The following is a 115343-nucleotide window of genomic DNA, read 5'->3' as shown; positions in this document are numbered from 1 at the left end:
CTTCCCACGCTTTGAATGAACCGGGGCTGTCGGGTCGGATACACTATAGGGTGCAGGAAAACCAGGATCTGGTCCTGCACCCCGGCCCAACGGAGCAGCGCCTGTCGCAAACGATCTTGCAACAGGAGGGGACAACGCTGGAAGCCTATGCCGCTGCGGTAGCCTCGCGCTACGCCAGCAGCCAGGAATCTTTCAAAGTTGCCAAGGGACGGATAGTGGCCCGCTTCGAGCAGGCTTATATCCACGCCGCCCTTGATCGCCATAGCGGCAATATCGCCATGGCGGCCCGCTCCGCGCAAAAGCACCGGCGTGCTTTCTGGGCACTGATGCGCAAACACCATATCGATGCAGCACGCTTTCGATCCGCGTCAAACCCAGACGACGAACACGATGGTTAAAATTAACAGGCATTTTTCAATAGGGATTGCCGTGTCTTTACCTCAATTAAAAAACGATGTTTTCCTGCGCTCGCTGTTGCGCGAACCTGTGCCTTACACCCCCATCTGGCTGATGCGTCAGGCCGGGCGTTATTTGCCTGAATACAATGCCACCCGTGCCCAGGCTGGCTCCTTCATGCAATTGGCTCAGAATCCCGAATTTGCGTGCGAAGTAACCTTGCAGCCCCTGCGTCGTTTCGATCTGGATGCCGCCATTCTGTTCTCGGACATCCTGACCGTGCCACACGCCATGGGCCTGGGTCTGGATTTCGTCGCTGGTGAAGGCCCGCGTTTTGCCCGTCCTGTACGCAACGAAGCCGACGTCATGGCGCTGGAAGCGCCGGACATGGCCAAGCTGCAATACGTGTTTGATGCTGTCTCGCTGATCCGCAAGGAACTGGACGGCAAAGTACCGCTGATCGGCTTTGCCGGCAGCCCCTGGACCATTGCCTGCTACATGGTGGAAGGCCAGGGCTCGGACGACTACCGTCTGGTGAAAAGCATGATGTATCAGCGTCCGGACCTGATGCACCGCATGCTGGAAATCAATGCCCAAACCACCTGCGACTACCTGAACAATCAGATCCGTGCCGGCGCACAGGCTGTGATGCTGTTCGATAGCTGGGGTGGTGTATTGTCCGACTCCCTGTTCCAGGAATTCTCCCTGGCCTACACCCGTAAAGTGGTTGATGGCTTGATTCGCGAGCATGACGGCAAGCGCGTCCCTGTCATCGTCTTTACCAAGGGCGGCGGCATGTGGCTGGAAGATATTGCTGGCTGTGGCGCTGATGCCATGGGTGTGGACTGGACGGTGAACCTGTCCCGTGCGCGCGCTCGTATTGGTGACAAACTGGCCTTGCAAGGCAATCTGGACCCCATGACCATGTTCGGTGGCGAAGAAGCCATCCGTCGTGAAGCCCGTCGTGTTATTGATGACTTTGGCCCTGTGGGGCAGGGCGGTCACGTGTTCAACTTCGGCCACGGTATTTCGCGTTTCACCGATCCGGAAGCCGTGGGCATTCTGGTCGACGAAGTGCATTCCTACAGCCGTCGACACCACAGCGTTTGATAGTCTTTGCGCACGGGCTGTCGCAGCTTGTGCGCAAAGTTATGCACACAGACAGGGCTGGGTTTGAGGTCTTTATATTTAAGGTTTAATTTCAATACCCAGTTTTAATTAGTTGATTTCTCTGCGTTTTATCCTTATTTCAGAGATATTGAAAATTAAATTGTATCTGTGCTTGCTTCTTTGTATTTTTTGTTCATGTCATTTTCCCCAAAGTTATCCACAGGTCGCTAAGCTCTTGACTTATCAGGCTTTCAGCCAGGCCAGCCCTTTTTTGAACCACCATCCATGACCGCCACTCCTGACGCTATTTCTGCATCGGCAAGCACCGGACCTTTCTGGCTGCATGTGGCTTTGGACGTTCCCCTGGATGGGGTGTTTGATTATCAGCACCACGAACCCGTCCTGATCGGACAGCGGGTCATTGTGCATTTTGGGCGGCGGCAGATGATAGGCGTGGTGGTGGCCTTGCCGGAGCAACCTTCCTACCCGCCCGAGCAGGTCAAGGCGATTGATCAGCTGCTGGATGACTTGCCGCCTTTCCCGCAGGACTGGTTGCGGATGGCGCGCTTTGCGTCTACCTATTACCACCGTCCGCTGGGCGAGGTCATGATGCCGTCCTTGCCAGGGCCTTTGCGCAAACCCTCTGCCTATCTGGGCAAGCGTTCCGCTGGTGGGCCGGTATTGCGCATGGCCAAGCGCAAGGAAAAGAAGGTGGAGCCGGTGGACAGCGACGTCCTGCCCGTGCTCAATGCCGAGCAGCAGGCTGCGGTAGATGGCATTGTGGCGGCCAAACCCGGAAGCTGCCTATTGCTGCATGGCGTAACGGGTAGCGGGAAAACCGAAGTCTATATGCGGGTGCTGGAACAAGTGCTGGCCGCTGGTCGGCAAGTCCTGTTCATGGTGCCCGAAATCAATCTGACGCCTCAGTTCGAGCAGGTCCTGCGTGCCCGCTTGGCGCGCGTCTTGCCCGGCGATGTGCTGGCTGTCTTGCATAGTGGTCTGTCCGAAGGTGAACGGCTGCGCTCCTGGTTGCGCGTCAACAGTGGTCAGGCGCGCATTTTGTTGGGAACACGGCTGTCCATCTTCACGCCCATGCCCGAGCTGGGCCTGATTATTGTGGACGAGGAGCACGACGCTTCTTACAAGCAGCAAGATGGCTTGCGTTACTCCGCTCGGGATCTGGCTGTGTGGCGTGGCTACGATCTGAAAGTGCCGGTGGTGCTGGGTTCAGCCACCCCTTCGCTGGAAAGCTGGAATCATGCTCGACAAGGGCGCTATAGCCTGTTGAGCCTGCCCAAGCGTGCGCGAGAGGTTTCCTTGCCGCGAGTGCGTCTGGTCGATACCCGCCATTTGCGCCTGGAGTCGGGTTTTTCTCCTCAGTTGCTGGATGCGCTGGAAGCGTGTCTGGACCGTGGCGAGCAGTCGCTGGTGTTTATCAACCGGCGTGGCTATGCGCCTGTGCTGCATTGCGCCTCTTGCGGCTGGCTGTCTCAATGTCCGCGTTGCACGGTGTACACCGTGCTGCACCGGCAAAATGGCTTCAAGCACAATTTGCAGTGCCACCATTGCGGTTATCAGGCCCCCGTGCCGCGTGCTTGCCCGGATTGCGGCGATCAGGACTTGCAGCCTATGGGTCGGGGCACTCAACGTATTGAAGAGTTTCTGGGCGAGCGTTTTCCCAATGCCCGCCTGGTGCGCATCGACGCGGATAGCACCCGCTTGAAGGGCAGCGCGCAGCAATTGTTCGAGCAGGTGCATGCGGGCGAAGTGGACATCATGGTGGGCACCCAGATGGTGGCCAAAGGTCATGACTTCACCCGCTTGAGCGTCGTCGGTGTGCTCAATGCCGATGCTACCTTGTTCGCCCATGATTTCCGCGCGCCCGAGCGTCTGTTTGCTCAACTGATGCAGGTAGCAGGCCGGGCCGGTCGCCATACCGAAGGGGCGGATGTCATCATCCAGACGGGCTACCCGGAGCAGGCCGTTTATCAAAGTCTGATTAAGCACGATTACATAGGCTTTGCCCAAAGCGCCTTGAACGAGCGCGAGTCCGTGGGCTTGCCGCCTTTTGCCTATCAGGTGCTCCTGTCTGCCGAAGCCCCGCAATTGGCAGATGCGATTCGCTTGTTGACCCAGGCACGTCGTTTGCCTGAAGAATATCCGAATGAATTTCCGGGCGCGGATCAGGTTTTCCTGTACGATCCCGTGCCCTTACGTGTTTTGCGCGTTGCCAAAGTCGAGCGGGCCCAGTTGCTGTTGGAAAGCGCCCATCGTCCGGCCTTGCAAGCCTTTGTGCGCTATTGGGGACCCCAGGTCGCGCAGTTGGCCAAGCAGCATAAAGTGCGCATTACGATTGAGGTCGATCCCCTCGAGATTTAAGATTCTCCAGGCTCATGTATATGCAGGACGGTAGGAGCATCTTCAGTACATCAGGGTGTATCCTTGTGCGCTATTTAGTTGTGCACGTTGTTTGGCGTTGAACCTCGTTTTCTTGCCTAGTATTCACTGATTCCACCATGTCCACCTCTGTCACTACACCAGGCCATACTGTCCCCACCGACCTGAACGCCATGCAGCGTCAGGCCGTGTTGTATATGGATGGGCCCTGTCTGGTCCTGGCTGGAGCCGGTAGTGGCAAGACGCGAGTCATTACGCAGAAAATCGCTTATCTGCTGCGCGAGTGTGGGTACACGGGCCGACAAGTGGTCGCACTGACCTTTACCAATAAAGCCGCGCGTGAAATGAACGAGCGGATTCGCGCCCTGGTAGATCCCAAGCTGTTGCGGGGGCTGACCGTCAGCACCTTTCACTCTCTGGGCTTGCGCATGTTGCGTGAGGAAGCCCAGCACGTGGGTTTGAAGCCACGCTTCTCCATTCTGGATTCCAACGATGCGCTGGCAATTATTCAGGAACTGCTGGCTACCACGGATAAAGGCCGCCTGAAGTCCGTTCAGCAGGAAATCTCCTTATGGAAAAACGCCTTGATGGGGCCGGACGATGCGGAGCGTGCCGCAAACTCGCCAAGCCAGATCGAGGCGGCTCGTATTTACCGCGACTACGCCGCCACCTTGATTGCCTATCAGTCGGTGGACTTTGATGATCTGATCCGCTTGCCTGCGCAGTTGATGGAAGACAATCAGGAAGTACGCGAGCGCTGGCAGCGTCGGGTGCAGTATCTGCTGGTGGACGAGTATCAGGACACTAACCTCTGTCAGTATCGGCTGGTGCGTTCTCTGACGGGGCAGCGCAATATGTTTACCGTGGTGGGGGACGACGATCAGGCCATTTACGCCTGGCGTGGCGCTACCGTGGAGAATCTGGCGCAGCTTCCCAAGGATTACCCGGACCTGAAAGTCGTGAAGCTGGAGCAGAACTATCGCTCGGTGCAGCGCATCTTGCAGGCTGCGAATAATGTTATTGGCAATAATCCCGTCGTGTTCGGTAAAAAGCTCTGGTCTGACCTGGGCTTTGGTGAGCCTATCCAGGTCCACGTGACGGACGACGAGCAGAACGAGGCCGATTCAGTGGCTATGCGTATCTCGGCAGAGCGCTTTGAGCGTCAGGCCGAGTGGCGAGATTTTGCGGTGCTGTACCGTGGCAACCATCAGGCCCGCATCTTTGAGCAGGCGCTGCGCAATCTGCGCATTCCCTACACCATCTCGGGTGGGCAGAGTTTCTTTGACAAGGCCGAGATTCGCGACATCCTGTCTTACTTGCGAGTCGTTGCGAACGACGATGATGATCCGGCATTCATCCGCGCAGCGACGACACCCAGGCGCGGAATTGGGCAGGCTACCTTGCAGGTGCTGGGTCAGTTTGCGGCGGAACAAAAGCTGTCTTTATATTCCGCCGTCTCGCAAATCGCTCTGACGGATCGCTTACCGGAAAGGCAGTTGGAGCCTTTAAGTGTCTTTGCGCAGTTTATTGGCCGTATCCAGCAAAGAGCGGACCGGGTAGAGAGCGATCAGGAAGGACACGAGACGGCCGTTAGCGAATTGCTGGACGAGCTCCTGCGGGCGATTGATTACGAGCGCTATCTCTACGATATGTTCGACGAGCGCCCCGCGCAGACTCGTTGGGAAAACGTGCTGGAATTGATTACCTGGCTGAAGTCCAAAGCGGCAGACGATCAGCTGAGTTTGAATGACTTGGTGCAGCGAGTTGCCCTGATCACCATGTTGGAACGCGGTGAGGATGAAGACCCGGATGCGGTCAAATTGTCCACGCTTCATGCTTCCAAGGGGCTGGAGTATCCGCATGTGTTCCTGGTGGGGGTGGAAGAAGGGTTGCTGCCGCACATTGGGCGCGATGACGAAGATATAGACCCGGATAAAGAAGCCGATATTCTGGCCCAGCGCATTCAGGAAGAGCGGCGTCTGATGTACGTGGGTATTACGCGTGCGCAGCGCAGCTTGCGCTTGAGCTGGTGCAAGAAGCGCAGACGCGCACGTGAGAATCTGGTGCGTGAGCGCTCACGCTTTATTGATGAGATGAAGATCGAAGACCCTGGTGCCCAGGAAGATCCGGCGCAGGCGGCTTTAAGTCCCAAGCAGCGGCTGGATATGCTGAAGAACTTGTTGAGCAAGTCTTGAGTAGTTCTTCTTGATCAAGGACGATTTCGTGTTGGGCCTATGTTTTGTGAGGCACCGTAGTTCTGCAGGCCAGCTTTTGCTGGCCTTTTTCATGTTCTGCGGCGCTGGAAGAAACGCTTTCCGTGCCTGGGCTTGTCTTGATCTTGGGGCAGGGGAGACGTCTTGTGAGGTGCTTGCGCCCAATGAGCCAAGGTTCTGCGGTGCATGAAGGTGTGCCCTTGGAAAGGTGGCATTGGCAAACGCAGAAAAAACAAAAGCCTGCTAAATCAGCAGGCTTTTCAACATCAAGCGGTGTTTTGCTTGAGCGTTACGACGGTGATGCGTGGCTTACCAGTAGCTGGCCGACATGCGGGAATCGCGGATGCGGGCTTCGTTCAAGGCACGGGTCAGTTCGACCATGTACTTGAACACCACGTTTGCGGCTTTGGAAACTTGTTTGGCCGCTGCTTTGGTCAGTGCAGTTAAAGACACGGATTCACCATTTTCCAGGGCATGCTGCATTACCCCACGCTCAACAGCATCACTCCAGTGAATGTAGTGCGAGTAAGTGGTCATGGTAGACATTTGCTTTCCCTTTAAGGTGAAGGTCTAAGTTACGAATCCTCATTATAGGGTTTTCCCTAGTCTAAAAGCAAGGGTAAACCCTAGGGATTGGATTAGCCTGTGGTTTTTAGGGGAAAACCCTAGGGTTGTTTGGAAAGGGAAATTAAATCAAAGGCTTATGGGGGTGGGGTTTGTAGGGTTTTGCGGGTTTTAGGTGGGAAGTGGAGTCCTTGCGGCAGCCCTTGCTGGCTTGAGGCTGGGTCGGAGCGGAAGCTTGCCGGTGCTGCGCACCGGTGCCCTTGTCTGGGGCTGTTGTAGGGCGCACCTTGAACTCGTTCAGTGGTTTGTCCCCCGGACAAACCACAAGCGTTGAACTCAAACAGCAAGGTGCTTGCATCCCTACAACAGCCCCAGACGGCGGCAAGCCCCCTGAATGCTCCAATCCAGCCTCAAGCCAGCAAGGGCTTCAGAATGGTGGCAACCAACAACCAACAACCAACAACCAACAACCAACAACCAACAACCAACAGCCAACAGCCGACAACCCACAACTAATCGCTCTGGCTGCTTCTTGCTGCAATCCGTTGCCAGGCAAATAAAGCTGGCAGATATGGATGACAGGCTCGTAGGCTAGTTGTAGGCAGCAGGCAGCAGGCAGCAGGCAGCAGGCAGCAGGCAGCAGGCAGCAGGCAGCAGGCAGCAGGCAGCAGGCAGCAGGCAGCAGGCAGCAGGCAGCAGGCAGCGAGCCGCAAACAACAAATAAGAACCCGCGAAGTCAGGGGGCCTGGAAGTGATCTCGTTCGCTTGAGGACAAACAGCCAGCCGTTTATCGCGGCTGGCTGTTTGTGTACTGGTACTACCAAGAAGGCTTAGCGGGGAAGTGTCGAACTCCCCATCAGGAACTCGTCTACGGAACGGGCACATTGGCGGCCTTCGCGGATGGCCCAGACGATCAGGGACTGGCCGCGTCGCATGTCTCCGGCGGCGAAGACTTTGGCTCGGCTGGTTTGGTAGTCATCCGTGTTGGCGGCGACGTTGCCGCGCTGGTCGGCTTCTACGGCAAAGGCGTCCAGCACTTGGCGTACGGGGGCGGTGAAGCCCATGGCCAGCAGGACCAGGTCGGCGGGGAAGGTCATTTCGGAACCAGCGATGGGTGTCATGCTCATGCGGCCTGTCGCGGGATCGGTTTTCCATTCCACCCGCACGGCGCGCAGTTCTTTGACTTGGCCGTTCTTGCCTTCCAGCTCTACGGTGTTGATCGCCCAGTCACGCTCGCAGCCTTCTTCGTGCGAGGACGAGGTGCGCAGCTTCATGGGCCAGTAGGGCCAGGTCAGCTCTGTGTTTTCCTGCTCGGGTGGGCGGGGCATCAGTTCGAACTGGGTGACCGATTTTGCGCCTTGGCGTGTGCTGGTGCCCACGCAGTCCGAGCCGGTATCACCGCCGCCAATCACTACGACATGCTTGCCTTGAGCGCTGATGGCGGGAGTGCCTCGCGAACCGGCAACTTGCTGGTTCTGGATGCGCAGGAAGTCCATGGCGGGATGTACGCCTTGCAGCTGGCTACCGGGGGCCTCCAGCAGGCGGGGGGTTTCGGAGCCGCCTGCCAGGATGATGGCGTCGAACTGTTGTTCCAGCTCGGTAGGGGACAGCACGGTCAGCCCCGGTTCCTGGGCGGCTTGATCTTGTGCCTGACCAATATAGGTAGAAGGGCAAAACTGCACACCCTCGGCCTGCATTTGGGCGATGCGACGATCTAGCAAGTGCTTGTCCAGCTTGAAGTCGGGGATGCCGTAGCGCATCAGGCCACCAATGCGGTCGCTTTTCTCGTACACGGTGACCTCGTGGCCGACGCGTGCCAATTGCTGGGCACTGGCCAAGCCGGCAGGGCCGGAGCCGATGACGGCCACGCGTTTGCCGGTTTTGTGGGTAGGCACTTGTGGCACAACCCAGCCCTCTGCCCAGCCTTTGTCGATGATGGCGTGCTCGATGGATTTGATGCCCACGGGCGCACGGTCGATGTTCAGGGTACAGGCTGCCTCGCAAGGAGCGGGGCAGATGCGGCCAGTAATTTCCGGAAAGTTATTGGTGGAGTGCAGCACGTCCAGCGCTTCTTTCCACTGCTGACGGTAAACCAGATCATTCCAGTCAGGAATGATGTTATTGACCGGGCAGCCGTTGTGGCAGAAAGGGATGCCGCAATCCATGCAGCGGGCGGCCTGCTGGCCTGCCTGCTCGTCGTTCAATACCTGGACAAATTCTTTCCAGTGCTTGACCCGCTTTAAAGGAGCTTCTACGGCTTCTTGCAGACGTTGAAACTCAAGAAATCCAGTCGTCTTTCCCATGATGTGTCGTTTCCTGATGGTGATGGGAAGGGTTCAGGCCGAAGCCGAACGGCGGGTTTTACTGCTTTTGGGCGCAGCTTTGCTCGCTTGCGGGCCTTGCCACAATTCGCTCAATGCACGGCGGTACTCGCGTGGAATGACTTTGACGAATTGTGCGCGGGCGCTGTCCCAGTCTTTCAAGAGCTCGCGGGCCTGGAAGCTGCCCGTGGCCTTGAAATGTTCCTGAACCAGGGTTTGCAAGATGGCATCGTCGGTCTGACGTTCGCCCTGGGCGCTACGGCTGTGCCATTGCGCCATGCTGCTGTTCATCTCTTGCTCGGCCTTGCTCAAGACCGGCTCCAGATCCACCATGCCGGGGTTGCAGCGCAGTTGCAGGCGGCGTTGCGGGTCCCACACGTAGGCCACGCCACCGGACATGCCGGCTGCAAAGTTGCGGCCCACTTCGCCCAGGACAACCACGGTACCGCCCGTCATGTATTCGCAACCATGATCGCCTACGCCTTCCACAACCGCGCTGGCACCGGAGTTACGCACGGCAAAGCGTTCACCGGCCACGCCGTTGAAGTAAGCCGCACCGGACAGGGCGCCGTAAAGCACGGTATTGCCCACGATGATGTGGTCCGGGCCGTAGCCACGAAAGTCGTTGGGCGAGCGCACGATAATGCGGCCGCCGGACAAGCCTTTACCTACGTAGTCATTGGCTTCACCCACCAGATCCAGGGTGATGCCCTGCGCCAGGAAAGCGCCAAAGCTCTGACCCGCTGTACCTTTGCACTGAATGTGCAGGCTGTCGTCAGGCAGACCTTGATGGCCGTATTTCTTGGTGAATACGCCCGAGAGCATGGCACCGACGCTGCGGTTGCGGTTGCGTACGGGGGTGATGAAGGACAGTGGGGTGCCCTGATTCAAGGTCACGGCGCTGCGCTCGATCAGTTGGCGATCCAGCGTGTGTTCCAGGTCATGATCCTGGGTAGCGATCTGACGTGGGGACTCTTCATTGTCCACTTTGTGCAGCAGGCGGGAGAAGTCCAGGCCCTGGGCTTTCCAGTGTTCGATACCGCTGCGCATATCCAGCCAGTCGCTGCGACCGATCAGATCGTCAAAGTGGCGTACACCCAGCTTGGCCATCAGTTCACGCACTTCTTCTGCAACGAAGAAGAAGTAGTTCACTACGTGTTCGGGCTTGCCCTTGAACTTGCGGCGCAGCACGGGGTCCTGGGTGGCAACACCAACGGGACAGGTGTTCAGATGGCATTTGCGCATCATGATGCAGCCTTCCACGACCAGCGGAGCGGTGGCAAAGCCAAATTCATCCGCACCCAGCAAGGCACCGATCACCACATCGCGGCCGGTTTTCATCTGACCGTCGGCCTGCACGCGGATGCGGCTGCGCAAGCGGTTCAGCAACAGGGTTTGCTGGGTTTCAGCCAGACCCAGTTCCCACGGGGTACCGGCATGCTTGATGGAGGACAGGGGCGAAGCACCCGTACCACCGTCGTGACCGGCAATCACGATGTGATCGGCCTTGGCTTTGGCAACACCCGCAGCCACAGTACCCACACCGACTTTGGACACCAGTTTCACGGAGATATCCGCTTGCGGGTTCACGTTCTTTAAATCGTGAATCAGCTGGGCCAAATCTTCGATGGAGTAAATGTCGTGATGGGGGGGAGGAGAAATCAGGCCCACACCGGGAACGGAGTAACGCAGCTTGGCGATGTACTCGGACACTTTATGACCGGGCAATTGACCGCCTTCACCGGGTTTGGCACCTTGTGCCATCTTGATCTGAATTTGATCCGCACTGCACAGATACTGAGCTGAGACGCCAAAGCGGCCAGAGGCAACCTGTTTGATGCGCGAACGCAGCGAATCGTTTTCTTGCAGGTCTATGTCGGCAAACACGCGATCCTGGCCTAACACGCTGGCCAAGGTGTCACCCTTACGGATGCCGCTTTTACCATGCTGCATTTCATGCTGGTAGCGCAGCTCGTCCTCGCCACCTTCACCAGTATTGGACTTGCCGCCAATCCGGTTCATGGCCACGGCCAGTACGGCGTGGGCTTCGGTTGAAATCGAACCCAGCGACATGGCGCCGGTTGCAAAGCGTTTGACGATCTCGCTAGCCGGTTCCACCTCTTCCAAAGGAATCGCTTGAGCCGGGTCCAGACGTAGTTCGAACAAACCACGCAGTGTCATGTGACGGCGGCTTTGCTCGTTGATGAGCTGGGCGTATTCCTTGTAGGTGCTGTAGTTCTGGCTGCGGGTGGCGTGCTGCAGTTTGGCGATGGAGTCGGCGGTCCACATATGGGCTTCGCCGCGCACGCGTACTGCGTATTCGCCACCGGCTTCCAGATGGTTTTCCAGCACGGGGTCTTTGCTGTAGGCGGCGCGGTGCTGACGCAGCGCTTCTTCAGCCACGGTGAAGATATCAATCCCTTCTACCGGACAGGAGGTGCCCACAAAGTACTTGTCCACCAGCGAGCGCGACAGGCCGATGGTCTCGAAAATCTGCGCGCCGGTGTAGGACATGTAGGTGGAGATGCCCATTTTGGACATGACCTTGTACAAGCCCTTGTTGATGGCCTTGATGTAGTAGCCCTCGGCCTGGGAGGCGTCGATCTGGTTGATCGGGTCCTGGGCCAGATGCTGCAGGCTTTCAAAAGCCAGCCAGGGGTGCATGGCTTCGGCACCATACGCACCCAGCAGGGCAAAGTGATGCACTTCACGGGCCGAGCCGGTTTCCACAACCAGACCCGTGCGGGTACGCAGACCGATGCGGATCAGGTGCTGGTGAATGGCCGAGGTTGCCAGCAGGGCGGGGATGGCCACATGCTCGGCGTCACATCGGCGATCTGTCAGGATCAGGATGTTGTAGCCATCGCGCACGGCATCTGCCGCACGGGCGCACAGTGCGGCCACGCTGGCCTCAATGCCTTCCGGGCCCCAGGCGCTGGGGTAGATGATGTCCAGTTCCTGGCTGCGGAACTTGCCATTGCTGGCCGCTTCAATGCGCCGGATCTGGTTCATGTCAGCCGGGCTCAGCACGGGCTGGGACACTTCCAGGCGCAGCGGCGGGTTGACGTTGTTGATGTCCAGCAGATTGGGCTTGGGGCCAATAAAGGACACCAGCGACATCACCATCTGTTCCCGAATCGGGTCGATAGGCGGGTTGGTAACCTGAGCAAACAGCTGGCGGAAGTAGTTGTAGAAGGGCTTGGACTTGTCGGACAGCACGGCCAACGGAGCGTCGTTGCCCATGGAGCCGGTGGCCTCTTCGCCCTTGCTGGCCATGGGCTGCAGGACGACTTTGATGTCTTCCTGGGTCCAGCCAAAAGCTTGTTGCTGATCCAGCAGGTCGCGGGTGGCCAATTGGGGGCGCACGCCGGGCACGCTGGGCAGGGAGTCCAGGCGCAAGCGCAGGCGTTCAATCCATTGCTTGTAGGGGTGGGTGTTAGCCAGTTGGGATTTGATCTCGGCATCGTCAATGATGCGGCCCTGTTCCAGATCGATCAGCAGCATCTTGCCCGGTTGCAGACGCCATTTCTTGACGATGCGGTGCTCGGGGATAGGCAGGGTACCGGCTTCAGAGGCCAGCACAATCATGTCGTCGTCGGTAATGACGTAGCGGGCGGGACGCAGGCCGTTACGGTCCAGCAGTGCACCAATTTGCAGGCCATCAGTAAAGGCGATGGCAGCAGGACCATCCCATGGTTCCATCTGAGCTGCGTAGTACTCGTAGAAAGCGCGACGGCTTTCGTCCATCTCGGCGTGTTGCTCCCAGGCCTCCGGCATCATGATCATCATGGCGTGTGGCAGCGAGTAGCCGGCCATCACCAGCAGTTCCAGGCAGTTGTCGAAAGTGGCCGTGTCGGACTGGCCTTCGTACACGATGGGGTAAAGCTTTTGCAGATCCGAACCCAGCACGGCCGATTCCATGGCGCCTTCACGGGCACGCAGCCAGTTGAAGTTGCCCTGTACCGTGTTGATCTCGCCGTTGTGGGCGATCAGGCGGTAGGGGTGGGCCAGAGGCCAGGCGGGGAAGGTATTGGTGGAAAAGCGCTGGTGCACCAGGGCCAGGGCGGAACAGGCGCGAGGGTCGGCCAGATCGCGGTAGTAGCGGCCAACCTGGTCAGCCAGCAGCAGGCCTTTGTAGACGATGGTACGCACCGAGGCCGAGGTCACAAAGTATTCCTGGCCGTGGGCCAATGCCATGCGGTAGATGGCGTGGCTGGCGGTCTTGCGGATCACGTACAGCTTGCGCTCCAGCGCATCGGGCACCATCACATCCGGGCCGCGGCCAATGAACAGCTGGCGAATCACCGGTTCGTTGGCCTTGACGGTGGGCGACATGGGCATGGTGCTGTCCACCGGCACATCGCGCCAGCCCAGCATGTGCTGGCCTTCGGCACGTACCGCACGTTCCAGCTCCTGTTCACAGGCCAGGCGGGAAGCGGTTTCCTTGGGCAGGAACACCATGGCTACGCCGTACTCGCCGGGGGGCGGCAGGGTCACGCCCTGAGCGGCCATTTCTTCGCGGTAAAGCTGGTCGGGGATCTGGATCAGAATGCCTGCACCGTCACCCATCAAGGGATCTGCGCCTACAGCGCCGCGGTGATCAAGGTTTTCCAGGATTTTAAGGCCTTGGGTGATGATGGCGTGGCTCGCCTGGCCTTTGATGTGTGCGATAAATCCGACGCCGCAGGCGTCGTGTTCGTTAGCGGGAAGGTACAAGCCTTGGGCTTGGGAGGGACAGGAGTGTGTCATGGGCGTATCCGCAAAGAACGTGTTAAAGCGGTGCATTTGTTGCAGCGCAAAAAATAAAATACAGCGATTTTTTTTTTGCACGCAAGATTTTTTTGCGAATACGGTAAAAAAAATTAGGGACCTGCTCTCACAGGCCCCTTATCACCCGTCTGAACCGGGTGCAGTGTGGCAAGATCGCTGCACATGCGGGTTTGCGCAGAAATCAGGTCCACACAAGCGCTATTTGCCGCTGCGGTTCTGGCTCATTTGCCCCAGAATCTGCAGAGCTTCTTCGCCTTCCAGCAGTTCGGAAAACAGCTTGCGCTCGCGTTCCAGAACCTCCAGCAAAACTTCGCGCTGGGGTTCTCGTAGCAGACGCTTGCTGGTGCGTAAGGCAATGGGAGGCTGCTCGGACAACGCGTGGGCGCAGGCACGGGCGGCTTCCAGGCTATTGCCGTGGTCGGTCAGTTCAGTGAGCAGGCCGTCTTCCATGGCTTGCTCGGCACTGAAAGCTTGTGACAGCAGCAGCCATTCGTTGGCACGGCGTGGCCCCACGTACTGCGCCAGCAGGTGGCTGGAGGCGCCTTCCGGGCACAGGCCCAGTGCGGTGAAAGGCATGCGCAAACGCGCGTCACGGGCCGCGTACACAAAGTCCGCATGCAGCAGCAAGGTTACGCCAATACCCACTGCGTGACCTTCTACGGCCACGATCAGTGGGATGTCGGCCTGGACCAGACTGCGCAGGAATTTGATCGGTGGCGGCATGTCGCTATTGCGCACATTGGACAGCTCCGAGATGTCGTTGCCGGCACAGAAATGCTCGCCCGCGCCGGTCAGAACCAGGGCACGATATTTCTGGTTCTGATTGGCCTGGTCGATGATGTCGGCCAGCTCTTCGTACATGGGGCCAGTCAAGGCATTGCGTCGTTCCGGGCGGTCCAGAATGACTTCCAGCCAATGGCCTGCGTCATGAGTCCGTATCATGGCGTGCTCCTGTTCAGGCGAAGGGGGAGGCCAGCAGTGCTGCCTTGGCTTCCTGGTATTCGCGATGCAAACGGGCCACGATGTCGGCAGTAGATTCCACCGAGTCAATGCCACCAATGCCTTGACCAGCGCCCCAGATGTCGCGCCAGGCTTTGCTCATGCCCGAACCGAAGGCGGTGTCGGCATTTTTTTCGCTGTCCAGCTTGTCCGGGTCCAGGCCTGCAGCGCGGATGCTGTCCTTCAGGTAGTTGCCGGGGATGCCGGTAAACAGCGGGGTGTAGACGATATCGGCGGCACGACCCTTGACGATCATGTTCTTGTAATCGTCCGAGGCATTGGCTTCGGTACTGGCAATGAAGCGCGTGCCGATGTAGGCCATGTCGGCCCCCATGGCTTGGGCCGCCAGAATGTCGCGACCCCGGCTCATGGCGCCGGACAGGGCTATCGGGCCATCAAAAATCTGACGGATTTCGTTAACCAGCACAAAGGGGCTCAAGGTACCGGCGTGGCCGCCAGCACCTGCAGCCACCACGATCAGGCCATCCACACCCGCTTCCAGCGCTTTTTCAGCATGACGCAAGGTGGTTACGTCGTGGAAGACTTTGCCACCCCAGGCGTGCACATGCGGCACGATGTCTTGCGGGGCGCGCAGGCTGGTAATCACCAGTGGCACCTTGTGGTCGGCGCACACACGCAAATCCTGCTCCAGGCGGTCGTTGGATTGGTGGATGATGTGGTTGATGGCGTAGGGGGCGATGCGGCGCTCGGGATGGCGCTCGCGTAGTTCGGCCAGGGTGTCGTCGATCTCGTCCAGCCAATCCTTGAGCTTTTCCTGGGGGCGGGCGTTCAAGGCGGGGACGGAACCGATGATGCCGCTGGCGCATTGCGCAATCACCAGGGCAGGGTTCGAAACAATGAACATGGGCGCTGCCATTACAGGCAGGGTCATAGATTGATAAAGCTGCTGCGTTAATGCCGATGGCATAAGGTCGGTCTCCTGTTATCGAAAGAAGTGCCCTGCCTCTTGAAGGGGCGGGGTCCTGCAAGGAAGATCTGCCGCTGATAATCTATCGTCACCTATTCTAGGACGGTTTATCGTCGCCCGGCTTGGTGCGCTGCACAAATTCCTCCGGCCTCGAAAATGACCATGGTTTGAGCACTTTTTTCTGTCCGTAGGCCGGACTAAGAAGACGTAGTGCACAATAAGCGACTTGAAGGATTTTTGTTTGCTATGACCACGACTGAACGAAAAGCGCCCTTGGCGGGATTGCGTGTTCTGGACTTGACGCGCGTGCTGGCCGGGCCCTGGTGTACTCAAAACCTGGCTGATCTGGGTGCAGAAGTCATCAAGGTCGAGCGTCCCGGTGCCGGGGACGACACCCGAGGCTGGGGGCCGCCGTATCTGCAGGATGGTCACAGAGCGGACACGGAAGATGCGGCCTATTTTGGGGCTGCCAACCGTAATAAAGAGTCCATCATCCTGGATATAGGCACTGCACAAGGTGCCGAGGTGGTGCGTCAACTGGTCAGTCGCTGCGATATTCTGGTGGAAAACTTCAAGGTCGGTGGCCTGAAAAAGTACGGACTGGACTATGAAAGCCTGCAAGCCATCAACCCGGCCCTGATTTATTGTTCGATTACCGGATTTGGGCAGACTGGCCCCTATGCAAGTCGTCCAGGATATGACTTCATGATCCAGGGGCTGGGTGGTTTGATGTCCCTGACAGGTGAGCCAGGTGGTGAACCGCAAAAAGCGGGTGTGGCTGTGGCCGATGTCATGACAGGCATGTACGCCACCGTGGCTGTGCTGGCAGCCGTGGTGGAGCGCCACCGTAGTGGCTTGGGTCAGCATCTGGATATTGCTCTGCTGGATTGTCAGGTGGCCATGATGGCCAACCAGAACATGAATTACTTGTGTACCGGACAGGCACCACAGCGCCCCGGCAATGCACATCAGAATTTGGTGCCCTATCAGGTCTTTGAGGCCAGTGACGGGCATTTGATTGTGGCGGTGGGCAATGATGCCCAGTTTCGCAGTTTTGCGCAGGAGCTGGGGCACCCCGAGTGGGCGGATGATCCCCGTTTTGCGCGCAATGCCGGACGAGTCATGCACAGGGACGAGTTGGTGCCCATGCTGGCGCAGATCATGCGAAGCCGAACGCGCGATAGCTGGTTGCAGACGCTGGAAGCCGTAGGTATTCCAGCCGGGCCCATCAATACGATGGAACAGGTTTATCAGGACCCGCAGGTGCTGGCGCGCGGCTTGCGCCTGGACTTGCCGACCGGGCAGGGGGGGAGCGTGCCTTCGGTAGCCAGTCCTTTACGTTTGTCGGCCACGCCGGTGCAGTATCGCAGTGCGCCCCCGCGTCTGGGAGAACACACCCGCGAGGTCCTGGCACGAGTGCTGGAGCTGTCGCCCGACGAAGTCGAGGCCTTGGTGTCCGGCTCCGCTGCGCAGGCTTAATTTTTATTGCTTTTCGATCAGGTTGTGAATCATGAAACAGATACAAACCATCGCTATTGTTGGCGCAGGTGCTATGGGAAGGGGCATTGCCCAGATTGCTGCCCAGGCTGGCAAGCAGGTCTTGCTGTATGACCTGAATGCGGATTCGGTCAAGGCTGCTTTGGCGGATGTACACGCCGTCTGGAGTCGTTTGCAAGAAAAAGGCCGCATGACGGCGGAACAGGTGGACGCGGCCAAAGCGTGTCTGCAAACCGCCAGCGATCTGCAAGCCTTGGCCCCTGCCGATCTGGTTGTGGAAGCCATTGTGGAGCGTCTGGACGTCAAGCAAGGCTTGCTGCAACAGCTGGAAGAGATTGTGTCGGCCGATTGCGTGCTGGCCTCCAATACCTCTTCGCTGTCCATTACTGCCATTGCCCAAGCCTGCCGTCACCCCGAGCGTGTGGCTGGCTATCACTTCTTCAACCCCGTGCCGCTGATGAAAGTGGTCGAGGTTATCGACGGTCTGCGCACCTCTCCGGAAGTGGGCGATGCCTTGATGCAAGTGTCGCGCGATATGGGCCACACGCCGGTGCGCGCCAAGGATATGCCCGGCTTTATCGTGAACCACGCCGGTCGTGGCATGAACATCGAGGGCCTGAAAATCGCCCAGGAATGCGTGGCGCCTTTCTACCAGATCGACGCCATCATGCGCGAGCAGGCCGGTTTCCGCATGGGGCCCTTTGAACTGCTGGATCTGACCGCGCTGGATGTGTCCCATCCGGTCATGGAATCCATTTACCGTCAGTTCTACGATGAGCCGCGCTTCCGTCCTTCGCCCATTACCGCCGTGCGTCACGCCGGTAAATTGTTTGGTCGCAAGAACGGCGAAGGCTTCTACAAGTATGAAGATGGCAAGAAACAGGTTCCTCAAGAGCCTGCTGTTCCCGCTGTCACCTCCTTTGCTCCTGTGTGGGTCTCGCCTTACCATGAGCAAGGTCAGGCTCGCGCGCTGCAATTGCTGAGCGAACTGGGCGTGAAAGTGGTGGAAGGCGACCAGCCACCTGCTGATGCGCTGATTCTGTTGACGCCGTACGGTGAAGACGTGGCGACTTTGGTGTCCTTGCATGGCCTGGACCCAGCTCGCACCGTGGCGCTGGATACCTTGTTCGGCCTGGAGAAAGGCCGCCGCCGCGTGCTGATGTGCTCGGCTGCGACCACACCAGAATGGCGCGATCAAGCCTGGGCCATGCTGGCCAGCGATGGTACGGCGGTTAGCGTGATCGAAGACTCTGCCGGTTTTGTGGCCCAGCGTTTGGTGGCTACCATCGTGAACATCGCCAGTGATATCGCTCAGCAGCAGATAGCGACCCCATCAGATATCGATGCCGCTGTGCGTCTGGGCCTGGGTTATCCGCACAATGGCCCGCTGTCCATGGGTGATGCCGTCGGCTCGCGTGATTTGCTGGATGTATTGAACACCCTGCAAGCTGTCACGGGCGATATGCGCTACCGCGCCAGCCCCTGGCTGCAACGCCGTGTCCAACTGGGTATGTCCTTGACGGCATTGGCTCAGTGCAAGGCGCAGTAAGGCCTGAGATTGCTCTCTTGGACGCTTTATAGCGTGTTTTAGAGGTAGATCAGCCTACAAGCTTATGAGTCGGCCTGAGTCCGGGGTGACACCGGACTCAGGCTTTTTTATTGGCAGCCTGAACCAGGTGCTCAATAAACGGATGCTTAGGCCGGGCTCAGGGCTCCAGGAGAGCAGACTATTACTTCTGTGTTTTGGTCGCGGGTATTTTCACCGAAGCCAGATCGGGATACAGCTCGATCAGTTCGGGCAGCAGCGCTTCCTCGCTGAGCGGGATGATGAAAATCGTCTTGCCATCTACGCTGGCCAATGTGGGATAGCTAAGCTCAAAGGTCTTGCCGTCTTTCTTGAAAGTACGGTTGTAGATCAGCACGGCGTAGTCGCGTCCTGTGCTGGTTTTGCCGAACTGTGCAGTATCCACGTCGTAGTGGCCAGACAGAATCTGTACGGGCTGATGCTCATCCATAGAGCGGCCTACCCGGATCAGTTCGGCAATGGTCTCCGCATGGTCCTTGCCCATTGCTTTTGCAATTTTCTGAATTTTGCGCGGCGACTGAAATTGCAGAATTGTTTCCAGGTCTCTGGCCATGGTGGCTTGTAGCAGCGTGTGCATAGCCTGCTCCAGGCTATCTCGATTCAGGATGCTGGTAGCCTGCGCTGTGCTCTGTGTGGCTGCCGTTGTCGACGCATTGGCGAAGGTCTGAGCCGAAGGGAAAATTAAAGCGGCAAGGGCTGACAAGACGCCCGTCACGGTCAGACGGGCAGCGGAAGTAATACGTGTCATGGTAAGTATCCGCAGCTGTTAGATAGCCGCAGTCTGCAGTGATCCAAGGGCTAGATTGTAGGGGGCGTGTCCTGCATCAGTCACCTGCAAACCGTTTCAGGCAATAAAAAAGCCCGATGAATATTCATCGGGCTTTTTGTATTCGCAGGCTCTGTTCGGTGCCAGAACCTTGTCGCAGTCTTACTTGGCGGCGTTAACCATGTGCTGGATGGCAGCACGGATTTCGTCGTCGGAGGCTTGCGAGCCACCGCGTGGAGGCATGGCGCCTACACCGTGAATGGCTTTTTGAACCATAGTGTCCATACCGGATTCGATATATGGCTTCCAGGCCGCTTGATCGCCAAACTTGGGCGCGCCAGCAACACCGGCTGCGTGACAGGCAAAACAGATGGTGTCGTACAGCTTGATACCGGCTGGGTCGACCTTGTTGTCATCCGCAGCAGCGGTTTGGGTTGCTTTGGGAGCTTCTGCAGCAGGAGCCTCTTCAGCCGGCTTGGTATCGGCAGCCGCAGTGGCTTCAGGCTTGGCGTCAGCTTCTTCACCTTCTGGTGCGGGAGCGTCGGGTTCCTTGAAGTCAGCGCCAGCAGCGTTAGCCATGTAAGCAACGGCACGAGCCACTTCGATGTCGTCCAGCGAAGGGTTACCACCCTTGGCAGGCATGGCGCGGATACCATGAATAGCGTTCTTGACCAGCTCGTCCTGACCCAGCTTGATCAGCTCGCCCCAAGCGCCCTTGTCACCAAATTTAGGCGCACCGGCTACACCGGCGCCGTGACAGGCGGTACAGGTGGTTTCGTAAACTTGCTGACCAGTCTTCAGCTCTTTGACGGCATTGGCGTCAACCAGTTTGAAACCGGCAACAGGCTGAATGCGGGCTGCAATGGCTTCAGGGGAAAGGGCGGCGGAGCCAGCACCTGCACCCATGGTGGAGGTAACCAGGCTGACCAGCATGACAATAATCGCGATGGGCACCAAGAAAGCCAGAGCCACGGTCACAAGCAATTGTTTAGGGGTTTTGATCATGGCTGAGTGACCCTCGTTGTGTTCTTCGGGTTTTTGTTCCGTGTTGCTCATTATCGGATCCTGCGAGTTCGTACAAGAAATGACGGGAGGGCCTTAAAAGGCCACCAATAAAGGCTTGCGCCTACCTAATGGGTGTGCGCAAGGACGTGTCTACCAAGCCACCGACCCAGATCGCGCAACCATGGATTATAGCGGAGTGTGTCGCTCTTGTATCTGACTCTTGATTTAGCGCACTCATAATTGCCGGATAGATGCTGAAAAAAACTCCAAACTCGCGCTACAATAGCGAGCTTGGCGTCCGTAGTTCAATGGATAGAATTAGGGTTTCCGAAGCCCTCGATACAGGTTCGATTCCTGTCGGACGCGCCAGAACTTCTTGTTTATACGGCTCTTTAGGGCTGCTTTTCAAGACCTGGCTTGAATTTCCAGTTATAAAGTGTCGCGATGCAAGCAGCCAAAGGCTGCTTTTTTTGTGTCTGTTGTTTGTCAAAACACGGCCTCATGCGCGGTTCAGGTGAGGTGGGCTAATTATTGATCCTGATCATTTGGCCTGGGACGAAATTGCGTATTCGCCTGCGTTGATAGGCAAGCTTGCGCTTGGGAGTTTGGCCGGGACAACGATCAGGCGTATAGGCAATGGCGATGTCTGGACAGGCAGTGCCTGGAATCTTGAACTTGTGGCCGTCGCTACAGCCAGATGTGCTGCCATCGCAGTCTATGCAAGACAAAAGGGGCCTCGGCCCCTTTTTCTTTTTCCTGAGCAACTTTCTGGTTTTTAAACAGCTTCGGCACAAATCACATAGTCGTGGCCATGACGCAGACCACCCAAGGTCTGGTTCAAGGCCAGAGCTTGCTTGCGCAAGGCTTGGACATGCTCGGACAAGGCCATGGCCAAGTTGCGGTCCTTCAGACGGCGCAAGCGCCCGTCACACATATCCAGTTGACCGTGGATAAAGTTGTCGCCGTAACGAATGCCAAAGCGCTGCGCATCCACACAGCGATAGCCGGATTGCCGCAGATGACGCAGGACCCAGTCCATCGGGTACTCGCGATACGGGCGCTCGCCTGCCAGTAGCAGGCAGGCATCACGCAAACGGCCTATTTCCACAATCAATTTGCCCGCCGGGTCCGTGCTGCTATAGGGCACGTAGGGCTCCAGACCAATAATGTAGAGACGCTGGCCGGTAAGCGGCCGCAGGCGGCTGAACAACTGGTCCTGGGTGTAGGGGGCAAAGCCGTCTATGGCACCCAGTAGATAATCGGCCAGAACCGTATCAAAGCGTTCGCCCTGCAAAAATTCAGGGTCACTCCAGTTGCCCACCAGCAGACGGTCCTCGGGGCGTTTTTGATCGCCCAGCTCACGGGTGACTTGTTCGGCCATGCTGGGAGAGGCGGTAATGGCCGTCCAGCATTCTGTGTCCAGCGTCAGCAACCAGCGCAGCGAACCCTTGCCGGTGCCCGCATCCAGAAAGTTGCCCCAAGGGCGCTCGCCCTGCATGTCGGCCACGATCTGGTACAGACGGCTACCCGTGTGTATGGCGGTCTTGCTCAAAATTCCACCTGTATCCCGGCCAGGATGTTGCGTCCCATCAGCGGGGCCTGACGGGCAATAAAGGAGGTATGGCGGTAAGCCAACTTGTTCAGCAAGTTATTTCCTCTCAGGTACAGGGTGTAGGTGTTCTGATCCATATGCAGGCGGTAGCTTAAACCCATGCTGAGCAAACCGTAAGACGGCGAACGCTCTTCATGTTCAGCCAGTCGGTCCTGGGCAAAGGTGTGGGTGTAGCCGACAAAGCCGGACCAGTTCTGCCAGTTCAGATCCGTGCGAATACCCAGGCGGGCGGCGGGCATGCGGGGCAGGTTGCGGCCAGGATCTTGCAGTTTACCGCGCACCAGATCGCCATACACGCTGACCGAGGCCCAGGATGTGACGGGGTAAGAGGCTTCTGCTTCCAGGCCCCAGAACTGGGCCTTGTCCTGGCTGTATTGAATCAGCTGAAAGTCTTCGTGACGATCCAGGCTGCGGCCATAAATGTAGTTCGAGCTACGGGTGTAGAAGGTACGTAGATCAAAGCGCAGATCGCCCAGGTGTTTTTGCAGTCCCAGGTCCACCGTGTGGCTGGTCTCACGATCCAGGTTTGGGTCGCCACGCTCATAGCTCAGCGTGGCAAAGTGCACGCCTTTGGCAAACAGTTCCTGAGCCGTGGGCAGACGCTGAGAGCGGGACACGGACAGGCTGGCGGCGTATTCGGGTGCGAAGTCCCAGACCGTACCTAAAGAGAAGGAGGTCGCCGTGCCTTTGCGGCGTTCCAGGGTTTGCGAGTCGGGCGTGACGGTTTGCCATTCCTGACGTGCGCCCAGTTCCAGACGCCAGTCGTCCCAGTTCACGCTTTCCAGAAGGAACAGGCCCTGGCTGCGAGTACGGGTGGGCGGAATGAAGTTTTCAGTACCGTCGCGGGACGCAAAATCAGACTGGCTGGTTTGCAGGCCGATGACCCCTTCAAACGGCCCCCAAGGGTTGTGTTCCAGCTCCAGGCGCGTGTCGTAACCGCGATTGGTGAAGCGGGTGCCATCAATATCGCCATCTTTTTCAACGTGCTGGTAGTTGGTCGCACCAGCGCGCAGGCGAGCCCGTTTGAAGCCGGGCAGAGGGTCTCGCAGTTCGCCACGGATATCGAAACGCTGAGTACGCAGGTGAGCGGTGGCCGAGTGTTCGTGCTCATGACCGTGGTCGTGGCTGTGCCCATGATCGTGGTCATGGCCGTGATCGTGACTGTGGCCGCCGCAATGCAGAGTGGCACCGTGCGGGTGGCAGTCCTCGTATTCGTGGCTGTGACCGGGCAGACCGTAGCTGCCTTCACGGTAGGAGTAGGCCGCGCCTATATAGCCACGGTCCCCAATAAAGGAGAGGCCAACGCTGCCTGTGTCCGTGCTGGAGTCGGAGTCCTTGACGCGTCCATCGGTCCAGTTGGGGACGCGATAGTCGCGGCTACGGTGCGAGGCACCTTCTACGTGCAAGGCGATATTGCCTTCGCCGGCTGTCATCTCGACTGCGCCGATTCTGCCACGATCAGCCGTGGAGCCCTGGGCACGTACCGAGCCTTCAAAACCTTTTTCGGGGATGGCTGTGGGGATTTTGCGATCCAGCACGTTGACCACGCCACCAATAGCACCGCCTCCGTAAAGCAGGGCCGATGGGCCGCGCAGCACCTCGATGCGATCCGCTTGCCAGGTGTCGACTGTGATGGTGTGGTCGGGCGAGATGGCCGACGCGTCCATGACCTCTGCGCCATCGCTCAGAACTTTGACGCGAGGTGCGGTTTGGCCGCGAATGACGGGGCGGCTGGCACCGCTACCAAAGCTGTCTACATGGATGCCGACTTCACCGTCCAGCAATTCACCCAAGGTGCTGCTGCGGCGCAAATCCAGTTTGGGGCCTTGCAGGACCGTGCTGGCGGTGGCCAGCTCGGTTTGTCGCAAGGCCAGGGGGCTGGCAGAGATTCGGATAGGGGCCAGTTCAGGGACAGCTTCTTCAATTTCATTGGCTTGGGCAGAGGCGCACAAAAGCAGAGCCAGGGCTAGTGGCAGGGGGCGGGGTTGGAAACGCATCTCATCTTCCGGTTTGTTAATTTTCGAGATGTTATAACATAACAATAATTTTCTGGTTTAGTAAAAAAACTATGTCAGCTCCAGGGGGCTTGACCACGCTGGCACAGCGGCCTGCCCATCAAAAAATTGAGAATCTTGAAATAGACGCCTGAAAATCGTCTGTCTGTTTTGGTGTTTCGGAGTAAAAATCCGACATGCTATTTGATCTTCCCGACTTCCAGACCCTGTACACAGCCTTGCTGACCCGAGATGAACGCTATGACGGTCAAGCCTTTGTCTGCGTGTCTTCCACGGGGGTGTTTTGTCGTCTGACTTGTCCGGCCAGAAAGCCCAAGGCCGAAAATTGCATCTTTCATGCCACTATTGGCGAATGCATCCAGGCCGGTTTTCGACCTTGCAAGCGATGCCATCCGCTGCAAGCTGCGGCTTTGGAAGACCCCACAATCACCGCTTTGCTGCGAGAGCTGGACGCCAAGCCGGGCCTGAGATGGTCGGAAGGACATCTGGAGCGTATGGGTTATGACCTGTCTACGGTGCGCCGCAGCTTCAAACGGCACTTTGGCATGACCTTTCTGGAAATGGCCAGGCAGCGTCGTCTGCGCGAGGGTTTCGAGACTTTGGCTACGGGTGGCAATGTGATTGCCGCGCAGCATCAAGCCAGCTTTGAGTCTGCCAGTGCGTTTCGGGCTGCCTTTGCCCGCTTGCTCGGCTGTGCGCCTGCTGCCTTGCGGACGGGTGGCTTGCTTCGGGCTAGCTGGATACCCACGCCTTTGGGAGACATGGTTGTGGTCAGTAGCCAAAGCCATTTGCATCTGCTGGAGTTCGTAGATCGAAAAGGCTTGCCCGTTGAACTCAAACGTTTGCAGGCTTCGATCAAGGATGGCATTGGTATTGGCGTGATGCCGCCTTCAGAGCAGGCGGCTGCCGAGTTGGCGGATTATTTTGCCGCACGATCGGATTGCTTTAAGACGCCCCTGGCTTTGACCAGTGGCAGTGCCTTTACGCAAGAGGTCTGGCGCATATTGCAAAGCATCCCGGCTGGAGAAACACGCAGCTATTCCGATATTGCTCGCCAGATAGGGCGGCCAAGTGCTGTGCGTGCGGTGGCGCGGGCGAATGGGGCGAATCAGATTGCCTTGATGATTCCGTGCCATCGTGTGATCGGCGCTGATGGTTCCTTGACCGGTTATGGGGGCGGACTGTGGCGTAAACAGCGTTTGATCGAGATTGAGCGGGAACTCAAGAGAGTAAAGCAGTAACAGCCCAACAGAGCAGAGGCAGGAATGGGGTGTTCAGATCAAACAGGCTGTTCTTGTGTGTTGGTACAGGATGCCAAGCCAGGATCCATAAATAACAAAGGCCCAATGAACAAGCCCCAAAAATCCGGATTTTATCCAGATGTTTGGGGAGGCTCAGAACAGCGGGTCGCTTAAGCTACGTTAGCTGTTTTCCAGTTCAGGCGGAATCAGATTGCGTTCGTAGCGATGGACGTAGTCCTCAAAGGACTCCTGATCCTGCGCTTCGATATCAATCTGGGCTTGCAGAGACTCTTTGGCCTGTTGCTCGAAAGCGGCTTGCTTGTCGGCAGGTAATGGATGGGCCAGCAAGGTTTGGTGATGCTCGCGGCTGCGTTGCAAGGCGTAGTCGTGAAAGCTCAAACCGGTTTCGCGCAAACGGCTCAGCAGTTGGGCCGACGGAGTCAGCTCCGGATTCTCCAGCTTGCGGATTTGGGCTTGCACGGCTTCGGTGTGACCTTGGGTGTTCAGGGCCTGATCCAGCATTTGCGCATACGGCAGCAGCGATTCGAGAATTTCGTGCCCCCAGTCTTGCAGGCTGACGCTTTCTTTTTGCTGATTGGTCAGCATCAGGCCGGGGCGGCGGCCTTCACGCACAACAGTCGCAAAGTTGTTCTTGCTGTCCTGACAGTAGCCGCCGTCCGGGAAGAAGGGGCTGTCTTGCACGGCACAGAACAGCAGGAACGTATCCAGGAAGCGGCAGGTTTGCTCGGAAATTCCAGTAGGCGATTCAGGGTCTATATCCAGACAACGAACTTCGATGTATTCCACACCGCGCTGGGCCAGGGCTGTAGCCGGGCGCTCGCTGCGCTGGGTGGTGCGCTTGGGACGAATGCTGGAGTAGTACTCGTTTTCAATCTGCAGGATATGGGTGTTGAGCTGAATCCACTCGCCATCGCGGTGGGTACCCAGTTTTTCGTAATCCGGCCAAGGAGTTACGGCAGCGTGATACATGCGCATCACAAAGGTGTCCAGGTCGTTGTAGCAAAGCTGGAGCTCGGCCTGGGCTTCCTTGTTGTGATAGCCCAGATCGCTCATGCGCAAGCTGGTTGCCCAGGGCATGGTCAAGGTGTCCTCGTCGATCTTGTCCAGATTGTTGCGGCGACCTTGCAGGAAGTTCGCATCCAGCACGGGCGAGGCACCAAACAAGTACATCAGTAGCCAGGAATAGCGCGTGAAGTTGCGGATCAACGCCAAATACCCATTGGAGCGCTGATCTTGCAGATTGTCGCCACAGACATTCAACAAGGGCCAGATGCTATCAGGCAGGGAAAAGTTGTAATGCACGCCGGCAATACATTGCATGGGCTTGCCATAACGTTCGGCCAGGCCACGGCGGTATACATGCTTGAGCATGCCCGTGTTGGACTTGCCGTACCAGGCAATGGCAATGTCTTTTTCGGCGGGCAGCAATGCGGGCATGGACTGGTTCCAGATAATCTCCTGGTCCAGCTTGCCGGCCACAAAGGTGTGGATGTCGGTCAGCTCCTGCAGCACGTCCTCGACCCGGGCTTGCGGCTCGGTAATCAGCTCCAGCAGGGCCTCGGCGTAGTCGGTCGTGATATGGCCGTTGGTCAGGGCCGACCCAATGGCTTGCGGGTGGGGGGTGTTTGCCAATTGGCCCAGCGCATCGACGCGCAGTCCTTCTTTTTCGATGCCGCGCAAGATTCCCGTCAAAATCTCGGGATTCTGTTGCAGGGCAAGGCGGCGTTCGTGGCTGGTGTTCATGGTGGTGTTTCCCACTTTCGAAATCGGGTGCAAGATACGGGACTGTTCAAGGGGGCCTGGCCCCGTCTATAAATAGTAGTCCGACCAGACTTGCTTTGTTAAGTTGCGCCAAAAGGCGTATCGGGCAGGGCGAGTATAAGACGGCTGTTTAGCCAGCCGATGAAAAGCATGAAACGGGATATGGGATTAGCACCATGATGATCAGGCGCATTACCGCGGTACTGGCGGCTTTCTTGATGTTGGCAGCCTGCAGTCCAGAGTTTAACTGGCGCAAGGTTCAGCTTGAACAAACGGGCCTGTCGGCCATGCTGCCCGGCAAGCCCACGACCAGTCACCGACTGTTGGATTTCGAGCAGCATCAACTGGATTTTTACCTGACTACCGCCACGGCGGGCGGGCAAAGCTACACCGTGGGCCATGTGATTTTGCCCAAGGAACTGCAGCAGGACGAGGCCGCTCGCCAACGCTTGTACGAGGCACTGCACGATTCCCTGCGCGAGAAATTCATACCCGATGGGCAAGTCAGCGAGAAAAACCAGATACAACTGCCGCCACCCGGACAGATTTTCTTCATGACGCGCGATGTGGGCGGTGTGGCCTTGCGCCTGGAAGCGATGATACGCATGGAGCCGGGCTGGCTGGTGCAGGGCTTTGTTATGACGGATTCCGGGAAGGCCCCGGACGCGGCTCAGGCAAAGGTTTTCTTTGACGGCTTAGCTCGCTAGCCGGGTCGCCGCTGATCAGGTGCTGCTGCAAGGCCAGGGTAATGGCAGCTTGGCGGCTATAGACTCCAAGCTTGGCGTAGGCGTTCTGGAAGTGGAAGTTGATCGTGCGTTCAGTAATGCCCAGGATGATGCTGATTTCCCAGCTGGTCTTGCCATGGGCAGCCCAGTTCAGGCAGGACTGCTCGCGTGAAGTTAAGTGCGTCACGGTAAAGCCATTCCTCATGCATTCGTGGTAGACGTCGGGCCAATGTACTCAAATTTAGCTTAGCTGGCAGACAAATGTGCATGAAAATAATGATGTAAATCAAAGCATTGTCTTTTCTATGACGTTACCGTTGCCCAGAGTTCTGAATCGATCCTGGCTGGTCGATTTGGACGCCGCGCCGCAGCGATGCTAGAATTTTGTCTTATACGTTTTGCGCCGATTTGCCTGATCCGCTTGCGGGCGCTCCATAAATCCAGCTAAAGAGGTCCTGATGGCCACTGATTCCGTCCCTAGCGCCGACACTGGCGCCCTTAGCCCATCCTGCGGTTTGATCCCCGAAGGTTCTGTGGGCCCTGTACATGCCGAACTAATTGCCTTTGACGAACCCCTGCATCTGCGCAGCGGGCAAGTGCTGCCCAGCTACGAGCTGGCGGTCGAAACCTACGGCACCCTGAACGAAGAACGCAACAATGCGGTATTGGTGTGTCATGCACTCAATGCCTCGCATCACGTTGCCGGTTATTACGACGACGATCCTAAAAGCACTGGCTGGTGGGACAATATGGTCGGCCCCGGCAAAGCCGTTGATACGGATCGTTTTTTTGTCATCGGGGTCAACAATATCGGCTCCTGCTTTGGCTCTACCGGCCCGTCCAGCATCAATCCGGCCACTGGCAAACCTTGGGGCTCCGAGTTTCCCGTTTTGACGGTAGAAGACTGGGTGCGTGCCCAAGCCCGTCTGGCCGACTACTTTGGCATTCGCAAGTTTGCGGCCGTTATGGGTGGCTCCCTGGGTGGCATGCAGGCCCTGAGCTGGGCCATCAGCTGCCCGGAGCGCGTGGAAAACTGCGTGGTCATTGCCAGTACCCCGCGCCTGTCGGCCCAGAATATCGCTTTTAACGAAGTGGCCCGCAGCGCCATTTTGTCCGACCCGCAGTTTCACGGTGGTAATTACTACGAGCACGGTGTGGTGCCCAAGGCTGGCCTGGGTGTTGCTCGCATGGTAGGCCACATCACTTACCTGTCCGACACCGTCATGGCCGAGAAGTTTGGCCGCAACCAGCGTGCCCCAGCCCAGGGCGGTGAGTACCACTACAACTACGGCGTGGAATTCGAGGTCGAGTCCTATCTGCGTTATCAGGGCGAAAAGTTCTCGCGTTACTTTGACGCCAATACCTATCTGATCATCACCCGTGCGCTGGATTACTTTGATCCGTCGCGCCAGCACCAGGGGGACCTGGTCAAGGCGCTTGAAAAGGTGCAGGCCAAATTCCTGCTGGTGTCTTTCACCACGGATTGGCGTTTCTCGCCCGAGCGCTCGCGCGAAATCGTGCAGGCTTTGTTGCGCAACCAGCGCGAGGTCACTTACGCCGAAATTGATGCTCCACACGGGCACGACGCTTTCTTGTTGGAAGACCCCCGTTACCATGCCGTTGTGCAGGGATACTATGACCAGATTGCCGCTAATTTGGGCTTGCCTGCGCGCACCCGTACTACAGGGGTGTTGGCAGAATGACTAAGCCGCAAACTCAGGTGGATGCCGCCATGTTAAGACCGGACTTGCTGCGCATTGCGCAGTGGATTGAGCCAGGTTCGCGTGTGCTGGATCTGGGCTGTAACGATGGCACCTTGTTGGCGCATCTGCGTGACACGCGCCAGGTTGTCGGAACGGGGGTGGAGCTGAACGATCAGTTTGTGATTGCTTCTGTACGCCGTGGCGTCAATGTCATTCAGCAGGACTTGGAAAAAGGCCTGGCGCTGTTCAGCGACCAGCAGTTCGATACCGTTGTCCTGTCCAAGACACTGCAATCCATGCACCATACCGAGCACATCCTGCGCGAGATGGCGCGGGTGGCGCGGTATGGTATCGTCTCGTTTCCTAACTTCGGTTATTGGCCGCATGGCTGGAGCATTTTGCGCGGGCGCATGCCAGTCACGGGCGAAATGCCTTACCAGTGGTACAACACGCCCAACATCCATTTGTGCACCATGAAAGACTTTCAGGATCTGGCCCAGGCGGTGGGCGTACGTATTCTTGATCGTGCTGCCTTCAATGGTCGCGACACGGTGCGTTTTTTGCCGGGCTGGCGCAGTACCTTGGCCATGTATCGTTTCGAGTCTCCCCATTTTCTTGCTGCTTAGCGCTAATAAGGCCTGACGTGTCACGTGTCTATACCAGTCCCCGAGTCTTGCCTTTGCTGATTCTGGGGTTCGCCAGCGGCCTGCCTCTGGCCCTGGTTTCAGGCACCTTGCAGGCCTGGGCAACCGTTGAAAATGTTTCACTGACCGAGATTGGTTTTCTGACCCTGGTCGGCTCGGCCTACACGCTGAAGTTTCTCTGGGCTCCTCTGATTGATCGCTACGCGCCGCCGTTCATGGGGCGCAGGCGCGGCTGGATCCTGGTCACTCAACTGCTGCTGGCCGCCTCCATTGCGGCCATGGGCCTGTTTTCTCCCTCGGTGAATTTGACCGCACTGGCCTTGCTGGCCGTGTGGGTGGCCTTCTTGTCGGCCACGCAGGACATAGCCTTCGATGCTTATTGCACGGACGTGCTGCAAGCACATGAGCGAGCGGCGGGGGCGGCGGTCAAAGTCATGGGCTATCGCATTGCCATGATTGTGTCCGGCGGCCTGGCCCTGATTCTGGCGGACCGCTGGCTGGGCTGGTCCAACACGTATTTTCTGATGGGTGCCTTCATGGCGCTGTGCGCGCTGGTGACCCTGATTTCACCCGACCCACAGGAACAAAGCCGTCCACCGCGCAGTTTGTCAGAAGCCGTGATCGCGCCTTTGGCCGATTTTTTCTCGCGTCCAGGTGCCTGGAGTGTTCTGGCGCTGATTGTGCTCTACAAGCTGGGTGATGCTTTTGCAGGTGCCTTGTCCACCACTTTTCTGATTCGTGCAGCCGGCTTTACCTTGTCCGAGGTCGGCACTATCAATAAGGTGTTTGGTCTGGCTGCTACGGTCGTCGGAGCCTTGATGGGGGGGGCGATCATGGCCCGCCTGGGGCTATACCGGGCCTTGATGATTTTTGGTATCTTGCAGGCCGTCTCCAACCTGGGCTATTGGCTGATCGCGATTGAAACCGCGCCATCCATGTGGCTGATGGGGATTGTGGTCGGTCTGGAAAACCTGTGTGGTGGCCTGGGCACAGCGGCTTTTGTCGCTTTGCTGATGGCTTTGTGTAATCGGACCTATTCCGCCACTCAATTTGCGCTGCTGTCGGCCCTGTCGGCAGTGGGGCGTACCTATCTGGCCGGGCCTCTGACGCCTGTGCTGGTCGAATCCCTGGGTTGGCCAGGCTTTTTTATTTGTACCGTCTTTATTGCTGTGCCTGGCTTGCTGATGCTGCGTTGTTATCGGGGTCTTATTCAACAGCTTGATGCGTAAAAAATATCATGCTCTTACTTGTTCTCTACATTATCGCCATCACTGCAGAGGCCATGACCGCAGCGCTGGCCGCGGGCCGTCGTGACATGGATTGGGTGGGGGTCTGTACCATCGCCTGTGTCACCGCTCTGGGCGGTGGCTCGGTGCGGGATGTGCTTTTAGGGCATTACCCGCTGACCTGGGTGCAGCATCCTGAATACCTCTGGATCACGGCAGGGGCGGCCATTCTTACGGCTTTGATCGCTCCGATCATGCGGCGTTTGCACAGCCTGTTCTTGCTGCTCGATGCCATGGGACTGGTGGTCTTTACCGTGATTGGCTGTCAGATCGCGCTGGAAATGAAGCTGCCCATTACGGTGGTGCTGCTAAGCGGCATGATTACCGGTTGTGCCGGTGGCGTCTTGCGCGACATCTTGTGTAATGACATCCCCTTGCTGCTACGCAAGGAGATGTATGCCAGCGTATCCATGCTGACCGGCGCTTTGTATCTGGGTGCCCAGCATCTGGACTGGCACCCGTATGTGACCCTGCTGGGTCCCATGATTATCGGCTTGAGTTTCCGTATGCTGGCTCTGCACCGCAATTGGCAGATGCCCCGCTTCGTCTATCGAGACGAGTGGCGCTAGAGCCAGCCTGTCTTGCCGGGTCAGGCCACGCCTAACCAGCGCAGGACTATAGGAACAAAAGGAACCAGCACGGCGGTCATGATCCCGTTCAGGCTCAGGCCAATGGCGGAAAATGCCCCAATCGTTTCGTGAACCTGCAAGGCACGTGCCGTACCAATGGCATGTGCCGTTACACCCACCGCAAAGCCCCGAGCCTCGGGGCGATCAATGCGCAGCAAGTTCAACAGCGGGCGCGCCATGATCGTGCCCGCAATCCCGGTAATGGCAACCGCCACAGCAGCCAAGGAAGGCTGACCGTCAAATTGTTCTGCCAGGGCCATAGCAATCGGCATGGTGGCCGAGCGTGGGGCAACCGACATGATGGTTTCAATTGATCCGCCCAAAGCCCAGGCAATCAGGACCGTGCTGAAAATAGCGGTAACCGAACCAATGATCAGGGCAATGGTCAGCGGCTTCCAGATCTTGCGCAGCTGACGCAGTTGACTGTAGAGCGGTACAGCCAGGGCGACGGTTGCCGGTCCAATCAGGAAGTGAATGAACTTGGCCCCTTCAAAGTAAACGGGGTAAGGCGTGCGGGTCAGCAAGAGCAGGGCCACAATCACAACGACCGAGACCAGAATCGGCAACAAAAAGGGGCTACTGCCCGACTGGCGGTACATCCAGACCGAGCCTGCGTAGACCGAGCAGGTCAAGGTCAGCCACAGCAGGGGCGAGCTGGATAAAAAGACCCAGATTTGAAAAAGTCCGTCCGTCATTATTCTTCTTCCTGACGATTCTTCAGCAGACGATTGAGCACCAGGGCTGTGACCACCATGGTGATGACGGTGCCGCCCAGGGTGGCGATCAAAAAGGGCTGCCATTCCTCGGCCACCCGATCAAAATACAACATCACGCCCGTGACAGCGGGGATGAACAGCAGCATCAGGTTCTGCAGCATGACACTGGCCGTGCTCTCCAAAGAGCTGGGCACGCCGCCTCGAATCAGCAAGGCGGCAGTCAGAAGCAGCATGCCGGCCAAAGGGCCTGGCAATGGCAAGGACAAGGTCTGCACCAGGATCTCGCCTAATAGCTGAAAGGCGAAAAGGGCAGTAATCGCGTAGATCATGAGAGTTTCCGTAAAGGCACGAAAACGCCAGGCGGCAAGCCTGGCGTGGGTAAAGGGTCTGGCTAAGGGTGTTAGTGTGCCATACAAGATAGCCAGGCTGTAAGCGTGCTGCTTATATCGAATTGCCTATAGCAAGTGGCCTGCATCAATGCTTGGCGGGGCTGTTTTGCGCACCCATCCAGGCCTGAACCTCAATTTCCACATCCACACCGCCCGCCAGTTTGGCTTGTACCAAAGAGCGGGCCGGGAAGTTGCTGCCCAGGCGTTCTTTATAGATTTTGTTGAATTGCTCGTACAAGGCAATATCGGATAAATAGACCGTGGCTTTGACGACATGGCTGAAGTCGGCACCTGCCAGCTTCAGGGTCTCTTCAATCCGGTCCAGCGTGGCATTGGTTTGATCTTCAATGCTGCCGCGTATGATTTCGCCTTTTTCATTCAGCGGGATTTGTCCCGACAGGAATAGAAAGTCCCCGGCCTGCACGGCGCGGGAAAAAGGCATGTCCGAATCGCCCAGATAGCGTTTGATCGCAGTCGGTTCTGCGGTTTTGCCCGTGTTGGCGGCATAGGCGAGGTTGCTGGCGCCAAGACCTAAGGCAGAACAAGCCAGCAAAATGTGACGGGCCGAAGCAAAAAAACGCATCAGGATTCTCCTTGGACTAGGGGAATTCAGTGTGCCATAGCCAGGGCCAGGCAGCGTTAATTTGTGTGACGGCCCGTCGGCCTTAAGGCTGCTTAGGCGCGATCGCCCAGCCAGGCCTGCACTTCGATTTCTACGTCTACGTTTTTGGCCAGCTTGGCTTCAACCAGCGAGCGGGTAGGCAGGGTGTCGCCAAAGCGCTCGGCGTAGACTTTGTTGAAGTCGGCAAACAAGGCCATGTCGGACAACCAGACAGTGGCTTTGACTACATCGGCCAGAGTGGCGTCAGCCAGAGCCAGGCCTTCGATCAGGCGATCAAATACGGCGTGGGTCTGGTCCTGGATGGAACCGCGCACCACTTCACCTTGGGCGTCGTAAGGAATCTGGCCGGACAAGAACAGAAAGCCGCCAGCCATGGTGGCACGCGAGAAGGGCAGTGGCAGTGGGCTGGCAATACGGCGGATACCGGACATGGAATACTCCTGATAGGGATGGTGGAAAATTCGGACTAGGCAGCAATGCGCGTTTATTCGCGTCTCTTGCCTACAATAAGGCGTCACTATACAACTTCAAATGAGGAGCGAGACGACGTGAGCAAGGAAATTTTGCAACGCCTGGACCAACTAAGCCAGGCCGCGCTGGCCAGCGGTGATTTGTTGCCCGTGCAAGCTCAGGAAGAGCTGATGCACGATCAGGGGCTGACATTTTTTGTGCGTTGGGTATCCACTCTGGCGGCCAAGGATGCAGCCAGCGTCTCGATTCCAGGTGGTCCACGTGACCCCAATTTCAATCCCTTTTTGCCACCTGCCCCGGCACTGACAGTGGATGACGCCAGTAGTACGCACAATATCGTGCTGAACAAGTTTGCCGTCTGTGATCTGCATCTTGTGCTGGCCGACAAGGTGTTTTCCGAGCAGCTCAGCCCGTTGCGCGAGATTGATTTCCGAATTCTGGCGGATTTCCTGGCCGTGCAAGGCGGTCTGGGCTTTTATAACGGCGGTGGCCCGGCTGGGGCCAGTCAGCGTCATAAACATACACAATGGATTCCACAGGCGGCTAGCAACGGCTCGCTGGCCCTGTATCTGGACAAGCTTCCCACCCAGGCTGCGGCAGGCAGTGCGCATCAACATCCCGCGCTGGCTTTTGAACACTGTTTTGTGCGTTTGCAGGATGCGCAGGAGCCGGAAGTCTTGGCAGCCAGTCTTTTGAGTTCGTACCGAACTGCCTGCAATGAGTTGGGATTGGAACCGGCAGAAGATGGCTTGCTGCCGCCACATAATATGTTGGCAGGCCAGGGGTGGATGCTGGTGGTGCCCCGCAGCGTGGAGTTAGTTGACGGTATTTCGGTCAATGCACTGTCGTATGCAGGCTGCATTTATGTGCGCACCCCCGAGCAAATAGATCTGGTCCGCCAAATTGGCCCACTGGGTGTGCTGGCTCGTGCGGGCTATGCTCGCCGCGCCTGATCCTTGGGTTTGACCCTGCTGGACACGATGAACCCCGCTACGGCGGGGTTTTTATTTGTGTGCTTGCGTATTGTTTGGATGCTTAATTTACTGATTTGAAACAAAAGACAAATATTTGAATGTAATGAAGTTTGTTTTTCGGATCTTTGCCATTTGAGGCGGCGTTTAATGGGTTTAAAAGGAAATGAACTGAAATAATGTAACTTTTATTGTGGAAATAAATAGAAATACAGCGTGTCAGAAAATAAGAGGCTTAATGTGTAAGCATTTTTAATTATTAGAATTACCATCAGCTTGGAACAACACTAACTTGTCTGTCTCCAGAGGTGGATTGCTTATGTGTATCTCGTCTGAAGCTCATATTTTGGTTATTGCTCCAGAACCTGCTGGTGTGGCCGATTTACTGGTTTTGTTACGGACTAGCTTTGCCCGTATTAGTTTTGCCTTGGATGCGCAGCAAGGTCTGGCACGCTGTCAGTCTTTGCAGCCGGATTTTGTATTGAGTGAGTACAACTTGCCTCGCTTGCGGGGTGATACGTTTATGCGGATGTTGCGTGCGAACCCCCAAACTGCCTCTATCCCGGTTGTGTTCATGTCGGCGGTTTCGTGCCCGGACAGTCAGCTCATGGCCTTGCGCAGTGGAGCTCGCGATTTCATTGCGTACCAAACCAATGTGCAATTAGTTATGGAGCGCATTCGCTTGCATCTGGGTTTGAAGGAAGTCGTGGCAAATAAAGGGCAGCCCAATAAAAATAAGGGATGGGATGGCCTTTCCAGGCTGCCTGCGCGACATCATCTGGTTGATGCCGTGCAGCAGTACGTGCTGGATAATCTGTCAGATTGCTTGACGGCCGAAAGCTTGGCGGAGATGTTTGGAACCACGGCTCGTCGTTTGAACGAGCTCTTTAAAACGAGTTGCGGTGTGACGGTGCATGATTTTGTACGCTCCAGCCGCATGCGTTATGCCATGCAGTTGCTTCGGCAAACAGACATGGCGGTAACCAACGTGGCAGTGGAGTCCGGCTATGTCAATCCAGCCAATTTTGCGACCGCATTTCGTCAGTACAGTGGCTTGTCTCCATCTGTGTACAGACAGCGTAACGGTACTAATATTTAAAACGAAAATGAAATAAATAATTTAATAAAATGTTGTTTTGCAATGATTCAAATGGCTTCTGTGGAAATTCAAAAGTAATTATTAAAAAACGGTAAGAAAATAAAAATATCCGAATAGGGATGAGGGTTCGGTAAGAATTTCCTGAACAACTAATTCAAATTATCGCCAAGACGGGGCGAGGGGATTTGTTGCGCCTGAAAACTCTGTTACGTCAGCGTGAGATATGGGCGGGCAGGAAAGACTTATGGCTAATTTCTTTTGAAAGCGAAGAGACCATGAACAGAATCTATAAGTCGGTTTGGAACGAGCAAACGGCAACATTTGTCGCTGTTGCGGAGAACACCAAGGCGCGCGGCAAGCGCAGCTCCGGTGGCACCAGCGCCAGCCTGGCGGTACTGGAGTGGGTGCAGGGTTTACGCCTGCGGGCCGTGGCCTTGGCACTGCTCAGTGCAGGGGTGTTGACACAAACTGCCACGGCACAAGTTACCGATGGTTGGGAGTTGAGCGTGGATGGCGCTACCCCCTTTCACGTGATTCCTGGTGGCGCTTTTTCGTTGACCTCAGGCAGCAACATCGCTCTGACCCAAACGGACGGGGCCGTTTCGGTGGCTTTGAGTCCTGATCTCAACGTGGATTCCTTGACGGCCTCGGGCCCGGTCAAGGCAGCCAGTGGCGAATTTACCGGTCAACTGACAGCGGGTTCGGCCACCGTGCAAGGTAATTTGCAGGCGAATACCGCCACGATTACCAATCAATTGACGGCAGGAAGTGTGTCCGCCGGGACAGGTACCTTTACTGGCATGTTGACGGCACCCAGTGCTGCTATTGATGGAAACTTGGCAGCGAAATCGGCCACGGTGGTGGGGGCTGTCAACTCGGGAGGCATCAATACTGTCAGTCTGACTGCGACCGGCAATACCAACTTGCGTGCCGTGAATGTGAATAACAACAAGATCTCTGGCTTGGCCGACGCCGCTGTGAACGCCTCCAGCACTGAGGCTGTGTCGGGCAAGGTCTTGTATGGTGTCTTGAACTCAGGTGATGGCATCAAGTACTTCCACACCAAATCGACCAAGGCTGATTCGGTAGCCAGTGGCGTTGACTCTATCGCGATTGGGCCACAGGCGACGGCAGCGGGCGAGGCTGCCCTGGCAGCAGGTCTGGAGTCGGAGGCTGCAGGTAAAGAAGCGATTGCCTTGGGAGCTCGCTCGGGCACCGGCAATACCGTCGAAAATGGCATTGCGATTGGCAGTGACGCCGGTACTGCCAGCAAGGGCAGCGATTTGATTGCCATGGGTAATGGCGCAGGCCAGCGTCTGGAAGGCAAGAATAATGTGGCCATCGGTAATCAGGCCGGCACTGCGGTTGATCCGTTGGAGGTGGATGACACAGTTGCCATCGGCAACAAGGCCATTGCCAAGGCGACCGGGGCAATTGCCTTGGGAACCAGCGCCGACGTGGGGCTGCTGGCAGATCAATCGGTTGCTATTGGCCAGGGAACAACGATTTGGCAGGACGCCAGCTCCGCTGTTGCATTAGGAGCAGGCTCAACGGTCATGTCGGCCTCAGGTACCGCTTTGGGTTCGGGGGCGCGCAGCTCGGGGGGGAGCTCTACTGCGGTGGGCGCCGGGGCCAATGCCTCGGGCAGTCTGTCTTTCGCAGGCGGTGCAGGGGCCCAGGCTCACGGGATCAAATCTGTTGCCATTGGTACAGGCGCTTTGAGCAATACAGAATCTGGTGTATCGATTGGTGAAGGGGCTGGCGTTAACGCTGGCACGCCGGTTATTGGCAACCGATTCGGTCAGGTTGCCGTTGGTGGTGAAGCTGGCCGGGGAGTCTTGGGGGGGTATAACGTCGCGCTGGGCTACAAGTCCGGTGGCGATATTACCGGTGACGATACCGTGGCCATTGGTCGTGAGGCCGGCAGCCGAATCGTCGGGGACCGTACAGTCAGTATCGGTTACGGGGCCAATAATTTGCCTGGTGAGACAGGCTCCGGTACTCCGGTAGCACCGCCCGTCAAGGCCTCCAATGCCGTGGCAGTGGGTGACCGCTCTCGTTCGGGTGCCACAGGCTCGGTGGCCATGGGCTCGATGGCTACTGTGGTTGACTATGACATCGGCGGCATTGCGATTGGTAATAAAGCGCTGGTGTATGCGGGCACGTCCACTCGGGCGGCCGCAGGCGGGATTGCCTTGGGTGATCAGGCGCGTGTCACGCATGCCAATAGCGTGGCGATTGGTGCCAATGCCCATTCGGTAGAAACAACAGGTCTGGGCTATGGGGCGCCAACGGGGGCTTATCTGGCCTCTTCCAGTGTGTCCTTCGGGACTACCGATGCTCAGCGGCGTTTGAGCAACGTGGCAGCAGGTCGACTGGATACGGATGCGGTCAACGTCAGTCAGCTGAAAGTGCTGCATACCAATCTGGAATCCATTGTGGGTGGCAACTTGAAGTGGGATAGCGACGGGGTGATTTCCGGCCCGGCCTTTGTCATCAAAGATGAAAATGGCAATGACCATACCTACACCTCGATTGGCTCCGCGTTTGAGGCCATGCGCACCGGCGTAGCCGGCATGATTGGCGGATTGTCTGCCGTGACTTATTCCAATGCCGACCGCACCTTGATCGACCTGGACAGCAGCACCGGTGCTCCGGTACGGATCACGAATCTGGCGGCGGGTGTGGATGTGGATGACGCGGTCAACAAAGGCCAGCTGGATGATCTGGAGTCCACGCTGATTGCCAACCGCCAACGCTACGTTAGCGTGAACTCGACCCAGAATCCGAACGTCAACAACAACGGCGCGACGGGTAATGATGCGATTGCCATTGGTGCGGTTGCGCGGGCTTCCGGTGTGGGTGGAACGGCGATTGGCTTGAACTCGTCCGCAGGCGGTCTGCAACAGGCCGACTACACCACTTCCTTGGGCTCCAATACCGAGGCGTCGGCCCTGGGTGCGACGGTGGTGGGCAGTGGGTCGTCGGCCGAATCGGAAAGCTCCATGGCCCTGGGGCATGAGGCTCGTGTGGCTGATACGGCCAACTTCTCCACGGCCATCGGGTACAAGGCTGAAGTGATGGGGGACGGCCAGAATCAAACCCGGGGTGCGATCGCTTTCGGTGAGCGTGCTCGTGTCACCCAGGAAGGCGGTATCGCCTTTGGACGCAATGCCTACGATCAAGCGATAGATGGCATCTCGATTGGTAGCAATTCCAGTGTTGCTCGGGGAGCAACGCAGAGCGTGGCCCTGGGCAGTGGCTCCTCGGCATCGGGCAGCCAGTCCGTGGCGCTGGGCCATCAGGCTTTTGTGGCAGGCAGTGGCTCCCTGGCCTTGGGTCAAGGCAGCAAGACCCGTGCCAGCAATGCTGTGGGTGCCGGTTCGGATGTCGAGGCTGATGGTCGCCGTTCCATTGCTGTGGGTGACAAGGCCAAAGCCGGCTGGATCGAAGAAAAAACGGGGCCGAATGGCTTGATCGAATACATCATGCACGGTGAAGGGGCGATGAGCGTGGGCGCAGGCTCCAACGCCAAGGAAGATGGTGGCTTGGCGCTGGGCTTCAAAGCCATTTCCGAAGGCCTGGATGCCTCGGCTCTGGGGGCTAATGCCCAGGCTTTGGCGGCCGGGTCCCAGGTCTGGGGTAAGGATACGCGCGCTTCTGCCGAGAAGTCGTTGGCGATGGGGCAGGGTGCGATTGCCAATGAGACGGCAATTCAGGGGATGGCTCTGGGTGCGGGTGCAACCGTGTCGGCAGCCGGTGCAGTGGCGCTGGGGGCGGGGGCCACAACGAATGCGGCTTACACGTCCTCGACTGCGCGCTATACAGGCACGGTTACGCAGGAAGCCAAGCAAGGTGTGGTATCGATCGGTAATGGCTCAGAACAACGTCGTATCACCAATCTGGCCGGTGGTCAGGATCTGACCGATGCGGTCAACGTTGCTCAGCTGATCAAGCTGGACCAGGATCTGACGGCCTTGGGGACCAACTACAGCGGCAATAACTTCAGTAGCGGTAACAGCAATACGACGATTCACAAGAATCTGGGACAACGCCTGGAGATTCTGGGTGGGGCGACGACCGCGGGTAATTACAGCGGTGCCAATCTGCGTACTCAGGTCCTGAACGGTCAGTTGCAGGTGCAGATTGCCGAGACCCCGTTCTTCAAGGGTGCTGATATGGGCAGCCAGAAGATCACCAATGTGGCCAAGGGAACCACAGGGACCGATGCGGTGAATCTGAGCCAGTTGACGGACGCCGAAGGTGGCTTGACGGCCAAGGGCATGGAGTTTGCTGCACAAAGCGGTACAGCCGTACATCGTGATCTGGGCCAGACACTGACCATCAAGGGCAGCAATGCCAATCTGAGTACCTCCACGGTGGGGGGCGATACGGTGCAAGTGGCTCTGAATGATGATCTGACACTGACCAGCGTCACCACGGGTGATACCGAGATGACGACCGCGGGAGTGAAGGTCAAGGGTGCCACGGGCAAACCTGATGTCATTCTGGGCAATACCGGCCTGACGATCGGGCAAGTCAATCTGACCAATGCCGGTCTGACCGCCTTCAATGTGGTGATTAATGACCAGGGCATCCATGCCGGTAATCAGAAGATCACCGGTGTGGAGAAAGGGGTGGCAGCGACCGATGCGGTGAACGTCAGCCAACTGGAAGGCCGTGATGATGGTTTGACCGCCAAGGGCATGAATTTTGCGGGCAGCACCGGCACGGCAGTACATCGTGATCTGGGAGAGACGCTGAAGATTGTAGGCAGCAATAGCAATCTGAGCACCAGTGGTGACGGTAGCGACACCTTGAACATTGCCTTGAATGACGATCTGGACCTCAAGAGTGTGACCGTGAAAGGCACGGGTGGCGCTCCTGATGTGGTCATGAACAATCTGGGCTTTGCCATCGGGACGAACATTGCCTTGAGCAATGCCGGACTGCGTGCTGGCAATGTGATGGTATCGGCCGCGGACAATGACATTACCGGCTTGAGCAACCGTACCCTGACGGGGGCCAACTTTGGCAAGAGCGGTCGTGCCGCCACTGAAGAGCAACTGGATCTGGTGCGGGGCGAAACCCAGAATCTGGTGGATCGTGCTGTCAAGTACGACCTGAATCCGGATCAGTCCGTGAACCACGGCAAGGTCACCATGGCCGGAGCCGAGTCGACTGATGGTGGTCGTACGGGTGGCACGGGCATCACTAATGTGGCGCGTGGCGATATCTCCGCGAACAGTACCGATGCAGTCAATGGCAGCCAGATTCACGATATGGGTGAAAGCATTGCCAGCGGCATGGGGGGGGGTTCCAAGTTCGAGAACGGCAAGCTGGTTACGGAGCTGAACGTAGGCGATAAAACCTACAACAACGTGAACGATGCTTTGGGTGGCTTGAATACCAAGGTAGAGAACGTGACCGAGCTGGCCAGTGCGGGCTGGAACATCCAGACCAATGGCGATACGGCCAGCAATGTCGCGCCCAAGTCCACGGTGCAGTTCCTTAATGGCGACAACATCGAAATCTCGCGCTCTGGTACGGACGTGACGGTGGCCTTGGCGCAGGACATCAAGGTGAACAGTGTGGTGGCTAAGTCCGTCACTACCAATGAAGTGAAGATTGTTGATGGCCCAACCATGAATCAGCAGGGTATCGACATGCACGACAAGACCATCAGCAATCTGGCCGATGGTCAGGCACCGCAAGATGCCGTCAACGTGCGTCAGTTGAGCCAGGCGACCTCCAATATCACCAATCAGTTCAACCATCTGGACCGTCGTATCGACAAGGTGGAGAACCGGGCGAGTGCTGGTGTGGCAGCCGCCATGGCAATGGCAGGTTTGCCGCAAGCCTATGTCCCCGGCAAGAGCATGTTCTCCGTTTCTGGCGGTGTATGGCGTGGTGAAAGTGGTTACGCCATGGGTTTGTCCACGGTGACAGACAGCGGCAGTTGGGTCCTGAAGGGCAACGTTGCGGGATCCTCCCGTGGTGATTACGGTGGCTCGGTGGGCGTGGGGTATCAATGGTAAAGGGGTGAGGGATAAGGGTCGCGTGCCTGGGTACGCGACCCTTTTTGCCGGGCTATGCCCGGTGTCCTGAACGGGGCCGCAGCGGCGGGTCAAAGCGGAGAGTGAATATGGCGACAACGCATAGTCAAACAGGGCAAGCAGTACTGGGCACGGCTATAGGCATGATGCTGTTTTTACTGGCCGGGTGCCAGACCACAACAGCAGGAGGTGGGGCTGATTTGAGCCCGCCTGCACTGGCAAGTAACTATGAGCGGGAAGGGGCAGATGGAACACGCAGTTTTTTGGCATCGCAGACACAGCGCTCGGTGCAGGTTCCTCAAGTAGATTTCTACGTGGGAATGCGCCAAGCCATCCCTGGTCTGGTGCAAGTGCAGGGACCGCAAGGCCCCCTGTGGTTGTATCCGCAAGTTGTTGTGCAGCGCAGCGATTTGACGCGTGTGGCGTCCTTGCGGACCGAACAGGGACAGCATCTTGTTCGATTCCAATTGAATTCTTTGGGCGCGCGTAAGTTGGCCGAGGCCAGCTCTGGTAATGTGGGAGCCTTGCTGGTTTTGGTTATGGAAGATCAAGTGGCACAAGTCGCCCGAATTGGCGAGCCCTTGAAGCAGGGGGCTATTTATCTATCCATGCCTGACGACGCAGCAGCACAGCGTTTGTTAAGGCAGGTCCAAGGGTAAAAAAAACATAAAGTGCCTGATAGGGCCAGCAAGGGTGAGGACTATGACGGTAGAACAGATTTTTCTGTTGTATGACGACAAGGCTAGTTTGCAGCAGATCGCTTTGGAGTCGGAGCAGTGGGGGGTGAGGATCCAGACGGTAGAGACGATGGAGCAGTGTCTGTCTCAGGCACATGCTTGCGGGGCGGAGACGGTGTTTGCTTTGGTGTGTCAGGCAGACAACGTTTTTTTACACATCAATCGTTTGCGTATGGATTTTCCTGCCGCCGGCGTCATCGTTGTGCGGCGCGACAAAATGGCCGGCCTGGAACGGGGACATTTGTTGCTTGCCGGGGCGGACGCCTGCTTTGATCAGGAGGCTTTGCCGGTGGAGGTGGTCGCTTGCGTGCAGGCCTTGCGCCGGCGTGGTTATGCCCTGCAGCGAAGCTTGCGTGGTTCTCCTGCAGAGCCGCTCAAAGCAGGCAATATCGCTTATAGATCCGAGCCGGAGCCAGATTCCCAGCTTTGGGATTTGATGGAGAATGGCTGGACCATGATCACGCCCAGAGGGCACTCGGTCATGTTGACCCGCGGCGAGCGGCGTATTGTCCAGGTTCTCTTTGCAGTCAGCCCCCAAACCGTAGAGCGCGATCGTCTTTTTCCGCTGGAGGAAGGGCGGGAGGCAACTGCCCGTTCTGTGGACGTTTTGATCAGTCGCTTGAAACGTAAATTAACCGCCATGGGAGAGGAGCTGCCCATTCGTTCGGTACGTGGGGAAGGCTACGCTTTTGTGGGTAAAGTGCCCCTAGCATGTCAGGAGCTGGCACGCGTGAGCCTTAATAATGATGAGGTCTATGAATGACTCGGAAAGGGCTTGAGAGCCCGTTCTCGATGCTGAAACAGCATGATATAGACCCTTAAATTTTAAATATGTATAATTGATCGCTCTGGTTCATTGAATCAGCTTCTCGAACAGGCCGTTCAGGTGCGACAAAATTGCATAAAAAAATGACGGCCCGTTCTTCAACAGGTTGTTGCACAACAACCCGGCTTTAGCCCGAAACACCTTGCCCGGCCCTTGGGTCGCGGAACAACCAGCCGACTGTCTCACACGACATCGGCCTGCAACAGAGCGGCTTGTCTCTGGCCATGTTTATTTGCTGTAAGGCCCGCAGACTCGCCGCAATGTGAGGCACTTTGCGCTGTGTCTTGCTTTTTTCTCGCTTTGGCTTGTGCCAAGGGCGGGGGCGTTTGTGCGCGCGTTCGGTTCAAGTGTTTCGGTTCTGGTCCTGGGATGGGTGTCGCCCAGCGCGTTAATGCGGAATCGGCATGCATGCGAGTGAGCCAGGTGGTGCAAGTGGCTCTCGCGCAGAAGAGAAAAGGAAAGACATGCAAGAGGCGGAGTTTTTTACGCTTTCAACCACGACGGCCATATTGTTATTGGTCGGCTTTTATGGCGCGACGTTCCTGATGTCGCTCATGATTGGTCAAAAGAAAGAAAACGTGGACGGATACATGGTATCCAACAGTGCGGTGGGGTTTGGCCTGTCGGCGGCCAGCATGATTGCCACCTGGGTATGGGCGGCGTCGTTTTATGCCAGCGCGACCTCGGGCTTCAAGTACGGGCTATCCGGCCCTCTGCATTACGGGCTATGGGGAGCCTTGATGATCTTGTTCATCTACCCCTTCGGGCGACGTTTTCGCCAGTTGGCCCCGCAGGCGCACACCCTGGCCGAGGTGCTGCATGCACGGCACGGCTCGTCCAGCCAGATGATTATGGCGATTTCCAACGTGGTAGGCAGTGGTATCAGCCTGATGGTGAACTTCACCGCGGCAGGTGCGTTGGTCTCGATCCTTAGCCCTCTGACATTTATTCAAGGTGTGCTGATTGCGGGTCTGGGCGTCTTGTCCTATACCCTGTGGTCGGGGTTCCGCGCCTCGGTGATGACGGACTTTGCCCAGCTGGTTGCCATGATTTTGTCGGCCGTGGTCATTATCCCGCTGATCTTCTTTAACGCCGGTGGCCCGGAGATGGTGCAGGCCAACTGGTGGCGTCTGGATTCCGAGCAAGCCAACTTCTATTCCACCAAGGCAATTCTGGAGCAGGGGGCGCCGTACTTTGTAGCGGTGCTGGCGTACGCGATTGGTAACCAAACCATTGCCCAGCGCCTGTTCGCCGTACGCGAGGACCTGATCAAACCCACTTTCCTGACGGCCACCATTGGCTATGGTGCTGTGGTGATTGGTCTGGGCATGTTGGGTTTGCTGGCTCTGTTCACCGGCTTGCAGCCTGTGGATGGAAACATGAACAACATCATCCCGCAGATGGCGTCCACCTACTTGCCGCCATTTGGCATTGCCTTGTTCTTCATCCTGGTGGTGGGCTCCTTGTCCTCCACGGCGGACTCGGACCTGGCTGCATTGTCGGCTATCGTGATGACCGACATCTACGCCAAAAACATTGCTCGTGGTCGTCCAAAACCAGCCCGCATGTTGTGGTGGGGCCGTATCACCATGGTGGTTGCCACGATGGTGGGGGTGATCTTCGCCAGCCTGAAGCTGGATATTCTGGTCATGCTGGTGTTTGTGGGTGCCTTGTGGGGCGCGATTGTGTTCCCGGTCATTGTCAGCTTTTACTGGGATCGTGTTACCAACAAAGCCTTTAGCTGGTCGGTTTTGTGTGCCGTCGTGCTGTTTACGATCGTGCGTTTTGAGTTGATTCCTATCGAAGGTGCGGTGGCCGTGTTCTATGAGATTACCGCTTCGATTGGTGGCGGTGTGGTTGCCGGTTTGATGGCTTTTGCCTTCTTCCGCAGCCGTATTGCGATTGCGGTGGGGGTGATTGCCACTGCGATTCTTTTGCCCAACTTCATTGGCTTTTTGCGTGAGTACCTTGTTTTGATGGGTTCCCTGACCGCCTATGGCGTTAGCGCTGTGGTGTGTGTGGCCATCAGCTTGCGTAGTCAGGAACGTTTTGATTTCTCTGTGCTTGCCGAGCGCGTGCAGTCGTTTCACTACGATGACACACCTGCACCGAGCAAGCAGAAAGCTCGGGAGTCGAAACAAGGTCAGCCGGCCTCGGCTCGTGCCTGAGGGTATGAGACAAGACGCTAAAAGGAGAACATTATGCTTATGACGATTTACTTTCTGGTCTGGCCTGTCATGTCGGCCATCATTCTGATCTTGCTGATTGGCAATTTGATCCGTGATTGGCGCAGAGCCCGCAAGACGGGTGAGTCCATGATCTAAATATAAAAGTCCCGCCCTTCAAAGAAAGGCGGGACTTTTTTGTGATGTACGTGAGCATCGTCGAGGTTTTCCTGAACTCAGGTCTGGGCACGGCTCACGGGCAAGCCTATAGCAGGATGCGCTGACCAGCATGAACCAGCAGACGTAGCGAGAAACCCAGCAACAAGACACCTGTCACGCGCTCAAACCAGGTTCCCATACGCAGGAATCGCTGACGTACGCGAGGATTGGTAAAGATCAGGCTGACCACAATAAACCAGCCCGCATTAACCAGGCACATCCAGACGCCGTAGAGCATCTGGGTCGTTAACGGCGTGCTGGCGCTGACCACGGTAGTAAACACGGCCAGAAAGAACAGCGTCGCCTTAGGGTTGGTGGCATTGGTCATGAAGCCCAGCGTCAAGGACTGGCGCACGCTGACAGCAGCGGGTTTGCCATTGTCGGACTCGGCCAGGCTCACTTCCATCGGTGTGCTGGCCTGGCGCAGGAATCCCCAGCCTATATAGAGAAGGTAGGCACCTCCCAATACCTCGGCCACACTCATCAGCCAGGGGGTGGAGTGCAGCAGGGCTCCCACGCCCATCAAGGTATAGATCACATGCACGGAGATTCCGGCGCCAATACCAATGGCAGTGGCAATACCGGCCTGGCGGCCTAGCCGCACACTTTGGCGGATGGTGACAGCAAAATCTGGTCCAGGGGCAATAACGGCCAAAAAATGAATCAAAGCCAGAGTAGCGAACTCTGGCCAATAGGTTTGCAACACATTAACTCCAGAAGGTCAGCGGCATGGCCGGGCCGCGATATCCCACAAAGCAAGACAGGCTCAGGCGCAAATCGCCCTTGCCGGGGGTGACGGCATGCATTTTGCGAGAATTGAAAATAATCAGATCGCCCGGACCGGGGCGTATCTGTACTTCGGGGGTGCCCAACAAATCAGGATGGATGCCATAGCTGTCGCCACGCATTTCATCAAATTCATCCGGGCTCAGTTCGGTTTGCCAGATTTGCAGTTCACCTCCTTGTTCGGGCATTTTCAAATAGACATTGGCGGCCAACTGGCCTTGTAGACTGATGGCCTGGTAATTACCGGGGGCGTCCTTGGCCAAAATGTCGTGATGCGCCAGAAAGCGCACATCGGGTTGCACCACGCGCGACAAGCCCACATACATTTTCTTTCCGTACAAGGTCTCCAGTGTGGCTCCGGCAGGCCAGACTTCATCCAGCGTGCAACGCAGCACGTCAATCGGGGACAGGTAGGGGGCGCAGCGGCGGCGCAGTTCGTCGATATTGTCAAAAACCCCCTCGAAATAGGAGGCCATGCGTTCGGGCTGGTTTTCGGCTTCGTAAAAAGCCATGCCAATGCGGCCGATGCTCGGAGCGTTCACATAGCGATCAAAGCCTTTGTCTATGATTTGCTCGCCCAGCTTTTGTGAGGTGGGCGCATCAATGAAGCCGGAGAGGCGGATAGCCAGGAGTTCGCCATTTAGCAGGGACTGCATATGCTCAGTCCGCAATCGTTCGGTCTCTAAATACATATCTCACTTCCCTTGGGGGTTCTAAAAGAATTGTTTTTCTTTTCCGATAATAGCCAGAGCTAATAAACTGCCATGATTTTTATTATTTATTAATTCATCATTTCATAATGAATGCTCAATTCATCTTTTTTGTTTTTTATACGGATTATTTTCAGTCCATTTAATTCGGATGTGTTTTCAACATGTGTGCCGCCGCAGGGGTAGCACCCCAGGCTACCAATCGCAACCTCGCGGCGCCCTTCCTGAAAACTGATGGAAATTGGCTGAGCCAATTGAATCTGTTCAGCACAACGATTGGACAAATCATCCAGGAAGGGGGGCAGAGCATCCTTGGGGTTGCGAAAGACCACCCGTGACTCGCCCCGCCAGTGATGCGCCTTTACGGCCTGCCAGCCTATGCGTTCAACCAGATGGCCGATAAGGTGGCCGGCCGTATGCAGGCGGGCGTGCTCCAGTCGGTGAGCGCGATCAATATGTAGTTCTACGGGCCCCAGCGGCAGGCGCACATGCAGGTAGTGCAGCACGTGACCGTCGCGGTTTTGAGCCACATGCAGGACCTCGTGCCCATTTATCGTGCCTTTGTCGCAAGGCTGACCCCCGCCTTGGGGATGAAATAAGGTTTTATCCAGCCTGACAGCATAACGCTCATTTTCGGAGTGATAACACTCCAGGATTTCCGCTATGCAGGTAAGGCTATTGCTAGTCAAATATAATTTATCTTGCATTTTATTACCTGTAGGTTGGTTTTAAGGCATTGTAGGCATAGTGAGCAGTCCTGATAATTGCAATTCATTGAAATAATTTATTCCCTATGAGCACAAGTAATCTCACTTCCCTGATGAGCGATATGGTGGTTTTTGTCAAAGTGGTGGAGACAGGCAGCTTTTCCGAAGCCTCTCGCCAACTGGGCTATACCCCGTCGGCAGTCAGCCGTTCCATTGCGCGTCTGGAGAAAGGTTTGGGAACGCGGGTATTGCAGCGCACGACGCGTAAATTACGGCTAAGCGACAGTGGCCAGGCGATTTACGAGCATGCCCGTGACATGCTGTCCTGCGCCCAGGCCGCGATGGAGATCTCGGGGCAGTTCCAGACCGAGCCGGAGGGGCAGATACGCTTGAGTGTTCCCAAAGCCGTGGGGCATTTTCTGATTCATCCGCATATGCCGGATTTCCTGGCGGCGCATCCCAAAGTGAATGTGCTGATGAATCTGGATGATCGCTATGCAGACCTGATCGACGATCAGCTGGATCTGGCGATACGCATCACGGATCAGCCGCCGCCCGGTTTGATGGGGCGTCATCTGACGGATATTCGGCATGGCTTGTACGCCAGTCCGGAGTATCTGGCCGAACACAGCCTGCCCGTTCATCCTCAGCAGTTGCGCGAACATAGCTGCATCTACCTGGGCGAGGCACCCAGCGATTCACGTTGGCGTTTCAATAAAGGCGGGCGGGTACTGAATGTGTCGGTTAGCGGGCGCTATGCGGCTAACCATACGGGTGTGCGTCTGGATGCGGTAGAGCGCGGCTTGGGGATAGGCAGTTTGCCCTGCTTTGTGGCCAGGGAGCCGGAGCTGGAAGGGCGTATTGTGCGCGTGCTGGCCGATTGGGAGTTCCGTACGCAGTATTGTGGTGCCTTGTGGGCCTTGTATCCGCCCACCCGCCATTTGCCTCCCAAACTGCGTTTGTTTGTGGAGTTTCTGGCGGGGCGCCTGGGAGGTGGCCGGACGGAGGCGCTCAGGGTGCCGTTTTAACGCGAGTCGTCGGAATGAATGTGCAAGGCTTCCAGGAAGCGCGACACCATATTGTAGGTAGCGATGGTGGCGGTCAGCTCAACCGTCAGTTTTTCATCAAAATACTGGCGTACGTCCTGAAAAACAGCGGACTCCACTTGCACATTCAGAGTCATGGCATCGGTGTAAGCCAGCACAGCGCGCTGAATGGGCGTGAAGGCCTCGGAGTCTTGCCAGTCGGGCAGAGCATCCAGTTGGGCTTGACTTAGCCCCTCTGCCAGCGCGATAGGGGCATGTTGATCGGCCTCGTAAGGGGCGCGGTTCAATAGGGCTACGCGCATGATGACCAGTTCGCGCAGATCGCCTGGCAGGCTGCTGTTGTGGCGTATGCCGGTCAGGTGATTCAGCCAGCCTTTGGCAATGGGTGGGCTGTGCAGCAGCATCTGGTACAGGTGCAAGACGCTGCCGCGCTCTGCAATGATCTGTTCTACCAATGGGGCGGCGTCGGGGGCTTTCAGGTCAGCATAGGGTAGGCGGGCCATGGTTCTCCTTTATGTATAACTAGCGGTGCCTCTTGCGGCTGGCTTGCCGCAGCGCAGTCAGCAGAGCGTTCTGACTGTTTGTTCGACGCTCTGCTCGACGGGTTTATCGGGGCAGGATGTGTGCGATGGTTTGGGTCAGACGTGTCACGATTTCGTGAATGTCGGCCTCGGTGCAGATAAAGGGCGGTGCCAGCAAGATATGGTCGCCATGAACTCCATCTATCGTGCCACCCATAGGGTAGAGCATCAAACCTTGGGAAAACGCATGCTGCTTGATCTTGGCGTGGGTTTTCAAGCCAGGGTCCAGCGCTTGCTTGCTGGCCTTGTCTTGCACCAGTTCGACTCCGACAAACAGGCCACGACCACGTATATCACCCACATTGGGGTGGCTGTCCAACGCCTGATGCAGCTCCCGGCGCAATTGCTCGCCGCGCTGACGGACGTTTTCCAGCAACTGGTCTTGCTCAATCACTTGTTGCACGGCTAAAGCACCAGCGCAGGCTGTGGCGTGACCCATATAAGTATGGCCGTGCTGAAAAAAGCCCGAGCCATTCAGGATGGCTTGGTAAATCCGGTCACTGGCCAGCATCGCACCAATAGGCTGATAGCCCGCGCCCAGACCCTTGGCAATGGCCATGATGTCCGGCACGACTTCGTCCTCTTCGCAGGCGAACAGATAGCCGGTCCGCCCCATGCCCGACATGACCTCATCCAGAATCAGCAGCACGCCGTGCTTGTCGCAGACCTGACGGATCTTTTTCCAGTAATCGCCTACTGGCGCCAAGGCACCAGCGGTCGCGCCCACTACAGTCTCGCCGACAAAGGCCGCGACGTTCTGGGGACCCAGGCTTTGAATCATGTCGTCCAGTTCCTGAGCCAGACGGTCGGCATATTGCTCGGCACTTTCATCACTGCCTTGGTCGCGGTAGGGGTAGCAGGGCGAGACATGCTGGGCCGGAGCCAGTAGAGGCAGGAACGGCTTGCGACGCCATTCATTGCCGCCAATGGCCAAAGCCCCCAGCGTATTGCCGTGATAGCTCTGACGGCGTGCGATGAAAATATGACGCTCGGGCTGACCAATCTCCACGAAATATTGCCGTGCCAGCTTCAGGCTGGCTTCTACGGCCTCCGAGCCTCCGGACAGAAAGTACACATGGTCCAGATCACCGGGGGATCGGCTGGTCAAAAAATCTGCCAGGTCCTCGGCAGCCTGGCTGCTGAAAAAGGAAGTGTGGGCGTAGGCAATCTGGTCCAGCTGTTGCTTGATAGCAGCGATCACAACAGGGTGGCTATGGCCCAGGCAGGATACGGCCGCGCCACCGCTGGCGTCTATATAAGCGTTGCCATTGCTGTCCACGATGCGGATACCATCGCCTTTGACGGCGCAGGGCAAGGTTTGTTTGGGGTTGCGATGAAAGACATGTGTCATGGCGCAGATCCAGAAAGTAGGCCCGGAAGGATTTTCAACGTATGTTGAATATATAATAATACTTTCAACAAATAAATCATCATTGATTTGTCGGGACAGGTGGATAAAGGCCTCACTGTTGCGCCCAGACTGCATTTGCGCCCGATATATACTTGATGTCCCCTTTTTAAGCGTGTTGGCCCATGAACTCCTTGAGCAATCTGACCGAGCGTATTCAGGCAGCGTTTGCCACCATGTCGCCGCAGTTCCAGCAAAGCGCGCGCTATGTGCTTGATCACGCCGATCAGGTGCCTTTGATGTCCATGCGTCAGTTGGCCGCGCAGGCACAGGTGCAGCCTGCCACCTTGCTGCGCTTTGCCCAGTCTTTGGGCTTTGGCGGTTGGGCAGAGTTCAAGGCTGTGTTCACCCAGGCGCTGCATGGACAGGGTGCACGGCGTTATGCCGATCAGGCCCGGGCGGTGGTACGCAATCGAAATAAAGAAGATCGCCTGGCGCAGACGCTGACAGCACAAATGGATACTCTGGCGCTGCTGCGCGAGGTGAATGAAGCACGCTTGCCACAGGCTGTGGAATTGCTGAACAAGGCCAAGCGGGTTTTTGTGGCCGGGTTCAGAGCCTCTTTTGCACCCGCTTTTTCCTTTCATTATCAGTACCGTCTGTTCCGACCTTCGATTGGCTTGTTGCGTGGCGAGTCCGGCACTCTGGATATGGATCTGCGGGCGCTGCAAAAAGGGGATGTGCTGGTCTTGTTCGGTTTTGCACCGTATTCCCAGGAAGCCGTGCTGGCCCATGCAGCGGCCCGACAGGCAGATGCACAAATTCTGGCGATTTGCGACAGCTTGCTTGCCCCTATTGCGCAGCAGGCAGATGCCACATTATTGTTTGGAACCGACAGTCCGTCTTTTTTTCCTTCTCTGGTTGCTGCACAGGCACTGGTGGAGGTCTTGCTGGAACAGGTTCTGGCCAAGGCGGGCAGTCGTGCTGTCAGCGGTATTGAGTTGGTTGAAAATCAATTGCACCAGTCCGGTGCTTACTGGAAATAGACGCAATGGCTAAGTTGTCCTATCTGGAGTTAAGTGGTGGTCCCAAAGAAATTGGCCATTCTTTGGGACGTTTCGGAGCCCCCGCCGTGCATGCCTACTTGCTGAGCTCAGCAGCATGGCAAGGCATCATGCAATCGAAGGGGACGGCTGTAGCCGGTCAGCTGGCTCAGTACACCGAGCGTTATTTCCCCCGAATATGGACCGAGCTCCAGGGCCTGGCATTGGGTCTGGAGCTCCCCTTTGAAGACGTTTTCTTGTGGAATTGCCGGGGCGACTTGTGGGCCATGGCTCCCGATGGTTGCACCACCGTGCAAATGCCCGCCCAGGGCGAGCCTCGTCTGGTGCATAACGAAGATGGTGATCCAGGTTTTGCCGGTTACTGCGGGGTGGCCAAATTCATTCCCGACAGCGGCATGTCCTTTGTCTCCTTTCTTTACCCTGCTTCCTTGCCGGGCCATAGCTTTGCAGTGACTCAGGCCGGTTTGGCCATGACGGTGAATAATGTGCGGGCTCGTCACGTGGCCCCAGGGGTGCCGCGCATGGTCCTGACCCGCGCCATGCTGGATCAGCCCGATCTGGATCAGGCTGTAGGGATCTTGCAGGATCATCCACGTTCCGGCGCTTTCCATTTGAGCCTGGCGCAGCGTGGCGATCCACGCTTGCTGAGCGTGGAGTTCAGTGCCGAGGCCGTTTCTGTGCAGACCATTAAGCAAAACCATCTGCACGCCAACCATGCGGTACATCCGTCTATGAAAGGCTTTGAACAGCGTATTACCCGGTCGTCCGAACTGCGGCAGGAGCGTGGGGATCAATTGTTGGCACAAGCCGGTGCTGCGCTTGATCCTTTGACCGTCCTGGCGGATCAGCACCATGCGGAATTTCCGATCTGGCGCTGTGACCCGGCGGACAGTGACGCGGAAAACACCCTGGCTACTGTGGATATTCAGGTGGGCAGCCAGTCCTTGAAGTGGCAGGTCTACGAAGACCCCACGGACGAGCCTGTGCTGAAGTTTGCGGATACCACTCGCATTGATCTAGCCTGAAAAGGAATAGGGCCCTGCTAAAGCAGGGCCCTATTCTTATAGTCGCAGTCGCAGTCGCAGTCGCAGTCGCAGTCGCAGTCGCAGTCGCAGTCGCAGTCGCAGTCGCAGTCGCGATGGGGCGATCAGCCCTTGTCAGGCTCGTTGCGCTTGGGCTCCCACAGCACGTCAGAGCGGCCTGCATGGCGGTTCAAGGTACGCGCCAGCACAAACAACAAATCCGACAGGCGGTTCAGATACAGGCGCGGGCCTTCTTGCGGCAAGGATTCTGAGGGCACCGCCACGACGCTACGTTCTGCACGACGCGCCACACAACGCAGTACATGTGCTTGTGCGGCTGCCGGGCCGCCACCGGGCAAAATGAACTCTTTGAGTATGCCCAAGGGCTCGTTGTAGTGACGAATTGCTTGGTCCAGACGTTCCACATGGACGCTGCCTATGACCTGATGGCCAGGGATGCACAGCTCGGCCCCCATATCGAACAAGTCGTGCTGAATGTCGGACAGCAGGGCATCAACATCCTCGGGCAGTGCCATGCTGCGCAAGACGCCGATATGGCTGTTCAGTTCATCCACGTCGCCCAGGGCATGAATCAGGGGAGCAGTCTTGGGCAGGCGGCTGCCATCGCCCAGGCCCGTTGTGCCATCGTCGCCGGTGCGGGTGCTGATAATGGAAAGTCGTGTGGACATGAAGAAGCCTTATGTTTCGGCAGGAGTAGGGGTGCCTTGAGCCAAATTGATCAGGGCATCGCCAGTGACGCGTACCACGCGCCAGTCTTCCAGCACTTGGGCCCCCTGATACTTGTAGAAGTCGATGGCGTTCTGGTTCCAGTCCAGTACTACCCACTCCAGGCGGCCACAGCCTTGGGCCACGGCCATTTGAGCCAGATGGCGCAGGGCCGCAGCGCCCAGACCGTGCTTGCGGTGGGCCGGGTCTATATACAAATCCTCCAGATAGATGCCGCGGCGATCCAGGAAACTGGAGTAGTTGTAAAACCACATAATGTAAGAAATTGGTGCGTCGGGCTGATCTTCGGGAGTAATGACCAGGCAGTAGGCACTGGGCTCGTCGGAGAAGAAACTGTTGCGCAGAGACTCAACGCTGGCCTTGAAAATATGCTCCAGTTTCTCAAAGGCGGCCATATCGCGCATCAGGCCCAAAATGGCGGGAAGGTCTGCGGGGGTGGCTGGACGCAGCACATACCCTTTAATAAATTCGCTCATGCTTTTGCAAAGGTTTAGCGTTATGCTTGATCGGAAACAGACGCATCAGGCGTCCGAAAGTAGGCATTATGAGCTAATTGTCTGGCTCTGCCCAATTTGCAGGAGTGAAAAATGACGTGGACGAAACGAAGCGCAGCCTTGGCGTTGGGAACTTTGGGTGTGGTAGCTGGCTCGGCATATGTCGTGGTCGCCCAGGCTCAGGAAGCCAGCGCCTCGGGTGAAGTGCGCCGACTGGATGCCGAGGCCGGCAAAATTACCATCAAGCATGGTGAGATCAGCGACCTGGAACTGCCCGCCATGACATTGGTGTACAAAATTGATCCCGCCTTGCTGGCCAACATCAAACCGGGTGACAAGGTAAAGTTCACTGCCAAACGTGACGGTGGTGATTACGTGGTCACCAAGATCAGCAAGTAAGCCCGCTTGAGTGGGTTGATAAAAGCCGGGTTCGCCCGGTTTTTTTCATCTCCGACGCAGGCGAAACACTGGCGTGGGTTCGTGGTCGAGATGACAGGGTGATGTGATGACCATCGCGTTTACGTTGACAGGGTAGAGCCTGTTGCCGTGTTGGGTGTGGTCTGCAAGCGGAATGTAAAAAAAGGGGCAGAGAAATCTGCCCCCTTTTCATGTCCGACCGAAGTCAGGCTTACAGCACGTAGCGCGCCAGATCCTGGCTGGCTGCGGTTTCCTGCAGCTGTTTGTTCACGTAGTCCGCATCAATGACCACGTTTTGTTCACCGTGGCTGCCAGCGCTGTAGGACAGCTCTTCCAGCAGTTTTTCCATAACGGTGTACAGGCGACGGGCACCAATGTTTTCGGTACGCTCGTTGACCTCAAAGGCCAACTCGGCCAGACGCTGGATACCGTCGGGGCGGAAGTCCAGCTGTACGTCTTCGGTGCCCAGCAAGGCTGCGTATTGCTTGGTCAACGAAGCGTCGGTCGTGGACAGAATCTGTACAAAATCCTGGGCGCTTAGCGATTCCAGTTCCACACGGATGGGGAAGCGGCCTTGCAGTTCAGGAATCAGATCCGATGGGCGGGACAGGTGGAACGCACCCGAGGCAATAAACAGGATGTGGTCGGTACGTACCACCCCGTATTTGGTGGTGACGGTGGTGCCTTCTACCAAAGGCAGCAGGTCGCGCTGCACACCTTGGCGGGACACATCGCCGCCGCTGCCCTGGCTCTCGCCTCGCGCCGTGATCTTATCGATCTCGTCCAGGAACACGATGCCGTTCTGCTCGGCGTTGGCCACTGCAGCAGTGCGCAAATCGTCTTCATTGACGCGGCGGGCCGCTTCTTCTTCGGTCAGTTGCTTGAAGGCTTCCTTGACCGTCAGCTTGCGAGCCTTGGTCTTTTCCTGACCCAGACCGGAGAACATGCCGCGCAACTGCTCGGTCATCTCTTCCATGCCGGGAGGGGCCATGATTTCCATGCGAGGCATGGCCTGGGCCATCTCGATTTCAATCTCGGTATCGTCCAGCTTGCCTTCACGCAGGCGCTTGCGGAACACCTGGCGGGCAGAGTTGTCCTCGCGTTGGGGTTGACCGTGAGCATCGCGCGAAGGGGGCACCAGCACGTCCAGAATACGGTCTTCAGCGGCTTCCTCGGCCTGGGTGCGCACACGGCGCATTTCGATTTCGCGGGTTTGCTTGACCGAAATATCCACCAGATCGCGAATGATGGTTTCAACGTCGCGGCCTACATAGCCCACTTCCGTGAACTTGGTGGCTTCGACCTTGATGAAAGGCGCGTTGGCCAGCTTGGCCAGACGACGGGCGATTTCGGTTTTACCCACGCCGGTGGGTCCGATCATCAGAATGTTCTTGGGGACGATCTCGCTACGCAGGGGCTCGGCAACCTGCTGGCGGCGCCAGCGATTGCGCAGGGCCACGGCCACGGAGCGCTTGGCCTTGCCCTGGCCAACGATATGCTTGTCCAGTTCGGAGACGATCTCTCCGGGAGTCATATTAGGTGTAGACATGGTGGTGTATCCGGCTGTCAGAGTGTTTCGACGATATGGTTCTGGTTGGTGTAGATGCACAGATCACCTGCGATCTCCAACGATTTCTTGACGATGTCGGCGGGAGCCATATCGGTGTTTTGCAGCAAGGCCATGGCGGCAGATTGGGCATAGGAGCCGCCCGAGCCGATGGCGGCCAGGCCATGTTCGGGTTCGAGCACGTCGCCATTGCCGGTCAGCACCAGCGTGTGCTCCTTGTCCGCCACCAACAGCATGGCTTCCAGACGGCGCAGAACGCGGTCGGTGCGCCAGTCGCGCGTCAGTTCGACGGCGGCGCGCAGCAGGTTGCCCTGGTGCTTTTCCAGCTTCGCTTCAAAGCGCTCTTGCAAGGTGAAGGCGTCAGCCGTCGCACCGGCAAAACCGGCCAGGATGCTGTCGTTGTACAAACGGCGAATTTTGCGGGCCGTGCCCTTGATGACGATATTGCCCAGGGTGACCTGACCATCGCCGCCAATGGCGACCTGATCTCCGCGGCGTACACAGACAATAGTAGTGGCGTGAAATTGTTCCATGATTTCCTTCCTTTAAGGTTCCCATCTGGGGGCCCGGAAGGAAATTTCAAGCGCATGACAGCAGGAAGTTTTTGCCGACTGAGGGTCGTGCCTGGAAACCGGGCTGAAACAGGGTGGCTTCCCTTGGCAGGGGCTGCGGCAGGGGTTCTCGTATGTCGCCTGGCTTCTTGGCGTGCAAGCAGCCTGTTGGCCTGCTAGCGGTAGACGCAGCCGGCTTTTTTGAGCCTGCTTATTTTCAGCAGCGTACACAAGTGGGTTGGATCGAGTTGGGTGACCCACAAAAAAGCCCGCCAGAATGATCGGGCGGGCTTTTTATCAGGGTGATAGGCCTTGCCGCCTATCAATCCCCAAACATCTTTTGGCGCTTCTCGCGACGCTCCTGGGCTTCCAGAGACAGGTTAGCCGTTGGGCGTGCCAGCAAACGTGGCAGGCCGATGGGCTCGCCAGTTTCCTCACACCAGCCGTATTCGCCCGAATCGATCAGGGCGATGGACTGTTGCACTTTCTTGAGCAGTTTGCGTTCGCGGTCGCGGGTACGCAGCTCCAGAGCGTGTTCTTCTTCGATCGTGGCACGGTCAGCCGGGTCAGGAACGAACTGGGTTTCACGCAGGTTTTCCGTTGTAGCACCCGCGTTGGCCAGAATGTCTTGCTCCAGCTGGCGCAAGCGATGCTTGAAAAACTCCAGCTGGGCGGCGTTCATGTAGTCTGACTCAGGCATCGCCAAAAGCTCCTGCTCGGTCAGCAGGGTTGTAGTACTGTCATGTGACTTAGTTGCCATGATGCTTACCTCTTGTTGACGTCTGGGAGCCTGTAACTGTCGTCACGCGCAATCGCTCCGCATTTACTGAATAATTATTAATTCAAACCAGGCAATTCTCCAGGCCCTGGGTGAATATGTCTTGTGGCAATTTGCGGCCAATAAAGACCAGCTTGGTGCCCTTTTTATCTTTGGCCAGCCAGGCATTGCCAGGCTCGGCGCTCATCATCATGTGTACGCCCTGAAACAGCATACGGCGATTGATGCCCTTCAGATACAGGATGCCCTTGTAGCGCATCAGATCTGGTCCAAATACCTGGACAATGCCCGACAGGAAATCTTCCAGACGCTCGGGGTCGAAAGGACGGTCCGAACGGAACACGAAAGCCCCGATCTCGTCATTGTGAGCTGCGTGCTCGTGGTGGTGATGATGGTGATCGTGTCCGCAGCCCGGACCGCACTCGCCTTCGTCGCCGTGGGCATGATCGTGGTGGTGATCATGGCCGTCCGCCGCATCGGGGTGTTGCTCTGCCAGGAATTGAGGATCAATGTCCAAAATGGAATTCAGGTTGAAACCGCTGACTTCCAGCAAATCCTTGATGTCGGTTTCACCGAAGTGAACCGGCGTAATCGTGGCTCGCGGGTTGATGCGGATCAGACGGGCACGCAGGGCCTCGTAATCCACGTCGTTGACCAGATCTTTTTTGGAGATCAACAGGCGGTCCGCAAAACCAACTTGTTTTTGAGCTTCTTCTTGCTGGTCCAGTGTGGCCATGCCGTGTTTGGCATCCACGACCGTGATGACCGCGTCCAGCCGATAGTAGTCGGCAATATCATCGTCCATGAAGAAGGTCTGGCAGACCGGGCCGGGGTTAGCCATGCCGGTGGTCTCGATGATGACGCGCTCGAACTTCAGTTCGCCTGCCTGGCGGCGAACGCGCAAATCATTCAGGGTGCGCATCAGGTCACCACGCACGGTGCAACATACGCAACCATTGCTCAGTTCAACGATTTCTTCTTCGGAGTCCTGCACCAACAGTTCGTTGTCGATACCTTCGGGCCCGAATTCGTTTTCGATGACGGCAATGCGTCGACCGTGATATTCGCTCAGGATGCGCTTGAGCAGCGTGGTTTTACCAGCGCCCAAAAAACCAGTCAGAACAGTGACTGGAACCATGTTGTTCAGATCTGATGCCGCGTTCATAAACATGCCTCGCAGTGGCGGGCGAAAGGTACAAGGCACGGCACCAACCGCGGCTTCCTGCACCCATCTGCTCCGCACGAAAACAACGTGCGATTACATCACAGCCTTGCCTGTTGGGCAAACGGTGATCTGTAAAAATTCACAGAGGTTTGCCAATAGATCGGGGAATATATACCGATTGGCGGCAAAATACCACGTTTTAGGGGGCAGATAAGGGTTTTCGCTCGTTTTTAGCTGCAACGCAACGTTGGCACAGGCCGCGCAATTCAGTTTCGTGGCCGGACAGGGCAAAGCCCGCTCCGCGCACACAGTCGGCCAGCCTTTGGCTCAGGTCCGGAGCGCACAGCTCCACCACGGTGCCGCACTGGGTGCAGACAATCAGCAAGTCGTGCGGGTGGCCGCCGGCATCCACACAGGCCGTCCAGGCATTGACGGCATCCAGGCGGTGGATCAGGCCTTCTTCAGTCAGAAAGTCCAGGGCGCGGTAAACGGTAGGGGGTTTGGCGCCGGGCTGGAACTCGCGAACCAGATCCAGCAGTTCGTAGGCGCGCAAACTGCGCTGGGCCTGAATCAGGATTTCCAGCACCTGGCGGCGAATTGAAGTCAGCCGTTTACCGCGTTCCAGACAAAGCTGTTCAGCGGTAGCGAGCTGATCTTCAATGGCGTTGGGCGTAAGAATATGTACAGGCATGGCGCTTGATGGGTTGTTTGTTATGTTATAACATCTTTGGAAAATTAAATTATTCCCAATCTAGCCGCATTATCCCTGTTTCATGTCCTGTCCTCAATTTCCCTCGACTTTCCGCAGTCCGGCACCTCGTCGTTCGCTCTTGCTGGCCTCGGCCGGGCAGCGCGTACTGGGCGCTTTGTGCGTGTCAGCAGTCCTGTGGTTGCTGACCACCTGGGCATTGGGTGCATGGTAGAGGCATGAGTTCACACCAAACCTTGATCGAGCTTGACCATGTGGCGCTGGGCTGGAAAGACAAAATCGCTCTGCGTGATATCAGCGGCTGTTTTAACCGAGGCTCTTTGACGGCTATCGTCGGGCCTAACGGTGCTGGTAAATCCACCTTGCTAAAAGGGCTGACCGGGCAGATCAATCCCCTGAAAGGGCGCATTGCTGTCGACAGCGGTTTTCTGAATCAGCTGGCCTTGTTGCCGCAGATGGGCGATCTGGACAAAAGTTTCCCGGTGACGGTGCATGATCTGGTGGCCATGGGAGCCTGGAAGCGTGTGGGCGCCTGGGGTGGTTTCCCCAAAGCCGAGCACGAACGCATTGGTCATGCGCTGGAGCAGGTGGGGCTGGCCGACTTTGCGCGTCGCTCCATTGGCACTTTGTCGGGTGGGCAATTACAGCGAGCCCTGTTTGCCCGCATGATCATGCAGGACGCCCAGATCTTGTTGCTGGACGAGCCGTTTGCTGCGGTGGACCGCGCAACCTCGGACGAATTGATGAACCTGATTCTGGACTGGCACAAACAGGGCCGTACCGTGATGGCCGTGCTGCATGATCTGGATATGGTGCGTAGCTGTTTTCCGCAAACCGTGCTGCTTGCCGGTCAGGTAGTGGGTTGGGGGGAAACTGAAGCGGTGCTAACTCCCGAGAACCTGCATCTGGCTCGCCATTTGTGTGCGGGGGACTACCTATGATGGCGCTGATTGATGTGCTGTTTGGCCCCTTCATGGACTTTGGTTTCATGAAGCGCGCACTGGCTGGTTCTTTCGCCCTGGCTGCAGCGGCCGGACCTTTGGGGGTATTCCTGGTGTTGCGCCGCATGAGCCTGATGGGTGATGCCATGGCACATGCCATCCTGCCCGGTGTGGCGGTTGGATTTCTGACGGCGGGCCTGTCTTTAAGCGCGATGGCCATAGGCGGCATGATTACCGGCCTGGTTGTCGCCTTGCTGGCCGGACTGGTGGCCCGCCTGACACCACAACGGGAGGACGCCAGTTTTGCGGCCTTCTACCTGGTATCCCTGGGGCTGGGGGTGCTGCTGGTGTCCTTGCGCGGCTCCAATATGGATTTGATCCATGTGCTGTTTGGCACGGTGCTGGGCCTGGATGATGCCTCCTTGCTGCTGGTGACCAGCAGCACCACGGTTACGCTGATTATTCTGGCTTTGGTGTTCCGGCCTCTGGTGCTGGAGTGCATGGACCCGATCTTTTTGCGCACGCAAGGCGGGCGCGGTTCCGTCGTCCATATGTTGTTCTTGTTCATGCTGGTCATCACGCTGGTGGCTGGCTTCCAGGTGCTGGGAACCTTGATGGTGGTGGGGATCATGATGCTGCCCGCTGCCTCGGCCCGATTCTGGGTGTATTCCGTTGGTCGTCAGATGCTGGTGGCGGCCTTGCTGGGCATGATCAGCGCCTATCTGGGCCTGCTGTTCTCGTACTACTACAACGTGCCTGCTTCGCCCGCGATTATTCTGGCAGCCGGCGCCTTCTATTTTCTTTCTATCACCTTTGGCCCCCAAGGCGGTTTGCTGCGTGCTTATTCCCAATGGCGTGCACGGCGTCGGCGCATGGCCTCTCTCTTGGAGCACGATTGATGAAAATGCGAGACATTTACTCAGGCCGCACGGTGCTGGCCCTGGGCTTGCTGGCGGCCAGCCTGTCGGTGCAGGCGGAGCCTTTGCGTGTGGTCAGCAGCTTCTCGATTTTGAACGATATGGTCAAGGAGATAGGCGGCGACAAGGTTATGGCCAGCACGATTGTGCCCGCCAATGGGGATGCCCATTCGTTTGAGCCGCGTCCCAGTGATGCAAAGACCTTGGCTAACGCGCAACTGCTGGTGATCAATGGTCTGGAGTTCGAGACCTGGTTGCCACGCTTGCAGCAGGCAGCAGGCTATAAAGGGCCGCAAGTCGTGGCGACAGAAGGTATTACGCCTTTGGCATTTGAAGGTGGCGGACACGAGGATCATGCTGGTCATGACCATGACCATGACCATGACCATGACCATGACCATGACCACGGTCACGACTCCGAACCTGAGCATGCCCACGACCATGAGCAGACCCACGCCAAAGAGGATACACAGTCCCACGGCGGGCATGACCATAGTCATCAGCACGGCAGCCAGGACCCCCACGCCTGGCAAAGCCTGGGCCTGGCACAGATCTATGTTCGTAATATCAGCAAAGGTCTGGAGCAGGCTGATCCGGCCAATGCCGAGTACTACCAGCGTCGCGCCAAGGATTACGCACAGCGCATTCAGGAGCTGGACGATTCCATCAAAACCCGCCTGCAGGCGGTGCCGGTAGAAAAGCGCAAGGTCATTACCTCGCACGATGCTTTCTCTTATATGGGCAAGGCTTACGACATCCGTTTCATTCCCTTGGTGGGGGTATCCAGCCAGGCGGAGCCTTCAGCCCGTGATATTGCGCAGATCATCCAGCAAGCGCGTAGCGAGCAGATTCAGGCCATTTTTGTGGAAAACACGGTCAGCGCAAAACTGGTCGAGCAAGTGGCACGGGAGACCGGCGCCAAAGTCGGCGGCACCTTGTATTCCGATGCTTTGGGAGCCCCAGGCTCGGGCGTGGATACCTACCTGGGCATGATGCGCTCGAATACAGACCAGTTGGTCAAGGCCTTGCAGCCCTGATTCACTCCTCCGGCTTGTCACTGGCCCGGTTCTTGCGTTGTGCCCGAGGGTGGGCCTGATCGTAAGCCTGGGCCAGATGCTGGAAGTCCAGACGGGTATAAATCTGAGTCGTGGAAATATTGGTATGACCCAATAGTTCCTGCACCGCCCGCAAGTCTCGTGCTGATTGCAGCAAATGGCTGGCAAAGCTGTGACGCAAGCTGTGCGGGTGGACATGCACTGGCAGGCCGCTGGCGCGGGCATAGTTTTCCAGTTCTTGCTGCACCACGCGTGGGTGAATGCGGGCTCCACGGGCACCCAGAAACAGGGCCGCACTGGCATCTGCGCTGGTCGCCAGTGATGCCAAAGCCGGGCGTTTTTCCAGCCACTGCTGCAAGGCATGCAGCGCTTTCTCCCCGACAGGCAGGCGGCGTGTCTTGCCGCCTTTGCCACTGACCACCAGCTCACGATCATCCAGCAGTAACCAGCTCTTGGACTGGTAGTGCGCGTCCTGGTGATAGTGCGTGTCCAGGCTGACCAGCTCGGACAAACGTAGTCCGCTGGAATAAAACAATTCAAACATGGCCTGATTGCGCCAGCTGACCGGGTCGTCCTGAATGGGGGCGGTGGGGCGGTCCAATAGCTGCTGGGTCTGGTCTACGGACAAGGCCTTGGGCAGAGGGCGGCCTATCTTGGGTGCCTTCAGGCTGGCTGCAGGGTTCAAGGGCCAACCCAGTTCTTTAGTGCGCGCTTGATAGTAACCACGCCAGGCTGCCAGAATGCGGGCCAGGCTGCGTGGTGCCAGGCCCTGCGCATGCAAGCGGGCGGCAGCCTGTCGCAACTGGCTTTGAGTCAGTGTGTCGGGGTCTGTACCTGGGTACTGCGCCAGCAAGTGGCGCAAATCATTACGGTACGCACTAAGGGTGTGTTCCGAATAGCGTTTTTCGTGGCTTAGTTGATGCAGCCAGCTTTGCATGGCCGGGCTGAGGGCCTGGGGGGCGGCTGGCTGCTTTTGAGGCGTGTCCCCAGAAGGGGAGTGATCTTGTTTTTTCAGGCCGGACATTCGCTTTGAACAACACTGCTGGGCTTGTACAAACGCTGCAGGGCGGCGCTGCACAATTCGCCAATGCCTTCCAGAAAGTCCGTACCCATATCGGCCGTAAAACGCGTGGCTTCAGGCGAGCCCAGAACCAGCAGACCAAACAGGGTGTTCGACTCCGGAAACGTCAAGGGCACAATGGCCACCGATTGCGCGTCTTGCTGCAAATCGGCCAGAAACTCCTGTTCGCGTCGAGCGCCGCAATAGGGGTTGATCAAGGTGTAGGCCCAGCTGACCAGGGCGTCGTCAGCCAGCACTTCGTCCGGATTCCAGCAGTGCAGACGGACAACGGGCATTTCAAAGATGCGCTCCAGACTGCTGCAGATCAGTGCGGGCAGGGCTGCCGGGTCGGACTCGGCCAGCATCTGGCAGTTCCATTGGTGCAGTTGGCGCGAAATTTTTTCATTGCCACGGGCATTGGCGACCAGCGTGGCCAGTTGGCGCTCGGTTTTCTTGCCGCGCTCGCGCAGCAGCATGATCTGGCGCTCGCCCAGTGAAATAGCGCGGCTTTGATGGGGGTGCGGCACCATCAGTTTGGAAAAAACATCGGCATGCGCGTCGAAGAAATCAGGGTTGGCTTTCAAAAACTGGGCCACTTCCACGGCGCTAAGGCTGTTGGGGGTATCCATGTCTAGAAGGTTTCCTTTCTGGCTAGGGACGCACACAGTGCATCTATATCGACTTGTCCGGTAAAGACGGTTTGGGCCGGGCCGCTCATGCGTAGCGCCTGTCCGTCCCATTCAATGCGCAGACTGCCTCCACGAGTATCAACGACAACCGGGCTTTGGAGCAATCCCCGCCGTATGCCTGCCACCACAGCCGCACAAGCGCCTGTACCGCAGGCCAGGGTCTCACCGGCGCCGCGCTCGTAGACGCGCAGCTTGATGTGATGGGCGTCCAGAACCTGCATGAAACCGGCGTTGACCTTCTGAGCAAAACGCGGATGAGATTCGATGAAGGGGCCGACGCTGGCAACCGGAGCCTGCAGCACATCGTCTACCACCTGCACGGCGTGCGGATTGGAGATGGACACCAGCGACAGGGCGACAGGTTCGGCTTGACCGGGCACGGGCAGCAGCCACAGCGTATCTTCGCCCTGAATTTTCTGTTCCAGCCCGCTAGGGTCAAAAGCGACATCGGCAGGGGCAAATCGGGTGGTGCCCATCATGACATCCACGCCAAGCTCCGGATCGTCATTCAAACTGATGATGCCGGTGCGAATTTGTGCTCGTAAAGGGTTGGCCGAGGACAGGCCTTGTTCGTGTACGAAGCGGACAAAGCAGCGAGCGCCGTTGCCGCAATGCTCGACCTCGCCACCGTCAGCGTTGAATATGCGGTATCGGAAATCCGCGCCGGGTTCGGTTGCGGCTTCAACCAGCAAGATCTGGTCCGCCCCAATGCCAAAGTGACGATCCGCCAGCGCGCGGGCGCGTTCGGGAGTCATTTCAATGCTTTGCCTGACACCATCCAGCATGACAAAGTCATTGCCCGCGCCGTGCATTTTGCTGAAACGCCAAAGCGAGGAAGCGGGCTGGAGTGTGGTGGGGCTGTGCATGATGGGGGCCTAGTAGATGCCGGGTTGACCTTCAGGACGGGTTTTGAAGCGTCGATGTACCCAATAATACTGCGGCGGGTCTTCGCGCACATATTTTTCGATCAGGGCATTCATGCGTTCCGTAGCTTCTTCCAGGCTGCCTTCACCCGGAAAGTCGGACATGGGTTCCAGCACCTGAATATGGTAGTGACCAGTCTCGGCGTCCACGCGGGAAATAACCGGAATCACCAGCGCGTCCTGGTTGCGTGCGATCTGGGCTGTGGACAAGAGCGTGGCCGCCGGGACATTGAAAAAGGGCACAAAGGCCGAGCCCTTGGTGCCGAAGTCCATATCAGGCAGGTAATAAATCGGCTGGCCCTTTTGCAGCGCACGCATCAGACCGCGAATGCCGTCTTTGCGAGAAATCAGCGGGACGGAGGAGAAGCGGCTACGGCCTTCGTACATCAGGCGATCCACATGGGGGTCGCGTTGGGGAGTGTAAAAGGCAACCAAGGGCGAGATGGACATGGACAGGCGTGTGCCCGCCGCATCCATACCCAGAAAGTGAGGCACCAGCAGCATGACCTTGCGACCCTGTTCCAGAGCCTGGGTGATGTGTTCTTCGCCCGTCAGATGCAGAGTGTTCAGAATAGTGCTGGGCAAACCAAACCAGAGCAGGCCCCGGTCCAGATAGGATTGGGCCAGCAGGCGAAAGTGCTGCTTTTCCCACTCGCGACGGGTGCTCTCGGGCGTGTCTGGAAAGCATAGATCCAGATTGGTACGCACGATATGACGGCGGCGGGAGGCAAAGCGATGCACCAGCCCGCCCAGCACAGCACCCCAACGCTGGCGCGTGCGTACCGAGGCACGGCCAAAGTAGGTGAAAACGGATTTGAGCAGCGGGTAAGAATTAAAACTCATGGGGTGGTATCGCCAGGCAAAGGGGGCGCATCGTGGGGAATCTTGTAGCGGTTATAGCCCCACAGATACTGGGTGGGGAAACGGCGTATCAAGCTTTCCATGGATTCGTTGATCAGGGTGGCCAGTTCCGTCGGGTCTTCGGGCAACGGCTCGGGTAGGCGCAAGGTGTGAATATGCCAGCCGCGCCCTTTAGGCAGGCGCTCGGCAGCGGTCACAATCACAGGCACATCGGACTGACGGGCCAGCTTGCCAGCCAGTGTCATGGTCAGGGCAGGGCGGCCAAAAAAGGGTGCCCATACGCCATCGCCACCGCTGGGAACCTGGTCGGGCAACATGCCTACCGATTCACCTTTGCGAAACGCGCGGACAAATTCACGCACACCTTTCATATTGGCGGGGACGGCATGCAGGCCGGGCAGTTCACGTGACTCCACCATCAGGGGTTCCAGTACGGCCTGGCGTGGTGGGCGAAACATCACGGTCAGCGGGCCTAAACCCACCAGATAACGTGCCGTAATTTCAAAGCAGCCCAAGTGCGGAGTCAGATACAGCACGCCGCGTCCTTCGGCATGGGTGGCCTCCAGCAAGGCCACATCATCAACGGTGCAGCGGGCCAGACAGGCTTGCGGATGCAGCCAGACGCGCGGTGTTTCCAGGATCATGGCGCCGGTTTGTCCGGCCGCTTGCCGGAAAAAGGCAGGGGAGTCGTAACCCGCTTGTCGGCAGTGGCTTTGCAGACGGCGGCGGTAGCGTCCGGGAAAAGCGTAAATCAGGCGTCCTATTCCTTTGCCCAGCCCATGAAGAACGGGTAAAGGCAGACGAGCCATCAGACGTAAAAGTGCCGCGAGCATGGGCCAGGCAATCCTTTAGTGTGAAGTTTTGCTGAAATAAATACGTATTTTCGCTTAAAATGGATTGTATCGCTGAGTTAAACGACAACTTGCGGAGCGATCGGGCAGCAAACTGCCCACTATAAACCGCTAAAGCGTCGCGCCCCGTCTATCGTATCCACATCGCTGGCTTCGAGGTGCAACGCAGTTTGTTCAACCTCGTGCTGATTATCAGCCCTTATTCAAGGAAGCTACGCTGTGAACAACAACGACTTTCTCTTTACATCCGAATCCGTTTCTGAAGGCCACCCCGACAAGGTAGCTGACCAGATCTCCGACGCCATCCTGGACGCTATTTTCGAGCAAGATCCTCAGGCACGTGTTGCTGCCGAGACCTTGTGCAATACCGGTCTGGTGGTGCTGGCTGGCGAGATCACCACGCACGCCAACGTGGATTACATCCAGGTTGCCCGTGACACCATCAAGCGCATTGGCTATGACAATGGCGATTACGGCATTGATTACAAGTCCTGCGCCGTACTGGTGGCCTATGACAAGCAGTCGCCCGATATCGCCCAAGGTGTGGATCGCAGCCCAGAAGAGTTGCTGAACCAGGGCGCTGGCGACCAGGGGCTGATGTTTGGCTACGCGTGCGACGAAACCCCTGATCTGATGCCTGCTCCTATCTGGTACGCCCACCGCCTGGTGCAGCGCCAGAGCGAGCTGCGCAAAGATGGCCGTCTGCCCTGGTTGCGCCCTGACGCCAAATCCCAGGTGACCTTCCGCTACGTGGATGGCCGTCCTACCGAAGTGGATACTGTGGTGCTGTCCACTCAGCACGCGCCTGAAATGTCCCAGAAAGACATTCACGAAGCCGTGATCGAACACATCATTCGTCCATGCTTCCCTTCGGACCTGCTGACCGAGAAAACCCGCTTCCTGGTAAACCCCACCGGCAAGTTCGTGATTGGTGGCCCTCAAGGCGATTGCGGTCTGACTGGTCGCAAGATCATTGTGGATACCTACGGTGGCGCATGCCCTCACGGCGGTGGTGCTTTCTCCGGCAAGGACCCCTCCAAAGTGGACCGTTCCGCTGCCTACGCCGCTCGTTACGTGGCCAAGAACATTGTGGCAGCCGGTCTGGCTCGCCAGTGTCAGGTGCAATTGAGCTACGCCATTGGTGTGGCCGAGCCTATCAATATCACCATCTACACCGAAGGCACAGGCGTGATCCCCGACACCGAGATCGCCAAGCTGGTTCGCCAACATTTCGATCTGCGCCCACGCGGCATCATCGAAATGCTGGATCTGCAGCGTCCCATCTACACCAAGACTGCTGCCTACGGTCACTTTGGCCGCAGCGAACCCGAGTTCAGCTGGGAAGCCACGGACAAGGCCCAGGCTTTGCGTCAGGCTATCTAAGCGATGTGCGGATAGGCAAAGGCCGCTTGCGGGCGGCGCTTTGCTGCAGTTTGACAGCGTTGTCGGGGCCGGGAAACCAGTCAGCCAGCAACGCTGGGTGGGACGGGCAAGTGCCAGTCTCATGAGAAGAAATTATGATTTTTACCCGTGGAGCTGTCTTCCCAAGACGATCCAAACGAGTACAATCACCCACATTCATTTGCCATCCTCGAGGGGCGTTGCGACAAGACTCACGGTCTTGCCAGGCTCGGGGCATGGATAGGTGGTATCCACCTTGGAGAACGACGCTCACCACGACCTGCATGGCGGGCTGCTGGTGAGAATTCATTTGCTCTCCCTGCAGTCTGCGTGCCGTATAACGGAGCCCGACTGTGACTTTTACCGATTACAAAATTGCCGATATTTCCTTGGCTGAATGGGGCCGCCGCGAGCTGACCATTGCCGAGACCGAAATGCCTGGCCTGATGGCCACCCGCGAGGAATTTGCTGCCTCCCAGCCCCTGAAGGGCGCGCGCATTGCCGGCAGTTTGCACATGACAATCCAAACTGGGGTTCTGATTGAAACCCTGACTGCCCTGGGCGCTGAAGTGCGCTGGGCATCGTGCAATATCTTCTCCACTCAAGATCACGCTGCCGCTGCCATTGCCGCATCTGGCGTGCCTGTGTTCGCCGTCAAGGGCGAAACCCTGGAAGAATACTGGCAATACGCCCACGACATTTTCGATTGGCCCGGTGAGCAGGCCAACATGATTCTGGACGACGGTGGCGACGCTACCTTGTTGCTGCACCTGGGTGCCCGTGCAGAAAAAGACCTGTCCGTTCTGGACAAACCCGGCAGCGAAGAAGAGCGCGTCATGTTCGCCTCCATTCGTGCCCGTCTGCAAAACGACAAAACCTGGTACTCCACCCGTCTGGCCCAAATCAAGGGTGTGACCGAAGAGACCACCACAGGCGTGCACCGTCTGTACCAGATGGCCAAGAAAGGCGAACTGGCTTTCCCTGCCATCAACGTGAACGACTCGGTGACCAAGTCCAAGTTCGACAACCTGTACGGCTGCCGCGAGTCCCTGGTAGACGGTATCAAGCGTGCTACCGACGTGATGGTTGCCGGCAAGATCGCCGTGGTTTGCGGCTTCGGTGACGTGGGTAAAGGTTGTGCTCAAGCACTGGCCGCCTTGCGCGCCCAGGTTTGGGTTACCGAAATTGACCCTATCTGCGCCCTGCAAGCCTCGATGGAAGGCTACCGCGTTGTGACCATGGAAGAAGCTGCTGACAAGGCCGACATCTTCGTGACCGCCACTGGTAACTACCACGTGATCGACCGCTCGCACATGGAACGCATGAAAGATCAGGCCATCGTGTGCAATATTGGTCACTTCGACAATGAAATCGATGTGGCCTCGGTGGAAGATCTGGAGTGGGAAGAGATCAAGCCTCAGGTTGATCACATCATTTTCCCTGATGGCAAGCGCATCATTCTGCTGGCCAAGGGCCGCCTGGTGAACCTGGGTTGTGCTACTGGCCACCCCTCTTTTGTGATGTCGGCTTCGTTCACGAACCAGACCATTGCACAAATTGAACTGTTCACTCGTGGCGAGAACTACGAAACGGGTAAAGTATATGTACTGCCCAAGCATCTGGACGAAAAAGTCGCTCGTTTGCACTTGAAGAAATTGGGTGTGAACTTGTCGACCTTGTCTCAGGCGCAGGCGGATTACATCAACGTACCTGTGCAAGGGCCATTTAAGGCTGAGCACTACCGCTACTAAAACGCACCGGCGTCTTCGGACGCCTATTCTTGGAGCCCTATCATGACTTTGCTACTTGTCTGGATCCTGAATGCTGTTGCCCTGCTGGTTGTCGCCTACATCCTGCCTGGTATTACGGTTGCCTCGTTTGGCTCGGCACTGATCGCTGCGCTGGTACTGGGCCTGCTCAATACCTTGGTCAAACCTTTGCTGATTGTGCTGACCTTGCCCATCACTATTGTGACTTTGGGCTTGTTCCTTCTGGTGCTCAACGCCTTAGTGTTCTGGTTTGCGGGCTCCATCCTCAAAGGCTTCCAGGTTGAAGGCTTCTGGTGGGCCGTGATTGGGGCGATCGTCTACAGTCTGGTTTCCGGGCTGCTGTCGGGATTGTTAATGAAATGAGCAACAAGCAAACCTTGAGCCTGGAGTTTTTCCCGCCGCGAGATATCGCGGCGCAGGAAAAACTGGTGCGCACCGCCAAGTCCTTGATGGGCTTGAACCCCGCCTATGTCAGCATGACGTTTGGAGCCGGTGGCTCCACCCGTGCTGGCACGGTCGATGCGGTAGCACTGCTGCAAAAACTGGGCTTTGATGTCGCACCGCACTTGTCGTGCATTGGTACGGCGCCCGCGCAGCTTGGCGAGATGCTGGACAATTACCGCGATCAGGGCATACGACGTATCGTGGCCCTGCGCGGTGACTTGCCTTCGGGTATGGGTGGTGACGCGGGCGAACTGCGCTATGCCAGCGATCTGGTGTCATTCATTCGCGAAAACTATGGCGAACACTTTCATATCGAAGTGGCCGCTTATCCCGAGATGCACCCTCAGGCCACAGGCTTTAGCGACGACCTGGGTCACTTTGTGAACAAGGTCAAGGCAGGTGCGCACGGTGCGATCACGCAGTACTTCTTCAACCCGGACTCGTATTTCAGCTTTGTTGAGCGAGCCCAGGCGCAAGGAGTCACGATTCCGATCACACCGGGCATCATGCCCATTACCAACTCGTCCCAGTTGCTGCGGTTCTCGACCATGTGCGGTGCAGAAGTGCCGCGCTGGATTCGACTGCGACTGGCCGATTTTGGTGATGATCGTGCATCGATTCGTGCTTTCGGTATCGATGTGGTGGCACGCTTGTGTCAGGACCTGCTCGATGGCGGCGCTCCTGGCATTCACATGTACACCCTGAACGGGGCAGATGCGAGCATGGCTATCTTGCCGAATCTGACCTGGCGCTAAGCACTTCGCGTCGCGATAAAAAACCCGCCACATTCATTTGGCGGGTTTTTTCATGGGGAACTGACTAGCCAGCATCTGACCCGGTTTAATCAACTGCTTGGTAAACAGAGTTCTGGATTAAACAGTTTGTGGTAGCGGGTTACTTATAGTTCCGGAGCGGGCACAGCCCAGCCTTTATCAGTCAGAATACTGTCCAGGCGTTGGTCGTGCGGGGCGGGCTGGTAGGCCTGGCCGGATAAATCGCCCACTGCCCAGGCAATACCAATGCTGGTAAAAGCGTGGTTTTGTTCTTTCAGCGCCGCCAAGGTCCGGTCGTAGTAACCCTTGCCATACCCCAGACGATCACCCTGTCTGGTGTAGCCCAGGGTGGGGACCAGGACAATATCCGGTTGCATGATTTTAGTGGAAATGGGGATTTCGATGCCGTAGCGACCCTTTTCCATTTCGGTCTCGGGTGTCCACTCGACAAAGCTCAAAGGGGCATCGGCCTCTTTGACAACGGGCAAACAGACATTGATGCCTTCCTCTTCCACCCATTGAAGCAGCAGTGGGCGCAAGTCCGGCTCCTGGGCCATAGGCCAGAAAGCGGCAATGGTGGTGGGTTCGGCACGGCCCTGTTCACGCAGGCGGCTGCGGTTGGTGGCCAGCCAGGTAAACAGACGGCCCCGGATCAGCAAAGCGCCCCGGTTGGTGTCGATGGAGGGCTGCCCGGCTCGCAGGTCTTTTAGTCGCGTGCGCAGCGCGGCTGCGTTATGCTCTACGTTCTGAATCATGGGTGATTTTCTAAAGGCCGTCACTATGGGTATCAACCAGCTAAAGTACCAGAAAACACCAGCTTGGGGCATGGCATCCATGCTTCCTCGCCCGCCCTTGAGCGCTTTGGTGGTGTTTGCTCTGGGTTTGGTCGGCTGTGCGGGGTCGCAGTCGCCGCAAGCCCAGACCCATTCCCCGGATCCTGCCGTTGCCAAGCAAGCTGTCGTGTTGCAGCCTGCCAAAGAAGCCGTGCGCCGCTGGGATAGCGTCCCGCCTGTGCCGCCAACGGCCCGTCAGGCTTTGATTGACGCCCGTGATGCCATGCAGGCCAAGCGCTGGACGGCGCTCGATGCTCTGGCTCCGGTTGCCGCGAATGATCCTGTTCTGGGTTCTTACGCCGAATACTGGCGCTTGCGTCGGATTTTGCAGGATACGACCACGCCCGTGCCCGATGAGCAAATTCGTTTGTTCCTGAGCGGCAATCAAGACGAATATCTGGAAAATCGCCTGAAGTCCGACTGGATTGTGGCGGCCGCGCGTACCGGCAACTATGCTTTGGTGCGTGAGCTGGCCCCCGTTCACGCCCCTACCTCGGCTGTGAAGTGTGCAGTAGCGTCGGCACAGAATGTGGCCGGTCAGCCTGTGGATGTGCAGGACTTGCTGGCGTCGTTCTCTCCAAGCCAGGCCTGCTGGTCGGCACTGGACCAGTTGTACGCCCGTAAAGTGATCAGCAAGAATCAGGTCCGTGATCTGATGCGTGATGCTCTGGAAAATAACCGCACATCCCAGGCCCGCCGCCTGGCTGCGATTATCTTCACTGCGCCGCAAATGAAGGATTACACCGCCTTGATGGCTTCGCCGCAGAAGTGGCTGGATCGTAATGTGAACAACAGTTCGGTCAACCCGGAGCTGGTGTCCTTGGCCTTGTCCCGTCTGGGTCGTGGTCAGCGTGATGCTGCAGCGGCCTATATCGACCGTACCTGGGCTGGCAAGATCCCCCAGGAAAACCTGAATTGGGTGTGGGGCCAGTTTGGTCTGATCAGTGCCTTGCGGGTAGAGGACGATGCGGCCAAATGGTATCGCCGCTCCGGTCGTACCCCCATGACGGATTACAACAACGCCTGGCAAGTGCGCGCCGAGTTGCGTCAGGGCACCATCGAGTGGAAGCATGTCTCTGCAGCCATCGACAAGATGAACGATGCGCAAAAGGCCGAGCCGGTGTGGGTGTACTGGTCGGGGCGTGCTCATGAGGCGCTGGGGCATAAGGAGCAAGCTCGTGCCAAGTTCCAGTCCATTGTGGGTGATCTGAACTTCTACGGTCAGCTGGCCACGGAAGAGTTGGGTCTGACACCGTCCTTGCCCCCTCAGCCACAGCCTTTGACGCCGTTGGACATGCAGGATGCGCGTACCAATGCGGGCTTGCTGCGTGCGGTGGAGCTGTTCAAGCTGGGTTGGCGTCCGGAAGCGGTACCCGAGTGGAACTTTGCCTTGCGTGGCATGAACGACAGACAGTTGCGTGCAGCAGCCGAGTTCGCGCGCGAGCAGCATATCTATGATCGCGTGGTGAATACCTCCCTGTTGACCAAGAACGAGATCGACTTCAGCCAGCGCTTTATCGCGCCCTTTGAAGGCCGCGTAACCGAGCAGGCCAAGTCCATCAATCTGGACCCGGCCTGGGTGTATGGCCTGATCCGTCAGGAATCGCGCTTCATTACCGATGCACGCTCGGGAGTCGGGGCGTCGGGCTTGATGCAGCTGATGCCTGCCACCGCCAAATGGGTGGCCAACAAGATCGATATGCGCGACTTCTCTCCCTCCCGTGTGAACGAGTTCGAGGTGAACACGGTGTTGGGCACCAATTACCTGAATATGGTTCTGGGGCAGCTGGATGGCTCGCAGGTCTTGGCATCGGCAGGCTATAACGCAGGGCCAGGTCGTCCCCGCCAGTGGCGCTCGCGCTTGAACACTCCGGTAGAAGGGGCCATTTTTGCAGAAACCATTCCTTTTACTGAAACGCGCTTGTACGTGAAAAACGTGCTCTCCAACGCGACCTATTACGCCATGATGTTCAGCGGTCAGCCGCAGTCCCTCAAAGGGCGTTTGGGTACGATTTCGCCTTGATGAGTCCGTCCATGCTAGATGACAGACAGCAAGCAGCCTTGGCGGCCCTGATGGGGCCGCCAGATCCTGTTCTGGAAGGCTTGCAGGTCTATGTAGTGGGCGGCGCGGTGCGTGACGCCCTGCTGGGTATGCCGGCGGGCGACAAAGACTGGGTGGTGGTGGGTGCCCGGCCCGAAGACCTGGCTGCCCGAGGCTTTGTTCCCGTAGGTGGCGACTTTCCCGTCTTTCTGAATCCCCATAGCAAAGAAGAGTTCGCGTTGGCCCGGACTGAGCGCAAGTCGGGCCGGGGCTACAAGGGCTTTACCTTTTACACCGGCACAGACGTGAGCCTGGCGGACGATTTGCGTCGCCGTGATCTGACCATCAATGCCATGGCCGTGGATGCGGCGGGGAATCTGCATGATCCCTTGAATGGTTTGGCGGATTTGCAGGCCCGTCTATTCCGGCATGTGGGCACCGCATTTAGCGAAGACCCGGTACGCTTGCTGCGTCTGGCACGTTTTGCCGCCCGCTTTTCCGAGTTCACCGTGGCCGACGATACCTGGGCCTTGGCGCGTGAGCTGGTCGAGCAGGGTGAAGTGGACGAGCTGGTGCCTGAGCGCATCTATCTGGAAATAGCGAAAGGTTTATCTGCCCAGCAGCCCGCTCGCATGTTCGAGGTACTGCGGGAAGTCGGCGCACTAGAGCGTGTCATGCCTGGTTTGAATTACAACGATCAGGTGGGCGAGCAAGTTCAGATCGCTAAAGAACGTCAGTTGGATTTGGCAAGCTGCTTTGCTGTTTTGTGCCATGTCTCAGAAACGCCTGCGCAGGTGGCGGAGCAGATTCGTGCTCCGTCGGAATGGCGCGATCAGGCCCGTTTGTTGCCCGTACTGCTGAGCAGTCCTGCTTTGCAGCAACCCCGTGCAGATGTGGAGTCGGCCTTGCAGGTGATGGAGTCGCTGGATGCCTTGCGCAAGCCGGATCGCTTTATGCAGTTGGTCAATGCGGCTGCATGTCTGGAAGCGGTCCCGGAATGGGAGTGGGATAAGCTGCGCATGGTTATGGCTGGTGTGGACGCAGGTGCAGTGGCGGCGAAATTCAAGGCTGAGCCTGGCAGAATCCGTGAAGAGGTGCGTGCGGCCAGACTGGCGGCCCTGGAGCAATCAGTTGAGTAGTGAGTGATCAGTCCGGAGTACACAAGTAGATAAGCGGCCCATTGGCCGCTTATCTTTTTTGTGGGCTTGGAGCCGTGTGTGCGGTTCTGTTCTGGGTTCAGGAACAGATAGACCATTCAAGCTGGTTTCTGGTTTCAAGACAGGATGATCTGCAAGATCCTCTTTGCACCGCTGCCGTAGCTAGAGGTCTTGGCTTGGGCGTGGTTATTTACAGCAAAAAAATGGCAAGGTACGTGCCTTGCCATTTCACCGTTCAGGTTTACCGCCCTTTAGTCAGAAACGGCCAAAGGCCGGAGCTGAAAACACTTACAGACGCTCGCGTCGATCTCCGCTCATCGTGCCCAGCACGGGAGCCGGAATATCGCGCCCAATAATCAGCACCTTGAACAGTTCCCCCATTTCCGCTTCAGACAGCAGCTTGTTGGCGGCACTCATGGTCTGTGCCCATTGCTGTTGCACGGCGGGGGATGGGTCTTCCGGCGGAGATGCCAGGAAATTGGTAATGCCGCAATTCATCAGGAAGCGCGCCTGGCTGGTGTAGCCCAGAACATCCAAACCGGCCTCCAGGGCGGCATCCGCCATGGCGGTGAAGTCCACGTGGGCGGTAATGTCCTGCAAGCCAGCCAGCACCAGCGGCTCGGCATGAGCAAAGTGGCGGAAGTGGCACATCAAGGTGCCTTTGTCACGTTGCGGGTGGTAGTACTCGCGCTGCGGAAAACCGTAGTCGATCAAAATGGCCGCGCCTTGCTTTAACCAAGTACCCATGCTGCGCACCCAGGCTTCGGCTTGCAGGTTGATCTCGGATAGGTAGAAGGGCTGCGCTTCCACGCGCTCGGCCACCAGCGAAGCCAGATGGTCGGGAGCCGGGCGGGTAGCCAGGTAGAAAGGCGCTGGCAGGCCTTGGGCCGTGCTGTCGTCTGCGGCAATGACACCTACTTCCAGCACCTTGCCAGCCACATCAAAGGTGAACAGGCTGGCAGGCATGGCATCCAGAACCTCATTAGCCACCACGCAACCCTTGAAGCTGTGCGGTGTGCTGTCCAGCCACTGCACTTGTGCTTGCAGGGGGGCCAGACGCTCTTGCTGACGCGCACGCAAGTCCGGCGATACTTCCAGAATTGAATACTGCGGCTCGATACCTTGCTTGCGCAACTCCGTAATCAGCGCTTCGGCCAAAGCGCCGCTACCCGCGCCAAACTCCAGAATGGATAGGGATTGGCTGCCTTCCAGTACTTCCATGACCTGACGGCTCAAGGTCTGAGCAAACAGGGGGGAGAGTTCGGGGGCCGTCGTAAAGTCGCCTGTGGGCTGATTGCTGCCAAACTTGGTGCTGCCACCGGTGTAGTAGCCCAGATGGGGGGCGTACAGCGCATGATGCATCCATTGGTCGAAAGACAGGAAACCGCCTTCATCGGCAATGCGGTCCAGCAAGTAATCGTTAACCTGTGCGACGTGTTTTTTCAGTTCCTCGGACAGGGGAGGCAAACCGTGTGGTAGGGCAGGGGCGGACAGTACGTTCATGGCGTCAGTTGGGCTTGTCGTTAGGTGTCTCGGAAGAAGCCGGGGCGGCGCTCTTGGCGCTGGCTTTCTTGGCCTGGGTCACTTGGTGCAGGGTGCGGATCATGCCCACCAGCATCCCGATCAGGATGGAGGTGGCAGCGGCCAGGATGAAGTTGCCGTAGACAAACCATAAAGGCAGGCACAGAACGGCCATCAGCAATATGGGTTTTTGCAGCAGAACTTTCATACACCCTCAAAAAAATAGCGTGGAATCGGGGCCAATTGTAGCCCAGGCCAGTGCTGTGCTTGAGCTTGCCCACTGCTGCGTTACCATGGGCGTTTTGTCTGCTTAGCAAAGGGGTAAGGATGAACGACAGGGGACAGGCCAGCGCCTGGTTACAGGCATGGGCCCATTTGATTCCGAATCCGGGCACGGTCCTGGATGTGGCCTGTGGTCGGGGGCGCAATGCCCGCTGGTTGGCCGAGCGCGGCAATACCGTGATCGGTGTAGACCGGGACCCGGAAGCGGTGGCAGCGACTTCGCCTTACGGGGAAATTATCCAGGCTGATATCGAAAACGGTCCCTGGCCTTTCGCGGGGCGCAAGTTCAATGCCCTGGTGGTGACCAAGTATCTGTGGCGTCCCTTGATGCCGACTTTGCTGGAGAGCCTGGAGCCAGGTGGGGTGCTGGTTTACGAAACCTTTGGGGTGGGCAACGAGCAATACAACACGCCGCGTAATCCGGACTTTCTGTTGCAGCCGGGGGAGCTGCTGCGCTGGTGTGCGGACCTGGATATCGTGGCGTATGAGCATGGTTTCCGGGCCGATCCGGACCATATTGTTCAGCGCATTGTCGCCGTGCGTCCGCGTGAGGGCGGCTCTTTCAGCGATTACCGTCTGAATCCGCAAGACGGTGGTGGCAGTATTTGCGAGTAAAGCATGTGCAGTTTTGAGCCAGGCGCGGCGCTTGGCTCAAAACCATGTATCCGGTGTTGCTTGAGCGCGTGTACAGAATCGCGGCTTAAAACAGATAGGTACGTGCCAGCATGGACAGGGCCACAACAGCGGTCAGGATGCTGAAACCCTGTTGCAAGCGCACAGAAGGAATATGAGGGGCTAGTTGTCGGCCTATCACCATGCCACCCATGGCCGAGGCCACAAAAACCCAGCCGCTAAGGGGAATCTCCGCCCCGTGTGCCAGACTCATGGCCGACGCGCTCAGGGAAATCAGGGCGATCAGCATCAAGGATGTAGCCACAATGCTATGCATGGACAGGTCGCTGAAACGTTTCAGGGCAGGCACGATCAGAAAGCCGCCGCCCACGCCCAACATGCCTGAAAACAAACCCGCTACCGCACCAATTGAAGCCAAGGTGGCCGTGCCTGCTGGCGTCCAGCGCAGGCGGCCGGTTTCCGGGTTCAGGCAACAGGGTGTATGAGCATGTGCTGTTGCCGCCGGACGACGCAGCATCTTGGTGGCAATCCACAGCATGATGGCGACAAACAGCGTTACCAGCACTTTTTCCGGCAAGGCATGGCTGATGCGTACGCCCAAAGACGTGACCAAAGCGCCTGTTACGGCCATGAACATGGCAGCACGATAGCGCACGATATGTTTGTACAAACCATCTAGTGCGCCGACCAGGGCTGCGGCGCCTACAGCCAGTAAGGCTACCGGTGTGGCCGCTGTCATGCTGTAGCCCATGCCCAGCACCAGAGCGGGCACGGCCAAAATACCGCCACCCGCGCCAGTCAGGCCCAGCGACAGGCCAGTCAGAATTCCCAGGATGATTGCAAGCGCCATAAGCCAGATGGCGTGATCCCGGTAGGGATCACGCCTTTTTCAGAAAGCGTAGTAATGGCTTATTGTACGCTCTTAACTTCTTTTGGAAATTAGCTTATTTATAAAAGTAATTAATAGGGCCAATTTCCATGGCTTGGAGTTAGCCCGAGTTACGCAGGCCAGCCGCAATACCGTTGATCGTCAGGTGAATGACGTGTTGCTTGTTCACACCGCTGCGTGTGGGCTTGTTGGCCTTTTCACCTTGACGGCGATGGCGGCGCAGCAGTTCCACCTGCAAGTGGTTCAGCGGGTCAATGTAGGCGAAGCGTTCGGCCAGGGCATCTTGCAAAGCCTGATCGTGCACCAGCAGTTCATGGCCGGTGATTTCACGGAACAGCCGGTGTGTCAGCTCGAACTCGTCACGGATTTGCGTGAAGATGGTCTCGCGCAATTCCTCGTCCTCGACCAGACCGGCGTATTTCAGGCCGATATCCAGGTCAGTCTTGGCCAGCACCTGCTCCATATTGGACAGTAGCGTGCGGAAGAAGGCCCAGTCGCGCGCCATGGTTTGCAGTTGGGCCAAACGTTTGGCGCGGTTCAGGCCATCATTGGGCAGCCCCGATTCCAGATAGCGGTTCAAGGCTGTGCCCATGCCGTACCAGCCAGGAATAGGCAGACGGCATTGTGCCCAGGAGAAACTCCAGGGGATGGCGCGCAGGTCTTCAATGCTTTGCGTGGCCTTGCGCGAGGAAGGACGCGAGCCGATATTCAGGCCAGCAATTTCCTTGATAGGCGTGGACTGGAAGAAGTACTGATCAAAGTTCGGCGTACCGTAGACCAGCTGGCGATAGCTTTGATGAGCCTGCTCGGACATCCAGGCCATGGCGTCACCATACGCAGCCAGATGTTCGTCGTCATTGGACGAGCCCTTGCGTGATCCCAGGCTGGCTTCCAGCGTGGCAGCGACAAACAGCTCCAGATGCCAGCGGCCCACGTCCGCATCCTTGTAGCGGCCTTGAATCATCTCGCCTTGCTCGGTCAGACGAATCTGACCATTCACGGTGCCTGGAGGTTGCGCCAAAATAGCGTCGAAACTGGAACCACCGCCTCGGCCTACCGAACCGCCACGACCGTGGAACAGGCGCAAACGCACTTTGCGGCGCGAGAAAACCTGCGCAAATTCACGTTCGGCACGGTATAGCGTCCAGTTGGAGGTCAGGTAGCCACCGTCTTTATTACTGTCCGAATAACCCAGCATCACTTCCTGCACGCTGTCCTGCGCGTGACGCACGCGCTGGCGGATTTCAGGCATATCCAGCCATTCCTGCATGATTTGCGGGCCACGCTCCAAGTCAGGAATGGTCTCGAACAGTGGTACAACCATCAGACCTTGATGCTCCGGCTCGTTGGAATTAGGCACGATCAGGCCAGTTTCCTGTTGCAGCACCAGCACTTCCAGCAAGTCGCTGAGGGTTTCGGTGTGCGACACAATGGTTTGTTCCAATGCGCGCGCTCCAAAGCGGCGGCGGCATTCGGCGGCTTTGCGCAGAATGGACAGTTCTTTCTCGGTTTCTTCCGAGTAGCGATACCAGGGCGAAACCAGGGGGCGATGGTGGCGCAACTCCGAGCGCAGCAAAGTGATGCGGTCCTCTTCGGACAGTTGGCGGTAATTGACGGGTTCGTCCTTGTACAGCGTGCCTGCCACGCGGAACAGTTCGTCCAGTACGCGCTCGTGCACGTCCGAGCTTTGGCGCAGGTCCAAAGTGGCCAGATGGAAGCCAAAAACCTCCACAGCTTGAATCAATTCGTTCAGACGCAGGCCGGCAATGGCGCCGCCTTTGTTTTCAGCCAGAGAGTCGGCAATGATTTGCAGATCAGCCTTGAATTCTTGCGGGTTTGCGTAGGGTGGGGCGGCGTAAGTGGGGCGATCGGCCAGATCGCGGCCCAGCAGGTTCTGCGCTGTGGCCGCCATACGGGCGTACAGGTGAATAAAGCTGCGGCGATAAGGTTCGTCTACACGGTGTGGCGACGGGTCCTGGCTGCTGGCCGACAAGGCCGCCAGGTCTTTGCTGACACGGTTCAGTGCGTCAGATACGGAGATTTCCGTACCCAGCAAACGAATCTGCTCCAGATAGTGTTGTAGCGCGCGTGTCGACTGGCGCAGCACCGCTTGTTCAACCGTTTCAGGGCCTACATTGGGGTTGCCATCGCGGTCACCGCCAATCCAGCTGCCCATGCGCAAAAAGGCGGGTAGGGAACGTGTTTTCTGATCCAGCAGGCTTTTTTTGCCCGGTTCCAGCAAACGGTCCAGGTCGTGGTACAGCTGCGGAATGGTGGGCAGGAAGGTGGAGCCGTAATAGGCCAGGGCGTTATCGATCTCGTCCATCACCGTCAGCTTGTGATCGCGCAGCATGCGGGTTTGCCACAGCAGGGACACTAGACCGGTCAGCTTTTCCTGGGTGCGGGCTGATTGTGTGGCGCTGGCTTTGTGATCCAGGCCGTTCAATTCATCGGCAATGGCCATATGCACAGCCAGCGTACTTTGGCGCTGAACTTCGGTAGGGTGAGCCGTCAGCACCGGCATCACACAGGCTTCTTGCAGATAGCGGCGAATTTTCTTGGCGCTCAAACCCTGGTCCATCAAGGTTTGAATGGCATGTTGCAGGCTGCCCAGCAGCTTTTCGGGATCTTGCTCTTCGCGGCGACGGTTCTGGTCGCGGTCCTCGGCAATATTGGACAGGTGCAAAAAGTAGGCAAAGGCACGGGCCACGGAACGGGCCTGCGCGTCGTTCAGCTTTGGAATGTCTTTTTCCAGAATCCGTGCTTGCTGCGGATCGTGTTCACGTCTGAAACTGACAGCCGCCCGGCGCAGGGCTTCAATCAGCGTGAAGGTCGCCTTTCCTTCGCTATCACGAATCACCTCTCCCAGGGCCTTGCCCAGAAAGCGGATGTCCTGTCGAAGCAGGTTGGAAAGGTCAGGCACGGCCTGCGGCATAATATATCTCCTGTTAAATAAGGGGTTTTGCTGCAAAGGATTCTGGGTGCCAGATCGGTAGCCGCCCTACGGTAAGACGCCTTCCCGACCTTGACGCGCACAAAGCGCCTTGGGACGTTTATGATAGGTATCTTTACATAATTTTCCTGTTCAGAGAGTAGTCATGCCCCAATATCGCTCCCGTACCTCGACCCACGGTCGGAATATGGCCGGCGCGCGTGCCCTGTGGCGCGCCACCGGTATGAAAGACGAGGATTTCTCCAAACCGATCATTGCGGTGGTGAACTCCTTTACGCAATTCGTACCGGGTCACGTACACCTGAAAGACATGGGCCAGCTGGTTGCCCGTCAAATTGAAGCGGTCGGCGGTGTGGCAAAAGAGTTCAACACCATTGCGGTGGACGACGGTATTGCGATGGGCCATGGCGGCATGTTGTATTCCCTGCCTTCGCGCGAACTGATCGCCGACTCGGTGGAATACATGGTCAACGCCCACTGTGCTGACGCCATGGTGTGTATCTCCAACTGCGACAAGATCACCCCCGGCATGTTGATGGCCGCCATGCGCCTGAACATCCCTGTGGTGTTTGTGTCGGGCGGACCGATGGAAGCGGGCAAGGTCTACTCGCCAGACGGCAAGACCGTGGTGCAAAAGCTGGATCTGGTGGACGCCATGATTCAAGCCGCTGACCCTAACGTCACTGATGAACAGGCTGAAGCTGTTGAACGTAGCGCTTGCCCGACCTGTGGTTCCTGTTCGGGCATGTTTACCGCCAACTCCATGAACTGTCTGACCGAGGCGCTGGGCCTGTCCTTGCCCGGTAACGGCACCATTGTCGCTACTCACGCCCGTCGCCAAGGTTTGTTTGAACGCGCTGGCAGCCTGATCGTGGATCTGGCCAAGCGCTACTACGAGCAAGACGACGAATCCGTCCTGCCACGCAACATCGCCACTTACCAAGCTTTTGAAAACGCCATGACCCTGGACGTGGCCATGGGCGGCTCCACCAACACCGTGCTGCATTTGTTGGCCGCAGCCCAGGAAGCCGGTGTGGAATTTACGATGGCCGATATCGACAAGATTTCGCGTCGCGTCCCTTGCCTATGTAAAGTGGCCCCTGCCACCCCCGAATTCCACATGGAAGACGTGCACCGCGCAGGTGGCATCATGGCTATTCTGGCCGAACTGGCCCGGGCCGACTTGCTGAACCTGGATGTGGGCAACGTACACAGTGGCACCTTGCGTGAAGCCATCAAGCGTTGGGACGTCAAGGGCGACAACGTCAAAGCCATCAGCGACTTCTTCCGCGCTTCCCCCGGCGGTATCCCAACGCAAGTGGCCTTCAGCCAGGACCGTTACTACCAGGAATTGGACACAGACCGCGCCAAGGGCTGTATCCGCGACAAGGCTAATGCTTATTCGCAAGACGGTGGCTTGGCCGTGTTGTACGGCAACCTGGCCATCAACGGTTGTATCGTGAAAACCGCTGGCGTGGATGAAAGCATTCTGACCTTCACCGGCACGGCGCGTGTTTATGAAAGCCAGGATGATTCCGTTGCCGCCATTCTGGACGGCGTGGTCAAGGCAGGCGATGTGGTCATCATTCGCTACGAAGGCCCCAAAGGCGGCCCAGGTATGCAGGAAATGCTGTACCCCACCTCCTATCTGAAATCCATGGGCCTGGGCAAAAGCTCGGCCTTGTTCACCGATGGTCGCTTCTCCGGCGGTTCGTCCGGTCTGGTGATTGGTCATGCGTCACCTGAAGCTGCCGAAGGTGGCAATATCGCCCTGGTGCAAGATGGCGACACCATCGAGATCGACATCCCCAACCGTCGTATTCACCTGGCGATCAGCGATGAAGAAATGGCCGCACGCCGTGCCGAAATGGAATCGCGTGGCTCCAAGGCCTGGAAGCCAGTGAACCGCGAGCGCGTTGTGTCGCAAGCACTGAAAGCCTATGCCGCGCTGGCAACATCGGCTGACCGTGGTGCCGTGCGTGATGTGTCGCAACTGGACCGCTAAGCTGATTTAGTCTTTAGCTGATGAAACCCCACTTGTTTTAGCAGGTGGGGTTTTTTTATGGGTTTCGACTGAAGGGGGGGGGCGGCTCTAGAGGAGCAACAGTCCATATCTTGCTGTTGTACTGGGCTTTCAGACTTAGGCCATTTTGCTGAGGCATTTAAATAACTGGAGACGTCCATACCGTCTGGCACAGTTTCTCCAGTCCTTTACAATCGAACTATTGTTCACTTTGTGTAGAGAGCCTGCGCCATGACTGATGATCAACGCGCTTTGCAAGCCAGTATCCGTGCGGAATTGGGGATCACGGATCATTTCGATGCTCAGGAAGAAATCGAACGTCGCGTCCGCTTTCTAAGTGACTATCTGCTGCGTACCGGCTGCCGCAGCCTGGTCCTGGGGATCAGCGGGGGCGTGGACTCCCTGGCAGCAGGGTGTCTGTCTCAGCGAGCCGTAGAGCAGGCACGTCAGCAAGGCCATCAAGCGCAATTCATCGCCGTGCGTTTGCCTTACGGTGAGCAGGCTGACGAGAAAGACGCCCAAGGTGGTTTGAAGGTTATCAATCCCGATCAGACCTTGGTCGTGAATGTGAAGCCCGCATCGGATGCCATGCTGGAGCAACTGCTGGCCTCCGGCCTGAAGTTCCGCGACGCGGCACAACAGGATTTTCTGATGGGCAACATTAAAGCCCGTCAACGTATGGTGGCGCAGTACGCGATTGCCGGTGCGAACGGTGGCCTGGTAGTCGGTACAGACCACGCCGCTGAAGCCCTGATGGGCTTTTTCACCAAGTTTGGTGATGGCGCTGCTGACATTACGCCTTTAGCAGGTTTGAACAAACGCCGTGTGCGTGCTTTGGCTAGTGCGATGGGCGCTGAAGAAGCCTTGGTGTTCAAAGTTCCCACCGCCGATCTGGAAAGCCTTAGCCCCTTGAAACCGGATGAAGACGCCTTTGGTGTCAGCTATGACCAGATTGATGATTTTCTGGAAGGCAAGGTGATTGATGATGAAGCCACGCAGATCATCATCAAAACCTTCCGTGCTTCGGCGCATAAACGTGCATTGCCGGTGGCGCCCTGAGCATGACTTGAGGGGATAAAGACAGCCACAGCCGGCACGGCCTTGTCTAAAGAAGCCCCTGAATATAGAGAAACGCCCTGAGGCATCCAGCCTAAGGGCGTTTTTATTGCCCACAAAAAAAAGAAGTCGGGATCTCTGCAAGAGCAGACTGAAGGCACCAGCACCAGCACCAGCACCAGCACCAGCACCAGCACCAGCACCAGCACTCGCACGTGATGCCTGTTGCAGCTCTCAGGCGACTGAGGATCACAAGACTTGAACCCCTGTTGTAGATTTCAAGCTTTCGTGTGCAGCATTTAAGCTGCTTCACAGCAGCAGGAGTAGACTTGGCAAGACGCGGTGTGAGGTGCAGTTCATTAAGAGTCAGATTCGAGTCAGTCCAATCGAACCGACCGAGTCCTGATGCTGCTATCCAGCCCGCAATGATGAGTCTTGACCCTATGCAGATCGCGGGTGCCGCTTAGAGCCTGCTTCCACCTTAAAAAGTGTTATCAGCTTGTTGTAAGAAACGGGTATTCCTCGGGCTGTGATCATGCTATCGTCAAAAAACTTTCGGGCACCGACCCATGCCCAGACCAATAGACAAGAGGGTCTCCACCGTTTATGCAACCCGTCTTACCCGCATTCCTTATCGCTCGCTGGCTATTGCTGCTCTTGCTGGCCGCAGGCGTCTACTTTTTAAAGGGATTTCTGGTCCCTGTCCTCGCCGCGTTGATCATAGGCCTGGCCGGTTGGCCCTTATATAAACGGCTGGTTGTACGCTGCAATGGCCGCACAGCACTGGCGGCCACACTGGCCTTGCTGGTCGTCATCGTGGTCCTGGTCGTACCCTTGTCCCTGGCCTTGTCCTTTGCGATCCAGGAAGCCAGCAGCTTCATTACCTGGGCGCTGGCTGCCAACCGTTACGGCACACCCACTCCAGAATGGATCAAAGCCATGCCCCTGATGGGCGAGCGCTTGACCGAATACTGGCAAGTCTATTTAGGCGAACCCCACGCGTTGGGCGAGCTGGTCGAGATGGTTAGCGGCCAGCATCTTGGCAATATCTACCGCATGGTCTTGTCCGCTACCGGCAACGTTTTTCACCTGCTGCTGACCGTGCTGTTTATGCTGATCACGCTGTTCTTCATCTTTAAAGATGGCGACAGGCTGTTGGTGCAATTGGATATTGTTGGTGAGCGCATCCTGCCAGGCCGCTGGCAGCGTTTTTCTCGGGTTGTGCCTGCTACCGTTAACTCCACCGTCACTGGGATGGGCTTGATCGCCTTGGGTGAGGGCGTGGTTTTAGGTATTGCCTATTGGATTGCAGGTGTGCCTTCACCCGTGCTCTTGGGTGTGATCACCGGCTTTATGGCGCTGATCCCCGGCGGTGCTCCTCTGTCATTCACAATGGTGTCCTTGTATTTAATAGGCTCTGGTCACCTGGTGGCTGGCGTGAGCTTGTTCCTGTGGGGCGCTATCGAGCTGTTCATTGTCGACAAAACACTGCGACCACGCCTGGTGGGTGGCCCGGTAAAATTGCCGTTCTTGCCGACTTTCTTTGGTTTGGTTGGCGGTGTGCAAACAATGGGCATCGTGGGCTTGTTCATCGGCCCGGTCCTGATGGCTTTGTTGGTGGCGATCTGGAGAGAGTGGATTCGTAACGGACAGGCTGTGGCAGGGGACTAGATCCCGAATACAGAGTAGAAAATTGAGCAGGCCAGGGCGATGTACCTGGCCTGTTTTTTATTTGGAATTCAGGTTTGAGTATGGCCAAAAGTGGTGTGGGTTCCTGCCTGCCGAGAACCGTCTGTTAATGCTTAAGCAGTTGTGACAAAGCAGGCGGAAAACTGAGCTTCAGACGGACTTTAGGCGGGAATGTTTTCAGTGCCAGGCTAAAATTAAAAAAATTGCTGTAGCACTTGCCAAAACCCCGAGGAATCTGCGTATAATAACAATCTTTCCTCCCAAGCCTGGATTCCCAGGTTGCCATACCTAGCCCGGGTGGTGAAATTGGTAGACGCAGGGGACTCAAAATCCCCCGCCGCAAGGCGTGCCGGTTCGATTCCGGCCCCGGGCACCACTCAAAAATCCCTAGTGTTTACAAGCACTTAGCGCGATTCAAGTCATAGCCCCAATACTGGGGGATTTTCCTCAAAGTTCGCTTAGGTACAGTTTCGGTACACTGACGCAGCGCAATGCGTTCGACGGAGCATGTATGGCGACGATTGTTAAGACACCCTCTGGCACTTGGAAAGCACTCATTCGTAAAACGGGTTGGCCCCCTGTAGCCAAAACATTTCGTACTAAGCGCGATGCCGAGGATTGGTCTCGCCGTACAGAAGATGAAATGGTGCGTGGCGTTTACATTCAGCGAGCCCCTGCTGAGCGCATGACGGTAGCGGCGGCACTCAAGCGCTACCTGAAAGAGGTGACTCCTACCAAGCGTCCTTCCACGCAAGTTGGCGAGCACAAGAAAGCTCAAACCATCATCAATCATCTTGGCAAGTATTCTCTTGCCGCGCTCTCACCTGACATCATTGCTGACTTCCGGGATATGCGCCTTGCAGGTGATGAGGATGCCAAGGGGATGCGCAAGCCGAGAAGCAATAACACGGTACGACTTGAACTAGCTCTGTTGGGGCACTTGTTTACGATTGCCATCAAAGAGTGGAGCATCGGCCTACCTACCAACCCAGTTGCCAATATTCGACGCCCCGCGCCTGGGGCTGGTCGTAATCGTCGATTGACCCCAGACGAGCAGAAACGCCTCCTAGCGACCGCAGACAGACATTCCAACCCAATGTTCGGATGGATCGTCAGAATCGCCGTAGAGACCGGTATGCGCTTGTCAGAGATCACAACGCTACGTGTTGATCAGGTGGACTTGGAACGTCGAATAGTACGCCTGGAACACACAAAAAACTCTTCACCTAGAACTGTCCCGCTTACCGTCTCAGCTACGGCCACGTTTCGCGATGCCTTAGATAACCCAATGCGTCCGGGCGAGACCAGCCTGATTTTCTTCGGTGAGCCAGGGCGGGACGGGATGCGCCGCCCTTACCTGTTCGATAAGGCGTGGAATGATGCTAAGCGAGAAGTGGGCTTGGTGGATTTTCGCTTTCATGACCTGCGACACGAGGCTGTTAGCCGGTTTGTTGAGGCGGGTCTTAGTGACCAGGAGGTCTCAGCGATTAGTGGGCATAAGTCCATGCAAATGCTCAAGCGCTACACGCACCTTCGTGCAGAAGACTTGGTCGGCAAGCTAGATAAGCTGTTTTAGGATATAGCTGCACCTTGTAGAGCTTGAAAGTAGAGTGAAACTCTTAATTTACAAAACGAAACAAAATTATTTTTAGCGTGGAAAAACAGATTTATATGTAAAAACCAAAATTGTATATATTGGTTTTTGGGCTTCCTTAATGCCAATATATTCATTGGTTTGTGAAAGCTATACTGTTCAACTATTTATTCGTAAAGGAAAACCAAAATTGGGTATTTTGGTTTTAATTCAATAGCTTACGTTAATTTTTCTGGTTGACTAAGGGGTTTTGTCTAACAACAATAGCCGTGCTTGCTCTTATTTTGTGTGGGCAAATTATTAACTTTCTTGCTTGTGCGCTAGGAGTTGTCATGACGGTAAAAAAATATATGTTAGACAGGTTCGGGCCTTTAATGACCGTAGAGGATCTTGCTCAGGTTTTAGGGCGGTCGGCCGTGAGTGTCAGAAATTCGATTTCCAACAACAATGAAACATCGCAGCGCCTAAAACCGACAATTGTCCGGATTGGGCGACGCATTCGGTTCCGTACTGCCCAGGTGCATGATGTGTTGCAGCTTGAAGCATCAGAGGATCAGCTATGAGTGCAGATAGCTTTACCCTTCACAAGCAATTTAATCATGACAGCTTTACGATCGTCCCAAATTGTCTCATTCGTAATGGGGAGGTTTCGTTGTGTGCTCTGGGTCTGTGGACTCTGTTAAATAGCTACCATGCAAATATGACGTTGTCGATTGCCTTCTTAGCCAAGGTTAGGCGCAAAAATGGTCGCGACTCCATCAGGGGCAAAGTTCGGGAGTTACAGGAGTTGGGCTATCTCAACATCGATCGAATTCGTGATGCTGCTGGAAGGTACTGCAATAGTGATTGGACCTTGATATCCGATCGTTCGCCAAGCAGTGACAGCCATACACCAATTCAAAGGGCTAAACGCTTTATCCAGGCCAAGTCACCAGGATCGGTTTATCCACGTACGGAAAACCCGTCTGTGGATAAACCACCTATGGCAAATCCAACGCAAAGTAATACAAGTAGTATAGAAATACTATCTGTAATAAATACTACTACTAAGGCGCATCGCGACTTGATTTTCCCTCCTCAGCTGACAAGCGAGGAGCACCAAAGCATCACTAATGGACTGAAGGGCCTCTCGGTGCAAGATGCACAGCAACTGCTGGACGAACTTGCTTACGCCATTCAGGCGGGCAAGATTAAATTGTCGCGGGTCAGCTGGTTTTTTTCTGTGAAAAGGAAGTTTCTGGCGGGGCAATTCAATCCGGTGGGAGCTAGCAAAATTGCGAGTCAACGAAAGCAGGCTTCAGAGCAAGGCTTAGTGCCGCCTGTAGAAGCACGTCCGGTAGACAGGCAAAGAGGCCAAAAAGAAGCTAGGAGGCTGAAGGAGCTACTGGCAACCTCAAGGCAAAAAAAGCAGGCTTAGAAGCAGTAAGTTGTACACCTAGCAGTTTCAGCAGTAAGGATACTGACCGTCCCAAGAACGAAATCATTCGTGCTGGATGCGGGCCTTAAAACCGCCCTGACCGTCGGGAACAGAACGACCGCTTAGACCACACCCTAAGAACGCGTAGCGAGCCGGGTACGACCCTTAAACAAGGTCTGACAGACGGGAACAGAACCGCCCAGTGTCCGCAAGTCTTTCCATACTTCGGAGCAAATAACATGAAAATCTTTTCTATGCCCACGGGCGTAGCGGTTTCTCTCGTCCTAATTTCCTCGCAGGCGCTGGCCCAGATACCTGTGACTGATGGAGCGGCCATCAAAACGAGTGTTCAGCAGCAAGTGGAAACCATGGCGAAATGGAAGCTGCAATACGATCAAATGGTCAGCCAGATCGACCAGATGAAGCAGGAGTATCAGTCGATCACCGGGGTTCGCGGCTTGGGCGATGTTCTGAACAACCCTGCGTTGCGAGACTACCTTCCGGACGACTGGCAGGGCGTCTATGACAGCGTTAAAAGTGGTGGCTATGCAGGGCTAAGTGGCCGGGCTGGTCAGGTCTATAACGACAACAAAATTTACGATGCCTGCGTAAACCATACGAATGAGCAAAGCCGGATCAGTTGCGAAGCGCAAGCAGTGAAGGGTGCTCAAGATAAGGCGTTTGCTTTGGATGCCTACGACAAAGCCAAAGAGCGCCTGGGACAGATTGACGCCTTGATGCAAGAGATCAATCGCACACAAGACCCTAAGTCGATCGCAGAGCTGCAAGGACGTATCGCGGCGGAGCAAGCACTGATCCAAAACGAGCAGACCAAGTTGCAGATGTACTCAATGGTTGCTTCGGCTGAAGATCGCTTGCAGCAACAGCGGCAGCGTGAAATCAATGCCAAGGTCCTTGCCAACCGAGAGTACACCAAGCATCAGCCTTTCAACCTGTTGAGCGAATGAGGGGAAGCACCATGACTTCTTATATTCACATCCCTATTCTGATTGCTTGCTTCTTCGTGCTCTTGTCTATGCAGAGGTGGTGGCTGTGCATCAGCCGTATGGGCTTTGTTCGTGAGCTTGGCCGCCGTGCTCCTGCACTTGTACGAGGTGACATTCTGGCTGTGACGTTTGCCGTGGCTCCGTTTGTAAATGCCGTGTTGGACTGGCTTGGTTTCGCCATGCAGGGACAGACTGTGATTGCTTCCCCTGTTGCTGTTCTTCTCTCTTTGGCATGCCTGGGTGCTAGCGTATTCGTGTTGGGGAATTCCGGCGAACGCTTTGCCGGTCATTGGGCTGGCACTCGGGAAAGTGCCTTGCGTACCGTGGCGATGTTGCGCATCATCGACGCTGCTCAGTTGGCCCACGCCCTGGACGTGTTGCAACAACACGAAGCCCAGGAGGTAGGGAAATGAAAAAGCTTTCTATCGCCTTGGTCGTCGCTGCCTTCCTGACCGGCTGCGCCGAGAACACTCCCGTTCAAACCGTCGATTGGTACAAGACCCATGAGGTCGAGCGCACGGCGATGATTGCCAAGTGCCAGGCCAATCCAGGCGAACTAGGCACATCCTCCAACTGCATCAATGCCATTACAGCGGCAAACCATCTGGCCGTCGAGAAGCGAGGTTATACGAAACATGCTCCCATAAATGCGCTGGAAGGGGGGCAATGACATGGCTATTGAATCGAATATCTTTGGGTGGATTGGCGAAAGCATCGACATGACGCTGGATACGTTCGTGCAAGTCACGTCAAGCAATGTCATTTCCATGTTCTCCGATACCTTGATCTTCGGTGGAACGTTGACCTTTGTGCTGTTGGGGTTTGCGGTGATCCTGGGATACGTAGAAATTCCGGCATCTGTTTTTCTTAAAACCTGCGGCAAGTTCTTGCTTATAGGCGGCTTGGCGTTGAGCGCTCCGACTTACCTTACATGGGTAGTTGAAGCCCTGCGCGGTTTGGAGGCAGGCTTGGCAGATGCCTTCTCGGCATCAGGTAGCGGCGTGGCAGCGACCTCCGTCTATCAGGTCATGGATAAGGTTGTGTCGGATGGCTTTCAGATTGGTGGCGACATGCTCGACAAAATGGGCAAGAGAAGCTGGTATGAAATCGGCATGGTGGTTTGGGACTTATTGAACGCCATCATTATCTATATCGCTACGCTTCTTATCGCCATTCCAGCCGGTGCCATGGTCATTACCTCCAAAATCATGCTGACCGTCATGCTGGGTATCGGCCCCTTTTTCATCGCAATGCTAATGTTTCCAGTGACGGCCAAGTGGTTTGATAGTTGGATTGGGCAGGTGATGACTCCCATCATGCAGATAGCCTTAGTGACTACCGTTCTTGGCATGGGTACGAAGTTCTTCAGTTCGCTTACCGCAAAGGTGTTGGCAGTGACCACTGATCACCCGATTGCCACCATGCTTGAAATCCTGATCGTTACGGGCGTGACGCTCTTTTTGTTGCAGAGAGCATATGCGGCTGGAACAGCCTTGGCTGGAGGCATCTCTTCGGCTGGCATCACTCTGCGAGATGTTGCCCAGGCTGCTGCATCGCCTGTGACTCATGGGTTAAACAGGCAAAGTACAAGACGAGACCTGCAAAGTGGGCAAATGGTCACGGCTGGTCGTCTGAACCATCTTGCAGCGGGGAACTCGATGCTTAATCCCGCCTACCGTCAGCACGTTATGGAACGGCTACGGAAAACACAATGGGGCCGCCAAGGTGGCACTGCGAGCAAAGGAGATTAGCGATGTTTACGATCAATGAGCACCACGCCCTGCTGCGTCTAATGCGGGTGTCGATGGGATGCGTTCCCGATAGCAAACCCATTGCTCACTGGCTACAGCAATGGGATCGCATGAATGATCCAGCATCCTTAACTGCGTTGCAGGCTGATCTTGTCTTTAGCCGCGCTAGAGACGTTGAGGAAATAACTCTGGCTGCAAATCGCACTGGAGCCAAACCTTCTACCCTCGGTCGCCGTGAGTACGAAAACTTCATGGAGATCATTGCTCGCTCTTACCCGTTACCAAGCCAGGGGCATGAACGCTAACAGGGGTTGCGCCTTGCAGTGCCTAGCGCAACCCCCTTCGGGTTGCATCCCGCGTCCGATCTTGCCGGACAGGCTGCGGGGGCAGGTTCAGCGGCTTTGCCTTGCTCCTGCCCCTTGCCAATAGGCTGTAAGGCATCAATGAGCATCAAGGGTGAAGGCTACGCCCAACATCCTCACCCGGTCGCCCCGGTGGGCGCTGCGGCTTCCGGTGTTGCCCTTGACACCCATAGGAGCCAATCACGGTCGGAAACCTCTTTACTTGTCGGATTGGGATTCCTTGGTCATGACCAAGAAACGGACTGGGGTAAGGACTATTGCAGGATAGGCTAACCGCCGGTGAACTGTCATACACGCATGTGTAGACCCAGGTAAAACTCTCTTGGTAGACATTGATATGAGCTCTGATAAGACCAGTTCGATTTTGAGTGTCAGGCTACGGCCAGAAGTACGTGCTCAATGGGATGAGTATTGTTTGCGTATAGGCAAAGCACCAAGCACAGCCATTAAAGAAGCTATAGAAAAGCAACTTGAGGGATTACAGGTCAGCAGACCTCAGACGATTTTTAAGCCAGTGGAGGAGGTTCAACACAAACCAAAAAAACGGTTTGAAATTATGCTAACGGACTCTGAAAGAGATGCCCTTGCAACTAGAGCAAATGAGGAAAACTGCTCTGTACGGCAGTTTGTGATCGATGCGCTACGAGCAGCTCTTACGCATGAGCCACAGCTTTCAATGAAAGAGATTGAGGTTTTAGGAGAGTCTAACTTTCAGCTTTTGGCGGTAGGACGCAACTTAAACCAAATTGCTCGGCGCTTGAACGAAGGAAAGTATGAGCCTGTCACCGTGGAGCGTATTGAAAAGCTTAGAAAAATTATCGACATGCATGTTCAAAAGGCAAGCGACAGTATCAGGGCAAACATTGAAAGGTGGAACGTCAAATGAGTATGAGAGCTGATGGAGTTATAAAAGATTGATAGTACGTTGCCGCCTGATGCGTGATGGCAGCCAGTTCATCGGCCTTGCCGATGTCGATTATTCAGCGGGCTGTAGAGACAGCTATGTGCAAGGTGAAACCGTGGAGCCGCACTCACTGGGAGCGTGTCTGCGTAGAGCTTCGCGTATTCGTCGTCTAGGCCGATTGTAGTGTTGTAGACGCTGAGCGATGGGATGAGTGTTAGGTCACAGCGGGAAGGGGAGGTGTTTACAATGCGATCAAGACAGCATGACTTGACTTCCAGGTTGGAGAAAGTCTTACCGAAATCAGAGGGATAAACATTTTTTAGTGTTTTGTGATAAATTGTACATGCACAAGCGAACCGCTTGCCTGCCTCACTCGAACATAAAACGCGATTAGCATAGCTTTTTTTAAAAAGCGCCTGGTTATCCAGGCTTTAAAGGGAAGACCCGATAGACTGTGGCCCCCCTGCAGGTGTGCCTTGTTAGGATTGGCCAGCATTTAATTGGTAGTAGCTAATCGTAGTTCGAGGTAAGCAGCAATTAATTGCACGCCCTTTAGCATGGGATGGCCAATCCTATTCATTTTATGTTGCCATGACTACAGCTTTAATTAATGACAAAATAAAGAAAAGCAACTCGGCGCTTATTGGCAACTTTAAAAATCTTTTGCATGCACTTGAGATCTCCGATGATGATGTCTCTAAGCTTCGTGCTTTTTTGCCGCATGATCGTTATAAAGAAAAAACGATAAAGAAAAAAGATGGTTCTGATAGGAAGGTCTATGCTCCTATTCCCGTCTTGAAAAAGATACAAAATAGAATTAAAAATAGGATATTGGCAAATCAGGACGTTATATCCTGGCCGAGCTATATTTTTGGTTCAATAAAAAATCAAAAAATAGAAGGCGGAGGAATTGACTCTAGGGATTACGTATCTTGTGCCGCTAAACATAGTGGCGCCAAAAGTTTATTGACTGTGGATATCAAAGATTTTTTTGATAATGTTCATGAAGATATAGTAGCTGCTGTTTTTGAGAGGTATGTATCTACAGATAAAGAAGTTATAAACTGGTTATTGGATGTATGCTGCTATGAACAGCATCTAGTGCAGGGGGCTCCGACCTCCAGTTATTTGGCAAACATGAGCCTTTATGATATTGAACCCCAGTTAGTCCACAAGCTAGCTAGAAAAGGTTTAATCTATACTCGGCTAGTGGATGATATATCAGTTTCCTCAAAGATATATGACTATAATTTCTCTTATGCATTGAAGCTAATTGAGGATGCTTTGTCTGAAAAAGGGCTTTATCTAAATCCAGAGAAAATTTCGCAGCGATCTGTTGGAAGTGCTCCATTAACAATGCATGGCTTGCGTATTGACTATCAAACTGCCCGCCTTCCTGCTGCTGAGGTAGGGCAAATTAGAGCGCACGTTAAGAATCTTGAAGATGCCGCCAAGTCTTATAAATCTAGAACTAGCTATGCATATAGACAAGACTATGCCAGGTGTATGGGGCGGGTTAATAAACTTGCTAGGGTTAAGCACAACCAGCATTCAAAATACTTAGCGCGGTTAAGAGCAATACAGCCACTCCCTTCTGGGAATGAGTCGACCTACTGTCTAAAAAAGCTTGAGGTTCTTGAGAAAACATACCTAGAAGCGAAAGAAACCTTTAGCTATAGGAAGAATTTTTATAGGCTCCAAGAGAAAATTAATATTTTATCCCGGTCGTTCCCACGGTCAGCTGAAGATATGAAAAAAAGAATGAAACTCATTGCTCCTCCACCAAAGGATGGGAAATGAGTAAAAAAATAAAGCGTATTGGAAAGGTCGGGAAATGGGTGGATCAGTGCATTGATCTGCTGGTAAGGCCGAGAACACTATTTGTAGTACCATTTTTGGTTTTTGCACTATTTTTTTCTTTGGCACTCGCGTATTTTGCTTTAATCGGGTTTGGGTCAGGAATTTTTTATCAAAAAATTTGCTTCAGCACGGCATGTATTGATGAATTCAAGGGTACGTTTTCCCCTGTTTATGATTTTATCTCCGCATTTGCTCCAGTTGTGGTGGCTCTAGTAACTATTCTGGCTGCTTTTGCCGCAGTGCATACATATCATTTAAGTGTTAAGAATAATATATTGGCAAATCATATAGCTCATTTTGATATGTTTAGTGATTATTTATCTGGGGAGCTGGAAAAATTGCCAAGAATAGATAAAAAATCAATCGATGGATTTAGGTTTTTTGTGTTTATTTTTCCGGATTCTCGGGAAGGAAATTTTTCCCCATCTACTGCCTATATTGATTTCATAGATCGTTTAATCGATTCAATAAAATTGACTGAAGGGAAATACTCAGGCAAGGAGTCTGAGGTTTTTTATTCTTTTAAAGAACACCAAAATAGGGTGCGGCAGTTGGTAGCCGAGTGTGGGATTGAGTTGGCCCTCAAGCCAAATAAAACTGATTTCTTTAAGATGGAAAAAGAAGTGTATGATCTTCTTCAGAGAGTAAATGAGTGTTTTTGTGTTAACCAGAATATGAAAGCTATTCCCAAGCCAAGCTATTCTTAATCTTTATTTTTTTGATTTATAAATTTATTCTTTGATTACGGTGCTCTCGATTTGTGATTTTTTATAGCCACCAATTATAGCGTAGTAGTGCTATTGCTCATCAAATCTGTAGCGTTATTTTTTGCACTGATATTCACTGCTTGTTTGTATAGGTTTCTAATTAAATCTGGGAAACTAATTTTATACTCCATATATTTCTCAGCTTCGGCCAACGTGTCCGTTGGCACAACAAAACCTTCTAACTCTACCGATGCCCGGGCAGCATCAGAGGCCGCCTTTCGTTCAGCTTTACTCATATCGCACCACCCTCATGTAAGAAGCCAGGAAACCAATGCCCACAGACCAGAAACAATCAGCGCCACTACGAACAGAAAAACGCAGTACACCCACATCCTAGCTAAGAACATCCCTACACGGGCAATGCCATGTGCGCAAGCAACAATGCAACGATCTAAAAATTCCATCCCCCCCCTCCCTGGCTTGGTTGGCTAAAAAGCAGATGTGTAGATGTACCAAACTAGCACCTGATTTCGGTACAGTATCGGTACAGTGAGTAGCTTTCACTAAATTGCGCTAAGTTGACTAACTCACTGATTCTTAAGTTATTTATAGTGTTATTATATCAACTTAAGGTGAACGGTTTTACCTCACAAAGCACTGTTTCTTCGCGACTCAAAATCCCCCGCCGCAAGGCGTGCCGGTTCGATTCCGGCCCCGGGCACCATCAACAATCTTCTTCCTGCTTAAGTAACTAGAAGATTCCGCAATACAAATCCCGCATCCGGGAACCTCTACAAAACTCTACTCAGGCTTAGCCACGAGAGGCACCTAGCGTTCATCGCATTCGTCGTCTCTACAACTGTGCTTAGTCAGTGCTGGCCACTCTCCGTACAAGTCTTCTCCTAAGAAGTGCCGCTTGTGTAAGCACACGATGCCACAGAAGAAAAATCCATCCCCCATAAGGACAATCAGCGCACAAACTGGAATAACCCTTATCACCCGCATCTTTCCAAACCACTTGTAAGTGACAGTAAAAATTAAAAGCCCCTAGAAAAATTGGGGTTGTTCGCTTTGCCTGTTTGTACTGCCGAAGTGGATGACACCCAGTCAGGGCTCCCCCTTAGAAAAAGGGAAGGGGGATCACCACAATACTGAAAACGATAACGGAGACACAATGGTTCTAAAGATGCCGATATTGGCAGGCGGGCTGCTGGCCGCTTTGCTGGGAATAGGGTCAACTGCCCACGCTCAATCCAATGTGCAGCTGTACGGTCTGGTTGATGCCTGGGCAGGTATACATAAGCCTGTAGGAGGCAACAAGCGGGAAGGGACGGTAGGCGGGGGAGGGATGACAACCTCTTACTGGGGCTTGAAAGGCCAGGAGGAGTTGTCCAACGGTGTCCGCGCCGTGTTTGCCATGGAAGGGTTCTTCCGGCCGGAGACAGGTCAAGCGGGGCGGTTCAATGGCGATCCCATGTTTTCTCGTAGTGCTTATGTGGGTTTGCAAAGTGATGATGCAGGCACTTTGACGCTGGGGCGGCTGACTACGCCTTATTTCGTTTCCACCATCTTGTTTAACCCGTTTGGCGATTCCTACACTTTCTCCCCGTCGGTGTTTCACACTTATCTGGGGATGGAAGGCCAGGGTGTGCTGGGCGATTCGGGCTGGAGCAATGCAGTCAAGTACACCACGCCAGACTTCAATGGCCTGACGGCAAACTTGATTTACGGGTTCAGTAACGAGCCTAACAAGTCTGGCTCCAATAAATGGGGTGGCAATGCGCTGTATTTCAATGGTGCTTTCTCTGCGACATTGGCCTATCAGCAGATCAAGTTCGACAATCAGGCGGATGATCTGGAAAACATCATTGTGGGCTTTCGTCATCAACGAGCAAGCCAGTTAGGCATGGCTTATGACTTTGATTTCGCCAAGGTTTTTGCTCAGTTTCAGTACGTGAAGAACACCATCACTAGTGGTGACATCACGATGAAGGGCGGGCAGTTTGGTGTGTCTGTCCCCATGGGCGGCGGCAAGGTGCTGGCTTCGTATGGTCATACTCGTAGCAGCGGCGCGAGTGACGTCAAGCGCAACAGCTGGGCCTTGGGTTACGACTATGAGCTTTCCAAGCGCACGGATGTCTATGCTGCGTATTACAGCGACAAACTGACTGGTTTGTCTCGTGGCGATACGTTTGGTGTGGGTATACGCACACGCTTCTAAACGGTTCACTGCGGTAGAAGGCAAGCAGACGACATGCCCGTAGACGTGTCGTCTGCTTTTAGGCTTATTGAATCCTTGGCCTCAATCCCAAACCGGCGCCAACCCTTCCGGATCAACCAATCGCTCTCCGCGATCCAACTCCGCAATCCTCTGTAGATCCTCCGCATCCAGCTTCAGCTCGCCAGCCTTCAGGTTGCTTTCCAGATTCGCCCGTTTGGTCGACGAAGGAATCACCGAAAACCCTTGATGCATCGCCCAGGCCAGTGTCACTTGGGCCGCAGTCGCTCCATGTTTAGCTGCGATCTCCTGCAACACCGTATCTTGCACTGCCTTGCCGTAAGCCAAGGTCATGTAGGACGTCAGATGCACGCCTTTCTCCCGTGCAAAGGCAGCCAGCTTGGCGTTTTGCAGGTAGGGGCTGATTTCTACCTGGTTGGTGGCGATGTTTTCTGCGCCAATGGCGTTGATGGCTTCGTCCAGCAGAGCGATGGTGAAGTTGGACACGCCAATCTGGCGGGTCAGGCCTTGTTCGCGTGCTTGCTGTAAGGCTTGGAGCGACTCTTTTAAAGGCACAGCGCCTTGTGGCGACGGCCAGTGGATCAAGGTCAGGTCTACGTGGTCGGTGCGCAGTTTCTCCAGGCTGGCTTTCAGGCTAGGGATCAGTTTGTCGGCAGACAGCTCGTCGATCCAGATCTTGGTGGTGATGAACAGTTGGTCCCGAGGCACGCCGGATTCGGCAATGGCTTGGCCAACTTCAGCTTCGTTCTCGTAGATCTGGGCGGTATCGACGGCGCGGTAGCCAACATCCAGGGCGGTGCGTACTGAGTCAATGGCAGCTTGTTCTTTCAGGCGGAAGGTGCCGACGCCGATTTGTGGGATAGACATAGTGGTAACTCCATTTGAGTAAATTTGTACGGGTAGCAAGAGCCGCCCGTTGATGCGTATGGGGGAACGCTTTCTTGCGGGAGCGTTCTCGTTGCTTTGGTGAAGCTGTATTGCTGGGCTGATGCGTTGTTGGGGCTTGATACTTAGCAAGCCGCCAGGGGCCTTGCCTTTACGTCCAGTTGATCTTCTTGATCTCGCTGATCCAGTTTGCCTGCCCAGACGGTCAGGCCCAGGGCCAGCAGGACGACGATGGCACCGATCCATGCGGTATGAATCAGGCCGACGTTGGCGACGATCAGGCCACCACCCCAGGCTCCAATTGCAATTCCGATATTGAAGGCGGCGATGTTCAGGCCGGAGGCCACATCGACTGCTTCAGGGACAAAGCGTTGGGCCTGGTTAACAACATAGATCTGCAGTCCGGGTACGTTGCCAAATGCCACACCACCCCAGGCCAGTACGGTTGCCAGCATCAACCAAGGGTTGCTGGCGGTAAAGGACAGGGCCAGCAGGACGATGGCCAGCAGCAGGAAAATCAGTTTCAGGGCGGGGATGGGGCCGCGTTGATCGGCCAGCTTGCCACCCCACAGATTACCGATGGCAACTGACACCCCGTAAGCCAGCATGACGCCGCCCACGGCGTGAATGGAAAAGCCCGTAATCTGTTCCAGCATGGGCGCCAGAAAGGTGAAGGCAATGAAAGAGCCGCCGTAGCCCACCGCTGTCATTGCGTACACCAGCAACAGTCGCGGTTGGGCGAAGACGCGGATTTGTTGACGCAGTGTGGCCGGTTTGCTGTGTACTACGTTCTTGGGCACAAAGAGCAGGCTACCCAGGAAGGCGATCACACCCAGGGCTGAGACAGCCAGGAAGGTGGTGCGCCAGCCGAACTGCTGGCCGATAAAGGTGCCCAGCGGTACGCCCGTCACCAGGGCAACGGTCAGGCCGGTGAACATGATGGCAATAGCGCTGGCGGCTTTTTCTTTGGGGACCAGGCTGGCAGCAATGGTGGAGCCAATGGAAAAGAACACGCCGTGAGCCAGGCCGGTCAGAATACGGGCCACGATCAGGGATTCATAACCTGGTGCTTGCCAGGCCACCAGGTTGCCGAGGGTGAACAGGGCCATCAAGCCCAGCATCAAGGCTTTGCGGGGAACCTTGCCGGTTAGGGCGGTCAGGACGGGGGCGCCTACGGCAACGCCCAGGGCGTACAAGCTGACCAGCAGCCCGGCGGAGGGCAGGCTCACGGCCAGGTCCGCCGCGATGGTAGGGAGAAGGCCAACGATCACGAACTCTGTCGTTCCGATGGCAAAGGCACTGATGGTCAGCGCCAGTAGAGCTATAGGCATGATGGCATCCTTGCGTGGAGCATTGCAGAAGATGCCATTGTGTTCTTGATGATTTAGTCTAAAAAGTCCATATTGGTCGAAATACATTTGATTTAAAGTCAACAATGAAAACAACTCTGGATGAAATGCAGGCATTTATAGCCGTGGTGGATGCCGGTGCCATCTCGCGGGCGGCCGAGCATCTGGGGCTGACGGTGTCGGCGGTCAGCCGCACATTGAACAGGCTGGAGGAGAAGCTCAACACCACCTTGCTACGGCGTACCACACGGCGCTTGGAACTGACGGAGGAGGGGGCGGTTTTTCTGGAGCGAGCCCGATCCATTGTGGCCCATGTGGAGGAGGCGGAGGAGGATCTGGCCATACGCCGGCAGCAGCCAGTAGGGCGCTTGCGAGTGGATGCGGCCTCGCCTTTTATTCTGCATTGCGTGGTGCCGATTGTGCGCGGCTATAAGGAGCGTTATCCGCAGGTCAGCCTGGAGCTGACCAGTAATGAAGGATGGATTGATCTGCTGGAGCATCGCACGGATGTGGCTATTCGGATTGGTCGGCTCAAGGACTCTACCTTGCATGCGCGACCTATTGGCAACACGCGTCTACGCGTGATGGCTTCACCTGCTTATCTGGAAAAGCACGGTCATCCTCGTGACGTGGCCGACCTGGATAATCATGTTTTGCTGGGCTTTACCCAGCCGCTATCCCTAAATGAATGGCCCTTGCCTGCGCTGGACGGGATGCCGGTGCATATCAAGCCAAGTATTGCCGCTTCCAGTGGGGAAACCTTGCGGCAATTGGCGCTGGATGGCGTGGGGATTGTGTCGTTGTCGGACTTCATGACGCACTGGGATCGCGAGGCAGGACGTTTGGTGCAGTTGTTCCCGAAACGCACGCTGGAGATGTGTCAGCCTATCAATGCGGTGTACTACCGCAATACGGCTTTATCGGCGCGGATTTCCACGTTTGTAAGCTATCTGAGCGAGTGCTGGGAGGCAGGGCTGGGTGGGTCGAAATAGCGCGTGATGAGGACGGTTCTGACGTTCTACATCACAGTATTCATATGTTGCCAGGCTAAGGTGTCTGTAGCTTGTCTATCGGCGGTAAGCAGAAAACTAATCAGCAGTAAAAACAGGTGGTGCAGATGACGTGCGGCGGACGTTGATCAAGGGGAGAGCTGGCAGCAATGAATAATTCGAACGAACCTGTGCAGACACAGACACAGACACAGACACAGACACAGACACAGACACAGACACAGACACAGACACAGACACAGACACAGACACAGACACCCACATCAGTACCGGCAGAAGTGCAGAGGCAGGCGTCGGATAAGCCAGGCAGCCCGCTGGAGGTCTTCTGGGCCTTCCTGAAACTCGGGCTGACTTCGTTTGGCGGCCCGATCGCGCACCTGGGTTATTTCCGTACCGAGTTCGTAGAGCGCCGTCGCTGGCTGGATGATCGCAGCTACTCCGATCTGCTTGCCCTGTGTCAGTTCTTGCCGGGTCCGGCCAGCAGCCAGGTCGGGATGGCGCTGGGGCTGGGGCGTGCCGGGTGGATGGGTTTGCTGGCAGCCTGGACGGGTTTTACCTTGCCATCGGCCATTGCATTGATTTTGTTTGCCTTGGGATTGGCGGGACAGCAGGGGATTGCAGAGTCTGCGTGGGTACATGGGCTCAAGATTGTGGCGGTAGCAATTGTGGCCCAGGCGGTGTTGGGAATGGCCCGGTCTCTATGTCCTGATCGATCTCGTGCTGCATTGGCGATGGTGGCTGCTTTGTTAAGTCTGGCCTTGCCCTCGGCCTTTGGGCAGGTTCTGGCCATTGCGGTGACAGGTTTGATCGCATGGTGGAAATTGGACTTTGCTCAAGCAGGAGTGGCTCAGGCTCATTCGTATCCGGTGTCTCGCAGGGTAGGGATGGCTGCCCTAGTGGCTTTTGTCGGGCTCTTGCTTGCTTTGCCTGTGTGGGCTGCGGCAACAGGCTCATCGATTGTTCAGTTACTGGAGGGGGTGTACCGATCTGGGGCACTGGTCTTTGGTGGGGGGCATGTTGTGTTGCCGCTCTTGCAGGCCTCTGTCGTACCGACAGGAATGGTCAGCAATGCGGACTTGATGGTGGGTTATGGGGCGGCGCAAGCAGTGCCGGGGCCCCTGTTTACCTTCGCAGCTTATATCGGGGCGATGGCTCAATGGCCTTTGCAAGGCTGGCTGGGGGGCATGGCGCTGTTGGCACTGATTTTTATCCCGGCGTTCTTGATTCTGATTGGCGTCCTGCCTTTTTGGGAAGGGCTGCGACATCGGGCTGGTGTGCGCACGGCGATGGCAGGGATTAATGCAGGGGTGGTCGGTATCCTGGGGGCCGCGCTGTATGACCCGGTATGGACCAGTGCCATTCATGACAAGGCGGATTTCGGCTTGGCCTTGCTCTTGTTTGGCTTGTTGACGGTGGGGCGTGTGCCGCCGGCGTTGGTTGTACTTTTGGCGGGGCTGGGCGCCTTTCTAATGTCGATTATTTAAGTGTTTTGCTTGCCATGCGTGATTGCCTGGCTTCATTTTTTCGGTCCGGGATGTGTGGGAGCTGATTCAAGAGAAAGCAGGTAGCTGTTTGGTGTTTTTCAAGGTATGCGCGGGGCGCTGGCACCTTGGGAACGCCATATGCTGGGTATCAGTTGCTTGTCGCAGTTGCGGCAAGGCAAACCGACAGGAGAATGTCATGGATACCAATAAATCACGCGCGGACAAACACTTGATGGACTGGCTTCGAGACGCACATGCAATGGAAGAACAGGCTGAGACGATGCTCAACAGCATGCTCTCGCGGGTGGAGAACTACCCGGAGTTGCATCAGCGCATTCAGCAACATATCAAGGAAACTCAGACACAGCAGGGGCTGGTGCGCGAATGCATAGAGCGGCGCGGTGGGGATACGTCCTTGCTCAAAGACCTGGGCGGGAAAGTTATGGCAGCGTTTCAGGGCTTTTCCGGGATCTTTGCCTCTGATGAGGTGGTGAAAGGCACGATGTTCAGCTTTGCCTTCGAAAACCTGGAAATTGCGGCTTACAGCCAGCTCAAGGAGGCCGCTGATTTTGTGGGCGATACGGAGACGGCGATGGTGTGCCATCAAATCTTGGAGCAAGAGCGCGCGATGGCTCGTTGGCTGGAAGAGCACTCACCGGAGTTAATACGGATTTTTCTGGCTCGTGCCAATGAAGGTCACAGTCAGGCCAAGCCTTAGTCCACATCCGTCCAAGGCTGTTGATTGACGGCCTTGCTTGGCAGGTTTTCAGCTTGGGGGCAGCCATGAAGGCTACTAGGCACACTGTTTGCTGGAGCCTGTCTGTGAAACCTGATCTTTGGAGAGTCCGCATGAGTCCCACACGCAAAGGCAACACCGAAGGCTCGAATCAAGCCAAAGCACCGGAGCCCAGCAGCGAATCCCAAGTGGATATTGCCGGGCGGGTGCAGGAAGACCTGAAGGAGGCGAATGAACGCGGCAAAGACAAGGAGCGAAGGCGGCCCATAGACCATAAAGCCACGCAGTTTGATGGCTCTCCGAATCCGGAACCCGATAAGAGTCCGTATTTGTTCAAGCCACATGACGATACGCCCGCCATCTTGCCCAAGCGCCGCGGTCCGAAGAACCCGGACTAGGAAGGGGGCAAGCGCTTGATGCTACACGCTTGCCCTTTCTGCTCCTGTGCTTACCACTGCCCGAAAAATACCCCTGCTTTTTTATACGCATTGGTACCGCGCTCTACTTCTTCGTCCGTCACGGTCGTTCGGCGTTTCAGGCTTGTGAACCACTGCAGCAAGCGCTCCCGACATTCAACCCGTACGTCTTCGTGGTCTGGAGATTGGCCCAGGTCGTTGAACTGCTCAGGATCGGCATGCAGGTCATAGAGCTGCTCAGGCTCGTCCAGCCAATACACATAGCGCCAGCGGTCACTGCGCAGGGACCAGGCTCTGGCATTGGACGGTGATTTATCGCGTATCACGCGTGCCAGGCGATAGCTGTAATCCAGTTCGGAAAACACGCAGTCGCGCCACGGGGGTTGGGAGCCGTGCAGCAGGGGGAGCAGATCCCGTCCCTCCAACCGGTGCGTTGATAGCGGCAAGCCCAGCCACGAGAGCATGGTGGGTAGCACATCCACGGCTTCGACCATTCTGTTATCGACTGTTCCCCGCGTAGCATTCGCCTCCGGTGACGGGTCGTAGACGATGAAAGGTACACGCTGCACGGTGTCATAGAACAGCTCTTTCTCGCCCAGCCAATGATCGCCCAGGAAATCCCCATGGTCGGCCGTGAAGATGATCAGGGTGTTGTCCATCAGGCCATTGTGGGTCATGAAGTCGAACAAGCGGCCCAGGTGGTCGTCCAATTGGGTAATAAGACCCTGGTAGGCGGGTCTGACCGTGTTGATGCAGGTTTCGCTGGCGAAACTGACGCATTCTTCTTGCTGGCGGTAGGCCTCTACGACCGGATGCGCATTGCTTAATTCGGCCTCATTGCGCACTACGGGCAGGCATTGCTCGGCGCTGTACATATCGTGGTAGGGCGCAGGAGCGATATAGGGCCAGTGTGGTTTGACGTAGCTCAGGTGCATCACCCAAGGTTCATCCCCCATGCGCTCCATGAAGGACAGGGCCTGGTCCGTCATATAGGCCGTTTCCGAGTGCTTTTCCTCTACCAGGGACGGGTAGCAAGCATTGCGCATGTGCCAGCCACTGACTGGCTGCCCATCGGGCCCGTGCGCAGAGATGACAAAGTCTGTCCATGGGTCGTCGGATTCATAACCATGACGTCGCAGGTAAGCCGGGTAGCCGCTTTCTTCTCCCGGTTCGTGGTGGCCGTCGTAACGGTCTATCTCTTCAAACCCCCCTGTTTTAAGCAAGCGGGCCAGTTCGCTGCCACCATCCAGAGCCAGTCGTTCCAGCCCCTTGTGGTCGACCATGATGTGGGTCTTGCCTGCCAGCACCAGTTTATGCCCACCGGCGCGCAAGTATTCGCCCATGGTGACTTCGCCTACCGACAAGGGCACGCGGTTCCAGGTGGCTCCGTGCGTCGACGGGTAGCGACCCGTGTAGTAGCTCATGCGGGATGGGCCGCAGACGCCGGAATTGACGAAAGCGCGATCAAAGCGCACCCCCTTGGCGGCCAAAGCATCCAGATGGGGGGTACGAATATGAGGGTGGCCGTAGCAGGCCAGGTGATCAGCCCGCAGCTGATCGGCCATGATGAACAGGACGTTCTTGCGTTGTGTCATGTTGTCTGTGTTGCTGGTTTATTGCGTGACTTTGAAGCCGGAAGCCTGAATAACCGGAGCCCATTGCTGGCGGAATTGTTCAATGCGGACGCGGGTTTCTTCTGCATCGGCAGATACGGGAATCAATTCATTTTTCAGCAGTGTTTCTTGCAGCGCAGGGTCGCTGGTGACTTCTTTAATGGCCGTGCCCAGGAAGGCGACTTTGTCGGCTGGCATGGAGGCCGGGGCAAAGAAGGCGTTCCAGCCTGAGGCTTCCAGGTTCACACCGGACTGTTTCAAGGTAGGTACATCTGGCAGGGTGGTCTCTCGTTCGCTGCCCGAGGTGGCCAGAATGCGGATGCGCTTGCCCTGGTGCTGAGACGTCAGTACATCCAGCGTATCGATAGCCAAGGGCAGTACGCCGCCGATCAAGTCTGTAATGACTGGGGCCGAACCGCGATAGCCGATGATCTCGCCCTTGGAGCCAATTTGCTGAGATAGCATCAGGCCGAAAAAGTGCGGCAGGCTGCCGGTGGCCGGGACGCCAATATTGAAGGCACCGGGATGCTCTTTGGCCCAGGCAATCAGTTGGTCCATGGTTTGAATGTCGCTGTCTGCTGACACCGCTACCCCAAAACCGTATTCAGTCACCATGGAAACGGCCTGAAAGTCGGTGTCGGGTTTGTAGGGGATGTCATTGAAAACCAGGGGGGCGACGACCATGATGGCGGGGTTGGCCAGGATCAGCACATTTTTGTCTGCCGCCGTACTTTTGACATACTGGGCGGCAATTCGGCCCCCGGCGCCGGTCTTGTTCTCGACCACAATGGGAATACCCAGTTTTTTGTGCAGACCGTCCGACACAATGCGTGCGGCCCGGTCAGACGCGCCTCCGGGCGCATAGGGCACAACGACAGTCAGGGTTTCAACGGGGCTTGCTGCGTGGGATAAACCAGTGAACAGCAGTCCTGACAGCAGACAGCTTGTTACCGTGGCGCGAAGGCGGTTCAGGGCCATGATTTGTCTCCTTTTTTTTGATTTCCATCAGTTTTTACCGCAGCTTACCAAGGGGGCTGATAGTTGTTCTAATCAAGTATCTTCAAGGTTAAAGGTCATCCCATGGTCAGCTCCCCCAAGCCTTCCCCTGCCTTGGCAAGCACTGCAGGCAGTGCGGCGCCCCTTACGCTGCCGGCCATGATGATGTTCCAGCTGTATCGAGCCTGGTCTGCCAGTAATCCGATTTTTATTCGCTTATGCGAGGGGCGTTTCAATATCACTCGCCGTGAATGGCGCATTCTGGCGATTGCCAACATGCACCCTGCTTTGACAGGCACGGCTTTGGCCGAGGCGGCAGCATTGGATACCGCTCGTTGCTCACGAGCGGTCAGTACTTTGTGCGAGAAAGGTTTGCTAAAGCGTACGCGCGATACCAAAGACACGCGCATTGTGCATGTCTCGGTGACGGAGTTGGGAGTGCAGCGTTATGAGGAGGTCATGCCGGTTGTTGCCTCCTTGAACGAGGAGATCTTTCAGGATTTGAGTGCAGCAGAACTGTCGGCCCTGAGCAGCATGCTGGATCGGGTTACTAGCCGGGCGGCATTGATGCTGGAAAGTAATGTCGTGCAGGAGCGGGCCCGTCGGAATCGTTAAGATCAACCGTGGTGCCCTGGCACTGCTAGAGCAGTGTCAGGGCCAGAGCGGGAGGTCCATCCATCACGCCATGCACATGCTGTCCTGCCTCGGGCACAAAAGCGAGGTTCAAGTGTTGTGATCCGCCGAGTTTGTGTACTCCTTCCACCCACCCCCCAAAGCCTTGTACAGGTCAATCAGATTGCTCAGTCGTGCCAGGCGCGTTCTGACCAGTGTTTGCTGGCTGCTGTACAGGCTGCGATGTGCATCCAGAACGCTCAAGTAGTCGTCCATACCTTCCTGAAAGCGTTGCTCGGCCAGGGTTTGAGCCTCAAGGCTGGCCGTGACCGCCAGCTTCTCGGATTGGATCTGCTGGTCTAGCAGGCTTTTGCTTGCCAGCCCGTCCGCCACTTCCCGGAAAGCGACCTGAATGGTTTTTTCATACTGGGCGATTTCTATCCGTTTGCGCACATGGGCGACATCCAGATTTGCCAGCAGGGCACCACCCTTGAAAATGGGCAGATTAATGCTGGGAAAAAAGCTCCAGGCGCGTGTACCGGAATCGAACAGGCTTTCCAGTGAAGCGCTGGCGGTTCCGATGGACCCAGTCAGGCTGATGGTAGGAAGAAAAGCAGCTCGTGCTGCGCCAATATGGACGTTGGCGCCTCGAAGGGTTTGCTCGGCAGCCCGAATGTCGGGTCGGCGTACCAGCAGGTCGGAGGGCAGGCCGCCAGGTAGATCCGTCACAAGGATCTGATCGGGCAGTGTAACCGCCTCATCCAGCTGTCTGGATAGATCGGCGCTGAGTGCTTGTCCCAACAGCAGGACCAGAGCGTTGCGATCCAGGGCTGCCTGGCGGCTATAGGCGGCATAGCTGGATTCTGCCTGTCGCAGGGCGACTTCCGCGCGGCGCAGGTCCAGTTGGGTGGCATGGCCCAGTTCCTTTAACTGGCGACTTAATTCGTAGGAGCGCTGTTGCGTTGCCAGCGTGTCGCTGCTCAGGCGTAGTAGCTCCTGGTCGGCCCGCAGCGTCAGATAGGTATTGGCCAGCTCGGCGATCAGGCTGGTTTGGGCCGCTACGCGAGTTTCATCCAGGGCCAGATAGTGGGCCAGTGCCTGTTCGTTCAGGCTGCGGATGCGGCCCCATAGATCCAGCTCCCAGGCTGTGCTGACACCGCCCACCTCGTAGCGACGATTAAGCTGGCTGGTGCCAGTTGGATTTAGGTCGGCGGGAAGGCGCTCGGAGGCACCGTTGGCGGCCGCCCCCAGCTCTGGTAGCAGTTTGGCGCGCTGAATGCGATACAGCGCCTGTGCCGCTTCGACATTTAAGGCCGCGGTACGAAAGTCGCGGTTGTTTGCCAGTGAAATTTCTATCAGTTGCTGTAGTAGCGGGTCGCGGAAAAAGTCGCGCCAGCCTATTTCTGCAGCGATGACTGCAGCAGAGCTAGCCTCTTCCGTAGTAAGGGGGGAAGCGGGATACGTAGCGTCGATAGGGGCGGCCGGCCGCTCGTACTTGGGGGCCAGCGTACAGCCTGTCAGTATCAATGCCAGGGCAAGGGGGCTGAGGCGTCGAACGCGGGGCAGGTAGGGGAAAATCATGTTCATGCTTGTCCTTGGCTTCATGCGTGTTGCTGGTCGTTGCGGTCAGGGGCCCGGCGCTGTTGGCGGCGCAGTGCCAGTTTGCGCACCAGCACGTAGAACACAGGGGTCAGTAGCAGGCCGAACAGGGTGACGCCCAACATGCCGGCGAACACGGCCACCCCCATGGCGTGGCGCATTTCTGCACCTGCTCCACTGGCCAGCATCAGGGGAACCACGCCAGCGATAAAGGCCAGAGAGGTCATCAAGATGGGGCGCAGCCGTAGCCGGGCGGCCTCCAGGACGGCCGTCAATGGGTCAGCTCCCGCCTCTTCCTGCGTGCGGGCAAACTCCACAATCAGAATGGCGTTTTTGGCGGCCAGCCCGACCAGTACTACAAAACCAATCTGCGTGAAAATGTTGTTGTCGCCACCGGATAGCCAGACACCGCCTATGGCCGAGAGCAGGGCCATGGGGGCGATCAGCAAGACGGCAAAGGGCAGGGACCAGCTGTTGTATTGGGCGGCCAGAATCAGGAAGGCCAGCAGGACGGCCAGAGGGAAGATGTACAGGGCAGAGTTGCCGGCCTGCTTTTCCTGATAGACCAGGTCTGTCCATTCGTAGACCATGCCTTCGGGCAAGGTTTCCTTAAGGATTTTTTCGATAGCATCCGTAGCCTGCCCGGATGAGTAGCCAGGGGCAGGGCCGCCACTGATGTCGGCGGAGGGAAAGCCGTTGTAACGTATCACCCGGTCGGGGCCGGAGCCTTCGGTCAGGGTGACAAAGGCGTTCAAGGGAATCATGTCGCCTTTATTGCTGCGTACTTTCAGCAGACCAATGTCCTGAGCCTGGGCGCGGAATGGCGCGTCAGCCTGTGCCATGACGCGGTAAGTGCGCCCGAAGCGATTGAAATCGTTGACATACAGCGATCCCAGGTTGATCTGCAAGGTCTCGAATACGTCTGTCATGGATACGCCCAGGGTCTTGGCTTTGACCCGGTCAATCTCCACGTCCAGCTGGGGGGCATTCGTTTGAAAACTGGCCAGCATATTGGCCAGCTCCGGGGCCTGCATGGCTTTGGCCATGATTTGCCCTTGTGCCTGCACCAGAGCTTCGAAGCCCAAACCATCTCTGTCTTCAATTTGCAGTTTGAAGCCGCCCATGGCGCCTAGTCCGGGGACAGGTGGCGGTGGGAAAATCCCCAAAAATCCGTCAGGGATCTGGCTGAACTTGCCCATCAGCTTGCCGGCGATGGCGTTGGCAGAAAGCGAGGGGTCCTGGCGCTCGTCAAAAGGCTTGAGCATGGCGAACATCAGGGCAGAGTTGGGGACATTGACTGGCCCGTTGACGGACAGGCCTGGAAACGCGACCACACTTTCCACGCCCGGCTCGGCCAGGGCAATGTTCGACATCTGCTTGACCACCGTTTCGGTGCGGTCCAGCGAGGCTCCGCTAGGAAGCTGAGCGATGCCCACCAGAAAGTACTTGTCCTGAGCGGGCACAAAGCCGTTGGGTACTTGGTGAAAACCCAACCAGGTCAGACCCACAAAGCCGGCATACAACATCAGAACAATCGCACTGCCACGGACTGCACGGTGCACTGTCCCTACGTAAGAGCTGGCAGCGCGGTCAAAGAAGCGGTTAAAGAGGCGGAAGAATCCGCCAAACAGGGTATCGATCAGCCGTGTCAGCCAGTCTGGACGTGTCTTGCTGTGATGGGGTTTGAGCAGGATGGCGGCCAGCGCGGGCGACAGGGTCAAGGAGTTGATGGCCGACAAAATGGTGGAAATCACGATCGTCAGGGCGAACTGTCGATAAAACTCGCCTTGCAGTCCGGATAGAAACGCGGAGGGGATAAAGACCGCTGCCAAAACGGATGTGATGGCAATAATCGGGCCGGTTACTTCATCCATGGCTTTGAAGGCCGCTTGCTTGGGCGACTCGCCCAGCGCCATGTGCCGTTCCACGTTCTCTACCACCACAATGGCATCGTCAACCACGATGCCGATGGACAAGACCAGCCCGAACAGCGAGAGCGTGTTCAGGGAGAAACCAAATATATGCATCAAGGCGAAGGTGCCCACCAGGGACACTGGCACGGCGACCAGTGGGATGATGGAAGCACGCCAGGTTTGCAGAAACAGGACAACCACAATCACCACCAGCAAGACGGCTTCCAGCAGGGTGATGGCCACAGATTGCAAGGAGGCCCGAACGAACACTGTCGGGTCATAGGCGATGCGGTATTCAATGTCTTGCGGAAAACCGCCTTGCAGTTCCTGCATCTTGGCGCGTACCGCATTGGAGACATCAATGGCATTGGCACCTGGGCTTTGAATAATTTGCAGGGCAGGGGCGGATTCGCCATTAAGCAAACTGCGCAGTGTGTAGCCATCGGCCCCCAAAGAGACTCGGGCTACATCGCGCAGACGGGTCACTTGTCCGTCCTCGCCCGTCTTGACCACAATCTCACCAAACTGTTCTTCCGTGGACAGACGCCCCAGGGTATTGACGGTGACTTGAAAGGCCGAGTCCGTATTGGGCTGTTGCCCCACCGAACCGGCAGCGACCTGCACGTTCTGTTCGCGCAAGGCCGCCACGATGTCACTGGCTGTCAGCCCACGTGTTGCCACGCTGGACGGGTCCAGCCAGATGCGCATGGAGTATTCACCGGCTCCCCAAACCAGCACATCACCCACCCCAGGAAGGCGGGCCAGTTCGTCTCGTACCTGCCGGATGGCAAAGTTGGACAGATACAGCGAGTCGTAGCGTTTTTCCGGGGAGACCAGATGGACTACCATCAGCACATCAGGCGAGGTTTTCTGGGTGACAACGCCGATGCGTTGAACCTCCTCGGGCAGACGGGGCAGGGCGCGAGAAACCCGGTTCTGCACCTGGATCTGTGCCATGTCGGCATCTGTTCCTTGTTTGAAGGCGATGGTCAGGACCATCTGGCCGTCGGTCGCCATTTGAGAGTTCATGTACAGCATGTTCTCCACGCCGTTGATAGCTTGTTCCAGCGGCGCGGCCACCGTGTCGGCAATGACTTCTGGATTGGCACCTGGATACTTGGCCGTTACCTGCACGGTAGGGGGAGTGACTGCCGGATATTCGCTTAGCGGCAGTTGCCAGAAGGCCATGGCGCCGGCGATCAGCATCAGCAAGGACAGCACGATGGCAAAGATGGGTCGGGCGATGAAAAAATGAGGGAACTTCATGGCTGGGCCTCCGCAGGGTGGACCGCAGCGCTTGCTGTTTCACTGCCTGCTTGCATGGGAACGATGCGGGCAGTGATGCTCATGCCTGGGCGCACCAAGCCTTTGATGATGATTTTTTCACCGGCTTGCAGACCGCTTTTAATGACACGTAAACCATCGACCATCGGTCCAGGTTCGACCACGCGGTATTGGGCTTGATTGTTCGGGTCTACAACCAGTACATATCTTTTCCCTTGATCAGTACCCAAGGCTTGATCGTCAATCAAGATAGCGGCTTGTTCTGCCCCCGTAGTCAGTCTGATGCGCGCAAACAGGCCGGGGGCCAGCATGCCGTCGGGATTGGGAATGACTGCGCGCGCCCGTACGGTCCCGGTGCTGCGATCAATCTGGTTTCCCACAAAATCCAGTGTCCCCTGATACGGGAAGCCCTGATCTGTTGCCAGTCCAACGGAAACGGGTAGCCCGGAGGTTTTGTCATCCTTTTCGGGGCGGGTCTGGCGGATGGCTTTCAGGTAGGTGGCTTCGTCTATGTCGAAGTACGCATACAAAGGGTCTGTGGAGACGATGGTGGTTAACAGGCTGGCCTGGTCAGTGGCGCCGCCATTGACCAGATTGCCTGCCGTGACCAGAACCCGGTCTACTCGACCCGAGATGGGCGAGCGGATATGGGTGTAGGACAGGTCCAGCTGCGCGGCGGCGACCGCTGCTTTGGCAACCTGGACCTGGGCTTGCTGGGCGTTGCGTGTGGCCAGTGCATCATCGTATTGCTTGCGGGAAACGGCGCCGGTCTCGACCAGTTTTTGCACCCGGTTCAGATCGTCTTGCGCTTGTTTGGCCAGGACCTCGGACTGACGTAATTGCGCTGTGGCTGTATCCAGAGCTACTTGAAAGGGGCGCGGGTCTATATGAAATAAAGGCTCCCCTTTACGTACCAGGCTGCCTTCCGGGACGCTGACCGCTTCGACCGCTCCGCTTACGCGTGAACGTAGTTCTACGGATTGAGGGGCGGCAAGAAATCCGGTGAAATCCGTAGAGGGAAGAATACTGCGCTCCAGAACTTGAGCAACAGGCACGCTTGGGCCTGCGGGCGCACTGGCGGTTTCTGATGGCGGTTCTGCTGCCTTGTCTTTATGATCGGAACCATCGCGGGCAGCGTAGGCGGTTCCGATGGCGGCGATGGCGCTTGCCGCTAAAGCAAATTTGAATGTTCGACGCATGGCTGTATCCCTTTCCTGCAGCAGGGCTTCGGCCCTTCCGAAGCGTCTGTGCAAAGTTGTTAGCCAAGGCTAGGCATTACAACGATTGGAAGGTCAAGGTTTGTCTGCACACCTTGTTGAAGGTGTTGACTCTCCAATCGTTGGAAGCTTTAGCTTGTTCACAAGGCATTGAGAAATAAGCCTTTTGTGTCGTTAAACAGCAACTTTGTGTGGAGCCGTCATGTCAAATACAAGAATGAGACAGCCAGATCCCTATTGGTCAACCAGAACCGGGCGGGAACTGAGAGTAATGCGTGGCCCGTGGGGCTATACGTGAAGGGGGCAGCAATGAGCAGCAAAACAATTCTTATCCGTCAGACCGGTCAGCAGATCGCCGCTCAGGAGGGGCAAAACATTTTGCAGGCCGCCTTGCAAAGCGGCCTGGCCTATCCGCATGGCTGTCGTCTGGGACGTTGTGGGGGCTGTAAAACCCGGCTGGTTGATGGGCAAATTGACCGGCTGGAGCACTCCCGCTTTGCCCTGACCGAGGAGCAGCAGGCCCGCGGTCTGATTCTGGCCTGCAGGGCGATCCCCTTAAGTGATGTGACCGTAGACTGGATTGGCACGGATGATGTGCGGGGGCTGGCACCCTCGCGTAGCGTGACCGGCACGGTGTCCGAGTTGCGAGAACTGACGCACGATGTGCGCCTTGTGCGTATCCGTCTGGATGAGCCTGAGCCTCTGATGTTTTTTGCCGGTCAGTACGCGGATATCAAATTCGGACAGGCGCCCGTGCGCAGTTACTCCATGGCCAACCGCCCTGGTGCACCCGAGCTGGAGTTTCACATACGCCGTGTTCCCCGTGGGGTGACGTCTTCGTATGTGCACACCGTGCTTCAGCCGGGCGAGAAGCTCAGCCTGGACGTGCCTCGTGGCTCCTCCTATCTGCGCGAGGGGCATGGCGGCCCTATCTTGTGCATTGCGGGAGGCACGGGCCTGGCCCCTATCAAATCGATTGTTGAAACGGCGTTGGCCTGTGGCATGAGCCAGCCCATTCATGTGTATTTTGGAGCGCGCGAACTGCGGGATTTATATGCTATTGATGACTTCCGGGCGCTGGAGCGCCAATACCCCAATCTGGCTTTTACTCCTGTCATCTCCGGGATACCGGCCACTCACTATCGCCGGGGGCTTGTCACCGATATCGTTGGCCACGATCAGCCTGATTTAAGCGGTTGGAAGGTTTATGTGGCGGGCTCGCCATCCATGGTGGATGCCACGATGGGCATGGTGCTCAAGCGCGGTTTGAAAGTGCAGGATTTGCATGTGGATGTATTTTTTACGCCATAGCGTTCTGGAGCCGGAGGCTTGGGCCACGCGGGCGCTTGACCTTCCTACCGTGGGAATCTTCACACTGTGTGTTGTCAGTGCTGGCAACACAGGCCTGGGCAGGCAGAAAAGACTGATGGGGCTTTGGACAAGGCCTGCCACCTTTTGCCATCACTGACACCCGAC

101 protein-coding genes, 2 tRNA genes and 2 riboswitches (1 of these 105 only partly in view) are annotated in these 115343 nt (G+C 56.4%); of the genes, 58 read left to right on the top strand and 45 right to left on the bottom strand.

Annotated features, from left to right (window positions below):
- The 4 genes from OSH04_RS08275 to OSH04_RS08260 all read left to right on the top strand — a co-directional run.
- Positions 1-398: the final stretch of a hypothetical protein gene (locus OSH04_RS08275; RefSeq protein ID WP_266108247.1), read on the top strand. It extends 406 nt beyond the left edge of the window; 398 of the gene's 804 nt are visible here — the last part of the coding sequence; its start codon lies beyond the left edge, outside the window; its stop codon occupies positions 396-398.
- Between the two features lie 31 nt (positions 399-429).
- Positions 430-1506: a uroporphyrinogen decarboxylase gene (hemE, locus tag OSH04_RS08270; protein ID WP_035269211.1), complete on the top strand. Its 1077-nt coding sequence runs from the start codon at positions 430-432 to the stop codon at positions 1504-1506.
- 285 nt (positions 1507-1791) lie between these two features.
- Positions 1792-3885 (top strand): primosomal protein N', encoded by a 2094-nt coding sequence (locus OSH04_RS08265; RefSeq protein WP_226349503.1) that lies wholly within the window; start codon positions 1792-1794, stop codon positions 3883-3885.
- Positions 3886-4022: 137 nt separating this feature from the next.
- Positions 4023-6098, top strand: a complete 2076-nt coding sequence (locus tag OSH04_RS08260) for a UvrD-helicase domain-containing protein (RefSeq protein ID WP_266108246.1) — start codon at positions 4023-4025, stop codon at positions 6096-6098.
- A gap of 327 nt (positions 6099-6425) precedes the next feature.
- Here OSH04_RS08260 and OSH04_RS08255 read toward each other — a convergent pair whose 3' ends face one another.
- The 5 genes from OSH04_RS08255 to OSH04_RS08235 all read right to left on the bottom strand — a co-directional run bounded on the left by OSH04_RS08255 (position 6426) and on the right by OSH04_RS08235 (position 15698).
- On the bottom strand, positions 6426-6662 hold the full coding sequence (locus tag OSH04_RS08255) for a hypothetical protein (protein WP_022983381.1): 237 nt from the start codon (positions 6660-6662) through the stop codon (positions 6426-6428).
- An 848-nt stretch (positions 6663-7510) separates the two neighbouring features.
- Positions 7511-8983 carry a glutamate synthase subunit beta gene (locus OSH04_RS08250; protein WP_060186151.1) on the bottom strand — a complete coding sequence of 491 codons (1473 nt, stop codon included), beginning with the start codon at positions 8981-8983 and terminating at the stop codon, positions 7511-7513.
- A gap of 33 nt (positions 8984-9016) precedes the next feature.
- On the bottom strand, positions 9017-13750 hold the full coding sequence (locus OSH04_RS08245) for a glutamate synthase-related protein (protein WP_266108245.1): 4734 nt from the start codon (positions 13748-13750) through the stop codon (positions 9017-9019).
- A 219-nt stretch (positions 13751-13969) separates the two neighbouring features.
- A complete protein-coding gene (locus OSH04_RS08240; protein WP_266108244.1) occupies positions 13970-14713 on the bottom strand; it encodes an enoyl-CoA hydratase/isomerase family protein in 744 nt (247 codons plus the stop codon).
- 13 nt (positions 14714-14726) lie between these two features.
- Positions 14727-15698, bottom strand: a complete 972-nt coding sequence (locus OSH04_RS08235; protein WP_009462684.1) for an NAD(P)H-dependent flavin oxidoreductase — start codon at positions 15696-15698, stop codon at positions 14727-14729.
- A 246-nt stretch (positions 15699-15944) separates the two neighbouring features.
- On the opposite strand from OSH04_RS08235, the gene OSH04_RS08230 reads away from it, so the two are divergent.
- Entirely contained in the window at positions 15945-17177 is a 1233-nt protein-coding gene (locus OSH04_RS08230) for a CaiB/BaiF CoA transferase family protein (protein ID WP_266108243.1), read from the top strand.
- A gap of 31 nt (positions 17178-17208) precedes the next feature.
- Complete coding sequence (locus tag OSH04_RS08225) at positions 17209-18744, top strand: 3-hydroxyacyl-CoA dehydrogenase (RefSeq protein ID WP_009462680.1); 1536 nt, start codon at positions 17209-17211, stop codon at positions 18742-18744.
- A 181-nt stretch (positions 18745-18925) separates the two neighbouring features.
- Here the strand turns inward: OSH04_RS08225 and OSH04_RS08220 are convergent, their stop codons facing one another.
- Together OSH04_RS08220 and OSH04_RS08215 are read right to left on the bottom strand one after the other, a co-directional pair.
- Positions 18926-19528: a hypothetical protein gene (locus OSH04_RS08220; RefSeq protein WP_266108242.1), complete on the bottom strand. Its 603-nt coding sequence runs from the start codon at positions 19526-19528 to the stop codon at positions 18926-18928.
- A 180-nt stretch (positions 19529-19708) separates the two neighbouring features.
- Positions 19709-20602, bottom strand: coding sequence for a c-type cytochrome (locus OSH04_RS08215; protein WP_035269225.1), 894 nt, complete (start codon positions 20600-20602; stop codon positions 19709-19711).
- Positions 20603-20845: 243 nt separating this feature from the next.
- Between OSH04_RS08215 and OSH04_RS08210 the strand changes: the two genes are divergently transcribed.
- Positions 20846-20920, top strand: a tRNA-Arg gene (locus OSH04_RS08210).
- Positions 20921-21326: 406 nt separating this feature from the next.
- Here the strand turns inward: OSH04_RS08210 and OSH04_RS08205 are convergent.
- A complete protein-coding gene (locus OSH04_RS08205) occupies positions 21327-22103 on the bottom strand; it encodes a class I SAM-dependent methyltransferase (RefSeq protein ID WP_266108241.1) in 777 nt (258 codons plus the stop codon).
- Positions 22100-24160: a TonB-dependent receptor domain-containing protein gene (locus OSH04_RS08200; protein WP_266108240.1), complete on the bottom strand. Its 2061-nt coding sequence runs from the start codon at positions 24158-24160 to the stop codon at positions 22100-22102. The genes OSH04_RS08205 and OSH04_RS08200 overlap by 4 nt, the downstream gene beginning before the upstream one ends.
- Positions 24161-24354: 194 nt before the next feature.
- On the opposite strand from OSH04_RS08200, the gene OSH04_RS19675 reads away from it, so the two are divergent.
- The gene (locus OSH04_RS19675) at positions 24355-25419 is read left to right on the top strand and encodes a bifunctional transcriptional activator/DNA repair enzyme AdaA (RefSeq protein ID WP_083054285.1); all 1065 of its coding nucleotides are present in this window, start codon (positions 24355-24357) and stop codon (positions 25417-25419) included.
- 180 nt (positions 25420-25599) lie between these two features.
- Here OSH04_RS19675 and gshA read toward each other — a convergent pair whose 3' ends face one another.
- Complete coding sequence (gene gshA, locus OSH04_RS08185; protein WP_266108239.1) at positions 25600-27183, bottom strand: glutamate--cysteine ligase; 1584 nt, start codon at positions 27181-27183, stop codon at positions 25600-25602.
- A 194-nt stretch (positions 27184-27377) separates the two neighbouring features.
- Here gshA and OSH04_RS08180 point away from each other — a divergent pair, with 194 nt between their 5' ends.
- Positions 27378-27908 (top strand): hypothetical protein, encoded by a 531-nt coding sequence (locus OSH04_RS08180; RefSeq protein WP_026484092.1) that lies wholly within the window; start codon positions 27378-27380, stop codon positions 27906-27908.
- Here OSH04_RS08180 and OSH04_RS08175 read toward each other — a convergent pair.
- Entirely contained in the window at positions 27838-28113 is a 276-nt protein-coding gene (locus OSH04_RS08175; protein ID WP_009462666.1) for a response regulator transcription factor, read from the bottom strand. The genes OSH04_RS08180 and OSH04_RS08175 overlap by 71 nt on opposite strands.
- 203 nt (positions 28114-28316) lie before the next feature.
- Positions 28317-28395, top strand: a riboswitch (SAM riboswitch).
- Between OSH04_RS08175 and metX the strand changes: the two genes are divergently transcribed.
- The 4 genes from metX (at position 28385) to OSH04_RS08155 (ending at position 32128) form a co-directional block, all read left to right on the top strand.
- A complete protein-coding gene (gene metX / locus OSH04_RS08170; protein WP_035269235.1) occupies positions 28385-29629 on the top strand; it encodes a homoserine O-succinyltransferase MetX in 1245 nt (414 codons plus the stop codon). Its footprint overlaps the riboswitch before it by 11 nt.
- Positions 29626-30255, top strand: a complete 630-nt coding sequence (metW, locus tag OSH04_RS08165; protein WP_009462662.1) for a methionine biosynthesis protein MetW — start codon at positions 29626-29628, stop codon at positions 30253-30255. Before metX ends, metW begins: the two co-directional genes overlap by 4 nt.
- Positions 30256-30272: 17 nt before the next feature.
- A complete protein-coding gene (locus OSH04_RS08160) occupies positions 30273-31502 on the top strand; it encodes a muropeptide transporter (RefSeq protein WP_080655531.1) in 1230 nt (409 codons plus the stop codon).
- Positions 31503-31510: 8 nt separating this feature from the next.
- Positions 31511-32128: a trimeric intracellular cation channel family protein gene (locus OSH04_RS08155; protein ID WP_009462658.1), complete on the top strand. Its 618-nt coding sequence runs from the start codon at positions 31511-31513 to the stop codon at positions 32126-32128.
- 20 nt (positions 32129-32148) lie between these two features.
- Here OSH04_RS08155 and OSH04_RS08150 read toward each other — a convergent pair whose 3' ends face one another.
- The 4 genes from OSH04_RS08150 to OSH04_RS08135 form a co-directional block, all read right to left on the bottom strand.
- The gene (locus OSH04_RS08150) at positions 32149-32883 is read right to left on the bottom strand and encodes an LrgB family protein (protein ID WP_021447054.1); all 735 of its coding nucleotides are present in this window, start codon (positions 32881-32883) and stop codon (positions 32149-32151) included.
- Positions 32883-33233 (bottom strand): CidA/LrgA family protein, encoded by a 351-nt coding sequence (locus OSH04_RS08145; protein WP_009462654.1) that lies wholly within the window; start codon positions 33231-33233, stop codon positions 32883-32885. The genes OSH04_RS08150 and OSH04_RS08145 overlap by 1 nt, the downstream gene beginning before the upstream one ends.
- A gap of 145 nt (positions 33234-33378) precedes the next feature.
- Positions 33379-33876, bottom strand: coding sequence for a RidA family protein (locus tag OSH04_RS08140; protein WP_115635281.1), 498 nt, complete (start codon positions 33874-33876; stop codon positions 33379-33381).
- Positions 33877-33968: 92 nt separating this feature from the next.
- Positions 33969-34346, bottom strand: coding sequence for a RidA family protein (locus OSH04_RS08135; RefSeq protein ID WP_009462650.1), 378 nt, complete (start codon positions 34344-34346; stop codon positions 33969-33971).
- Between the two features lie 117 nt (positions 34347-34463).
- Between OSH04_RS08135 and OSH04_RS08130 the strand changes: the two genes are divergently transcribed.
- The 7 genes from OSH04_RS08130 to OSH04_RS08100 all read left to right on the top strand — a co-directional run bounded on the left by OSH04_RS08130 (position 34464) and on the right by OSH04_RS08100 (position 46399).
- Positions 34464-35339 (top strand): ATP adenylyltransferase family protein, encoded by an 876-nt coding sequence (locus OSH04_RS08130; protein ID WP_035269238.1) that lies wholly within the window; start codon positions 34464-34466, stop codon positions 35337-35339.
- Positions 35340-35676: 337 nt separating this feature from the next.
- On the top strand, positions 35677-36456 hold the full coding sequence (locus OSH04_RS08125; RefSeq protein ID WP_266108238.1) for a response regulator transcription factor: 780 nt from the start codon (positions 35677-35679) through the stop codon (positions 36454-36456).
- A gap of 275 nt (positions 36457-36731) precedes the next feature.
- Positions 36732-42494: an ESPR-type extended signal peptide-containing protein gene (locus OSH04_RS08120; protein ID WP_266108237.1), complete on the top strand. Its 5763-nt coding sequence runs from the start codon at positions 36732-36734 to the stop codon at positions 42492-42494.
- A 107-nt stretch (positions 42495-42601) separates the two neighbouring features.
- Positions 42602-43171, top strand: a complete 570-nt coding sequence (locus OSH04_RS08115) for a SecDF P1 head subdomain-containing protein (RefSeq protein ID WP_266108235.1) — start codon at positions 42602-42604, stop codon at positions 43169-43171.
- A gap of 43 nt (positions 43172-43214) precedes the next feature.
- Positions 43215-44012: a winged helix-turn-helix domain-containing protein gene (locus OSH04_RS08110; protein ID WP_254002611.1), complete on the top strand. Its 798-nt coding sequence runs from the start codon at positions 43215-43217 to the stop codon at positions 44010-44012.
- Positions 44013-44539: 527 nt separating this feature from the next.
- Positions 44540-46243 (top strand): sodium:solute symporter family protein, encoded by a 1704-nt coding sequence (locus OSH04_RS08105; protein WP_247966066.1) that lies wholly within the window; start codon positions 44540-44542, stop codon positions 46241-46243.
- A gap of 33 nt (positions 46244-46276) precedes the next feature.
- The gene (locus tag OSH04_RS08100; RefSeq protein WP_235332440.1) at positions 46277-46399 is read left to right on the top strand and encodes a putative transporter small subunit; all 123 of its coding nucleotides are present in this window, start codon (positions 46277-46279) and stop codon (positions 46397-46399) included.
- 106 nt (positions 46400-46505) lie between these two features.
- On the opposite strand, the gene OSH04_RS08095 is transcribed toward OSH04_RS08100, so the two are convergent.
- The 3 genes from OSH04_RS08095 to OSH04_RS08085 all read right to left on the bottom strand — a co-directional run bounded on the left by OSH04_RS08095 (position 46506) and on the right by OSH04_RS08085 (position 48662).
- Entirely contained in the window at positions 46506-47165 is a 660-nt protein-coding gene (locus tag OSH04_RS08095) for a LysE family translocator (protein WP_314879790.1), read from the bottom strand.
- 1 nt (position 47166) lies between these two features.
- The gene (locus OSH04_RS08090) at positions 47167-47901 is read right to left on the bottom strand and encodes a 2OG-Fe(II)-dependent halogenase WelO5 family protein (protein ID WP_009462634.1); all 735 of its coding nucleotides are present in this window, start codon (positions 47899-47901) and stop codon (positions 47167-47169) included.
- Positions 47902-48026: 125 nt separating this feature from the next.
- Complete coding sequence (locus tag OSH04_RS08085; RefSeq protein WP_060186165.1) at positions 48027-48662, bottom strand: alanyl-tRNA editing protein; 636 nt, start codon at positions 48660-48662, stop codon at positions 48027-48029.
- A gap of 86 nt (positions 48663-48748) precedes the next feature.
- On the opposite strand from OSH04_RS08085, the gene OSH04_RS08080 reads away from it, so the two are divergent.
- On the top strand, positions 48749-49690 hold the full coding sequence (locus OSH04_RS08080) for a LysR family transcriptional regulator (protein ID WP_052159245.1): 942 nt from the start codon (positions 48749-48751) through the stop codon (positions 49688-49690).
- Here OSH04_RS08080 and OSH04_RS08075 read toward each other — a convergent pair.
- On the bottom strand, positions 49687-50211 hold the full coding sequence (locus OSH04_RS08075; RefSeq protein WP_247966064.1) for a carboxymuconolactone decarboxylase family protein: 525 nt from the start codon (positions 50209-50211) through the stop codon (positions 49687-49689). The two genes, OSH04_RS08080 and OSH04_RS08075, sit on opposite strands and share 4 nt — an antisense overlap.
- Before the next feature lie 103 nt (positions 50212-50314).
- The gene (locus tag OSH04_RS08070; protein ID WP_266108233.1) at positions 50315-51640 is read right to left on the bottom strand and encodes an aspartate aminotransferase family protein; all 1326 of its coding nucleotides are present in this window, start codon (positions 51638-51640) and stop codon (positions 50315-50317) included.
- Positions 51641-51822: 182 nt separating this feature from the next.
- Between OSH04_RS08070 and OSH04_RS08065 the strand changes: the two genes are divergently transcribed.
- Complete coding sequence (locus OSH04_RS08065; protein WP_254002614.1) at positions 51823-52683, top strand: MurR/RpiR family transcriptional regulator; 861 nt, start codon at positions 51823-51825, stop codon at positions 52681-52683.
- Between the two features lie 5 nt (positions 52684-52688).
- Positions 52689-53726: a C45 family autoproteolytic acyltransferase/hydolase gene (locus tag OSH04_RS08060; protein WP_266108232.1), complete on the top strand. Its 1038-nt coding sequence runs from the start codon at positions 52689-52691 to the stop codon at positions 53724-53726.
- Positions 53727-53848: 122 nt separating this feature from the next.
- On the opposite strand, the gene OSH04_RS08055 is transcribed toward OSH04_RS08060, so the two are convergent.
- Positions 53849-54412 carry a cob(I)yrinic acid a,c-diamide adenosyltransferase gene (locus tag OSH04_RS08055; protein WP_266108231.1) on the bottom strand — a complete coding sequence of 188 codons (564 nt, stop codon included), beginning with the start codon at positions 54410-54412 and terminating at the stop codon, positions 53849-53851.
- Between the two features lie 9 nt (positions 54413-54421).
- Positions 54422-54946 carry a GNAT family N-acetyltransferase gene (locus OSH04_RS08050; RefSeq protein WP_137430790.1) on the bottom strand — a complete coding sequence of 175 codons (525 nt, stop codon included), beginning with the start codon at positions 54944-54946 and terminating at the stop codon, positions 54422-54424.
- 111 nt (positions 54947-55057) lie between these two features.
- Here OSH04_RS08050 and OSH04_RS08045 point away from each other — a divergent pair, with 111 nt between their 5' ends.
- Positions 55058-55363 (top strand): copper-binding protein, encoded by a 306-nt coding sequence (locus tag OSH04_RS08045; protein WP_009462618.1) that lies wholly within the window; start codon positions 55058-55060, stop codon positions 55361-55363.
- Between the two features lie 229 nt (positions 55364-55592).
- On the opposite strand, the gene hslU is transcribed toward OSH04_RS08045, so the two are convergent.
- The 5 genes from hslU to OSH04_RS08020 all read right to left on the bottom strand — a co-directional run bounded on the left by hslU (position 55593) and on the right by OSH04_RS08020 (position 60133).
- Positions 55593-56930, bottom strand: coding sequence for an ATP-dependent protease ATPase subunit HslU (gene hslU / locus OSH04_RS08040; RefSeq protein ID WP_026484111.1), 1338 nt, complete (start codon positions 56928-56930; stop codon positions 55593-55595).
- 17 nt (positions 56931-56947) lie between these two features.
- Positions 56948-57481, bottom strand: a complete 534-nt coding sequence (gene hslV, locus OSH04_RS08035) for an ATP-dependent protease subunit HslV (RefSeq protein ID WP_009462614.1) — start codon at positions 57479-57481, stop codon at positions 56948-56950.
- Between the two features lie 340 nt (positions 57482-57821).
- Positions 57822-58259 carry an RNA polymerase-binding protein DksA gene (gene dksA / locus OSH04_RS08030; RefSeq protein ID WP_026484112.1) on the bottom strand — a complete coding sequence of 146 codons (438 nt, stop codon included), beginning with the start codon at positions 58257-58259 and terminating at the stop codon, positions 57822-57824.
- A gap of 82 nt (positions 58260-58341) precedes the next feature.
- Positions 58342-59442, bottom strand: coding sequence for a CobW family GTP-binding protein (locus tag OSH04_RS08025; RefSeq protein WP_009462610.1), 1101 nt, complete (start codon positions 59440-59442; stop codon positions 58342-58344).
- A 199-nt stretch (positions 59443-59641) separates the two neighbouring features.
- Positions 59642-60133, bottom strand: a complete 492-nt coding sequence (locus OSH04_RS08020; RefSeq protein ID WP_009462608.1) for a Fur family transcriptional regulator — start codon at positions 60131-60133, stop codon at positions 59642-59644.
- 82 nt (positions 60134-60215) lie between these two features.
- Here OSH04_RS08020 and OSH04_RS08015 point away from each other — a divergent pair, with 82 nt between their 5' ends.
- The 4 genes from OSH04_RS08015 to OSH04_RS08000 are packed head-to-tail and all read left to right on the top strand — an operon-like array spanning position 60216 to position 63046.
- Positions 60216-60365 (top strand): hypothetical protein, encoded by a 150-nt coding sequence (locus OSH04_RS08015; protein WP_266108229.1) that lies wholly within the window; start codon positions 60216-60218, stop codon positions 60363-60365.
- A 4-nt stretch (positions 60366-60369) separates the two neighbouring features.
- Entirely contained in the window at positions 60370-61092 is a 723-nt protein-coding gene (locus OSH04_RS08010; protein ID WP_266108227.1) for a metal ABC transporter ATP-binding protein, read from the top strand.
- Entirely contained in the window at positions 61092-61991 is a 900-nt protein-coding gene (locus tag OSH04_RS08005) for a metal ABC transporter permease (RefSeq protein ID WP_031232761.1), read from the top strand. Before OSH04_RS08010 ends, OSH04_RS08005 begins: the two co-directional genes overlap by 1 nt.
- Positions 61991-63046, top strand: coding sequence for a metal ABC transporter substrate-binding protein (locus OSH04_RS08000; protein ID WP_247966060.1), 1056 nt, complete (start codon positions 61991-61993; stop codon positions 63044-63046). The genes OSH04_RS08005 and OSH04_RS08000 overlap by 1 nt, the downstream gene beginning before the upstream one ends.
- Before the next feature lies 1 nt (position 63047).
- Here the strand turns inward: OSH04_RS08000 and OSH04_RS07995 are convergent, their stop codons facing one another.
- Genes OSH04_RS07995 through OSH04_RS07975 form a run of 5 tightly spaced genes read right to left on the bottom strand, consistent with a single transcriptional unit; the run spans position 63048 to position 67430 of the window.
- Complete coding sequence (locus OSH04_RS07995; RefSeq protein WP_407066154.1) at positions 63048-64088, bottom strand: tyrosine recombinase XerC; 1041 nt, start codon at positions 64086-64088, stop codon at positions 63048-63050.
- Entirely contained in the window at positions 64076-64753 is a 678-nt protein-coding gene (locus tag OSH04_RS07990) for a DUF484 family protein (RefSeq protein WP_266108226.1), read from the bottom strand. The genes OSH04_RS07995 and OSH04_RS07990 overlap by 13 nt, the downstream gene beginning before the upstream one ends.
- Positions 64754-64755: 2 nt before the next feature.
- A complete protein-coding gene (dapF, locus tag OSH04_RS07985; RefSeq protein WP_266108225.1) occupies positions 64756-65679 on the bottom strand; it encodes a diaminopimelate epimerase in 924 nt (307 codons plus the stop codon).
- Between the two features lie 9 nt (positions 65680-65688).
- A complete protein-coding gene (locus OSH04_RS07980) occupies positions 65689-66579 on the bottom strand; it encodes a lysophospholipid acyltransferase family protein (protein ID WP_009462598.1) in 891 nt (296 codons plus the stop codon).
- Entirely contained in the window at positions 66576-67430 is an 855-nt protein-coding gene (locus OSH04_RS07975; protein WP_266108224.1) for a lysophospholipid acyltransferase family protein, read from the bottom strand. The genes OSH04_RS07980 and OSH04_RS07975 overlap by 4 nt, the downstream gene beginning before the upstream one ends.
- A 237-nt stretch (positions 67431-67667) precedes the next feature.
- Between OSH04_RS07975 and metK the strand changes: the two genes are divergently transcribed.
- From metK to metF, 4 genes are all read left to right on the top strand, one after another.
- Complete coding sequence (gene metK / locus OSH04_RS07970; protein ID WP_026484120.1) at positions 67668-68831, top strand: methionine adenosyltransferase; 1164 nt, start codon at positions 67668-67670, stop codon at positions 68829-68831.
- A gap of 204 nt (positions 68832-69035) precedes the next feature.
- A riboswitch (S-adenosyl-L-homocysteine riboswitch) is annotated at positions 69036-69128 on the top strand.
- A 74-nt stretch (positions 69129-69202) separates the two neighbouring features.
- Entirely contained in the window at positions 69203-70600 is a 1398-nt protein-coding gene (gene ahcY, locus OSH04_RS07965) for an adenosylhomocysteinase (RefSeq protein WP_026484121.1), read from the top strand.
- Between the two features lie 42 nt (positions 70601-70642).
- Positions 70643-70981, top strand: a complete 339-nt coding sequence (locus OSH04_RS07960; RefSeq protein ID WP_009462594.1) for a phage holin family protein — start codon at positions 70643-70645, stop codon at positions 70979-70981.
- The gene (gene metF, locus OSH04_RS07955; protein WP_021447042.1) at positions 70978-71817 is read left to right on the top strand and encodes a methylenetetrahydrofolate reductase [NAD(P)H]; all 840 of its coding nucleotides are present in this window, start codon (positions 70978-70980) and stop codon (positions 71815-71817) included. The genes OSH04_RS07960 and metF overlap by 4 nt, the downstream gene beginning before the upstream one ends.
- Before the next feature lie 143 nt (positions 71818-71960).
- On the opposite strand, the gene OSH04_RS07950 is transcribed toward metF, so the two are convergent.
- Positions 71961-72590 (bottom strand): 5-formyltetrahydrofolate cyclo-ligase, encoded by a 630-nt coding sequence (locus OSH04_RS07950; RefSeq protein WP_060186175.1) that lies wholly within the window; start codon positions 72588-72590, stop codon positions 71961-71963.
- On the opposite strand from OSH04_RS07950, the gene OSH04_RS07945 reads away from it, so the two are divergent.
- Together OSH04_RS07945 and OSH04_RS07940 are read left to right on the top strand one after the other, a co-directional pair.
- Positions 72589-74691, top strand: coding sequence for a lytic transglycosylase domain-containing protein (locus tag OSH04_RS07945; protein ID WP_266108223.1), 2103 nt, complete (start codon positions 72589-72591; stop codon positions 74689-74691). The genes OSH04_RS07950 and OSH04_RS07945 overlap by 2 nt on opposite strands.
- Before the next feature lie 11 nt (positions 74692-74702).
- Positions 74703-75848 carry a tRNA CCA-pyrophosphorylase gene (locus tag OSH04_RS07940; RefSeq protein ID WP_266108221.1) on the top strand — a complete coding sequence of 382 codons (1146 nt, stop codon included), beginning with the start codon at positions 74703-74705 and terminating at the stop codon, positions 75846-75848.
- A gap of 306 nt (positions 75849-76154) precedes the next feature.
- On the opposite strand, the gene OSH04_RS07935 is transcribed toward OSH04_RS07940, so the two are convergent.
- Together OSH04_RS07935 and OSH04_RS07930 are read right to left on the bottom strand one after the other, a co-directional pair.
- Complete coding sequence (locus OSH04_RS07935; RefSeq protein WP_266108220.1) at positions 76155-77369, bottom strand: class I SAM-dependent methyltransferase; 1215 nt, start codon at positions 77367-77369, stop codon at positions 76155-76157.
- Between the two features lie 4 nt (positions 77370-77373).
- Positions 77374-77595 (bottom strand): hypothetical protein, encoded by a 222-nt coding sequence (locus tag OSH04_RS07930; protein WP_009462588.1) that lies wholly within the window; start codon positions 77593-77595, stop codon positions 77374-77376.
- A 119-nt stretch (positions 77596-77714) separates the two neighbouring features.
- Between OSH04_RS07930 and OSH04_RS07925 the strand changes: the two genes are divergently transcribed.
- Positions 77715-78284: a class I SAM-dependent methyltransferase gene (locus OSH04_RS07925; RefSeq protein ID WP_009462587.1), complete on the top strand. Its 570-nt coding sequence runs from the start codon at positions 77715-77717 to the stop codon at positions 78282-78284.
- An 85-nt stretch (positions 78285-78369) separates the two neighbouring features.
- Here OSH04_RS07925 and OSH04_RS07920 read toward each other — a convergent pair whose 3' ends face one another.
- Complete coding sequence (locus OSH04_RS07920) at positions 78370-79152, bottom strand: sulfite exporter TauE/SafE family protein (RefSeq protein WP_035273584.1); 783 nt, start codon at positions 79150-79152, stop codon at positions 78370-78372.
- A gap of 139 nt (positions 79153-79291) precedes the next feature.
- Entirely contained in the window at positions 79292-82126 is a 2835-nt protein-coding gene (gene ppc, locus OSH04_RS07915) for a phosphoenolpyruvate carboxylase (RefSeq protein WP_266108219.1), read from the bottom strand.
- Between the two features lie 163 nt (positions 82127-82289).
- On the opposite strand from ppc, the gene ilvD reads away from it, so the two are divergent.
- From ilvD to OSH04_RS07835, 16 genes are all read left to right on the top strand, one after another.
- A complete protein-coding gene (gene ilvD / locus OSH04_RS07910; protein ID WP_026484131.1) occupies positions 82290-84149 on the top strand; it encodes a dihydroxy-acid dehydratase in 1860 nt (619 codons plus the stop codon).
- 249 nt (positions 84150-84398) lie between these two features.
- Complete coding sequence (gene nadE / locus OSH04_RS07905; RefSeq protein ID WP_266108218.1) at positions 84399-85226, top strand: ammonia-dependent NAD(+) synthetase; 828 nt, start codon at positions 84399-84401, stop codon at positions 85224-85226.
- 603 nt (positions 85227-85829) lie between these two features.
- Positions 85830-86894: an AI-2E family transporter gene (locus OSH04_RS07900; protein ID WP_021447032.1), complete on the top strand. Its 1065-nt coding sequence runs from the start codon at positions 85830-85832 to the stop codon at positions 86892-86894.
- Between the two features lie 309 nt (positions 86895-87203).
- Positions 87204-87288 (top strand) — tRNA-Leu (locus OSH04_RS07895).
- 135 nt (positions 87289-87423) lie between these two features.
- A complete protein-coding gene (locus OSH04_RS07890) occupies positions 87424-88488 on the top strand; it encodes a site-specific integrase (protein ID WP_115635262.1) in 1065 nt (354 codons plus the stop codon).
- A gap of 350 nt (positions 88489-88838) precedes the next feature.
- Complete coding sequence (locus OSH04_RS07885) at positions 88839-89069, top strand: MerR family transcriptional regulator (RefSeq protein ID WP_009463713.1); 231 nt, start codon at positions 88839-88841, stop codon at positions 89067-89069.
- Positions 89066-89923 (top strand): hypothetical protein, encoded by an 858-nt coding sequence (locus OSH04_RS07880; RefSeq protein ID WP_115635261.1) that lies wholly within the window; start codon positions 89066-89068, stop codon positions 89921-89923. The genes OSH04_RS07885 and OSH04_RS07880 overlap by 4 nt, the downstream gene beginning before the upstream one ends.
- 239 nt (positions 89924-90162) lie before the next feature.
- Positions 90163-90891, top strand: a complete 729-nt coding sequence (gene virB5 / locus OSH04_RS07875; protein ID WP_009463715.1) for a P-type DNA transfer protein VirB5 — start codon at positions 90163-90165, stop codon at positions 90889-90891.
- Between the two features lie 11 nt (positions 90892-90902).
- Entirely contained in the window at positions 90903-91343 is a 441-nt protein-coding gene (locus tag OSH04_RS07870) for a hypothetical protein (RefSeq protein WP_115635260.1), read from the top strand.
- A complete protein-coding gene (locus OSH04_RS07865) occupies positions 91340-91600 on the top strand; it encodes an EexN family lipoprotein (RefSeq protein WP_083054256.1) in 261 nt (86 codons plus the stop codon). The genes OSH04_RS07870 and OSH04_RS07865 overlap by 4 nt, the downstream gene beginning before the upstream one ends.
- A gap of 1 nt (position 91601) precedes the next feature.
- Positions 91602-92681 carry a type IV secretion system protein gene (locus tag OSH04_RS07860; protein ID WP_258866323.1) on the top strand — a complete coding sequence of 360 codons (1080 nt, stop codon included), beginning with the start codon at positions 91602-91604 and terminating at the stop codon, positions 92679-92681.
- A gap of 2 nt (positions 92682-92683) precedes the next feature.
- Positions 92684-92986 (top strand): hypothetical protein, encoded by a 303-nt coding sequence (locus OSH04_RS07855; protein ID WP_115635258.1) that lies wholly within the window; start codon positions 92684-92686, stop codon positions 92984-92986.
- Positions 92987-93365: 379 nt separating this feature from the next.
- Positions 93366-93929 carry a plasmid mobilization relaxosome protein MobC gene (gene mobC, locus OSH04_RS07850; protein ID WP_258866322.1) on the top strand — a complete coding sequence of 188 codons (564 nt, stop codon included), beginning with the start codon at positions 93366-93368 and terminating at the stop codon, positions 93927-93929.
- 28 nt (positions 93930-93957) lie between these two features.
- Positions 93958-94131 carry a hypothetical protein gene (locus OSH04_RS07845; protein WP_181900231.1) on the top strand — a complete coding sequence of 58 codons (174 nt, stop codon included), beginning with the start codon at positions 93958-93960 and terminating at the stop codon, positions 94129-94131.
- Between the two features lie 407 nt (positions 94132-94538).
- Positions 94539-95747 carry a reverse transcriptase family protein gene (locus OSH04_RS07840; protein ID WP_115635257.1) on the top strand — a complete coding sequence of 403 codons (1209 nt, stop codon included), beginning with the start codon at positions 94539-94541 and terminating at the stop codon, positions 95745-95747.
- Positions 95744-96514: a retron Ec48 family effector membrane protein gene (locus OSH04_RS07835; protein WP_115635256.1), complete on the top strand. Its 771-nt coding sequence runs from the start codon at positions 95744-95746 to the stop codon at positions 96512-96514. Before OSH04_RS07840 ends, OSH04_RS07835 begins: the two co-directional genes overlap by 4 nt.
- A 74-nt stretch (positions 96515-96588) precedes the next feature.
- Here OSH04_RS07835 and OSH04_RS07830 read toward each other — a convergent pair whose 3' ends face one another.
- On the bottom strand, positions 96589-96810 hold the full coding sequence (locus tag OSH04_RS07830; RefSeq protein WP_115635255.1) for an antitoxin VbhA family protein: 222 nt from the start codon (positions 96808-96810) through the stop codon (positions 96589-96591).
- An 878-nt stretch (positions 96811-97688) separates the two neighbouring features.
- Here OSH04_RS07830 and OSH04_RS07825 point away from each other — a divergent pair.
- Positions 97689-98735 (top strand): porin, encoded by a 1047-nt coding sequence (locus OSH04_RS07825; protein WP_060186198.1) that lies wholly within the window; start codon positions 97689-97691, stop codon positions 98733-98735.
- An 81-nt stretch (positions 98736-98816) separates the two neighbouring features.
- On the opposite strand, the gene dkgB is transcribed toward OSH04_RS07825, so the two are convergent.
- On the bottom strand, positions 98817-99620 hold the full coding sequence (dkgB, locus tag OSH04_RS07820; protein ID WP_266108215.1) for a 2,5-didehydrogluconate reductase DkgB: 804 nt from the start codon (positions 99618-99620) through the stop codon (positions 98817-98819).
- Between the two features lie 143 nt (positions 99621-99763).
- Complete coding sequence (locus tag OSH04_RS07815) at positions 99764-100969, bottom strand: MFS transporter (protein ID WP_266108214.1); 1206 nt, start codon at positions 100967-100969, stop codon at positions 99764-99766.
- A gap of 104 nt (positions 100970-101073) precedes the next feature.
- On the opposite strand from OSH04_RS07815, the gene OSH04_RS07810 reads away from it, so the two are divergent.
- The 4 genes from OSH04_RS07810 (at position 101074) to OSH04_RS07795 (ending at position 104615) form a co-directional block, all read left to right on the top strand.
- Positions 101074-101979: a LysR family transcriptional regulator gene (locus tag OSH04_RS07810; RefSeq protein ID WP_266108213.1), complete on the top strand. Its 906-nt coding sequence runs from the start codon at positions 101074-101076 to the stop codon at positions 101977-101979.
- 167 nt (positions 101980-102146) lie between these two features.
- Positions 102147-103481, top strand: a complete 1335-nt coding sequence (chrA, locus tag OSH04_RS07805; RefSeq protein WP_266108212.1) for a chromate efflux transporter — start codon at positions 102147-102149, stop codon at positions 103479-103481.
- Between the two features lie 196 nt (positions 103482-103677).
- Positions 103678-104199 (top strand): ferritin-like domain-containing protein, encoded by a 522-nt coding sequence (locus OSH04_RS07800; RefSeq protein ID WP_009463738.1) that lies wholly within the window; start codon positions 103678-103680, stop codon positions 104197-104199.
- A 131-nt stretch (positions 104200-104330) separates the two neighbouring features.
- Positions 104331-104615: a hypothetical protein gene (locus tag OSH04_RS07795; RefSeq protein ID WP_266108211.1), complete on the top strand. Its 285-nt coding sequence runs from the start codon at positions 104331-104333 to the stop codon at positions 104613-104615.
- Between the two features lie 50 nt (positions 104616-104665).
- On the opposite strand, the gene OSH04_RS07790 is transcribed toward OSH04_RS07795, so the two are convergent.
- A complete protein-coding gene (locus OSH04_RS07790; RefSeq protein ID WP_266108210.1) occupies positions 104666-106228 on the bottom strand; it encodes a sulfatase-like hydrolase/transferase in 1563 nt (520 codons plus the stop codon).
- Between the two features lie 18 nt (positions 106229-106246).
- Complete coding sequence (locus tag OSH04_RS07785) at positions 106247-107224, bottom strand: tripartite tricarboxylate transporter substrate-binding protein (protein ID WP_266108209.1); 978 nt, start codon at positions 107222-107224, stop codon at positions 106247-106249.
- 102 nt (positions 107225-107326) lie between these two features.
- Between OSH04_RS07785 and OSH04_RS07780 the strand changes: the two genes are divergently transcribed.
- Complete coding sequence (locus OSH04_RS07780; protein ID WP_254002629.1) at positions 107327-107857, top strand: MarR family winged helix-turn-helix transcriptional regulator; 531 nt, start codon at positions 107327-107329, stop codon at positions 107855-107857.
- A gap of 108 nt (positions 107858-107965) precedes the next feature.
- On the opposite strand, the gene OSH04_RS07775 is transcribed toward OSH04_RS07780, so the two are convergent.
- The 3 genes from OSH04_RS07775 to OSH04_RS07765 are packed head-to-tail and all read right to left on the bottom strand — an operon-like array spanning position 107966 to position 113849.
- On the bottom strand, positions 107966-109441 hold the full coding sequence (locus OSH04_RS07775) for an efflux transporter outer membrane subunit (protein WP_277614429.1): 1476 nt from the start codon (positions 109439-109441) through the stop codon (positions 107966-107968).
- A 14-nt stretch (positions 109442-109455) separates the two neighbouring features.
- The gene (locus OSH04_RS07770; protein ID WP_266108208.1) at positions 109456-112632 is read right to left on the bottom strand and encodes an efflux RND transporter permease subunit; all 3177 of its coding nucleotides are present in this window, start codon (positions 112630-112632) and stop codon (positions 109456-109458) included.
- Positions 112629-113849 carry an efflux RND transporter periplasmic adaptor subunit gene (locus OSH04_RS07765; RefSeq protein ID WP_266108207.1) on the bottom strand — a complete coding sequence of 407 codons (1221 nt, stop codon included), beginning with the start codon at positions 113847-113849 and terminating at the stop codon, positions 112629-112631. Before OSH04_RS07765 ends, OSH04_RS07770 begins: the two co-directional genes overlap by 4 nt.
- A 327-nt stretch (positions 113850-114176) precedes the next feature.
- Here OSH04_RS07765 and OSH04_RS07760 point away from each other — a divergent pair, with 327 nt between their 5' ends.
- Positions 114177-115178 (top strand): 2Fe-2S iron-sulfur cluster-binding protein, encoded by a 1002-nt coding sequence (locus OSH04_RS07760; protein ID WP_083054240.1) that lies wholly within the window; start codon positions 114177-114179, stop codon positions 115176-115178.
- The last annotated feature ends 165 nt before the right edge of the window (positions 115179-115343 follow it).

Source organism: Alcaligenes nematophilus (assembly GCF_026344155.1).
GTDB lineage: Bacteria > Pseudomonadota > Gammaproteobacteria > Burkholderiales > Burkholderiaceae_B > Alcaligenes > Alcaligenes phenolicus.
This window is presented reverse-complemented; position numbering and strand designations above follow the sequence as displayed.

Bases quoted from the DNA above. Each gene is read 5' to 3' on its own strand.
- OSH04_RS08265 (WP_226349503.1), top strand. From the start codon at position 1,792: ATGACCGCCACTCCTGACGCTATTTCTGCATCGGCAAGCACCGGACCT.
- OSH04_RS08260 (WP_266108246.1), top strand. From the start codon at position 4,023: ATGTCCACCTCTGTCACTACACCAGGCCATACTGTCCCCACCGACCTG.
- OSH04_RS08255 (WP_022983381.1), bottom strand. From the start codon at position 6,662: ATGTCTACCATGACCACTTACTCGCACTACATTCACTGGAGTGATGCT.
- OSH04_RS08250 (WP_060186151.1), bottom strand. From the start codon at position 8,983: ATGGGAAAGACGACTGGATTTCTTGAGTTTCAACGTCTGCAAGAAGCC.
- OSH04_RS08245 (WP_266108245.1), bottom strand. From the start codon at position 13,750: ATGACACACTCCTGTCCCTCCCAAGCCCAAGGCTTGTACCTTCCCGCT.
- OSH04_RS08240 (WP_266108244.1), bottom strand. From the start codon at position 14,713: ATGATACGGACTCATGACGCAGGCCATTGGCTGGAAGTCATTCTGGAC.
- OSH04_RS08235 (WP_009462684.1), bottom strand. From the start codon at position 15,698: ATGCCATCGGCATTAACGCAGCAGCTTTATCAATCTATGACCCTGCCT.
- OSH04_RS08230 (WP_266108243.1), top strand. From the start codon at position 15,945: ATGACCACGACTGAACGAAAAGCGCCCTTGGCGGGATTGCGTGTTCTG.
- OSH04_RS08225 (WP_009462680.1), top strand. From the start codon at position 17,209: ATGAAACAGATACAAACCATCGCTATTGTTGGCGCAGGTGCTATGGGA.
- OSH04_RS08220 (WP_266108242.1), bottom strand. From the start codon at position 19,528: ATGACACGTATTACTTCCGCTGCCCGTCTGACCGTGACGGGCGTCTTG.
- OSH04_RS08215 (WP_035269225.1), bottom strand. From the start codon at position 20,602: ATGAGCAACACGGAACAAAAACCCGAAGAACACAACGAGGGTCACTCA.
- OSH04_RS08200 (WP_266108240.1), bottom strand. From the start codon at position 24,160: ATGCGTTTCCAACCCCGCCCCCTGCCACTAGCCCTGGCTCTGCTTTTG.
- OSH04_RS19675 (WP_083054285.1), top strand. From the start codon at position 24,355: ATGCTATTTGATCTTCCCGACTTCCAGACCCTGTACACAGCCTTGCTG.
- gshA (WP_266108239.1), bottom strand. From the start codon at position 27,183: ATGAACACCAGCCACGAACGCCGCCTTGCCCTGCAACAGAATCCCGAG.
- OSH04_RS08180 (WP_026484092.1), top strand. From the start codon at position 27,378: ATGATGATCAGGCGCATTACCGCGGTACTGGCGGCTTTCTTGATGTTG.
- metX (WP_035269235.1), top strand. From the start codon at position 28,385: ATGGCCACTGATTCCGTCCCTAGCGCCGACACTGGCGCCCTTAGCCCA.
- metW (WP_009462662.1), top strand. From the start codon at position 29,626: ATGACTAAGCCGCAAACTCAGGTGGATGCCGCCATGTTAAGACCGGAC.
- OSH04_RS08155 (WP_009462658.1), top strand. From the start codon at position 31,511: ATGCTCTTACTTGTTCTCTACATTATCGCCATCACTGCAGAGGCCATG.
- OSH04_RS08150 (WP_021447054.1), bottom strand. From the start codon at position 32,883: ATGACGGACGGACTTTTTCAAATCTGGGTCTTTTTATCCAGCTCGCCC.
- OSH04_RS08145 (WP_009462654.1), bottom strand. From the start codon at position 33,233: ATGATCTACGCGATTACTGCCCTTTTCGCCTTTCAGCTATTAGGCGAG.
- OSH04_RS08140 (WP_115635281.1), bottom strand. From the start codon at position 33,876: ATGCGTTTTTTTGCTTCGGCCCGTCACATTTTGCTGGCTTGTTCTGCC.
- OSH04_RS08135 (WP_009462650.1), bottom strand. From the start codon at position 34,346: ATGTCCGGTATCCGCCGTATTGCCAGCCCACTGCCACTGCCCTTCTCG.
- OSH04_RS08125 (WP_266108238.1), top strand. From the start codon at position 35,677: ATGTGTATCTCGTCTGAAGCTCATATTTTGGTTATTGCTCCAGAACCT.
- OSH04_RS08120 (WP_266108237.1), top strand. From the start codon at position 36,732: ATGAACAGAATCTATAAGTCGGTTTGGAACGAGCAAACGGCAACATTT.
- OSH04_RS08115 (WP_266108235.1), top strand. From the start codon at position 42,602: ATGGCGACAACGCATAGTCAAACAGGGCAAGCAGTACTGGGCACGGCT.
- OSH04_RS08110 (WP_254002611.1), top strand. From the start codon at position 43,215: ATGACGGTAGAACAGATTTTTCTGTTGTATGACGACAAGGCTAGTTTG.
- OSH04_RS08105 (WP_247966066.1), top strand. From the start codon at position 44,540: ATGCAAGAGGCGGAGTTTTTTACGCTTTCAACCACGACGGCCATATTG.
- OSH04_RS08100 (WP_235332440.1), top strand. From the start codon at position 46,277: ATGCTTATGACGATTTACTTTCTGGTCTGGCCTGTCATGTCGGCCATC.
- OSH04_RS08090 (WP_009462634.1), bottom strand. From the start codon at position 47,901: ATGCAGTCCCTGCTAAATGGCGAACTCCTGGCTATCCGCCTCTCCGGC.
- OSH04_RS08085 (WP_060186165.1), bottom strand. From the start codon at position 48,662: ATGCAAGATAAATTATATTTGACTAGCAATAGCCTTACCTGCATAGCG.
- OSH04_RS08080 (WP_052159245.1), top strand. From the start codon at position 48,749: ATGAGCACAAGTAATCTCACTTCCCTGATGAGCGATATGGTGGTTTTT.
- OSH04_RS08075 (WP_247966064.1), bottom strand. From the start codon at position 50,211: ATGGCCCGCCTACCCTATGCTGACCTGAAAGCCCCCGACGCCGCCCCA.
- OSH04_RS08070 (WP_266108233.1), bottom strand. From the start codon at position 51,640: ATGACACATGTCTTTCATCGCAACCCCAAACAAACCTTGCCCTGCGCC.
- OSH04_RS08065 (WP_254002614.1), top strand. From the start codon at position 51,823: ATGAACTCCTTGAGCAATCTGACCGAGCGTATTCAGGCAGCGTTTGCC.
- OSH04_RS08060 (WP_266108232.1), top strand. From the start codon at position 52,689: ATGGCTAAGTTGTCCTATCTGGAGTTAAGTGGTGGTCCCAAAGAAATT.
- OSH04_RS08055 (WP_266108231.1), bottom strand. From the start codon at position 54,412: ATGTCCACACGACTTTCCATTATCAGCACCCGCACCGGCGACGATGGC.
- OSH04_RS08050 (WP_137430790.1), bottom strand. From the start codon at position 54,946: ATGAGCGAATTTATTAAAGGGTATGTGCTGCGTCCAGCCACCCCCGCA.
- OSH04_RS08045 (WP_009462618.1), top strand. From the start codon at position 55,058: ATGACGTGGACGAAACGAAGCGCAGCCTTGGCGTTGGGAACTTTGGGT.
- hslU (WP_026484111.1), bottom strand. From the start codon at position 56,930: ATGTCTACACCTAATATGACTCCCGGAGAGATCGTCTCCGAACTGGAC.
- hslV (WP_009462614.1), bottom strand. From the start codon at position 57,481: ATGGAACAATTTCACGCCACTACTATTGTCTGTGTACGCCGCGGAGAT.
- dksA (WP_026484112.1), bottom strand. From the start codon at position 58,259: ATGGCAACTAAGTCACATGACAGTACTACAACCCTGCTGACCGAGCAG.
- OSH04_RS08025 (WP_009462610.1), bottom strand. From the start codon at position 59,442: ATGAACGCGGCATCAGATCTGAACAACATGGTTCCAGTCACTGTTCTG.
- OSH04_RS08020 (WP_009462608.1), bottom strand. From the start codon at position 60,133: ATGCCTGTACATATTCTTACGCCCAACGCCATTGAAGATCAGCTCGCT.
- OSH04_RS08015 (WP_266108229.1), top strand. From the start codon at position 60,216: ATGTCCTGTCCTCAATTTCCCTCGACTTTCCGCAGTCCGGCACCTCGT.
- OSH04_RS08010 (WP_266108227.1), top strand. From the start codon at position 60,370: ATGAGTTCACACCAAACCTTGATCGAGCTTGACCATGTGGCGCTGGGC.
- OSH04_RS08005 (WP_031232761.1), top strand. From the start codon at position 61,092: ATGGCGCTGATTGATGTGCTGTTTGGCCCCTTCATGGACTTTGGTTTC.
- OSH04_RS08000 (WP_247966060.1), top strand. From the start codon at position 61,991: ATGAAAATGCGAGACATTTACTCAGGCCGCACGGTGCTGGCCCTGGGC.
- OSH04_RS07995 (WP_407066154.1), bottom strand. From the start codon at position 64,088: ATGTCCGGCCTGAAAAAACAAGATCACTCCCCTTCTGGGGACACGCCT.
- OSH04_RS07990 (WP_266108226.1), bottom strand. From the start codon at position 64,753: ATGGATACCCCCAACAGCCTTAGCGCCGTGGAAGTGGCCCAGTTTTTG.
- dapF (WP_266108225.1), bottom strand. From the start codon at position 65,679: ATGCACAGCCCCACCACACTCCAGCCCGCTTCCTCGCTTTGGCGTTTC.
- OSH04_RS07980 (WP_009462598.1), bottom strand. From the start codon at position 66,579: ATGAGTTTTAATTCTTACCCGCTGCTCAAATCCGTTTTCACCTACTTT.
- OSH04_RS07975 (WP_266108224.1), bottom strand. From the start codon at position 67,430: ATGCTCGCGGCACTTTTACGTCTGATGGCTCGTCTGCCTTTACCCGTT.
- OSH04_RS07960 (WP_009462594.1), top strand. From the start codon at position 70,643: ATGACTTTGCTACTTGTCTGGATCCTGAATGCTGTTGCCCTGCTGGTT.
- metF (WP_021447042.1), top strand. From the start codon at position 70,978: ATGAGCAACAAGCAAACCTTGAGCCTGGAGTTTTTCCCGCCGCGAGAT.
- OSH04_RS07945 (WP_266108223.1), top strand. From the start codon at position 72,589: ATGGGTGATTTTCTAAAGGCCGTCACTATGGGTATCAACCAGCTAAAG.
- OSH04_RS07950 (WP_060186175.1), bottom strand. From the start codon at position 72,590: ATGATTCAGAACGTAGAGCATAACGCAGCCGCGCTGCGCACGCGACTA.
- OSH04_RS07940 (WP_266108221.1), top strand. From the start codon at position 74,703: ATGCTAGATGACAGACAGCAAGCAGCCTTGGCGGCCCTGATGGGGCCG.
- OSH04_RS07935 (WP_266108220.1), bottom strand. From the start codon at position 77,369: ATGAACGTACTGTCCGCCCCTGCCCTACCACACGGTTTGCCTCCCCTG.
- OSH04_RS07930 (WP_009462588.1), bottom strand. From the start codon at position 77,595: ATGAAAGTTCTGCTGCAAAAACCCATATTGCTGATGGCCGTTCTGTGC.
- OSH04_RS07925 (WP_009462587.1), top strand. From the start codon at position 77,715: ATGAACGACAGGGGACAGGCCAGCGCCTGGTTACAGGCATGGGCCCAT.
- OSH04_RS07920 (WP_035273584.1), bottom strand. From the start codon at position 79,152: ATGGCGCTTGCAATCATCCTGGGAATTCTGACTGGCCTGTCGCTGGGC.
- ppc (WP_266108219.1), bottom strand. From the start codon at position 82,126: ATGCCGCAGGCCGTGCCTGACCTTTCCAACCTGCTTCGACAGGACATC.
- ilvD (WP_026484131.1), top strand. From the start codon at position 82,290: ATGCCCCAATATCGCTCCCGTACCTCGACCCACGGTCGGAATATGGCC.
- nadE (WP_266108218.1), top strand. From the start codon at position 84,399: ATGACTGATGATCAACGCGCTTTGCAAGCCAGTATCCGTGCGGAATTG.
- OSH04_RS07900 (WP_021447032.1), top strand. From the start codon at position 85,830: ATGCAACCCGTCTTACCCGCATTCCTTATCGCTCGCTGGCTATTGCTG.
- OSH04_RS07890 (WP_115635262.1), top strand. From the start codon at position 87,424: ATGGCGACGATTGTTAAGACACCCTCTGGCACTTGGAAAGCACTCATT.
- OSH04_RS07885 (WP_009463713.1), top strand. From the start codon at position 88,839: ATGACGGTAAAAAAATATATGTTAGACAGGTTCGGGCCTTTAATGACC.
- OSH04_RS07880 (WP_115635261.1), top strand. From the start codon at position 89,066: ATGAGTGCAGATAGCTTTACCCTTCACAAGCAATTTAATCATGACAGC.
- virB5 (WP_009463715.1), top strand. From the start codon at position 90,163: ATGAAAATCTTTTCTATGCCCACGGGCGTAGCGGTTTCTCTCGTCCTA.
- OSH04_RS07870 (WP_115635260.1), top strand. From the start codon at position 90,903: ATGACTTCTTATATTCACATCCCTATTCTGATTGCTTGCTTCTTCGTG.
- OSH04_RS07865 (WP_083054256.1), top strand. From the start codon at position 91,340: ATGAAAAAGCTTTCTATCGCCTTGGTCGTCGCTGCCTTCCTGACCGGC.
- OSH04_RS07860 (WP_258866323.1), top strand. From the start codon at position 91,602: ATGGCTATTGAATCGAATATCTTTGGGTGGATTGGCGAAAGCATCGAC.
- OSH04_RS07855 (WP_115635258.1), top strand. From the start codon at position 92,684: ATGTTTACGATCAATGAGCACCACGCCCTGCTGCGTCTAATGCGGGTG.
- OSH04_RS07840 (WP_115635257.1), top strand. From the start codon at position 94,539: ATGACTACAGCTTTAATTAATGACAAAATAAAGAAAAGCAACTCGGCG.
- OSH04_RS07835 (WP_115635256.1), top strand. From the start codon at position 95,744: ATGAGTAAAAAAATAAAGCGTATTGGAAAGGTCGGGAAATGGGTGGAT.
- OSH04_RS07830 (WP_115635255.1), bottom strand. From the start codon at position 96,810: ATGAGTAAAGCTGAACGAAAGGCGGCCTCTGATGCTGCCCGGGCATCG.
- OSH04_RS07825 (WP_060186198.1), top strand. From the start codon at position 97,689: ATGGTTCTAAAGATGCCGATATTGGCAGGCGGGCTGCTGGCCGCTTTG.
- dkgB (WP_266108215.1), bottom strand. From the start codon at position 99,620: ATGTCTATCCCACAAATCGGCGTCGGCACCTTCCGCCTGAAAGAACAA.
- OSH04_RS07815 (WP_266108214.1), bottom strand. From the start codon at position 100,969: ATGCCTATAGCTCTACTGGCGCTGACCATCAGTGCCTTTGCCATCGGA.
- OSH04_RS07810 (WP_266108213.1), top strand. From the start codon at position 101,074: ATGAAAACAACTCTGGATGAAATGCAGGCATTTATAGCCGTGGTGGAT.
- chrA (WP_266108212.1), top strand. From the start codon at position 102,147: ATGAATAATTCGAACGAACCTGTGCAGACACAGACACAGACACAGACA.
- OSH04_RS07800 (WP_009463738.1), top strand. From the start codon at position 103,678: ATGGATACCAATAAATCACGCGCGGACAAACACTTGATGGACTGGCTT.
- OSH04_RS07795 (WP_266108211.1), top strand. From the start codon at position 104,331: ATGAGTCCCACACGCAAAGGCAACACCGAAGGCTCGAATCAAGCCAAA.
- OSH04_RS07790 (WP_266108210.1), bottom strand. From the start codon at position 106,228: ATGACACAACGCAAGAACGTCCTGTTCATCATGGCCGATCAGCTGCGG.
- OSH04_RS07785 (WP_266108209.1), bottom strand. From the start codon at position 107,224: ATGGCCCTGAACCGCCTTCGCGCCACGGTAACAAGCTGTCTGCTGTCA.
- OSH04_RS07780 (WP_254002629.1), top strand. From the start codon at position 107,327: ATGGTCAGCTCCCCCAAGCCTTCCCCTGCCTTGGCAAGCACTGCAGGC.
- OSH04_RS07775 (WP_277614429.1), bottom strand. From the start codon at position 109,441: ATGAACATGATTTTCCCCTACCTGCCCCGCGTTCGACGCCTCAGCCCC.
- OSH04_RS07770 (WP_266108208.1), bottom strand. From the start codon at position 112,632: ATGAAGTTCCCTCATTTTTTCATCGCCCGACCCATCTTTGCCATCGTG.
- OSH04_RS07765 (WP_266108207.1), bottom strand. From the start codon at position 113,849: ATGCGTCGAACATTCAAATTTGCTTTAGCGGCAAGCGCCATCGCCGCC.
- OSH04_RS07760 (WP_083054240.1), top strand. From the start codon at position 114,177: ATGAGCAGCAAAACAATTCTTATCCGTCAGACCGGTCAGCAGATCGCC.